Below are 89,197 nucleotides of genomic sequence, written 5' to 3'. Positions count from 1 at the left end.
ACTGATTTATCTTAAAATTTGCATTAGTATCAGTTTGTTTAAAATCCATCTGAAGCCAAGAATTGTATTTTTCTCCTTCTTTATTGGTAAGGTCTTTATTTACGGATCTTCCTTCCATAAGATTATAAGCTTCTTTCATGGTGATGTTACTGCCCTTATTGATATAAAAGGTTTGTTCCAAAGCTTCTTTGGAATTCTCTTTTTGCAATTCAACTTTATAAGAATTAAAAAAATACATATCACTCTGTTCTGATTTTTTAAAATTCAACGTAGCTATAGCAGTATCATTACCATACTTAGCTGTATGGTTCAAAGTGAAATCAGGTTCTTCTTTCTGCATTTTTTCTTTTAATTCTCCTTCCAGTGTTTCACCGAAACCGGTGTACTTAACTTGGTCTTTTAAGTATTCAAAATTTTTCTCGTTCATGACTCCATTTTTAAATGATTTAATAATTTATAGTTTAGGAAGTACAGTAACCTGTACCAGCTTTGTATTCTTTACATGCAGTTCTACATGTCTGCCGCCATTTTTTTCCATAAGTTGTATCGCTAAGTATTTTTTCAGTGGAATTGTAAATTTCGGAAGCGAAAATACAAACGTGTTTTCTGCTTCGCCATCAATTTTAGTTACATTGTTCAAGATGTAGATAGGGGTAATCTCGATTTCTTGTGAAGCCGTTCGTTTTACTTTTTTGGTATCACGGATAAAAAAGCGAAGCTGGTCGATGTCATAATTGATTTTAGAATTATTTGTTACTTTTATTCTGTAATACATTACATCATCACGAATAAAAATTCCGTTGAGTATAAAATCAATATCGTACTGTCTTTCTTTTTCACCTCGCAGTTTTTTCTTGTCATAGAAAGCCAATTTGGAATATTCCTGTACATCCATATCGTTTATACTTTCATCAGAGAAATAGATTTCCTGTCCAGTTGGTTTTGTTTTATTCAGACTGAAATTCAATTGTGGAGAATCTTCATCATAATTCAAAACGAAAGAATATAATTTTCCGTCGCTAGTCACTACAGTTAGATTGGTCTGAAAAAAACCTTTTTGTGTAGCTTTAATCTGAAGAATGTTTTCTAAACCTTTCGCCTTTTGAACCAGTATATCGGAACTTCCTTTATCGACACTTTTAATGGCAAAAGGAAATACTATATTGGTTGTTTTAGAATATGCAATCAGTAAAGAATCGGACTCAATTTTAGAAAGGTTGTTTCTACTTGTTTGTTGTGCAAATGCACCGATGGTCATTACTAATAAATACACCATCATCAATAGCTTAAAATTTTTCATCTGTATTATTGTTTAGTTTTTAATTGGAATCTTTTTGTTTCTCATCACGAAGCAGGACCTGATAACCCGCCTTTACAATCACTTTAATCATTTTTACTTTTTTACTCAGCAGACTTTTTGCTGCCTCAATTCCGGCTCCGGCTGCCTGTGCACCCCAGGAATCATCTAGACTTGCAACGCCCAAAGTCTGCATGGAACGGTCAGCGGATGCTTTGGCCACATCACGATTGATAGCTCCCGGAATATAAATTCCAATGAGTCCATCCATATCGTACACCGATAAATCCACTGGGAATAAAGAGTTGTTGTATCTTATGCTGTTTATCTTGATCGTTAGTCTTTCTCCTTTTAAGGATGCTATCCCAAACAAGAAATTGTCTTTTGGGATCTTAACTCCACTTATAAAAATGTCATTCATCGGTCGGAACTTAACGGTAGCTCCATTTACAATAGTTTGGGTTTCGTGAATGATTGCTGCCACCGCATTTTGCATTAAATCCTCATTTTCAGGTTCATCAATGGAGTAAAATCTATTACCTCTGGAATCGGTAGCATTCGTCGATCTGCCTTGCAAAGAGGAAACAGGGTCTTCTTGCTCTTTGGTGGAGATGGAGAACACTTGCCCTCGCTGAGCCTCGGAAGCTTTTCTTAGTTTTTCCTGTATTCTGTCGGGATGCTGAATGTCTAATATGTTTTCTAACATTCCACCGAGTTGTTGCAATTCCGGATCTGGACTATCCTGTTGACCATTCATGGAATGCATCATCTGTTCGAGTCTGTCTACATCCTTGGAATGCATGGATGACTCATTTGATTTTGAATATCTACTAACATCCCTGTTTTGTACCGGAGCAGCTACAGGTGCACTCATTGCTTTTTGCAATGCTTCCAATTTTTGATGTACTTTTACTTCGTTTGGATCCTGATAGGCGGAAATATATAATCCAGTTCGCCCATTTTTAGAATGTACATTACTACTATCTTCAGTTGAGTCAATCTGAAAAGACTGGCTCAAATAATTAGGATCTTTCTTGATGAGCTCATTAAGCTTTGCCGAATCCAGAGCAGCCATATCGTAGTAATTCATTTTATCCAGCAGAATTCCTTCTTTAAGGTTGGCATTGGGCAGTTTGATATTAAAACCTTTTTGCTCTGGAGCTGCTAAGTTTGCCGCTTCCATTTTTCCACCACCCAATGCCCAAAATATAGCCGTTATAAAAGGAAGGGCCAATAATGGTAATACCAAGAGCATCTTACGCTGCTTCAACTCTTTTAGGGATTTTGTTTTTTGTTCCATGATATCAATTTTTAAAATGTGAGTAATAGTAATTTTCCAGTATTGCAAGGCTGTCCAGAAGTCCCGGACGGTATTGTACAATACTATCGTGCGTTTTTTTACCTGTTGGACTGCGCCCAAGACTATCAATATACTTTCGAAATCGAATAATTTTTTCCAATTCAGCTTTACTGATAATTGCATTTAATTCGATGTCATTTTCATTTAAGGAAACAGAATTGGTTGGCTTGGTAATTGGAATTACAGTTATATTTTTACCTGTAGTATCAGAAAAGCTACTTACAATGGCGTAAATACTGCAACCTCCTGTAAACACTATAAAAGTGAATAGAACCACAATCCAGTTAAGACGTGAAAAATGAGCCGTTTTACGTTCCAGCCAATTGGCACACTTATGTTGCAATCGAAGATTGGCCTGCTCAAATTTCTGCCAGATACTATTTCTAGTACCTGTAATAGCATTGTTCTTTCTATTAAAAAAAAATCTCATAATCAATAGTTTATTACTTTCTGTTTTCAGTGCCTAAATCCCGATTCTCAATGGTATTCCATCGCTCGATTAAAAAACCGTGCGGATTGTTGTCGCTTCGCGATACATTGCGAAGATTGCCTTCAGTTATAAGGTTCCGATGAGCAATGCTCGTGGTACGAATGATATTTTGAGTAGCATAACATCGAAAACCATACGGATACGTATTAATATCAATTGTAATACTGTCAATTTTTATCGTCTGGCTGACATTTCCTGATATGATACCGGAGTAATAGCCGTTTTCTTTTAAATCGTCATAGATCCGTTTGGCACTGTCATCAGCCAGGTAAAGTGCCTTGGTGACGTTACTTTTGATGACTTTATCGTCAGGATCAAGAGTGAAGAAGAATTGATGAAAGGTCTTTACATGGTCTCGCGCCTCAATGGGTATATTGTCTTTTCGATCTGAAGCATAAGCTTCCAATGCTTTTCCATTAGCCAGTATATAAACCTTGTTCTGCATTTGCGATACCAGAGTAAAACTTTTGTAAAGAGAGAAACAGCTTATTAGAATACAGCCCGTAATGACCAGCATGGTAAAGCCCCGAACATGTCGAAAAGCAGTGTCAATATTTTTCATTTTGCTAAACATAAACTTTTAATTTAAGGTTAAGATTTGCCTTTTAATTTATCAGCCATGTAACTGTCTTTATCCCTGAAGTAATCATTACTAAAGCCAGATTCAGACATACTTTGGTACATACGCCCGGCAGCATTTCCCATTGCATCTGCTGCCATCCCGACTCCTTGGGAAGTTGTGCTCAGAGCTGAAGTTGAAGAGTTGCTGAAAATATTGGTCACTTTTTGTCCGAGTGCACCGCCACCTCCGGCATGAACAATATAATTAGCCACAGAGGGAACAGTGAAATAACCCACAATACCAATAATCATAAAGACCAGATAAGCAACATCTGTCTTGCTAAAGAAAGTATCTCCGTATTCACCCGCTTGCGCAATGTCAATTTTTAGCATATTCTCCTGAATCTTTCCGATGATACTGCCAAAAATATTAGCTACTGGAAGCCATAGGTAAATGTTGATGTATCTTGCCAGCCAGACGGTAAGCGTATGCTGGAAACCATCAAAAACGGATATGCCAAACACCAGTGGACCTAGAATAGATAGCACCACCAATTGAAAAGTTCGAAGTGTATCAATGCAAAGGGCGGCAGATTCGAATAATACTCTCAGCACCTCGCTCATCCACTCTTTTACTGAATTTCGAAAATTATAAGAAGCTTTACTCATGGCAAACTTGATATCATTTCCAATGCCACTAAGCATTCCCTGATCGTCTGGGTTTGCATTATCATGAGTGTATCGGTACCACTTATCCTGATCTCCGCTTCCCGTTGAACCCACATACATTTTCCAGGGATCCGTTTCTTTCAGCGCTTCCTCTTTTTCTATAAGCAATCTTTCAATAGCTTTATTCGATCCTTCCACCATTGCGGCAGTTGCTGTAACGGTAGGTTTCATAACGCCATTAATCATGTACAATACCGAAGGAAAAATCATAATGCAAAATCCAATAACAAAGGGACGGAACAGCGGGTAAAAGTCGATGGGTTCGGCGCTGGCAATATGCCTCCATACCCTTGAAGCGATATACCAAATCGCTGCAAAACCGGCAAGCCCCTGACCAACTCCAATCAGGTTACTGCACAAAGGCATCATCTCATCATACAATTGTTCCAATACACTATGCAGGCTGTTCATGTCATCTGCAATTCCTTGTGCGTGGCTCATAAAGGGTAATAAAATCCCGAGGATAGTCAGTAGAACTTCCTTATTTATCTTTATCATAACAGTGGATATTTAGTTATTTATTGTAGATGCTACGCATTGCATTTACATCATTGCGCTCTTTTGCACGTTGCAGAGCCAGTACAGCGGTATTGTTGTTGAAGTTTCTTAGGAACAAAAGTTTGTCCTGCATATCTGCGTATATTTTGTCAATGGAAGCCAGTCGTTCATCATCGGACATTCGCATTTTATTAGCAGTAATGACAGAGGTTAGTTCATCAAGATTCCTAAGACTCTGTTTGAATAAATTATCATACACTCTTTCGAGATACCCAATTTCTTCAGCATTGAAATTTTTACTGTCCCGAAATCGTCCAAAGGCTGACTTATATTCCTTAACAAGCTGTACCTGATAATTAACAATATCTCCGATTCGCCTGTAATTGCGTACCGTGGGACTAACTTGCATGAGCGCATCAAGAAATGTTTCATGCAGGCTGAAATTTCCTTTGGATAAATCTTTTACTGTATTATAACCACCACTAAGCATTTCATAGCCCTTCTTCATGTCCTTAAGGATCTGTTTGAACTGAGCCAGTTTCTCTATGTTCAAAATCAATTGCTGAATTTCTTGTTTTTGGGCTGTTATCCTATATGGAAATAACAATCCGATAAACAAAATTCCTATAATCAGTATCTTTTTCATGCTATATCAGTTTATGCCGCGCAGGTCACGGCTGGTTTTTGCCTCTTTCAATTCCATTGCTTTTGATAAAGCCATCAGTTTGGTTTGATTACCGAAGCTTTCGCAAAAGGCATAGTTATCAAGCATGTTCTGGTAAACTATATCAATTCGTTTGATTCGCTCATCATCTTTCATCTCTAAGGTTCCGTCTGAAACGATCGTGAGAAGTTCATTGATATTGTCGTCACAATTTTCTAAAACCCTTTCGAATACCCTTTTGATATAATCAACTTCATCTCCGTGAAATAAATCATCCTGCCGGATTTTTTGGTAAAAGCTTTTGTAACTTTTAATGATTTTTATCTGCAGGGCTATAATTTCGGCAAGCCTGGCATACTTTTTAATTTTTGGGTTTACTTGTTTGAGTGAAGTGAGATAATCAGTATGAAGATTAAATTCTCCACGCTTAAAATCGTTTATAGTACTGAGTCCTTTTTTGGCTACCGAATACCCTTTTTGAGCATATCCGATGTACGTTTGCAGGGCTGCGATTTGCTGTAAAAGCATCCTTTGCTGTTTTGCCTGTGCGAGCATATTTCCTCTAAAGAATCCTAATAAGAGAAGCACTAAAATTATTTTTTTCATGATTTTTTGATTTATTACGGAATTCCGTAAAATTTCTTAACCGAATTGACATCATGCTGTGTTTTGGCTCTTTGAAGACTCAACAAAATATTCTGTTGATTGAAGAGCGTCAGGTCATCATAATTGGCATCAATCTGATCCGCAGCTGCATTTATAATCTCCAGTCTTTTGGCATCACTCATCTGCGTCGTAAAAGAATCAAGTACCAAAAATATTTGATCGATATTTTTCAGGCTTTCATTCAATATCCCGGAATAAACGCTGTGCATATAATCGAGTTCGTTGGCATTAAAATGAGCATCCTTTTGAAACAAGCTCCAGGCTCTTTCGTATTCATCTACCAAACGAACCTGCTTTTCACTGATATCTTTGATACGCTGATAATAGGTAATAATGGATTTGACTTTTGCTAATTCCTCATAATAATCTTTGTAGAGATCTTTTTGTTTTTGTGTCCATTCGGAAATCTCATCGAGTTTCAATTTCGATAGTATATTTTCTATTTTTTTCTGCGCATTCTGAAGCCAGATCGTTTTGTTCTGCAGTTTTTGGATCCTTAGATCAATAGCCTTAATTACCTTTTTGGCAACCGCTTTTACGATTTCTAAAATCGGTATTGCTGCAGCCGTTGCGGGTCTTGCCGGAGTGCTTATGAGTAAAAAGCACAACAGGCATATCATAATTTTCTTTTTTGCTTTCATAATTAGTGTAGTTTAGTTTCCATTTCTCAGATCTATAGCAAGTGCTGCAATACCTTTTCGGATATCGCCATCAAATTTCTTTGCATAAGCCTGTACTTTTACTTTTTCGGTTTCTTCTGTGGTATAGGCGAGATATTCCTCAAGGGACACCTCGGTGCGGTATACTTTAGACTGCATGCCTCCAAGTGAGATAAACACTTCTTTGTATTTTTTATCAGGATCATTGGCTTTGTTTACAGATAATACCAATGCTTTTTCTTTTTCAGTAAGCCCAAGAAGTTCCTGTATTTGATCGAACTTATTTTGATATTTACTTTGGTCCAATAATATCTTGCAGTCACTGTTATTGATAATGGCTTGCTTGACTACCGGTGAGGAAATAATATCTTCTACTTCCTGAGTTACTACAATGGCTTCCCCGAAGAATTTACGCACAGTTTTGAATAAATACCGAATATATTCTGCCATTCCTTCCTTGGCAATGGCTTTCCAGGCTTCTTCAATTAATATCATTTTACGGACTCCTTTGAGCTTGCGCATCTTGCTGATGAATACTTCCATAATAATAATGGTTACCACTGGAAAAAGAATCGGATGGTCTTTGATATTATCAAGTTCAAAAACAATAAAACGTTCTTTTAATAAATCCAGGTTCTCGGTAGCATTGAGCAGGTAATCAAATTCACCTCCCTTATAGTAAGGTCGCAGTACATAAAGAAAATTATTTACATCAAAATCCTTTTCCTTTACCTTATCACCCTCCAGTATGGTTACAAAATCCTTTTTCAGAAATTCATAAAAACTATCAAAACAGGGAAATAAATCGGAATTGCCATCTAACTTTTCATAATACAATTGCAGCGCATTGGACAGTGCTACATATTCACTTCGATTGAAAGTCTCATTGTCTTTTTTCCAAAGAGCCAGTAATAATGTTTTGATACTTTCCTTTTTCTCGGTATCAAGCAAGTCACCCTCGCTGATATAAAATGGATTGAATCGGATTGGATTTTTTTCATCATAGGTAAAGTAGTAGCCCTTTACCATATCGCACAGTCCTTTATAACTGTGTCCTACATCAACAAGTACAACATGAGTTCCTTGCTCATAGTAACTTCTGACCATATGGTTGGTAAAAAAGGACTTTCCGCTTCCCGAAGGTCCCAGTATAAATTTGTTCCGATTGGTACAGATTCCCATCTTAACAGGTTCGTCACTGATGTCCACATGAACCGGTTTTCCGGTCAAACGGTCTCCCAATCGAATTCCAATCGGACTGAGCGACGAACGATAACCGGTTTCTAAATTCAAAAAACAGGTTGCTTGTTCTGTGAAAGTATCAAAGGTGTCATTCATTGGGAAATCTGCGGAATTCCCGGGAATTCCTGCCCAAAAAATCTGAGCTGCTCCAACAGTTTCTTGCTTAGCAGCCGCATCCATCTGAGCGAGTGCTGAAGAAACTTTGTTCTTTAGATCTTTGAGTTCTTCTTTATTGTCTGTCCAAATAAGCACATTAAAATGCGCTTTGACTGGTAATCTTTGCTGACTGATTGCTTCATTGAGAAAATCATTAGTGGCGTCACGCGCAATAAGGTTCTCCCTGCTATAGGCTGATAGGGATTGCAGTCGCAGTCTTTTACTTTCTAACTTTTGCAGGGTCTTCTGGAAATCCTCTATGAAAATATACTGGTTGTAAATGTGATTGCAGGAAAGCAATTGACCTAGAGTTGAGGCAAATCCAATGCTAAACTTGGTCTTATCGGTGGAGTACCGATCATAATTAATTCGGGAACCACATAATGCCGGGAGGTCTGCCGCATCTCCAAGAGTATATATTTGGCAATGCTTGTCGCCAACCTGCAAACCGTCATCAAAAGCAATATCCTTAAAAACAAACGAGTTTTCTTTTTCAGAAAGGAAACAATACCTTTCTATAATCCCAATCTTTCTGCTGTGACTTCTAAGCTGATCATTAGCAAGACGAGTTAGTTTAACAAATCCACTGTCTTCCAATATGCGTCTGAATTGGCCGGTACTGTCTATAAATTCCTGACGCAACTGCGCTTTTAATGTTTCTTCCGGAACTATAGAAGTTCTCAATAAATTGGAAAATAAAGAACTGGAGGATTTTCTTCCTACCGGTTTTTTGGTCAGGAAAATATAGCATGAATGATCCAGAAATGGACGCCCATTAAAAAAACGCTCACTGCTTCGGGTCAGGAAACTAGAATCTTCACTTGTAAAATCAGGCTCAAACTTACTATCTATAAACCAGTCCTGTTTGTGGAACACGCTAAATTTAGGAAGCAGCTTTATGGCTTTGAGCCATGCCTGATGAAACGCCTCGTATTCCTGATCCGACAAAGTAAATATCTCGGGCAGTTCTGCCTTGAATACCACTGTTACATCTCCTTGTTTGGACAGGATGCAATTGTGCTCTACATCCATAATCGGTAAAATATCATCTATCATCTTTTCCATCATCCTTTTTATTTACCACTCACTTCATTTGAGTAAATTTCATTTCTGCATCATAAAAACCTTTCTGCTCTGTGACTTCACTGCTTTGGGAACCTGTCGTTTCGCGAGCGCCTTCATCATCCCGAATTCTCCGTATTGGCGGCTCATCTTATAAATTTTCAAAACCCACAATGTTCCTGAAATACCAATTATTCCTATACAGATAAGTGAAGGCAAACCAGCTATGTACAGGATGGCAAATAGTATCATAAGCACAATCACACCACCACCCAAGTACCAGATGTACTGTGCTTTTAACCCCTTGAACTCCACACTTTGGTTAATTCCCTTGTTGATTTGATAGACACTATTTGACATGGTATTTATTTTAAAATTTCATCTTGTTGCTTCGTCTCATTTCCGAAAAGGATTGTTGCTGCCATCTATCACTTTCTCTGTCCGGGACTTTAAAATGTTGTGATTCTTCAGTATTCTTTATTGGTAATTGAATAACCGGAACTGAATTAGTGCTTGAAGTTTCATCACTAATAATGACCTCTTGCGGATTGTTTTCTTTGAGTTGGTTTTCTTGAATCTTTAAGGCTATTTCCCTTTCCAAACTAGCGAGATCGCTTTTCATTTGCTGCAATTCATGCTCTTTACTAAAAGCTTTTGTAGTTAATTGTTGCAATTCCGGTAACTGATTTTCTATGTCATTCAGGGACTTTTGGTACTTGTCCCTTAGATGTTCCACCCGGTCAATGGCATTAAGGAAATGGCGGGCTGCCAGTTTTGGATTGTCCACATTTGGGGTTCCTCCATTGAAAGTGTATTTGATTCCATCCTCTAAACGCTGTGCATAAAAGCTGTTGGAATAGCGGTACTCATATAGACCATCATTTTGATACGCTTCGCGCTCTCTTTTTATATAAAGTCCAAAATCATATAATTTTCCAATCTCTTTGGATTCGTTTTCTCCTTCGGGAGGTTTCCAGTGTTTATAGAGTTCTATAATTTGTTTGCCTATGCTTTCAGGATCCGTTACTTTAAAATCATATAATTGTATAGGATTTGCTTTAGAACCCTCAGGTTCATATTTCAGGTTCTTTTTATAAAAACCCTCATCAGCAGATAGCTTATCCAATTTTTTAGAAGTGACTGTTTTTTCCTCCAATAAGTACTCCACCTGATATTTAGTTCTTGAAATTTCCTTGTAATGTGCTTTTTTAAGGCTTTCCATCACCGCCACTTTTTTCTCCAATTTCGATTTTTCCAGCAAAGAGGTATCCCCTGATAGTAACGCGATGTATTCTGAAAAATTCATTCCGCTTTGCTCGTCCATTGCGCCCTCATCAATAGACCGGACATTAAGTGCACAGTTTTTCATCTGACTGATAAAAGTCTGTTTGTTCTTGAGTAGATTGAACTTATAATTGTCCAGTGACTGCTCGGTAGCATAAATGAAATTCTTTACTTCATTGCCATAATGCTGTTTAGCGACTTCGTTGCCTTGTCTGCCGCCCCGACCGTTACGTTGTCCTAAATCAGATGGTCTCCAGGGAATGTCTAAATGGTGCATGGCTACAACACGCTTTTGTACATTAAGCCCGGTTCCAGCTTTTTCGGTGCTGCCCAAAAGAATGCGTATTTCACCTGTGTTCATTTTAGAAAATAACTCTGGTTTCTTCTTATCGGTCCAATCGTGGATATAGGTAATCTCATCCGCAGGAATATTAAAATCTGCTATCAGTTTTTCTTTAAGAGCATCATACATATTGAAGGCATCCTGCTTTGGTGTTCCGATATCTGAAAAGACAATCTGTGTTCCTTTGTGTATAGTCGAAGCATTGTACATTTCTGATATATTTCGAGCACAGGTGTTGACTTTATTGTTAGGATGATCTGCGTACCGTTCATCTATAAGCCTCATATCGGCAGCCATCTTTTTAGCGTAATTGGTGGCTATTAGCATTCTTCCCCGATCTTCTTCTCTGGTAAGAGGTGCTCTTCCGATCAGGGTTGCATTACCGGTTTTTGCGAACTGCATGAGATTGATTATAAACTCACTTTGCTGGGGCGTTGGGCTTATATTGACCAGCTTTTCATCAATTTCAGGTTTGTCCAGATCAATATGTTTCGCGGTTTTATAATCCGTAATCTCATTATAGAATAATGCCAGTTCCGGAACTTTAATAAAATGGCGAAAACGTTCTTTGGCTATAATCTCATTGGTCACTGAAAATTCAAAGTCAGTCGTTTTTCTGGCAAAGACGGATGCCCAACCGTCAAAATTTTCAATACGTTGGCGTTCCATTTCTTTAGGACGCAGGTATTTAAAAAGCAAATACATTTCGGTAAGGCTGTTGGAAATAGGAGTTCCCGAAAGAAAGGTCACGCATAGATCCGAATCGAATTTCTCCTGAAGCGTGCGCACCGCAAACAACATATTAAGTGCCTTTTGGCTTCCTTGCATATTTCCAATGCCGGCAACACGATCATGGCGGGTAGTGAAGGTTAGGTTTTTGAATTTGTGTGATTCATCCACAAACAGATGATCAATACCCATTTCTCTAAAATTGATGCCGCTGTCTTTTTTATCTTCTATATCGCTAAGTACTTTTTTTAGTTTGCCATCAAGATTGTTTTTTCGTATTTCAAGACCTTTTAATATTTTTTTGGAGATATCACCTCCTAAATCTTTTGCCGTATCAAGATCCCGTTCTACATTGTCCAGTTCATTTTGTAATATCTCTCTTTGGATTTCCGGTGATTGTGGAATTTTACCAAACTGATCGTGCGTTAAAATGATACAATCCCAATTGTTATTTTTGATTTCATGGAAGAGTCTCATTCTTTTAGCCGGAGTAAAATCATTCTCTCCAGGAGCTAAAATCCTTGCATTAGGATATGCCTTGCGATAGGTGGATGCTATTTGATCCACGTTGGCATGTAGCGCAAGTATTGCAGGTTTGTGAATAATTCCTAATCGCTTCATTTCATTGGCAGCCACAATCATAGTGAGTGTCTTACCAAGTCCAACCTCATGATCAATTAAAGCGCCTCGGTTCTGAATGATACGCCAGGCTGCATTCTTTTGAGAACTGTATAAGTCTTCAATTTCAAGTGCTTTTTTATCCAAACCCGGAAAACTCAGATGGCTTCCGTCATACTCACGTAATACATAACAATTAAAAGTATTGTTATAGAGACTTTCCAAATCATTCTTATCACTAATAGGCAATTCCTGCAGCCAATCAATAAATCCATTACGGATGTTTTCAATTTTTTGATGTGCCAATTGAATGGCTTCATTATCAGGTAATCGTATCGGTTTGCCTGATGGTCCATCCACCTCATAGGTAAAAAACGGGGCCGTGTTTTCCAGAGCATGTTCTAATATGGTGTAGCCATAAGTGGTTCTCCCACTTTTTGGGGTTACTGCAAATTCCCTGTCAATCTTGGTATTATGTCCCGTACTAACTTTAAAGGTGTCCAGTGATGGGAAATAACTGATTTCAGTTGCCTGATCGAATAATTGGCCGGCAAAATTTTCATAGTAATGGATTGGTATCCATCGTTCACCAAGATTAAAGTCGAGTAATTCAAAAGGGATACGCTCAGGCTGTACCTTTTCCAATGCCTGCATTCCTTTATAATACTGTGTATTTTCGGGATATTGCTGTACTGCCTGTTTAACCTGCTGTAATTTTTCCACGACATTACCGCTTAGATAGAGGTCTGATGTCTCCCAATCCTGATGCATGGGATTTAGATAAATATGCTGATTTAAACGTTCTATCGCCTCATTTTCTTCAAGTCCGGTTGCAGCGCTTATAAATCCTAAATCAACAGTTCCTTTTTCGTTGAGGCATCTGGCAAGAGCTTCAACCGGATCGTCTGTATAATAACGTTCTTGTTGTTTTACGATAGATTCACTTAGGATGTCGGACTTTACATATCGTTCTCCTTCCTTACGTTCCAGTGAAGAAAGGATGGTGAAACCGAAAGCGGAATCCTGCATAATTAACCTGCGATTCTCGGCACTGTTAAGAATACCATAGTGAGAAACAAATTTGGTATAATGCTTATCCAGATTTGCTCTAATTTCTTTACTTGCAGCTTTATCCGATTGTTCTTTTTCAAATAAATCCAGATAATTATCGCGAATAACAATATAGGAATCGTAAAATTTAAGATTGCCTTGTGATGCTAAGGGCTGAAAAAAAGCCTGTTTGTGTTCGCCATTGATATCACTTATAATTCCAACAGCTTCTCCAAGTCGAACCAGTGTTCCTTCTTTGTAGAATGGTTTGAATGAAAGATTTTCTTCATAAAGCTGTCTTTCTAAATTAAAGGCAGATTCAAGTGTTCTATCTCCTTCATATACATAGGCATGATCATATTGCTGTAGCGTATTGGACAAAGCCAATAATTCATGAGGCAGTAATCCACCATTCATCCAATTGGCTGAAAAACTATCAATTTCTTTTACATTAGAATATAATTTATAGAAATACCGATTGGACTTATTTTGTTTGGCGGCAATGAGTACGACATTTTCATGTGATGGATTATCAGTGGTACGTATGGTGCTAAGTATTCTTGCCGTTTTTTTGTCCACTATCGTTTCATCGAGCAGATTGATATAATCCATTGCTCGGTTGATATTCTCAGCCGGTGCAGTATCAAATAAGCCTAACTGTACGGAAACACCACTTGCTTTGCTTTCTGGCATGGGCAGGTAGGTGAATTTCCCCCCGGATATTTTAGGCTGCTGAACAATACTAGCTTTTTGAGACAATAAAAAGCGCTCTAAACTGAAATTATCTTTCAGTCCACTGGTAATATTTTGCGCCAGAGAATTTTCAATGGAATTAATATCGCCACTTTGTCTAACGCTTTGATGCGCCTGACCATATTGGTTTTTACCGGCAAACACTTCATCTCCAATTAGGAGTTCTGATTTGTGGTTCAGGTACTTATTAATATTGTATTTTCCAAACTCATTTTCCAGTTCGAGAGTTTGCAGCAGTTCATTTTCACTGTCAGACAACTTTTCTTTGTGCTCATTTTTCTGAACAATCAGCAAATGATTTGGAGCCTCTGTATTTCCGGTTTCCTTCATCAGGTTATCCGGCATAACCGCTACACTTACAAAATCTGCATGTTGAAAAAGATACTCACGTACACTTTGATTTGAAGGACTGTTTAAAAAACCGTCCGTCGTGATGTAGACCATAAGACCACCATCAGCGAGCTTATCAAGCCCTTTTGCAAAGAAATAATTATGAATTTTTCCGGAAATTGATTTATCGGGATAAGCCGGATCATAAACTGAAAAATTACCAAAGGGAATATTGCTCACTACAAGATCATAACTATCATTATCATTTGTTGGAGATTCCTCTAATCCCATGATATGTGTGGTGTTTTTTGTTGTCAGCGTACTGTTTAATGCCGAAAGCACGAGTCCGCTTAACTGATCTTTTTCCACGGCAGTAACTTGTTCCAAATTTGGAAAAGCATTGTCTGCTTCTGTGATAAAAATACCCGAACCTGCCGATGGTTCGTATAATCTTTTAGGACTAATGCCTTGTTCATTTAAAACGGAATATAAGGTTTTGGGAACAATTTGCGGAGTGTAAAATGCCGTTAGTACACTGTTACGAAGTGATGAAACAACCCTGTTATAATCCTTTTCAGAATAATGGTCCTGTAATAAGCCGTGCAGACGAGTCATCTCTGAATGCAGTTTCAGGTCTTCGGTAGTCGCTCCTGATTTTATCCAGTCTTCGGTAGTGCCGTTTGGATAAAGTATAGCCTTGATTCCTCCAAAGCCTGCATAGGATTTAAGCGCGGTAACTGCTTCCTCCGATAAAATAGCACCATGCTGCCATTGCATTGCAATGGTAATCGCCTCGATGTTTGCACTTAGTTTTTGGGATAGATTGTACGCCATAATTACTCCTTTTCATACTACACACTGCTATAAATAGCTCAACTCAGATAGTCAGCAATCTGACCAATAAGGACATTTCTCAAAGTGGGATCTTCTTCATTTTCTTTTGTAAAACCGATAGCTTCAAAAATTGGCTGGCAACTTTCTATAAGGTTGATTACCTCATAAGTGAGAATACCGGATTCCTGAAAAGCGGCATAGGTTTTCTCAAACTCTTCGGAAAGTAGGGAACGGAGATATAGAAAACGAGAAGGTTTTAGATCTTCGGTAAGTACATTGAGACAAATTTCTTCGATGATATATTGGGGTGTACCCTCAGATAACATATCCTCGAGTATGGATTTTATTCCATTTACCTTTTCATTGAGATAACCCAATACATCGTAGCTGTCTTGTAGGGTAAACATCAAATCAGGATTGTTATGGATAATATAAAACCATAACTTTTCTTTGAGTAGATCTTCCATGACGACAGCCTTTAGATTCCAAAGAAGGATTTGATTACTGTAGCGACTACTACAAGAAAAACACAACTGCCAAACCAGGCGGCGGCTACTTTTCCGGTATCGGGATCACCTGCATTCCATTTTTGATATACTTTGACGGCTCCAATTAAACCCAGTAATGCTCCAACGGCATACATAAGTTCTGTACCGGCATCAAAATAGCTTCTAACCTGTTGGTTGGCTTCATTGATTCCTGCCAGACCATCCTGAGCAAAAGTCTCATAGCTTATCACAAAAAGGATTTGCGCCAGGAGAATACTAATACGGTTCATTTTTTGAGGTATAAACTTTTTAAAATTCCAGTTCCACTTTTTCATCACACATTATTTTTAAAGTTTAAAAATTCAGATAAAAAACGGAGGTGTTGCCGCTGTCGCAGTTCCACTTTCCTGTTACATCTGTCATACTGCGCCGGGACGGACAGGGACAGCTCCTCCGTTATATTGTTTTAGATTTTTTCGTTCCATAAACCTTCCGCTTCTGCCTGGGTTACAGATATAGAGTCAAGTGTTTTGCATTCTGTCACAATCAGCTCACTTACTGAGGAGCGAAAGGCAGAATCTTTTACAGAAGGATATTCTTTAAAAATCAATTGGATGTAGTCCAGGAATTCTTGTTTGACTAGTTTTCTTTTTGCAGCGTCAGCTATAAAACTTTTTAGTCGGGCTACTAAAGCATCAACATCCTGAAAGGTGGTGTCGAATTCTCCAAACCTAGGCTGGCTTGCAATAGGGTCAGGTGTCTGCTGATGGTTTTCTTCCGATTGAAAGACTCCGTAATCTGGATCTCCTAATCTGCGAAATTGAAATTTTCGCTTTCCTGATATGACTTCTTTGAGGTCATCAAAATAAAATCGAAATCCAACAAATAAATACCAACTTGCCAGTAGCAGAATAACTACAACTATGTAATTACCCCATGAAATGTTTATAAACATACGCTCTTCATTTTATCGTTCTACATTAGTTTCTCACAATCCTGGTTTCTAAATCCGGATCTTCATCATTACAAGGCAAAGGAACAATAGATAACAAACTGCTACAAGTACAACTTTTTGTTGTACCCCAGTTGTACCCCGTTGTACCCCCAGTAAAATCAAGGAGAAAAAAATAAAAAAAATGTAAAAAAAATAAATTAGCCTCCCGAGTGGAAGGCTAATTAGATGAAAAAATGTATTATTTTAGGATAGTTATTTCTGTTCTAAAATGCTGAAAAATAGATTTTGAAACAAGAATAATTGAAAAATAAAATTAGACAATGCCAAACGACTGTTCGCAGTAGTGTCTGTTTTTCTATTGTTTTTCTAATTGTATTGAATTCGTTTTCAAAAAAGCCACAATAACATCACAAATATTTGGTATTAATTCGTTAGTAATTCTATTTGTCAATTGTCTTGTGTGAATTAATAATTTTGGTTTTATTCCAGTTTCATTTTCTGAATGTATCCAAATTTTATCTTTTGCATTTGGATTATGTAATTTAATAAATTTCACATTGAATAACTCACAGATTTCTCCTGGATATGTTTCTATATATTTATTATCACTGGCGAATATTATAACTATTTGAAAATCTGCAATAAATTTACTTTTGAGAAACTCTATTTTTCTTAATTTTAGTTCTTGTCCAAACTTCTCTTGCTTTTTTGCGTCTTTTGTGTTTGGTGCGTGTAAATTGCTTAATTCTGTTGTAAATATATTTTCAATAAAACTGATTTCATATTTGTCTTTTTTATTAAATTCTATATTTAAATTTGATAAAATACAATCGTATAGTTTTTGATATCTTTGCCAAGTATGATTTAAGTTTCTAATTTTTGCTTCTTTTGGAACATATCTTTCAGAATAATTAAATTCTTTTTCTCTCCAAGATTTAGCGCTTCCGTGAAACATTTCTTCTTCAATTTCAGCTCCAGCTTCTTTTCCTATAAATAATATTTTGGAGTTAGGATTTCCCAATCCAACATATTGATTTTCGGATATTGTCTGAAGAAGTTCTTCTAAATATATATTTTCTTTTATCAGATTTTTTTGGATTTTATGCAGTAACATTACTTCCAAAGTTCTGTTACTAGCTTGGGTTTAGGATTAGATAAAGCCCTGTTTTCGGATTTGCTAATTATCCCCAAATATAAAACCAACTTTCCATTGTGCCAATTGCACAAATCCGTTGTAAACTGGTCTTCATTTCATTTCGTTCTGTTTGTAGCGTTGGCAAATACATACTCTTTTGCAATTTTGGTTTTGTTTGTTGGCTGGTGCGAATTGCAAATGTGTATGGCTTCATGCGATGCTTATTTCAAGTAAAGTCCAATTCCTAAACCAATTCCAATAGCAATTGTAACAACTAGTAAAATTTTCATTGTTCTTAATTCCTTAGACTGTAAATTAAACTGCTCTTTGATTTTAGATTCCATTGAATTAAAGTTAGAATTAAGAGTAGTTTCAAATGCACGTTGTATTTGAGTTCCTTCGTTTCTAATTTCTATTTGAATATCAGATTTGTGTTTATCAAGCCTAGTAATAAGCATTGCATCTAGTTCTTTTTGGAATGCTTTATTGTCTTTATAAATCTCTCCAATTTTTTGTTCAAGAAAATCGTTGGCAACTTTTAGTTGTTCTGTATTTTCTTCTGTCTTCTGCTTGATTACATCACTTATTGAGTTTAAACTTTTATTATTCTCTTCTATTAATTCCAAGTTTCGACTAATATTCGATTGAAGTGTACTTATCTCCGAATAAACAGCAGTAAAACCTTTTAGTTGTTGGGAATTATGTTCTAATTCATTTACAATGCTATCCAATTTTTCTAAATCCATATTCTATATTTTTATTAATGATTTTAAGTCTATTGTTATAATGTAAGAGTAGAGTTTCTGTGTCTCCTAATTCTTTTGCAAATCTTATTTTGTCTTCTTCCGATTTGCTGAATTTATATAAGAATTGCAACAGCATTATTTTTCCTTTTTGGTCTAGCTTTTTCGATACTTCAATAATGTGGTCAATAATGTAATCAAAGATTGATTCTTCGTAATTTGAGATTGTATCGAATGATTTTGTAAACCTTTGTTCTTCAATTTTATTAAGCGATTCTTCTAAAAGCAAGTTAGTTAAACCATTTATTAGATTTAGCCCTGTATTAGATTGAAAACTCTCTAAAAAGCGTTGTAAATTCCCTTTTAAATCGATTATTGAATCTTTATTTATAAAATTATTATTTTCATCATAAAACACTTCAAACCATTTAGAAATATCTTTATTGTTGTTTTCTGCAATATGTTGTAAAACATAAGTTGCTTCTGTAAATTTAAAATATGCTTCTAGTGACTTTTTAAAAGATTCTTTTCCTTCAGTTGTATTATCATATTTTAAGCAGTTTTCGTAAACGTTTTTTAATGATTCTCTTCTGTTTGTTCCAAATTTATCATAAGACCATTGAAGTAATATTTTTACTAAACGTTCAAATTTCGGCAACTCTTTATCATTTAAGATATTTGTGTATTTTATTCTGTCTAAATGGTTGTCAAACTCAAAGTCATCAATATATTTTTTTATAAACTTGAGCAAAGTAGATTCTATGCTTTTTTCCGAGAAGTTGTTATATTTAACTGTAAACACACCATTAAAAAAGTCATCAACAGTCCAGTCTAAAATAACGCCTAAATTTGATAAACGGTAAATGGCTTTTTCAACTTTTATTTTGTTTGAACCTAAATTTGTTGCATATACAACTTTAGATGTTCCTGTTTCTGAATATGTATTGTGGAGTAGTGTTACAAGTTCTAATTCCTTAGATATTGAGTCTAATCCATTTTGATACAAAAAGATTTGACGAAAGACATCTTGACCATCCCATTTTACTTTTTCAGTTAATGATTGAATTTCTTCATAAGACGATTCTGGATTAAATATTATTTCAATATCAGTTTCGGGATTTTCTTCAGTTAATAAAACGTAACATTTTGCATTACTTTTATCTCTGCCAGCCCTACCTGCTTCTTGATAAAGCGATTCCATTGATGCTGGCATTCCATAATGAACGGTAAAGCTTATATTTTTTTTATTAATTCCCATACCAAAAGCCTTAGTAGCTGTCAATAAAGTGAACTTGTTTTGTTTGTATTCATCTTGAACCTTTATTTTATACTTCTCAAAATCTACTTCATTTTGATAATTCGTAGGCTTTGAACCTGAATAGAATTTTACAGGAATATTAAAGTTAGTAGTTAGTTTATTTGACAAATCAAAACAGCCATTTGCTCCATTAACAAAAGGTGTAAAAATGAGGCCACATTTGGGATTCTCAGAACTTAAATCAAAAATATTATCTTTTTGATTGTGATTTTCTATAATAGTTGTAATTTCTTGATATTTATTACTATTATCATTTATAACAATAAATTCTAATTCTGGTCGAGTATAATCGGTTAGAGTTTTTACATTTTGTTGGTCAGTATTAAACTCTAACTGAATATCCTTTAATACATTTACAGATGCAGTTGCGGTTAATCCCAAGAAGTTTATTGAAGGGCAATATTGTTTTATAGTGTTTGAAAGGTTTAAGTAAGAAGTTCTAAAATCGTGTCCCCATTCTGATAAGCAATGAACTTCATCTATAACAGCATATGAAAAATTTAATTGTGAATTTATTGCTACTAATCTTTCTCTGAAATCTTTTGTTTGAAATCTTTCAGGCGAAATAAAAACAAAGAAATATTTCCCATTGGTATAATTGTCTAATATCTCCGTTCGTTCAGATCCAATTACATCACTATTTATTGATTCAATATTTTGAATGTATGCTTGGTCAAGGTCTTTTATTTGGTCATACATTAAAGATTTGATAGGACATACTACAAAACTAATGCAAGGCTGTAAAAGGCAAGCAAGTTGGTAGGTCAAAGATTTTCCGCCACCTGTTGGTAATAATCCAATTGTTGTATTGTTTTCTAGAATGTTTTGAATAATTGAAATTTGACCATTGTTGAATTTATCATATCCAAAAATATTTTTAAGGAAAAATTCTAAGTTCTCTAAATCATCAGATTCTTCATTAAAAATAAGCTTGTAATTATATTTTGTAGAAGTACTAAGTTTAAAATAATTAATTCGGTCTAATTTGTCTTTATTTCGATTATGAAATAAGTCTAAATAATCTGTTCGTAGATAAATGATTTCCTCATTTAGCAAGTTTTGGTCAGTCCAACGTTGTAAAAGGCTAAAATCTATCTTAATACAATTTGCATTGCTGAAATTTTGAACATTTTTAATTTCAAATTGCGGTTCATTAAATGTGATTTTTTGCAATTTTAATAAATGGTGAAGCCATTCAAATATATCTTCTATTGAATGATTTTCGTATCCATTTACGTCTTGGTTTTTAACTTCAAATATCCATTTGTCATCTTCAAGACTTATTTTACCACTTTCGAGTAATTCCAGAATCAAAACTTGAAAACGAATTATTGCTGTAGGCAATAATTTTGTTTTTTTCGTTTCTTCTGAAATCTCAGCAAAGCTGAGATTGAAATTTGTTTTGTATAAATTCAGAAATCTTGAATATTTATCAAGTTGATTTTTTATTTGTTCTATTTTTTCAAAATAAGTTTCATTTTTCGCCTCTAAATCTTTTGTATCAATTCTAACGGTTAAAATCTTTGATAGGATTAAATGATTGTCTCTGATTGAATCAATAACTCTTCCGACTTCCTCTTTGTGTTGTTGTCCATCTATTTCTATTACTAAATTTGCTTGAGGTAAGAAAAAGTCAACACACTGATATTCGAAATTTTCATCATTCCGTTGAGTGATTTGATTAATTTCAATTTCTGGAATTATTAGTTGTTTTATATAATCATACTCAGATAAATCTTCATTAATTCTCTCTTCTAAAAATATTCTTGCGGGGAAATAGTTGTTTCCCTTGTCTCCTTTTATTGTATTATGCCACTCAAGATTTGATTGATTAATTAAAACAAAAGGTTTTTTGAATTGCTCATCATCTTTGTGGACTGAACCATATATACTTTGCAAGTATTGGCTCATTAAGGTTGGCTTACCTCTTTGAATAAGATTTTTGATTATTAAAATTGCTGGCAAAAATCCCGACTCTTTTCTAGGAATCGCCAAGTTCTGAATAACAAAATTATGATTAGTGTAAGAATAGTTGGCAGAATATTTTTTCATTTAAAAAAAGCTTGATTTAGTTTGTTATTTTAGCTTTTTTAATGCTATTTCTATATCGTTTTTTGATACATCAGTTGAATCAATATTGAATTTTTCATTTGCCTGTTTAAAACAAGAGATAGCAAGTTCAATATTTCCTTCTGCTTCATTAATTCTACCTAACCAATAAAAATATAGGTGTGTATCAGGAAATTCATCATTACCTACTGTCATATTACATTCTCCAAATAGAGACCTAGCTTCTTCATAATTTTCTTCAATAAATTTGATTCTTCCTAATAAATAGAAGTATCGAAGAATTAATCTAGGCTGTTGTCCTTTAGTCTCTATTTCAGTAACTAATTGGTTTAGTAAAGGTTCAATTTCCTCAGATGTTGCATTTAATGTTAATTGATTATTTAAAATGGTAGTATTTATTTCTACAAGGTGTTTTTTCCATAATGCTCTAAAGCGTATTTCTCCATTTCTAAGCATTTCTGGGTCAATAAGTGCATGTCCTTTATTAGCTGTAAAGCCGAGCTTATCGACAACTTTTTCAGAATTTAAATTATCTTGGTCAATGTCAGCTTCAACCGTCAAAACTTCCTGTTCTTTTAACTTATTAATAATTAGCTCTGATGCCAAAGTCGCAATACCTTTTTTTCTAAAATTTGGAAGTATTGCATAGCTAATTCGAGCATTTTTTAATGTGTCTCTAAATTCAAATGTAATAAACCCACAAGGCTTATTTCTGGAAAAAATGCTAGTACCTTTTTCAGAAATTATCCAACAAGCACCTGCTCCATTTTTATTATCATTCAACCAATAGTCGACTAGTTTTCTGTAATCTTGTTGGGCTTCCTTTGGTACTATATAATAATGCTTTATATCTTTATCTTCAAACACTTCATTTATAAATGTTCTATCATTTTGAGAAATTGGGTTTAATATCAATCGTTCATTCTTCAACTCTATATTTATTTTATTAAAGTCCATATTTCTATATTTTGTTTTACATTTCGAGGGTTGGCAAAAAAAAACAGCACATTTGGTTTTATACGTTGAATTTCGTGTCAACAAAAAACTAAATGTGCAGTTGGCTCTTCGGCTTGCTTGCAACTCGTTAATACCAGCCATACAATAGGATAAATACAACTTTTTTCACTTGTATTTATGAAGTAAGTTAGCTTTTCTTCAAGCGAATATAAGAAATATTTTTGCTATATTTTTTTTACTTTTTTGAAATTGAAATAAAATAATTTCTAAGTATTTATCTCATTGAAATTCCCTCTAAATCATGCTTGAAATGGTTTGCGAACAGGTTGGTAACAATCTGTAAATGAAAGGTTTAAATGAATTTATTTTGATAGATTTATATAGTTACTAACTTGGTATTTATTGAAGACGTGAAAATTTACAATTGAAGTAGCTCAGTAATTTGAAGATAATTTTCATATTCTAATAAGATAAAAATTCAATTTCAGACTTTTTATCCATGAGCTGCCAGCCATCATCAGCTCGTATAAAATACACTTCATGACTAAGTGTGTCTTTCAAGCCATTTTTAATTGCAGCAGCAAAAATATTCTTTTTTCGAATTGTAGTGTATTCCATAATTGCTTTATTACCGGAACTCATAATCCTGATTGATTTAATTGCTCCAAATTCTTCATCGGCAACTTTTACACGTTGAATTTTATGTTTTTTATCCGTTGCAGGTGTTGGCAGTAGGTACGGTTTTGCTGTAACGCTAAAACTAACAAAAGCCGTTGTATCACCAAATTTTCTGGTTTGAAGTACTTTAACAAACCCTTTTTCTACAAGTCCGGATTTAAAAATGGTAAAAGCATGTGCGGGATCACCGCAGAAAATATCATGATCTACAATAGTAGGATAATGTTTTTTTTCTTTAATAAGGACAGCGGCCAATTTCTCATCTAGCTTTTTAGGCTGACAGCTTGTAATTACCAGAGTCAAGATGGTTAAAATGTAAGATAGCTTTTTCATGTTTTAAATTATTTAGTTAATATTCTTTAATTTGCTTAATCATACGTTCCAATGTTTCAATTGCTATTTGCTTGTCCCTTTCTTCAAAAATGTAAGCCTTGCTGCGCATGGCATTATAGGAAAGATCCACTTTATTTGGAGTGGATAGAAAAGGAACGATTGTTTTAAATAAATGATTCATTGATTTTGAAATAAGAATTTTTAGTTCATCGGATGCTCTAAGTATTAAGGCTGTCTGATCAGTCGAGAGTTTGCATAAAACTTTACCTGAAGCAGAGTCTACAATAGAGGACTCATTTGTTTTCTTTTTAACAATTGGAAAGGGCTTATTTAAATAGTTTGCAAATCTTGATTCTATAAAAGTTATTAATTCATCCAAACAAGAAATTAAAGTAGTTGTAACCTCTTTTAAATGTTCTCTATGCTCATCATTGTTACTATTTATTTCTGTGATTTTATCCAAAAGAAATAGCAACGATGAATAATAATTCCCAACTAATATTTTTATTTGTTTCTCCTTTGTAAGCGAAAAAACCTGTACCGTAAATTGTGACTGAATTAAAAATGTTTGCTCGGTTGCTTTTTTTATAATCGCTTTGGATTGAATTGGAGTAATCATAGTGAGATCAGTTTTACTGGGATTAAGGGTTGAGGTCACCGTTAAATCCATCCATTCTAAAAGATAGGTTTGAGTCATTTTTTTTACTTTTACTTAGTAAATACTTCTCTCGACTTGCAATCGAGAGTACTCTAAATCAATGCTTGTAGAACATCCTTAACCCGGTCAAAACATATATTGTACGGTATTTAATGGAGATTTAATCGTGTCCGATATTCGGTGGGTGACAGGGAAGTATGCTTTTTAAAAAAATTACTGAAAGCGGAAGAGTCGGTGAATTGCAATTCTTCTGCTATATATAAAATGGTTAAATGATTGTTTTGAAGCAAAATTTTTGCTTCAAGGACAATCGCTTCTTCGATAAATTGCTTAGCCGTTTTTTGGGTAACTTGTTTTACAGTTTTGCTAAGATGATCCGTAGTGACCTCTAAAGTATTTGCATAATATTTTACACCGTGTTGTTCTTTACAATTCATTTCTAAAATTTTAAAAAATTGTATCACCAGTTTTTCCTTTTTCGAATGATGAAGAGATATATGCCACGATGACCTGTGATAGATTCCTGCTAGTTCATATAATAACAAATTAAAACTAAAAAGGATTGTCTCATTTTTATAAATGTGAGATTTGGGGTGCAATACTTTACTATTAATTAGCATCAAAGAATCAATTAGCAATGCTGCGTCTTTGTTTTTGAGAAATATTTTGGAAGATAATTTGGTAATAAAAAATTCAAAATACCCAATATGAGGTCTTCGGATACTATTTTCTAAAACAAAATCTGTTGTAAAAGATAGCAGACAAATTTGTAATTGGTTACTCATAGCCAAGATTTCACATGAAGTCTTTCTTGGTATCACTAGGATGTCATTGACTGAAACAGTAACTTCTTTATCATTTATTTGTATAAATAAAGAACCAGAATTCACAAGCAGTATAGAGAAATGATTTGCATTAAATAGCTTAGTAAAATCAATTTTAGATGTTAATTTCTCAAGAATGTAGACTTGCAGACCGATATGATGATATTTTGAATTTTTTCTTACCACAACAAATGCTTTTTTATAAAATTAGAATTGCAATGAGTTAAATAAATTTTAATTCATAGGGATTTAAGTTGATGAGAGCTTACTCAGAAAAAAACCTTGCCATCAATGTAACAATAACAAAAAGTAAATTTGACATACCGCTCACAAAAAGGAGATAGGCCATAGTACGCGGGCTATCAATTTTTATCTCGCCATTTGTGAGATAGCCTCTTATTTCATCATAAGAGAATAGATCTACGATGAAATAAAGACTAACCAGATTGAAAAGAATCAGAAACACAGTGAGGGTGTATATTATTTCTTTTTCATAACAATAGATAAAATACATCATCACTCCAATATTAGATTATGTATCATAATTCCTGTCACAAGTGAGCGTTTTATCGCAAGAGACGAATTGTCAATAGCACCAATTAGTCCTGCAACACGGTGACCAGTAGAGGTATCCCAATCTTTATCCTTTTCTACTATCTCATAGTAGATTGAATATCTGATTATAGAAGAAGTAGTGAGGATAATTCTTTTATCCTCGTTATTAAATGTTGGATTGGATATTACATCTGATTCATACGATATTATGGACTCATAAATTTCTTCATAGGACTGATTGTTCCATAAAATCACATTACTCATAAAACTGGAAAGACTATCTTTTGCGGCACTTGTCATCGTGGAGTTTACAATAGCTTGATCTAGTTTAACCTGAGGGTTATTTACAATTTCTTGTATTATGTTAAGATTAACGGGCAAATTTATTCCTGTATCTAAAAGCAGTAAATTGTTGTTGGCAGCAGCAATGGATTCAATTTGTTGACTGATTTGCGCAAGTGTAGTGTGGTGATAGTTACCTGCCAAATAAACATCAAGGATATCATTGTGCAGTTTACCGGCTAAGTCATAAATGTTTGCTGGATTTTCAGGGGTTAAGTCTTGTACCAAACGTGCTGTTTTTTCTGATTCGGTATTATTGACTTTGTTATTGATACTTTCGACAGTATCAATACTATCTGTAGTACAGGAAACGATTAGTAAGGATAAAATTACTAATGAGAATGAAATGTTTTTCATGATTAAAATGTGTAAAATGTTACGGACTACAACTGTAGTCAGTTCATTTCACCCGGGTAAGCAGAACTTTAATTTAGCACGATGCTAAATGTTTTTGCTTTTGAATTCGAGGCAAATCTAAAAGGCATTTTTTTATCCTGCAAAAAGTTGTTTTCGGATTTCTGAGAAAAACAGTACGGATTTCTCAGATATCCGCATGCCTTTTTTCGTACAAAAAGACACTCACTTTCAATTGTTTATGTTATATTTGAGACGCTTTTTTTTTGAAAAAATGTTCGTAAGGCTATTTAAAAGTTGATTTCTAGGCTATAAAAATGGTTTTGCAAAGGAAATAATGTCTCACTTGAATTCAAATTATGATTAGAAAGTATCTTTTTTTACTCTCTCTTTGTTTGGGAGATCAAATTTACGCTCAGGAAATCCATTTTAAAATTCCTGACACACTTCGAAATAAGGATTACGATTATCTCTTCGATAGGATAGAAGAATCTCAAAATGATAGCTTTAAAAAATCGCTGTATCTTAAATCTTTTCTGGTAAAATCAAAAACAGAAAAGAATTCGGAAGAGGTCGTGAATGGATATAAAAACTACCTCCATCACTCGCCTGAAAATTTAAAACTAACCTATGCAGACAGTATGATTTACACTGCAAAAAAGTCAAAGGACAATGCTTTGATTGGTTCTGCCTATCTTTCAAAGGGAATTTTATACTATTCCCGGAAAAAACTTAATTATGCATTGGATAATTATCTTATTGCAAATAGTTATATTTCCAAAACTAATGACAAGTATTTGATCTATAAGACCAAATATAATATTGCCAACATAAAATATTTTCTAGGGTTTTATGATGAGGCCGTTTCTTTGTTTAAGGAATGTATAATCTACTTTAAAGAGAATAAGGAGAATAAAGAGAATAAGGAGAATAAAGAGAATAATGACAGAGGCTATTTGAATTCATTACATTCTCTGGGTTTATGTTATAATAGAATCGGTAATTATGGGTTATGCTCACAGATAAATGAAATAGGACTGGAGGAGGGCAAAAGATTGGCTAATGATGAAATGCGGGAGTATTTCATTCTCTCGGAAGGAGTCAATCAGTATTTCCGAGGCAATTATGCAACGGCTATTAACAAAATAAATTATTCACTGCAGGTTATTCAAAAAAAGAAAGATTTTGGAAATGAAGCTGTTGGGTATTTTTATATTGGAAAAAGCTATTGGAATCTGAAGAATCCTAAAATAGCAATACATTATTTTAAAAAAGTAGATGCAGTTTTTGAAGATAAAGGATATATTCGTCCGGATCTTCGCAATAATTATGAATTACTAATCAGCTACTTTAAATCCAAAAACAATCCTGAACAGCAGCTTCACTATATTGAAAAATTACTTAAAGTAGATAGTATCCTAACAAGCAGATATAAATATGTATCGGGAAGAATTCACAAAGATTATGACACCAAAGAATTATTGGTACAGAAAAAAAGTATTGAAAAATTACTCACTCAAGAAGAACGTGATAGTTTTATTAAAAGTGGGGTAATAATTTTTTTATTTTTATTTGTGGTCTTACTTATTTATCAACATATTAGAAACAGAAAACTCTACCGACGTAGATTTCATGAATTGATGAAAAAAGATCAGGCTTCTACTAAGGTTGAATCCAAAAACACCAAGTATGGAATCGAAGATATAAATCCGGATACTGTCGCATTGACATTAAAACAATTAGAGAAGTTTGAAAAGGGTAAAAGATTTCTGGAAAAAGAATTAACGGAAACAAAGCTGGCAATATCATTCGGTTCAAATATAAAATATCTTGCAAAAGTAATAGCACATTATAGAGGAAAGAAATTTGTAAAATACATAAGTGATTTAAAAGTGGACTACTTAATTAACCGATTAAAAGAGGATAATAAATTTCATCATTATAATAATAAAGCACTAGCAGACGAAGCCGGTTTTAGTAGTACAGAACGTTTCACAAAAGCTTTTTATTCAAGGACTGGAGTGCCAGCAACATATTTTATGGAAGAACTTCGAAAAAAGGAACCTTTAGATTTAACGTACAATTCTCAGGAGGACAATTGTTTTAAGAAAGACGAAATTTGACATTTATACTCTATTAAGAAATTTAATTGTATCTCATAAAAACACTGAGGGGTTTAGTTCTAGTTCGAATTTTGCATCTTTCAGTATTATGCATCTTTTAAAATTTTAAGGGTAAAGAGTTTAAGAACATTATAAGAAAAGATGCCTAAGCATCTTTTCTTTATTTATCACTATTTGACTTTATTTACTTCCGTTCAGTATTCTCTTTAATAAATTTATCTACATTAATTTCTACATTTAAGATATTAATAGTTTTGAAATTTAATGCTTTTGCTAAAAAAATTAGTTTTTCTAACGTAGGATTTGCAGTACCTCTTTCAGTTGTACCAATTAAGTGTTTTGTTAAACCAATATTTTTATCAGCAAGTTCTTGTTGAGAAATGTTTTCCTTATTATTATAATCTGAGCTTGGTATTTTTTCACGGAGTTTTCTCAGTTCTTCTCCTAACTTTTCTTTTTCAGTCACATCGTTCTTATTAGCTTTCGTTAAAATTCTCACTTATTTATAAAATTAATGGTATGATATATCATACCGTTATCTTTTTTTTGTTATGTTTGTAACATATTTACATATTAAATGTATTTTTGCGATTCTTCATATAAAATATTTGAAGCATTCGCTTTGAATCTCGTTATCAAAAACTGGTAATTTTTACGCACGAGATGATAAGTAAGATGCTCACGCTTTACGGCGTGGGCTCGCTTATTCGTGCGTGGGTATACCAGTACCTTGATAGCGTTTAAGCTGAGTACCCGCGCCTTTTTTTATTCTTAAGCAACTACTTCAGCTTTCATTCATAGCACCAAATCTTCATTGTTTTTTTAGGCTCGTAATAAATTTTAATTAGTTCAACTAACCAAGATTTAATGCCCATGATTTAACAAAACTGGCAGTCGATGCCATAACTATTCAATTTACTGCATAAAAAATGACCCTCTACGACAGCGACAAAACTAGCATAGAGGATCATAGCTAATTCAACCATTGTTTCAATTAACCAATCCAATATTATGAATAATTTTTCATTTTACAAGGGTGGTAAGACTCTTTATTGCCTGTTTTTTTTCGGGTGTTTTCTGTCTTTTACCCCTGTTTTATCATCCAATTCGTTTCAACAACAGTCCAACTTTCAGCAAAATAAAATTCAGGGCATCATTACCGATGGTGCTAATGTATTGCCAGGAGTTACCATTGCCATAAAGAGCAAAGCCAATTCCAGTGCGATTTCCGATTATAATGGACAATATAGTATTACTGCCAATAGTTCTGATACATTAATAGTCTCTTTTATAGGTTACAAAACTACACTAATCCCAATAAAAGGGCGTAAAACTGTAGACATTCAATTACAATACGATACAACAAACCTTCAGGAAGTTCGGGTCAATGCAGGCTATTATTCGGTAAAATCAAGCGAACGCACAGGAAGTATTGCCCGCATAACCTCCAAAGACATCGAAACCCAACCTGTCTCCAATGTACTTGCCACCATGCAAGGACGTATGGCTGGGGTCAACGTCATACAAAGTACCGGAGTTCCTGGAGGAGGTTTTGAAATCAAAATTCGTGGACAAAATAGTATTCGCAGCGATGGAAATGCACCGCTGTATATCATAGACGGAGTACCTTATGCCTCTGATCCTATTGGATCGAGTCGAACCGCAACTACATTTCCGACTCCTACGAGCCCGTTAAACAGTATTAATCCGGACATGATTGAAAGCATCGAAATTCTAAAAGATGCAGATGCTACCGCCATATACGGTTCCAGAGGAGCCAATGGAGTTGTACTTATCACCACCAAAAAAGGAAAGGCAGGAAAAACAACTTTTAATATAACTGCTTCAACAGCCGTTGGAACCGTTACCCGATTTTTAAAACTCATGGATACCCAGCAGTATCTAGCCATGCGCAAAAAGGCATTTGTCAACGATGGACTTACCGAGTATGGTCCATTGGATTATGACATCAATGGAACGTGGGATCAAAATCGAAATACTGATTGGCAAAAAGAACTCTTGGGAGGTACAGCAGAGATAACGAATATTCAAGGAACTGTATCAGGAGGTTCTGAGAGCACACAATTTCTGGTAAGTGGAAGTTATTATACAGAATCTACCGTTTTTCCCGGTGATTTTTTATACAAAAAAGGAGGAACTCAACTAAGTCTCAATCATCGTTCTGAGGATAAAAAATTCAGATTGACATTTTCAGCAGGTTATACAAGTCAAAATAATAACCAGCCTTCATTTGATTTCAGTTATGATGCGCGTTCGCTGCCCCCTAATGCTCCGGCATTGTACGATGCCAGTGGGAATTTAAACTGGGAAAACAGTACTTGGGAAAATCCGCTCAGAAATCTCAATACCATTTTTGTAGCAAAAACAAATGATCTGATCGCCAATACCGTGCTTTCCTATGAAGTACTGCCGGGATTGCTGCTAAAAAGCAGTTTGGGCTTTACTGATTTAAGTACCAATGAAACCCGAATAGTTCCTTCAACCACAGCTAATCCAGCCCTTGGCGCTGACAGTTCCACCTCAGCTCTGTTTCTAAACAATACAGATCGATCTTCGTGGATCATAGAACCGCAAATTAATTGGAGAAGAGAGTTAGGGACTGGAAAATTAGAACTCCTTTTGGGGGCTACCTTTCAAAACCAGATTACTGATCGGCTGCAACAATCAGGGACAGGATTCAGTTCCAATAGCCTGATTTATAATTTAGCGGCGGCAAAAACAGCCCGTGTATTGCTTAATGAAGAAATCCAGTATAAATACCAAGCCTTTTTTGGAAGATTAAATTACAACTGGCAGCAGCGTTATATTGTGAACTTAACTGCAAGACGTGATGGTTCGAGCCGATTTGGACCGGGAAATCAATTTGCAAATTTTGGGGCAGTCGGCGTAGCATGGTTATTTTCCAATGAAAACTTTCTAAAGCACAGATCATGGCTTAGTTTTGGAAAACTTCGTGGCAGTTATGGAACTACAGGAAACGATCAAATAGGGGATTATCAATTTTTAAATACCTATACCACAGGAGTAATTTATAATGGAATAGTAGGTCTAAGACCATCAAGGCTTTATAACTCCAATTTTGGATGGGAAACCAATAAAAAATTGGAAGTTGCATTGGAATTGGGATTTTTGCAAGACCGTATTTTTACCACAGCTGCCTTGTACCAAAACCGATCTTCCAATCAGTTAGTAGGAGTCCCATTGCCCGGAACAACCGGTTTTACACTTTTGCAGTCCAATTTAGATGCCACAGTAGAAAATGCAGGAATCGAATTCACCTTGCGTACCACCAATTTTAGCAGTGATACATTTAACTGGACTACTAATTTCAATCTCACTTTCGCCCGTAATAAATTAATTAGCTTTCCCGGACTGGAAAGTTCGCCTTACAGTCAGCAGTATCGCATCGGTCAGCCCTTAAATATTGAATTGCTCTATAAATTCAAAGGCGTTAATCCCCAAACCGGAATTTATGAATTTGAAGATACCAATAAGGACGGCAGAATCTCTTTTCCAGAAGACCAGCAAACTTTAGTTGATTTAAACCCACAATATTACGGAGGTATTCAGAATCAGCTCAGCTATAAACGATTGACACTGGATTTCTTATTTCAATTTGTCAAACAAAAAAACCGTAACTACCCTATGGGGCCTGCAGGTATGATGACCAACCAGCAAGAAAGAATGGTAAACAGCTGGCAACAGCCGGGAGATACGGCTCCCTATCAAATTTATACAACGGGTTATAATAATGATGCCTTAATCGGAGATAGTCTATATGCTGAAAGTGACGCTGCTATTAGCGACGCTTCCTTTATTCGCCTGAAAAACATCGCTCTTACTTACGATGTACCCTTAAGTTTAAAGCAGACCCAGTTTAAGATTATGCTGCAAGGTCAGAACCTTTTGACTTTTACGTCTTACAAAGATGGAGATCCTGAATTTACCAGTTATGGTTTTTTACCGCCTCTTAAAGTTATATCAGCCGGAGTGCAATTAACATTTTAATCCAACGAAAATGAAAACAACCTATCATACCATAAAACAGATTCTATGGGTAAGCATTGCATGTATGCTGAACGCCTGCGACTCCTTTGTCGATGTTGATTTACCAAAATCACAACTCACAAATGTAACTGTATTTGAAGATTACGCTACAGCAAATGCGGCTCTTATCGACATATACGCTAACATAAGAGATAAAGGAATGTTAACCGGAGCAGGATTAGGTATTTCCAATCAGCTTGGGAATTATGCAGATGAAATAATCAGCACGCAAAATCCAAATAATCCCAGTTTAAATTTCTACAACAATAGCCTTCTGCCTTCCAATACCTCGGTATCGGGATACTGGAATATTAGTTACAACCAAATATATGCAGCCAATGCCGTAATTGAAGGTGTAGCGGCAAGTAAGGATCTCTCCGCAGAACAGAGGAAACAACTAACAGGAGAAGCTCTTTTTATTCGCGCTTTGTTGCATTTTTATCTGGTGAATATTTTTGGTGATGTACCTTATATCACCCAGACAGATTATAAAAAGAACAGCATCGTGAGTAGAACACCAACTCTTGAGGTATATCAAAATACGATTGCTGATTTACAAAATGCAATTGCGGTTTTACCAGATGCTACTGCGACGAGTGATATGGAAAGAGTCCGTCCAAATAAGGCAACAGCACAAGCCTTGCTGGCAAGAGTTTATCTTTATAACAAATCCTATCCCGAAGCGGCCAATATGGCTTCGGCTGTTTTAAACCAAGAAAGTTTATTCGGGTTAGAGCAAAATGTTGCTAAGGTCTTTTTAATTGGTTCTAAAGAAACCATTTGGCAATTACAATCCGGTAATGCCGGAGTGAACACTGCCGAAGCCTCTTTCTTTACTTTTACCTCAGGGCCTCCTCCTTTAGTTTCACTCAGTGATAATCTGGTCAATTCTTTTGGCTCAAATGATTTGCGTAAAGCCAATTGGATAAAAACAATATCAAAAGGAACCTCAATCTGGTATCACGCCTATAAGTACAAAGAAAATAAATCGACTTCAGTTTCAAAAGAATATTCTATTGTCTTTCGACTGGCAGAGCAGTATCTCATAAGAGCAGAAGCCCGAGCCCAGCAAGGAGATTTTATCGGAGCCAAAGAAGATCTGAACAAAATCAGACAGCGGGGGCGACTCTCCGATACCTCTGCTTTATCACAACAGGAAATCCTTGATGCAATCCTACAGGAAAGAAGATGGGAGTTATTTTCTGAACGAGGCCAACGTTTTTTTGATCTCAAACGAGCAGGCAAACTTGATAGCACCTTAACGGGACTCAAACTGGGTTGGAATACCACTGATAGTTTATTTCCAATTCCAGAGAGTGAATTAAGTGCAAATCCTAATCTGCGCCCTCAAAATCTGGGATACTAAATAAAAGAACCATGTCCACAAATCCTATCCAAAACAGGGACACAAAAAGTACCTTTTATTTTTTGCTCCCTCGATTATTTTTAATTTTAGTTTTATTTTTTGTTTTGCCATTAGTAACCTGTCCCTTATGGGCGCAGGTGGTGCAAAAAAAACAGTTAACCTCCACCGATTATCATTTATGGGGAACAGTCGATTTTGATAAAATTTCGCCGGACGCGAAATGGGCAAGCTACACAATGACTTATGACATGGGTATTGATACTTTATTTGTTCGAAATATACAGAGTAATAAAACATACCACTTCCTTGGTAGCACAGGTACACTCTTTACAAAGGAAAACGTTTTTATATGTCAAAAGGAAGAAGAACTACAAATTCTAAATCTAAAAACGGCAAAAAGAGAAACCATACAGAAAGTTAAAGAGTTCGGGTATTGCCGCGAAACAGATCAGTTAATATTTCTTGTAGGATCAAACAACGATAGCAATACATTAGTTATTCAATCTCCCAACGGTAAGATTAAAAAAGAAATTCCAAATGTGACTGAATTTTCATTAAGTCCAAATGGACATCAGTTAATGTACAGCACTTTTTCAAACCATAAAAGTTCGCTTGCACTTATTAATCTCAAAGAAATAAAGAACCAAAAGGAACTCATTAGTGATAGCGCAATTCATTTTAATGGTTTTACATGGCAAAAAGAAGCATGTGCTTTAGCCTTTTTTGCTCAATCAAATGATGGGTCCAATAGTTCACTTTTCTATTATATTTTAGAAAAGGATAAATTATATGAGTTGAATCCAAAAACACAGCCCAATTTTCCAAATAACACAACTATAATTGATGACACTTCCTATAAGGTATCGATTTCGGATGATATGCAAAAAGTCTTTTTGGCTATTAAAAATAAAACGGACGTTCCACAAACTAAACCCGATTCCAATGTTGAGATTTGGAATGCCAACGATAAGTGGGTTTATCCACAACAGCAGAAAAAGGGAAATTTTGAAAAGGCAGAAAAACTAGCTTTATGGCTGCCTGTGGAGAACCGTTTTACTGCTATTACATCAAATGAGCTTCCCAAGGTCATGCTATCCGGGGATCAGCAGTATGCCATTTTATCAAATCCAAAAGACTATGAGCCTCAATTCGAAGCAGAAAGTCCCAGAGATTATTATATAATGAATCTGAAGACATTTGAAAAAAGCATTTTTTTAAGCAAACAGGACAGTAATTACATGCTTGTTATTGCTTCACCAGCAGGAAAATATATAGCCTACTTCAAAGAAAACAATTGGTGGGTTTACAATATTGTCGCTAAAACTCATAAAAATATCACAGATGCTATTGGTGGCAAATTTACCGCAAAAATGCACACGCTGGTTAATGAATCTGCTTGTGGTAATCCGGGCTGGAGCAGCGACGACAACGAGATTTTGATTTATGACCAGTATGATTTATGGGCTATTAAAGCCGATGGTGGTACCGCAAAGAGATTAACTCATGGACGGGAATCAAAAATCAGGTACCGTATAGCAGAAGTTCCAAATGAAAGACCCCTGAAATTTATTTATGATGGAATGAAAATAGAAAGCTTTGACATCACGAAGGAATTACTCCTTCGAGCGGAAGGCGAAGATGGGAAAACAGGTTACTTTAGATGGAATGCTACTGGGACAAAACCAATTGCTTACGGAGATCGTTTTATCGATAAATTAAATTATGCCACTCAAAAGAAAACGATGTTCTACAGGGAACAAAATTTTGATAGTTCACCTGAGTTAATGGTGCAGCAGGATTTTTCAAAACCGGATTCTTTCTTTCAAAGTAATCCACAACAAAAAAAATACTTTTGGGGCAAGTCAGAGCTAATTGAATATCAAAATTCTAAGAACCAAAATTTCAAAGGAGTCTTGCTGTATCCTGCCAATTATGATCCAAAAAAGAAATATCCCATGATTGTGCACATCTATGAAATTCAATCTAATGAGCTTCACCACTATAGTAATCCTACCTTTTATAATGAAGCGGGTATGAATCCAACTGTTTTCACCACTGGAGGTTACTTTGTTTTATTACCTGACATTATCCATGAAAATGGAAATCCGGGCAACTCTACAGTCGATTGTGTTATTGCCGCAACAAAAAAAGTCATTGCTAAAGGGATTATAAATCAGGACAAAATTGGACTTATGGGGCATTCCTTTGGAGCATATGAATCTTCATTTGTTATCACCCAAACCGATATTTTTGCAACCGCCGTTGCAGGTGGAGCAATTACGGATTTAAACAGCTTTTACCTGACCATTAATCAGAAATCCGGAAAACCTGATATGTGGCGCTTTCAAAGCGAACAATGGCGAATGGGGAAGACACCTTTTGAGGCTCCTTTAGCCTATGAGTCTAATTCTCCAATAGCTCATGTGCAAAAGATTAAAACACCTCTTTTGTTATGGAGTGGAAAACAGGATCAGCAAGTTGATCCACATCAGAGTGTAGAATTCTATCTGGCGCTTCGCCGATTGGGTAAAAAAAACATAACACTGTTTTACCCCAATGAAGGTCATGTGCTGACTAATGCGACGAACCAAAAAGATCTTACGATTCGCATGCTGGAGTGGTTTGGATATTTCCTAAAAGACGAACCAGCAACCCAATGGATTAAAGAAGGATTAAAGTAACTATTAATAAATGAGTTATAGCAACAATGCAGTTCCGGTTATGGAACTGCATTGTCATTTTGATAAACACTTATAAGATCCGATCAAGGACGATACAAAGGTTGTACACAATTATCGTTATCATCTTTCTCATAGGCTATGGGGCCTGTTGTACCATTAAGACGGCAAAGAAATGGTGATAGTGTACCACAAGTTATAGGTACATCTCTACATAATCCTTGTGCGTCTACCAAATATCCAATTACTGGTGGTTTGACTTCGGATATACTTTGCATAGAAGTGGTTATGAAAGCTCCCGTAATTCCCAATGCAATAACAGCGATTGGTATGCTGCCTTTTAACAATAACTTTTTCATATTATTAAATTTTAAATTAAACTTTGATTTGCATTTTTATACAAGTATTCGATCTAATCTCCGATACGGGTGATAATATATTTTGGTGTCTTGCAAGGCTCTATTTTACTTACTTTTTACTTCTTTTGTGAGTATCGTTTTTCATATCAAAAAAATATTACCAATCCCATGTTCTAAGGCTCGATTATTTTCGAAAAAATGAACCTCCAAGGAAATAAGTTAAAAGAATCATTTAATACAATTATTGATAAATGAGCTTAAAAAACAATGCAATTCCGGTTATGGAACTGCATTGCCATTTTGGTAAACACTTTAATAAGATCCGATCAAGGACGATACAAAGGTTGTACACAATTATCGTTATCGTCTTTCTCATAGGCTATGGGGCCTGTTGTACCATTTAGACGACAAAGAAAAGGTTTAGGTGTATCATCACAAGCCACCGGGATATCGAGACATTCATTTTGTGAATTAGCAATATATCCTACCGTTGGAGCTAAGTCTTTAGATGCACTTTGCATAGAAGTGGTTACAAAAGCTCCCGAAATTCCCATCACTATAACAGCGAAAGGCGTAATTTTTTTTAAAAATAAATTTTTCATAATATTAAATTTTAAATTACATTTTGATCTACTTTTTTCTACAGGTGTTCGATCTAATTCCTGCTACTTAGCGCAAGTATATCTTTATGTCTCACAGACATTTATTTTAGTTGGTTTTCATTTCTTTTGTCAGTATCGCTTTTAATTCATGAACAACAAGATCATTACCTATTATAGCATACAGATGTGTTGCTGTAACAAATATGGAATTAAGGGCTGCGTCGCCCGTTCTATAAATGGGAAAGCTCAATATATAGGCATTTTTGTTTAAGTCATATACATCAATTATAAATGATTTTTGCCAAAGCTTATCATTTTCATATTTGCCTTTTACTTTGGAGTGGACAAACAGTAATTTTTGACAAATAGCTGCATGAGCATTAACTACAAATGGAGGTGATGACATTTCAGCCTGCGTTCCATTTCTGAGGTACGACACTTTAATGTTTGCATGTTTGATCGTATCAATAGTATGGCCCCTGTAATTTAGAGTCCCACTTTTATCAGCCACTATAAATTCATTGCGGTAGTAATACAAATAGACTATTTTTCTTTGTTCTTCGCTATACAATAATGTTCCATCAGTATCAAAAATACCATCAATCTGTTGTTGCAAAAGATCCCTGTTGTATGTTATTTTAGCAGTAGGATTTGAAGTAAAAACTCCTAACACATTTGCTAATTTTTTAGCATTGTTGGACCTAAAAGATATTGTGGTACTATCAAGAGGTACTGCTAGAGTAAAATACGGAATACCTTTAAGTTCTTTTGTGATTTTCCAGTCCGAAGTACTCCCTCTAAAAATAGTTGGTACGCTTCCGTCCATAAGGTAGAAATTGGAATCTCTTATAACAACGGTAGCCATTTTAAATGGTATATTTTTCGGATCAAAAGATATTTTTATTACTTGTTGATTCCCTAGATTGGTATCCATTGATATTACATGAAGCGGATTGGTGTAATTTCCAAGGTATATTCGGTTATTTCTATAACCTGCAAAATAATAGGAGTTTAATTTTAAATCCGTTGCATTAGAGAATACTACGGGATGTTGTGGATACCGTCTGATAAATGGATTTTCATTGTGCATAATGTCCTCAGAAGACAGAAATAAAATCACCACGATCGCTATACTGCCTATTATTGAAATCATAATTTGTTTTATAGTCAAATACTTTCTCGTTGTATTTTTATTCGTTTTATTGAATGTGTTTTTTATGACTATTGCCAAACCTGCCAATAACACAAATATGATATTAAAAACAAGGTGGGCATTCCAACTCATTTTTTCTAATATTCCCCCACAGGAACATGGTATAAATGAACTGTAATGCAATACAATAAAAATATAAGCAGTAAACATGGTCATCAAACTAAATGCTGCCAAAAGACCTGCACTTCTAAATTTTGGAATGATAAGAAGTAAGACTATTGCCAACTCAATTGCGGGTACTAACCAAGATATCCAAGAAGCAAAAGCACTTAATAAAGGTGATTTTCCGAGCTGCACTTCAAAGTTCTCAAAATCTAATAGTTTGCTTACAGCTGCATAAACAAATAAAAGTACATATAGCAGACAAATTATGTCAAGAATTATATTCTTAATTTTTGTATTCAATTTCATGCCTTCTGATCTTTAAGTTGATATAATTATGGAATGTTATTTTATGGAATTTTTTATGTAATGGTTTTCAATTTTTTTAATAATAATTGTAGTACCATAATTCAAATCCCATTAAACTCAAAAAAAGAAAAGCATTTTAACTATGATTCAATTGTTTAGAGTTGGAGCGAAAACAAAATTACAACAGCTTGTTTTATAGTGCGTTATAAAAATCCGGCATTGATTTGTCAAAATCCGCTATTTTAGTTAAAGTTTTAAAAAAGAAGTAGTTAAAATAGTATTGAGCAATAAAAAAAGGGTTTAAATAAACAAATAATGTTTATTTAAACCCCACAATATTTTTTACTTTTTTAATCTATTATGCTTTCCCAGTTTCGCTCAAGGTCTTCAGTTTTGCACTGAGTTCTACAAGTCCGGCTTTTTGTAAACATTCCTCCCCAAATAGTTTTAGTTCCTGGAGATTTTCCTCCGGAACACTCATCATAAGAGTCGACGGTTTATCATTGTCCTTACCAGATAACCCACGTTCAATAATATGGTTTAATAACAATACATTTTTTCGTGAAATTTTCAAATCAATTTTCACTCCTTCATTCATTCCAGGGATACTAAGCACCGTATCTAAAACCTGAGCCACATCATTTGTTGTCATAATCTTCACGTTTTTAATTAATAATTTATTTCTACAAAGGTATAAAGGGAGTCGTAAAGTCTCATGGACATAATATGTCCATCATAGGTAAAATCCATTTTGCTTACTTAATTTTGTATCTGAAATAAAGAAGAAAGGTTAAAATGAACAACCAAAAACCTTCCTTAAAACAGTCAGGATTTTGTTGTTTTAAAATTAGTTTATTGCTTTGAAAGAGCACGTTTTTTCAATCTAAAATACAGACGATAAATTGGCATTATAGCTATCCAGTTATAGTAGTTTCCGAATTTTATGCGGTGTGCACTTTCCTAGAGTTCTAAAAATTAAAGCGAAATAGACTTTATAAAGAAAGCGCAATTTTAATGACTGTATTTAACGGGTATAAAATTTCGAGATTACTACAATTAATAGATCACATATAATAATAAAGTGGCTGTAAATGAAAAAACTGAATTTGAAATATTGTAGAAATACCAGGATGTCTAAAGAACATTTAAAGTATCAGGAAGATTGCCACGTTCCTGCAATCGGCCAGATGTCCGGTTGTTAAACAACCGATTCTGGCTGCTCTACACTCGGGACTCGTTAGCAGTGATACTGAAAGGTTAAAAAGAGTTTGATAACAATGAAAAGGAGAGATGATGGAAAGAGAAAATTCAAACAGAACACGTATTGTCGGGGTACGATTTACACCCGAAGAGTATGTGAAAATTGAGCGCAAATGGAAAGCTAGTACTTGTCATAAGCTAAGCGACTACATTCGCAAACACCTATTTAACAAACCTGTTACGACTAATTTTCGTAATGAATCTCTTGACGAATTTATGTCGGAGATTATACGGCTCAGGGGAGAACTCAGTGCTATTGGCAACAACTTTAATCAGGCAGTAAAAAAGCTGCATACTCTTAATCAAATTTCGGAATTTAAAGTTTGGATTATCAGTTCTGAGTTGGATAAAAAAAGCCTTTTGGAAAAGGTGGAAGAAATCAAGGAATACATCCAGAAAATCTCAGTAAGATGGTTGCGATCATAAAGACTGGACATTCGATACACAACATTTTCAACTACAATGAAAATAAGGTAAAACAGGGAGTAGCAGAATGTATCGGTGAAGGAAATTATCCTGTTGATGTGGATAAAATGAGTACCACCATGAAATTAAATCGGTTTCTCAAACAAGTATCTCTCAACGATAATGTAAAGCGAAGCAGTGTGCACATATCGCTCAATTTTGATCCATCAGAAAACTATTCGAAAGAGAAACTGATGGACATTGCCAATACTTATATGAAGAAAATTGGTTTTGGAGAACAGCCATATCTGGTGTATCAACATCATGATTCAGCACATCCACACATTCATATAACCTCAATAAAAGTTAAGGCAGACGGAAGCAGAATTGATATGCACAACATAGGTAGAAATCAATCTGAAATAGCACGAAAAGAAATCGAAAAATCTTTTGGACTTGTAATAGCTGAAGGACGAAGAAAAAATGAGAATCTGGAGTTACAGCCTATTTCAATGGGTAAGGTCCGATACGGAAGAATCCAGTCCAAAAAAGCAATTTCAAATGTATTATCTGAGGTGCTGTCATCTTATAAATATGCCAGCCTTGCAGAGCTTAATGCAGTGCTCAAACAATATAATGTTTTTGCTGATCGTGGTAATGAAGATTCAAGGATATTTAAAGCTAAAGGATTGGTGTATAGGATACTTGATGAAAACGGTAAACCAATTGGTGTACCGATAAAGGCTAGCGACTTTTACTATAAACCAACACTGAATTCTTTAGAGGGAAAATTTGCATCCAATACCACAAATGAAGCATCAGATATAAGAAGGGTGAAATACGCTATTGATATGGCATTTTTCAAAGCGGAAATATCGCTTGCTGAACTAGTCAAAATACTGGAAAAAGATGGAATCAATACTGTTTTTAGAAAAAATGCAGAAGGATTAATTTATGGGATTACTTATGTAGACCATACCACAAAATGTGTCTTTAATGGTAGTACACTCGGTAAACAATACAGTGCCAAAGCAATACAAGAACGCTGTGCATCCATTAATCAGGTAGAGCAAAACAGGGAAAGTTTAACGAGTGAAAAATCAAATACAATCATATTTGAAACTCCGAAATCGGAAATAGTTGCAGCACTGTTTGGTGATGATTTTAGAGATAACAAATACATAGGATCCAGTACAATAATGGGACAATTAGCAGAGATGTTAACGCAAGCCGAACAGACGGCTAATTACCTTCCCTACGAGCTTAGAAACAAAAAGAAAAAAAGAAGAGGACAGTCTAATAATCAATAAAATTTGAAATTATGGCTATGCAGACAGGAGAAAACGAACAGGCACTGAGAAAGATCTTGGATATGACAAGACTCATCAGTATTATTATTTTAACAATCCATTTTTATTATTACTGTTATGCCGCATTTGGAAAGTGGCATTTGGTTAGTGGGTTCAGTGATAAAATCTTGCGTAATATTTACTATACAGGATTGTTCAGTAATTTTCATAAATCCAAACTCTTTGCATTGGGATTTTTAATAATCTCACTAATTGGAGCTAAAGGACGAAAAGATGAAAAACTGAATTACAAAACAGCTTTTGCTTATATAATCACAGGGATTCTGATTTACTTTATAAGTTATCTTTCATTATACCTGAAAATAGAATTAATGCTGGCAGCGATTGCCTATATGACTATTACTTCTAGTGGTTTTCTTTTAATGCTCACAGGTGGGACATTATTATCGCGTATTATAAAAAACAGGCTCAACAGCAAAGATATTTTTAATACTGAAAATGAGACCTTTCCCCAAGAGGAAAGACTTTTGGAAAATGAGTATTCCATCAACCTTCCAGCGCGGTATCATTTAAAAGATAAGATAAGAGACAGTTGGATAAATATCATAAATCCTTTTCGGGGTTTACTGGTTTCTGGTACTCCAGGTTCCGGGAAATCCTATTTTGTAATACGTCATGTTATTACCCAGCACATCCGTAAAAAATTCACCATGTTTGTCTATGATTTCAAGTTTGATGACCTGACAAGAATCGTCTATAATACCTGGCTTAAATACAGACACCTTTATCCGGTATTACCGCAGTTCTATGTAATTAATTTTGATGATCTGACAAGAAGCAATCGATGTAATCCATTAGACCCTTCAGCTATGAGTGATATTACGGATGCTTCTGAATCTGCACGTACAATTCTGTTAGGGCTCAACAGGGAATGGATTAAACGACAGGGAGATTTTTTTGTGGAATCACCGATTAATTTTCTCTCGGCTATAATATGGTATTTAAAAAAATATAAAGATGGTGAATTCTGTACTCTTCCTCATGTAATTGAACTCATGCAGGAGGATTACGATAGTCTCTTTACCTTACTTAGAGCTGAGAAAGAAATTGAGGTACTCATTAATCCCTTTGTGAATGCCTATCTAAATAATGTCATGGACCAATTGGAGGGGCAAATTGCTTCGGCAAAAATTGCCATGGCAAGGCTTTCTTCTCCGCAATTATACTATGTTTTATCAGGTAATGATTGCACTTTGGATATCAATAATCCCGAAGAACCTAAGATTGTTTGTATGGGCAATAATCCTCAGAAAATACAAATATATGGAGCAGTGTTGTCACTTTATGTAAACCGATTGGTTAAACAAGTGAACCAAAAAAACAAGCAGAAAAGCAGCTTGATCTTTGATGAATTTCCAACAATTTACCTCAATAATATGGATAGTTTGATTGCTACTGCCAGAAGTAATAAAGTAGCAACTTGTTTGGGTATTCAAGACTTTAGTCAATTGCGTAAAGATTATGGACGAGAACAGGCTGATGTAATTATGAACATTACCGGAAACATAGTCAGTGGTCAGGTAACAGGTGATACAGCCAAACAATTATCGGAACGTTTTGGGAAAATTATGCAAGACAGAGAAAGCCTTTCCATCAATAGTGGAGATACTTCAGTCAGCCGGTCCAAACAACTGGAATCTGCTGTGCCACCGTCTAAAATTTCCGGACTTAGTTCCGGTGAATTCGTGGGTATGGTAGCGGATGACCCTGATTGTAAAATCGAACTCAAAACATTTCATTCTGAAATAGTAAATGACCACGAAGCATTGAAAGAAGAACAGGATAATTATGTAGATATTCCCATTATTCGAAAGGTAGATAACTCTATGGTGCAACGCAACTATTTGCAAATAAAAAAAGACATCAAGGATATTATTTATTCTGAAAAGGAAAGATTATTAAATGATTATGAACTAAGACATTTGGTAATTAAGAAGTGACAAGAAATAATTTAAACTGAGAAATAATGATACTAGAACAATTTAACGATATTATTCAATTAATAAAACAATCCAGATCAAAAGCTATTGCTGCTGTTAATACTGAAATGATTAATCTGTACTGGAATATTGGACAGTATATTCACAATCGTTTAGAAACAGCAGAGTGGGGGAAATCAGTCGTAAAAGAATTAGCTAATTTTTTACAACGGAGTGAGCCTGATTTAAAAGGATTTTCGGATAAGAATCTTTGGAGAATGAAGCAATTTTATCAAACATACAAAGCTTTTCCAAAACTCTCAGCACTGCTGAGAGAAATTAGTTGGACAAACAATCTTATTATTCTAAGCAGGACTAAATCAATCGAAGAACAAGAATTTTATTTGCGACTGTCAAGTCAGGAAAAATTTAGTTCAAGAGAATTAGAAAGACAAATAAACAGTGGCGTTTTTGAAAGAACTATTATAGGAAATACAAAAGTCTCATCAGTGATGAGAGAATTACATCCAGATATCGCAAACACATTTAAGGATAGCTACATTTTTGATTTTTTAAACCTTTCTGACACCTATACCGAAAGTGATTTGCAAAAGGGTCTTATCAATCAGATGAAAAATTTTATACTTGAATTGGGTAAAGATTTTCTATTTATCGCAGAAGAGTATAAAGTGCAGGTGGGACATAGTGATTTTTATATTGATCTTGTATTTTATCACAGAGGGTTACAATGTCTGGTTGCATTTGAGTTAAAGTCAGATAAGTTTAAACCCGAACATTTAGGACAGCTAAACTTTTATTTGGAAGCTCTAGATCGAGATGTAAAAAAGCAGAATGAAAATCCAAGTATAGGCATATTATTATGCAAAGATCAGGACCATGCAGTTGTAGAATATGCGTTAAGCAGAAGTCTTTCTCCTACCATGGTAGCTGAATATAGAATTCAATTACCAGATAAACATTTGCTAAAACAAAAGTTAGATACTCTGTAGTCCAAAACTTTAAAACGAGAAGTTTATGATTGCCATACGAGATCTTTTAGAATTAAATCATTTTTACATAATATCAATTTTGTGTATTTAGCACAACTACCTAATAGCATTGGAGAATTCATTTGTAAGGTTTTCAAATATTACTGGATATTTAAATTTAGAGTTTAATAATATTTATTTTTTTAAATTGAGGAAAATCGTCTGATAAAATTAAGAACAAAGTTTATTTTTGTTTTCGTGAAAAACAAGTTGATTAGAGTTGTTACACTTTTAACCTCGGAAAAATAGATTTTACAAATTTATTTTACCCCAATTTAATATTACCTTCGGCAAATCATTTTCTTACATATAAAAAAATCAAATGAGCTTTAATAAAATACTAGAAAAATACCGTAAAATTTCATTTTCTGAACGTGACAAAGGAGCTCGTTTTGAAAGATTAATGCAAGCCTATCTTTTAACTGACCCACAATATGCTTACAGATTCAAAAAAGTTTGGATGTGGGATGAATTCCCAGGGAAAAATGATTTAGGTAGTGGCGACACCGGTATCGATTTAGTTGCTCTTACTATTGATGGAGATTATTGGGCTATTCAATGTAAATGTTATCAGGAAGCTTCTCTAATTGATAAGCCGGCTGTAGATTCTTTTTTATCTACTTCTAGTCGTACATTCAAAAATGAAGAATTAAAAATTGTTCGTTTTTCACATCGTCTTTGGATTTCAACAACAAATAAATGGGGGCCTAATGCAACTCAGGCAATCAAAAACCAACATCCTCCAGTATCAAGAATTCATCTTCATGATTTACAAGAAGCTCCAGTCGACTGGATACAAATGGAATTGGGAGTTCATGGCGAAATAGCCCGTTGTGTAACCAGAGATTTAAGGGACCATCAAAAAGAAGCATTAGAAAAAACTCACGAAAATTTTAAAACTTCCGAGCGTGGTAAATTAATCATGGCATGCGGTACTGGAAAAACGTTTACTTCACTTCGCATCGCCGAAAACGAAACTAACGGAAACGGTATGATTTTATTCTTGGTTCCTTCTATTGCTTTACTAGGACAAACTTTGAGGGAATGGTCTACTTTTGCAAAAGAACCTATCAATGCGATTTGTATTTGTTCTGACCCTGATATTTCCAAAAAGAAAACTAAAGAAGAAGATACCGATACATTTAGCACAATCGATTTGGCTTTGCCTGCATCGACTGATCCTGATGAAATTTTAAAACAATTCAATCTTTTTAAAAGAACTGGAAAAACGGGGATGACTGTTGTTTTTTCTACTTACCAATCGATTGAAGTTATCGCAAAAGCACAGAACGTTATTCTAAAAAATGGGTTTAATGAATTTGATTTAATCATCTGCGATGAAGCTCATAGAACAACGGGGTTAAAAATTGCTGGTTTTGATGAATCCGCGTTCACAAAAGTACACGACAACAATTTTATAAAAGCTAAAAAACGTTTGTACATGACGGCTACACCACGCTTGTACAATGACGAAGTTAAAAGCAAAGCAGCTCAAGCAGAAGCTGTTTTATGTTCGATGGATGACGTCAATTTGTATGGTGAAGAAATTTATAGAATAGGATTTGGCGAAGCAGTAGAAAAAGATTTATTAACTGATTATAAAGTTTTGATCCTTACTTTGAATGATCATGATATTCCTCCGGCAATTCAAAAAATGATTGCGGATGAAAACAGCGAAATATCTACTGATGATGCCTCAAAACTAATAGGCTGCATCAATGCACTTTCAAAACAAGTTTTGGGAGACGAGGGAATTATAAAAAATACCGATCCGCTCCCAATGAAAAGAGCTGTTGCCTTTTGTTCCAAGATAAAAGTTTCAAAAAAGATTACAGAAACCTACAACACCGCTTCTGATTCTTATATTGATTCTCTACCAAAAGAGAAAAGAGAGACGATGGTTTCCATTGCTTCTAAACATATTGATGGCTCTATGTCAGCTCCTGAACGTGATGAACTTTTAAGCTGGATTAAATCTGATATCAAAGAGGGAGATTGTCGTATTTTGACAAATGTACGTTGTTTAAGCGAGGGCGTTGATGTGCCTTCCCTTGACGCTGTTTTATTCCTTTCCGCCCGTAATTCACAAGTTGATGTGGTTCAATCCGTAGGCCGTGTAATGCGTAAATCCCCAGGGAAGAAATGTGGTTACATTATTATTCCGGTTGTAGTCCCTTCTAATATTACTGCTGAAAAAGGTTTAGACGACAACGAACGTTACAAAGTAGTTTGGACGGTTCTCAACGCGCTTCGTGCACATGATGATCGTTTTAATGCACTTGTAAATAAAATAGAATTAAACAAAGTTCGCCCTAATCAAATTATCGTTGGTGGTTCTGAATATGGTTTTGACGACGATGGTAATCCAGTTCGTAAAGATGATTCCTCTTTGGATTCAAACAAAAACAATGATTTAAACAACCAAATGAACTTGCATTTTGAAGAATTACAAAGTGCAATATTTGCCCGTATGGTCAAAAAAGTAGGAGATAAAAACTATTGGGAAGTTTGGGCAAAAGATGTGGCGCAAATTGCCGAACGCTATATGGAGCGCATCACCAAACTGATCAGAACTGACGGCCAACACAAAACTGCTTTTGCTAATTTCTTAGAAGGATTACAAAAAAATATAAATCCGAGTATTAATGAAAATCAAGCCATCGAAATGTTGGCTCAACACATCATAACTAAACCAGTTTTTGAAGCCTTGTTTGAGGGTTACTCCTTCGTAAAAAATAATGTTGTTTCTATAGCCATGCAAAATATGACTTCACTTTTGGATGAACAGGCTTTGGAAAAAGATGTTGATATACTTCAAAAATTCTACGAATCCGTAAAAATGCGTGCTGCAGGAATCGACAACGCCGAAGGAAAACAACGTATCATCATAGAGCTTTACGACAAATTCTTTAAAACTGCTTTCCCAAAAATGGTGGAGCAATTGGGTATCGTTTATACACCTGTAGAATGTGTAGATTTTATTATCCATTCCGTAAACGACATTCTTCAAAAAGAATTCGGTAGAAGCTTGACAGATGAAAACGTCCATATTCTAGACCCGTTTACTGGAACAGGAACTTTTATCACCCGACTGCTTCAAAGCGGATTGATCAAAGAAGAAGATTTGGAACGTAAATACAAATATGAAATTCACGCGAACGAAATTGTTTTATTAGCCTATTATATTGCAGCTGTAAATATCGAAAATGCTTACCATGATGCTACACTTGATCCTGATGATGGTATTGGTAAGGAAAAATATACTCCTTACGATGGCATCTGCTTAACAGACACGTTCCAATTGGGTGAATCGGACAACAGTGAAAAAATGTTTTCCGAAATGTTCCCTCAAAATTCTGAACGTGTTCTAAGACAAAAGAAAGCTCCTCTTCGTGTAATTATTGGAAATCCGCCATATTCAGTAGGGCAAAAATCTGCAAATGACAATGCGCAAAATCAATCTTATCCAATTCTTGATAGCAGAATTTCGAATACCTATGTAAAAGAAAGCAATACAACAAATAAAACATCACTTTATGATTCGTATATAAAAGCTTTTCGTTGGAGTTCTGATCGTTTGGATGAAAATGGAGGCGTCATTGCTTTTATATCAAATGGATCTTGGCTTGATGGAAATGCTTCGGAAGGTTTTCGTAAATCTTTGGAAAAAGAATTCAGCTCCATATATGTATTTAATTTAAGAGGAAACCAAAGAACCAGCGGAGAATTGTCAAGAAAAGAAGGTGGTAAAATTTTTGGATCAGGCTCCAGGACTCCAATTTCAATCACTTTCCTAATTAAAAATCCGGTGGGAAAACAAGAAAAAGCAACCGTAAACTATCATGATATTGGTGACTATTTAACCCAACAAGATAAACTTAAAATCATTACACAATTTGGCTCCATTGCAAATGAGAAAATGCCGTGGAAAATATTAGAAGCAAATGAGCACGGAGATTGGATTAGTCAAAGAAATGATAGTTTTATTAACTTTATTGAAATTGGAGACAAAAAAAATCTTCAAAACAAAGCTGTTTTTTTTAATCCTTTCTATTCTACTGGTGTAAAAACAAATAGAGATCCATGGGCATACAATTATTCTAAAGAAGAAGTAAAAATCAATATGAATAAATCAATAGATTTTTACAATAAAGAAGAAGAATCTTTTAGAATATTATCTAAAGATTTAAAGAATCCAAATGTTGAAAATTTTATAAATTTTGAAAGCAAGGATATTTCATGGACAAGGGAGATAAAAAGATCTGTAGAACGTGGTATTAAATATAGTTTTGTTAATCAAGATTTGGTAACAGCACATTATCGCCCTTTTTCTAAATCTATTCTATATTTCAATAAAGATTGGAATAATATGCAAGGGATGATGAAGAAAATATTTCCAACTAGAAATACAAACAATTTATTAATTTGTTTGCCAGCTCCAGGAGGCAATAAACCTTTTTCTGCCCTAATATCTTCATCTATTCCTGATCTTCATATTATTGGAGATTCCCAATGTTTTCCACTATATTATTACGAAGAAAACAATCATGCCCAAAAAGGATTATTCGATACTGGTGACAAAAGTGACTTCATCCGTCGTGATGGTGTGAGTGATTTTATACTCGAAAGAGCTAAAAATCAATATGGGAAAAACGTAACCAAAGAAGACCTTTTCTATTATGTATATGGTTTACTACATTGTCCAGAATACCGCGAAATCTTTGCCAATGACTTAAAGAAAATGTTGCCTCGTTTACCTTTGGTAGAGGATGTTAAGGATTTTTGGAAATTTAGCAAAGCAGGTCGAGAACTCGCAGAACTCCATATCAATTATGAAACCGTTCCGGCTTTTGATACCGTCCAGATAAAAGGAGCCGAAAGTGAATTTTACAGAGTAGAAAAAATGCGCTTCCCTAAGAAAAATCAAAAAGAAACCATCATTTACAACAGCCGTATTTCTATTTCAAACATTCCTGAAACAGCTTACGAATATGTTGTAAATGGCAAATCTGCAATAGAATGGGTTATGGAGCGTTACGCCGTAACCACCCACAAAGACAGCGGCATCAAAAATGATCCAAACGATTGGGCTGACGAAGTTGGGAATCCGAGATATATTTTAGATTTAATTTTGAGTATTATCAATGTAAGTGTGCAAACTGTAGAGATTGTTAAGGGGCTGCCTAAGGTTAAATTTGATTAAAATATAATGGACTTGGAGTTTAAAGATACATATGTAAAAACTGTGGTAAAAAAAGTGTAATTATGTAACTTGCTATAACGATAACGTGGTATGTGATTCATTTAGTTATGAAATAGGCAGATATATTTAACCAACTAAAATGCCATTTATAAGTGATTCCCTAGTATTTCCTATCAATGACAGGTAATTCAAAGCACATGAACGTATTCGGGGAAGATGTAAGCATGACGCATCGTGTTCCGTACCAGTAAGAAAGTGAAATTAATTTGTAGGGCAAAAGATAAACATTAGATTATGGCTGACAGTATTAAATCATACTTAAAGATATCTATTACGGTTTTCCGTACAAACAACATCCTAAATAGGTTATTTTTGCTAGTCACCTTCAAGTTATTTTGAAAATAACAGAGGACTAATCACGAAATATATACTCTCTTATTAAATATAACTAACAGAAAATGAGCCAACTTGACGATATTAATAGTGAAATAGTCCATAGTGCAATATCAACATGGAGTGGCTTTGTCTATCAAGGAAAAGTTGCTCTTTACCAAACACTTAAAATATTAAATGATGTCACGGCGGCCAACAATTACTCTTTACAATTGGACAGCTTGGAAGATTTTGCAATACTTCATAATCAAGTAATAAAGTCAATCCATCAGGTTAAAGCAGTTAAAAGCACATATTATAGTAGATATGAATCGGCATTTAAAGATTTAGTTAAAAAATCAGTCAAATATAAATGTAATGATGCCTTCTTCCATTTGGCACAATATATACATGACAAAACTGTCACTGACATTGAGGGAGCTCACCCGCCTATGAAAATTTGCATATACAATACAAAAACTCATTGCCCATTAGACGAAATTGATAGTTTCATAGAAGAACAAATAAGTATTTACTATTCAATAAATTTTAATGATACTGCTTGGAAATTAAGTCCTGATTATATTAAAACATCAAGACAGTTTTTGGAGAATATCATATTAACACAGGTTATAAAAATTCATAGTATAATTCATAAAAGTAAGAAAAGTGAAAATAATGCAGCATTCACTGAGCCTATTAGTTTTATTGATTTTAAAAATATCCTTGATCATGATAATCTAAATGAATCATTTAATCCTGATTACTACTTATATCTCACAAAAGCAGATTTAAATCGTTATTATCAGGAATACTGCATGGAATTAGATGATGATGATATTACTGAAGATGAAAAACAAAAACTTGCAAACTATATTGTTGAAATAAACGATTTGAATGCTTCCGAATTAGTACAATTTATCAGAAACATTATGCCTAATAGATCCTTTAAAATGGACTCTATTTCAGATTATAAGGATAATAATATTCAAAAAAATGAATTTAAAAGAGGGTTTTGTAAAATTCTACATCAACTGCGACTTTTTGATGGCAATGTAAAAAATGATTTCGTTTGGGTATGTGCTGAGAAAAGTCGTTCGTTTCCAACAATTATATGTGAAGGAGAGGACCTAAAAAAAGATGTCTGCCGTGATATTATAACAAATATCAAAAACACAGATCTAGAAATTCCATATGCTGGACATAATCTTATCACCTCAAGCATTAATGTAGACTCCTTATATCTAGAAATCAACAACATTATAGATGTTGAAGATAAGGATCCAATAATTAAAAAAAACTATACTAGAATTACCGCCTGGGGTAAAGTTTCATTAATAAAACTAGCAGATGCAAAACTAAAACTAAATGAAAACAATAGTTAACAATATTTTTCAAAATCATGGCTTTCTACTCCGAGAGTCGTCAGTAGGTAATTTATACTCTTTTCCGCTTAATCAAGAAAAAATATCTTTTTGGTTAGTAATTGAAAAGGATGATCTTGATATTCTGGAGAATCAAAACCAATATTTTGAAGCTTGTAAAAATGCCATAGAAAGCAATGATATTGATAAAAACACTTCATTACTTATTTTGGCAAAAATTCCAGAAGACACACAATTCAAAGAGTTAAAAGAACACATTCTTACTGTAGAAGAGGATCCCTACCTATTTAAAAAGCTTGTATTGTTTTATTCTGAAAATGAATTGGAAGAACTAAAATTTCAAATCAGTAAATCAGCAGAAGAGCCTTTAGCCTTTATAGAACAAAATATTATCGTGTCTGAAAACTTCACTAAATACAAAACAAATCCTGCTCTTTTTTGCTGGGAATCATTAATTTACAGAATAACGCATAAAATTCCTTTTGTTAAAATTAATGTGGAACAAGATAATAATTTACAATCGTTATTTGATACTAATTATAGCGTACTGACTAACAAAGGTATTAATGAATTTGCTGATTTAATGGAAAACTCCCTGTTTTCTTTAAGTCCTGAAAACTTTGAAAATTTAAGTCCACAGGAAATTTTAGAAAGGCTAACTCTAGAAACACCCACAGATGAAAATTAAAAAAATCTACATTCAAAACTTTAAAGTCTTTACAAAAGCGACATTTAAATTTGAAGATTCTCATTTACTAGTATTGGATGGACCAAATGGATTTGGAAAAACATCATTATTTGATGCAATTGAGTTATTACTTACCGGACAAATAAGAAGATATGTCAAATTGGGAGAGCAAACAATTAAAGGATCTCAAACTTTTGGCGAATATCCGTTTTATAATCAATATGGTGAAAATGAAGATTTAATTATCAAAGCAGAAATTGAGCATGATTCTCACATTATTGTATTAGAGAGAAGGGCTGAGAAGACAAACCTGTCTAATAATCATTTTTTTAATTCCTATAAATTGTACTTAAAAGCAGATTTTGAAAATCATGTAGAAACCCTTATAGAAAATGAAATTACTTATCTAGAGAATTTACTTGGAAAGGACTATAAAGAAAACTTTGAGTTTCTCAATTATGTAGAACAGGAAGACAGTACATATCTTCTTAAAAATAAGGACAAGGATAAACAAGACAGTATTGCATATTTATTTAATACCCAGGAGTTCCAAAATAAAATTGCACTATATGATGAGATAAAGAAAAAATTATTAAAACTATGTGATGCGCCAGCAAAAACAAAACTAGATGAAAAAGAAAACGAACTTACTGAATTAGCAGATCAATTATCCTCTAGTGATGAAGTTGTATATATAAAACTCTTTACAGAACAAAGCTATGAATGGGATAAAAATGAAATTTCTTTTGATGTAATAAAGTATACTGACTTATTAAATGAAGATGGAATTATTACCAGAATAAAAGACTTAGTAAATAATAAATTAATTTTTCTAGATTTTCAATACAATAACGAAATTGAAAAGTTAATTGGTCAATCTTCTAATCTTGAAAAGGTCATACGTTATCAAAAGTATTTAAGTGAAAAAGAAGACCTGACCAAAGAAAAAGAATTACAGGAGTTACAAAAAACTTTCTTGATTAATCTTAATAATATTAGTCTTGATATCGTAAAGTCAGATATCTTACTTATTGAACCAATTAATTTATTCCCTAAAGACAACGTAGTAATTTTATCAAATTATATTTCAGATTTGAGTTCTTTAAAAGTATCTGCAAACGAACTTAGTGATTTAGCAACAGTTCACAATCAGCTAAATAGTACACGTGATTCTTTATCTTCAAAATTTAAAGATTTTCATTATTTGACTCATAGTGAGGGTGAATGTATTTTATGTGGATTTGATTGGAAAGAGGCTGATATTTTATTAGAAAATATTACTGCTCAAACCGAAAAAATCAAAAGTCTGGTAGTTGCTTCTTCAGGAAGCATCACACAACAAATTCAGGAATTTAAAGACAAATATATTCCCATTTACACTAGAATTATTAATATACATCAAATAGAAAATGAAATTGATATAACATTTGTAAATAATTTAATTAATCAAGACGATCTGCTAATTAATTCTCTAGCCAGAAAAATAGAACAGATAGGATTGAATTTAATCCCATTTTTAAGCTCAACCCCTAGTATGTCATATGTGCCCGAAACTGTTTTATTACTTGATTCACTTAAAAGACTAAAAAAAGAAATTCCTTTAGATATAATTAAAGCTCATTTTAATGAAACTTTTACGCAATACTTTTTCTCTAATAAATTAAACATCCTCGATTTTGAAGGTGACACAATTGATGAAAAAGCTAATTATATAAATTGGCAGTATTCAAAATATCAAAATAAAAACTTTATTTTAAAAGCTTCAGAACTAAAAGCTCTACAGTTGCAATTTAAAAATGCGAGTGAAAAAGTAGATTCTATAAAAAAAATAAGTACTGTCTACAAAGAATCATTAAAAAGGTATAATCAAAAATTAATAAATGATATTGAAATACTATTTCACATTTATTCTGGTAGAATTGTACAGGACTTTCAAGGCGGCTTAGGATTATTTATATCAAATGACAAAGGAATTAAGTTCCAGACTGATCCTTCTAAAACTTATGATGCAATATTTACAATGAGTTCCGGACAATTATCAGCTTTGATTATTTCATTTACTTTGGCATTAAATAAAAAATATTCAAAGAACAAGATTTTATTTATTGATGATCCTGTACAAACTATGGATGAAATAAACGTTGTTGGTTTTATAGATCTATTAAGAAATGATTTTGCAGATCACCAAATTTTCATGTCAACCCATGAAGATTTAATTTCTACATTTATGAGATACAAATTTAAAAAATACGGATTATCACAAAAAAGAATAAATGTTAGAGAAACTGCTAATGAATAACTAGTAGTATTTTAAAATAAATATAAAACGGTTTAAAATTCCATTAAAATAATAAAGCTATGTCAGAATCAGAGCAACATATAGAAAGTAGTCTTTCAAAAAGTAAAATCTATACTGCATTACGAACAAAAACAGTCAACGAAAGCACTACTGTAGATTCTAAAGTCAGTGATACTATACACAAATGTGTGCTGTATGCTTATGATAAGGCAAAACTTATTATTAAATATATGCCTGAATATACATTACATGACAGCGAACACTTGTTTAGGGTTTTGTATTTGATGGAGAAACTTATTCCAGAAGAGAATTTAGAAAAACTTACTGTACCTGAGCTAATGCTTCTGATATTATCAGCATTCTTTCATGATTTAGGAATGTCTCCTGATGAAAATGAAATAAAAGCTTGGAAACAGCAGTGGTTGGATTTAGATCCTACTGATTTTGAAAAAAAAGAATATTCTAATTTCGAAAGATTCAAAAATACATATCCTGATAGGTTAGAAGATATAAATCGATTACGAGTAAATCAGGAGTTTTCAAAAGCAGAATTAATAGAACAATTTTTAATTTCTGAATATATCAGAGTTAATCATGCGCAACGAGTAAAAAAACTTCTTGCCCGAGATTGGAAAGATAAAATTTTTTATCATGATACACCATTAACAAAAATCCTTGCTGATATATGCCATAGTCATAATGAGGATACCCTTTCGTTAATGAATTTAGATCCAATTTTTTTAAGCGGTGAGGATGTAAACATTTGTATTCCGTATATTGCAGTAATTCTTCGCTTGGCTGATTTACTTGACTTTGACGCTAAAAGAACACCGTCTGTATTATTTTCTCATTTATCAGTTAGAAATTCTGTTTCCTTATTTGAATGGCAAAAACACAGATCAGTAAAAGCATGGAGAATTAATCAAAATGAAATTTCCTTTTTTGCAGAATGCAATCATCCTGCAATAGAATCCGGAATCAAAAAATTTTGTGACTACATTGATACAGAACTAAAAAATTGTTCCGCAATCCTTTCAAAAATTTCAGAACAAAACGGCTACATCGATTTTTCTCAATATAAATTAAATCTGCCAATAAAAGTAAACCGAGAACGAATTGGTCCCGAAAAAGATATAGAATCGGGAGAACCTTTATATGAATATTGGGACACATCTTTTGAACTGAATAAAAATCAAGTTATTGAATTGCTTATGGGGACGCAGCTGTATGGTAGCAAAGAAGTTGCTTTAAGAGAGCTTATTCAAAATTCAATTGATGCTTGTCTGCTTAGTGAAGCTATGCACAACTCATGGCAAGCTCCATATGTCCCAAACATCATAGTGAAATTTTATACAATTGGTACACAAGATTATCTTGAAGTTATTGATAATGGGATCGGAATGAATAAGGATATTATTAATAATTATTACTCAAAAGTTGGTTCTTCTTTCTATAAATCTAAAGATTTCTTTGACCTAAAAGCACAAACTGACTTAAGTTACAAACCTATATCGAGATTTGGAATTGGTATCCTTTCAACATTTATGGTATCTGAAAGTGTTGAAGTCCAAACCAAAAGATTGAAAGGCAAATATAATTTTGATGAACCATTAAAATTAGTTATTGAAGGCTATGACAGTATATTCACTGTTTTAAAAAGTGATAAAGATGAGCCTGGAACATGTACAAAACTATTACTAAAACAAAATCATCCTTGGAAACATTATACAGGTGAAGCTTTAATAAAAGCTATAAAACTTGCAGTTCCAAATCCACAAATCCCTATTAAAATAATAGTAGAAAATCAAGAAAATAATTTTTCTAAAATCGATTTTCAAAATAAAAAAGCAGCAGAATTAAAAAGTTACTACTGGGCAGAAAATGCAAATATACGCGAGGAATTAATAGTGTTTGATGAACCCGGATATATTGGAAACGCAATAATTGGAATTATAGAACAAAACGGAATTCCTGTTGAGAAAGTTGATGTGCACTCAAATGAAACTAATGTAAATGGGCAAAAATATAGTCTAAGCTTACAAATGCACTGGGAAACTAATGAAATAAAAAAGAAAGGGGATTCAATCGAAATTAATGATACAGGTGAGATTAAATTAACACCACGTACACAAACACTGGCTAAATCAAATGCGTCATTTTCAATACATGGAATAAATTACTCCGGAGGTTTATTTCCTGAATATAGCTTTAACGCTAAAAAGACTATGTTACTTTGGCCTTTTCCTATGCTACTTGTTTTAGATCTTAATGGAAATAATGATTTAGATCTCAATTCAGCTAGAAATGAGATTGTATTAAATGAACTATGGAATTCTTTTGAGCAAAATCTTTCATTCATTATTTGCAAAAATCTTTCAAAAAACTTAGAACTAGAATATACCAATAAATTATATAGTCTGTTTCGTGCAAATTCACAAAGCGATAATTTTTTGATTGGATTAGAAAAAGCTCAAGAACTTTTAAAAAATGAATAAAGTCAAGAAAAGCTTAATGTTGCTTTATAGTTTATATAAAAATATTGTAATCTTCAATATTTAAGTCTTTTTTAGGAATAGTCAGCAACATTTTTCATTGATTAATTAACTCTTAATCTGATACCAAAAGTATCAGATTTTTTTATGTCAACTATTGAAATAATATTTGATTTTTCATGCCATTATATTATAAAATGTTCTAATAAATTATCTTAGAATATTGCAACATTTTATTTGAAGTTCAATTAGATTTTCACTCGAAACGGACTAAAAGGGCAGCTAAGATAGTGACTTAAGCATGCTGCGTGCGCATAATGGCGGCGCTTCCCTTGCCACCCTTCGGGACTTATAGCACTTGCGCATCCTTAAGCCCCTTGCATCTTGCTTTCTTTTTTTCCGTTTTTTCGTTTTGAAAACAATTTTTGTGGAAGCAGGAGGAGAGAGAAAGTAAATAATAGTAATCCTTAAAAATTAAAATTATGGAAATCACAGGGCGCATTACAGCAAATGCAGTTGTTCACAAAGTGGGCAATGACAAACAAGTGGTCAATTTTAGCATTGTCATCAATGACAATTACAAACCCAAAGGCAGTACGGAAGTAAAAGAAGTAGCAACCTATATCAATTGCTCGTATTGGTTAAATCCAAAAATAGCCGAGTGGCTTAAAAAAGGGACAATTGTACAATTATTTGGACGTATTGGTATGAATGTTTATAGCAATGACGAAGGCAAAGCAATAGGCAGTCTTACGTTCCACACCAACAACATCAAGATTTTGGCTTTTGCGAAGAAAGCGGAAACTAATACAGCTCATTCGGCAGTACAGAACAAGAAATCAAAAAAGACTGAAGACCTACCTTTTTAATAGTATCGCAATCACTTAAAATTTAACATCATGGCACATAATATAAATTACAACGAGCAGTCAGGAAAACACAGTTTTTTCAGCACTAAGGAAAAAGCATGGCACAATTTAGGGCAGATTATTAGCGATTACCCGACAAGTGCAGAAGCAATTAAGCACGCAGGTTTGGATTATGAAGTAGAAAAACGCAAACTTTTTACAACAAGTTCAGCGGAAATTATTTTGGATAATGAAATCATGCACATTAAAATAGAAGTACCAAATTACTTCAGTACAGTACGTACCGACAACGATGCAGTCTTGGGTGTGGTTGGTAAAGACTACCAGATTGTACAAAATAGGGATGCCTTTTCTTTTTTTGACAGCATTGTAGGTGGTGACGGTATTCTATACGAAACAGCAGGAGCACTTGGGAAAGGAGAGCGAGTTTTTATAACCGCTAAACTGCCTGATTATATCAGGGTTGGTAAAGATGATTTAATTGAGAAATATTTGTTCTTAACCACCTCACACGACGGAAGCGGAAGCATAACCGCAGCATTTACGCCCATACGCATCGTATGTAACAATACCCTTAATGCCGCTATGAATAATAAGACCAATACCGTGCGTATTCGTCATACCTCCAATGCCAAACAACGCTTGGAACAGGCACATAAAGTAATGGGCATATCCGATATGCTATCGGCACAGATGGAGGATATTTTTAACCATTGGGCGAAAATCCGCATCACGGATAATGAAGTGAAAAAACTAATTCAGTCCGCCCTTGTTCCTAACAAAGAGGTACTTAAAACCATACAAGACGGCAAGGAAGATGAACTCTCCACTTGTTTTACCAATATGGTGGATAATGCTTTTGAATACGCCATGAGCAACCCGACCCAACTCATGGACACCACCAAAGGAACTGTCTTTGGCGCATATAATAGCGTAACAGGCTACTTTCAAAATATGAGAAAGTACAAGGACGATGAAGCCAAACTAACCTCCCTTTTGATGGGTGGCACAGGGCAGATTCGTACCCAATCCGCTTTTAACCTTTGTTTGGATTTTGCAAGTAAAGGTTCGGATGCCTTATTGCTTAATTAGTTAATCGGGACAGGCATAACCTGCCTGTCCCTTTAAATCTCGACATCATGATACAAGTAGAAGATAAAAACGGAAAAATTATAAGGGTTAACAATTTAGCCCAAGCCATTGAACAGGCGGACTATTTCAGAAATTTTGCCCATGAAGACAAACTCTTTGAAAAGTTTGACAAAGAACGGCAAGCCTATTGGCAAGACCTATACGAAAAGTTAGTAGCAATTAATGGTTTAGATGTAAAACAGACTAAAGAGTAAAACAATGGAAACCAATTTTTTTAAATCCATACTAGCCTTGCAGTTAGCAGGAAATTGGAATATAAATATAGCCAAAGAAGATACGGACAAACTCATTGTATCGGTGTTATTTTTTAATGACAGTATTGGCGATGATGCCCGCAAAAAAGTACCGCCTATTTTACTAAAAGGTACAGCAGAAGAAATTGACAGCGGATTTTTTGAAGCCATAGAACAGCCTGTGAAAGATACGGCAGAGCTTTTTGCCAATATGGAGCAATTCCTCAAAGAAAAAGAACAGGCGAAAGTCAGTTCCCAAATGGAAAAGGACAACGTTCTGAAAATAGATAAAGAAAAAACCGAAATGCAAAAACAATACGAACAGGCTATGAAAAAAGCAGATGAACTCGAAACGGCAGGTAAGTTTAAAGAAGCGTGGATGAAAGTACCCCCTGCTGACCTTTACCCCGAATACAAAGATATTATTCACGCTCGCAAAGCGGAACTTTCCGATAAATTTCCAATCGACCTTTTCAACGACCCTAATACAGAAGAATCATGTTAGTAGCTACCAACTTAGAACGTATTTTTATCTTTAGGGATAAAGAGCAGGAAATTAAACTTGCTGACCCATCATCTACATTCAGCCCCGAAGCGGTACTCAATTTTTATGCGCAGACGTATCCGATTTTAACCACTGCAACCATAGAGGGACCAATTATAAATGACGATGCGGTGCAATACAAATTTGTATCACAAATAGGAACAAAAGGATAAACCATGAAAACAAATATGATAACAGGCAGTATACAATTGCCTAAAAGTAGAAAGCTATGCAGACTATACAAACAGTTAGGAACATTCGCAGAAAACACAAACCGATTGCCCGATGCAGAGGTGATAAAAAAGAACAGGAACAATTCCGCTCCAATCGAACTATTACCGATGGTTTTTTAAGACACTCCTTTTTGCCATTATTTGAACAAAGCGAAAATTTGCCCGAGCCGGAACAAACACAAAAAGGATTTTTTGATTCGCTTGCTATCCTGACAAGGCTGTATGGTTTTGAAACAATAGATATTGTACACAAATCCTATCCGTATAATATTCTGTTGGCATACGCAGACATTCAAAAACAATTCAGAAGATCTGAGCGGGATATTGAGCTTAAAATTTTACAAGATGATGATGGCACGGTAAAATTAGCAACGAACCACACATATAACACGGGCAATACACTGTATTATATTCCTGTATTGCCCTTATACCGATTATTACAGAACAAAAAACAAAAACAATCCGCTGAATTATTGCTGTCTGTATTTGCCTATCTGTATCATATTGCAGGGATTCCGTACTATAGGGAAAATAACAGTTATCTTTTTTATAGCTACGAGTGTATGGAAGAATGGCTCATAGATGATTTGGAGAATGAAGAATCTCAAGAAGATAATAGTATAATTTCAGAATTTAATCGGGCTATTTATTATGGGGATATAATGCTCCGTAAAATTTTCAATCCCTATCATTTGAATTGTTTCCAAAGTCGTGTGGACAATTATAGACCAAGAAATTCTTTTGAAAAGGACTGTCTAAGCGTTGCAAAAATAGCGTTGGAATTATTACGTGAATATCCAAACGATACTATTTTTAGCAATACCTCTAATCAGGAATTTGATAGCGAGGAAGGGATAATCAAAGCCGAGCAGTATATTTCTTTCATAGCAGATAGTGATGGATTGTTGTATGACAATATAGCCCGAATAATCAATGACGAATTTAATGAATGCTCTGAAATAGAAGAACCGACTGTATTACAAATCTATGATACTGAGAACGAGCTATCCAATAAGGTACTTGATTTTGAATACAAATTATTTGCGCTTCTAAATGATTTATGTACCCTTTTAAACAATATGCCATGAAAGATATAACTGCACAATTCGGAACATTGTACAATCCAATAAAAGCCTTTGTAGTCTATCAAAAAGAGACTGCGGATAAGACCATGTATGTAGAAGCCTATGATATGGACAAAAATGGCTATCCCATAAATGCACATCCCTTAAACCTTAAAGAAAGTACACAGCTTGCTAGTGCCCTCGATACCTCCGAAAAACTTACACGGAAATTTTTAAAACCGTCGGGATTGCTTTCCAAAAATTTACTTTATATAAATCCTGACCATGATGGGTATGCCATTTGGTACACACCTGCCCAAAAAGTCAATTTGTTTTTTGTGGAGAGTTTGGGCATTGCAAATGGTAAGGCATCCGTACCTCCTTTACTGTGGAAAGCTTCCAAGAACACCCTGTACATTTATGCAATGAACACTGACACCAATATAAACGAACTAACTGCTCTATACAATGCGCCCTTTTTTAACTTATATGAAGATGGCAAAGTTTGTATGGGTACAGTATCAGTTAGCATAAAAGCAGACTGTTTGTTGGAGGAGTTCATACGAGAATGGGAACAATACTTTTTTAACAGCTATTTCAGTCATCTTATACACAAACAAAGTCCTGTTAAGGGAAATATTATTCAATTGTGGCAAAGATTGGTCAATACCCCAAAACCATTCCCAATGAAATCCTTGCTTAAAAATGGTTTAACAATTAAAAATTTACTGTCATGAACTCACAAAAAGCCATGCATTACACAGATAATTACCTGATAAATCCAGCCAATCCAATAATGGTAAATCTTATTGGAGCAGGAGGGACGGGAAGTAGGATGCTCACAGAACTAGCTAGAATGAACCATAGCCTTATCGCTTTGGGTCATGCAGGATTACAGGTCAATCTATTTGATGATGATGTGGTCACCACAGCCAATCAAGGACGGCAACTTTTTGCAGATGCTGAGGTAGGACTGCCCAAAGCCGTGGCGCTCATTAACCGATTGAACCGTTTTTTTGGAACTTCGTGGAAAGCGGTAACAGAGAAGTTTAGTTCCTCCAATCTGAAATCCTTACCCGAAAGGGGCAAGGCAAATATTTATATTAGTTGTGTAGATACCGTAACAGCACGTTTCGACATAGCAACTTGTCTAAAGGATTGTACAGGAAGCAGTAATTTTCAGCGTACCAAATCGTTGTATTGGCTAGACATAGGAAATTCCCAAAATACAGGACAAGCGATATTGTCCACAATAGGAGAAATCAAACAACCCAACTCCAATCTATACAGGACTGTCACCAATCTTCCAATGGTGACAGATGAATTTAAAGAATTGCTCGAAGCACAGAGCGATAACAATGAGCCGAGTTGTTCCGTTGCAGAAGCACTCGAAAAACAGGATTTATTTATTAATTCCACTCTTGCCAATATGGGAGCGTCACTCTTATGGAAATTGTTCCGTGAAGGCATGACCTCGCACAGAGGATTCTTTTTAAATCTTGCCAATTTCAAATCAGAACCTCTAGCGGTGGGTTGACACCCGCCGCCCCGCAATTCAGCTTCCTCTCGTCAGGGAATTGCGGGGCGCTTTTGTCCGGTATTCCCTCTTGCACTAAACATATCCTAATCGGCTGTTTAGTGCAAGAGGGAATTTTTCAGTTAAATACAGAATTAAAAAATATGTTAAATCTTACAGATTACGAATGTCTAATCTTTGAAATGTAAATTATAGTAGCTATGTTTACTAAGTAATGCCCTTTAAAATTTCAATTACCATTAAGTTGGAATAGAGTGTTGCGAAACATACTATTGATAGAAAATTAAAAAAGGGAATAGTATATAAAAAAAAATAAAAATGAGCTATATAGATTTTGATTACGAAAACAATTCAATATTAATTTGTAAAGGGGATGCAAAAAAAAGAAACGAAATTAAAAAAGAAAAGACAAGTAAACATTTTTCGGAATATTCTTTTGAAGGGCAGTTTAATGGAGTAGAAATTACAGATTTTTTGTCAGATACTGAGAAAGATGGATTAATAGGAGAATTGAGATTTAAAGAATTGCTGGAAGAAAATAATATCCCATTTTTATATATCGGACAAGGCCCCTATGGCATAGAAAGGTCTGGGATTTTAATTGACAAAATGAAATCTAAAAGAGCCGATTTTCTTGTGAATATCCAGGATATGGGAACCATTCTTTTTGATGCTAAATGTAGAAATAAAATAGGATTCCATAATTCCAAAGAAAAATATTTCCCACTCTTTATATCAGAACTTGAAGCTTTAAAGAATCTGCAAGATTCCATATTAATGCCTGTTTGGCTTGCTTTTACAGAAAGGCAGCTCATAAATAAAAAAGAGAACACTATTTTTTATTTCATTTCAATTTCGACAATTACCAAGTTTCATTCAGGGATTAAAGACCATATAATAAATAAAAAGGAGTTTGATGAAATATCGGTTTTAAGAATACCGGATGTTTTATTAACCAAAATTGAAAATCAAATCGTATTTGAGGTTGGTTATAAAAATGTTGAAGAAGAATTATTACGTAACTATGCCGCTAAGAATACGGGGCTGAACCGAATTTTAAAAGACAAGATTAAAGAAATAATAAGAACCAGGCAGTGTTTCAAATCAAATGTCCATAAAGAATTGATAAAAGATAAAATATTTTATAGTTTTCCAGCCGAGATCTCTTTTAAGGTGGAGAGTTTAATAAGTGAAAACATCATTGAATATAAGCCTAAAAGCTATTTAAAACTAATCGGAGAATAAAAATTCTATGTTAACAAGGAGTATTTGTTCTGTAACTTTCATAAGCAAAAAAACCGCGTCCTTTAAAGCGGAACAACATCTCTAAACCAATTGCTCATTAGGCAATTGCAATGGGTTTAGAGATGTTTGTGTTTTTACACTACTTATTTCCGGACACTTTCAATGCAGAATATTTCTAAAAAATAAGACACCACTATTTTCCATAAGAAATAGTTTAAAAAAGCCTGCTTAATTATCAAGAGCATCTATTACAACTTCTTCCTTAATCCATTTCACCTCCTCATTTTCGATAACAACAATCATCTTATCCCCATCTTTTACTTCACCGGAAATAATTTTCTTCGCCAGCGGCCTTCTTAGATGACTTCGGATAATACTTTTTATTGGTCTTGCCCCATATTTGGCACTATAACCATTTTCGGCAAGAAAGAGTTTGGCTTCCATTGGAATCTCAACTGTTATGTTAAGGTTTTTTAGTAAATCCATGAATTCTTTTTTAAGATGGATTTCAAATATTTTAAGTGCATTTTCCTTACTGATAGCCGTAAAAGGTACAATCTCAGTTAAACGTCCTAAAAATTCAGGTCTGAAATAATTCCCCATAATTTCCATTAAGGAAGTTGAGGATGGAATTTGACCCTTACTGAAAGTCTCCACAATATGATCTGCCCCAATATTGGATGTAAAAAGGATAATGGCATTCGAGAAATCGCCTTCTTTCCCCAATCGGTCATGCAACTTTCCTTCATAGAATGGGAGTACCTATGTGAGAGCTTCATGAAGCATTTAAAAAACAGATCATCAAATGTATTCCCTTATAGATTATTTACAGAATAAAAAAAAACATTTTATTCGGTCTTCAACTTTAATGAGTATTTATTCTAATAGGTTCTCTTCATCCATGGATGAAAGACTGATTGTACTTGAAGGATTTTATTCTGATAAAAAAGGTAAGCTTTAAAGATAAATAAAACATATAATAGTGATTCAGCTCCGAGAGAATAGAAAGTTAAGTTCAAATAAATATTTTGAATTTGAAGGCTTCATAAATAAGGACAAAACGGTGGATAATGATTTCAGGTTAAAAATCTTCTTTAGAGTAACTACGTTATCAAATTTGAAGATGAGCGGGATGGAGAATCAATTTACTCTAAAAATATGAACCTGTCTGGATTGATTGCGCCGCATAAATTAAGGCACCTACTAATTTAATAATTAAATATTTTTTAAAATGAAAATAAAGTTACCAATACTCATTTTTTTTCTTTTGGTCGCAAATTTACCATCCCGCGCCCAAATTTCTGGCAGCTATATACTTCCTGGAGGAGACGCAATGTCTGCCACGCACCTGTACATTCTTTCTGATAACGTTTATGTATTTTCATATTTCGGAGGTATGGACATTGGAAAATGGAAATTGAAATCCGACAACGTCCTTGAATTAACACGTGCAGATTTTTATGATGATGAATTTCAAGTTTATGGGCGGCAATCGTCCGGAATCAAAAAGGACAGCATCTCTATTCAATTTTCAAGATGCGAAGATAGAGCTACTGCTATTTCTTTTGATGATTCTACTAATCAAAGATTGAAGTTTTATCCAGTGTTTAATGAAAATGCTAATTGTTTTGCTTCTCGGATTAAAAAGAATATTCGCAAAACAAACCAAATACATCTCTTTTGTCAGCCCAATGATTTTTATTCCGATCCATCCTTTATAGACCAAGTGATTGATAAAAAAAAGATTCAAACCTTTGATTTACCAAAGCAGTTCAATGAATTTTTAATTGTCTTTAATAAAAAAGCAAAGTCCGGTTATAAAACGGTACATATGATTTTGAATGAAAAAGGCGACTTGTTTCAGGCAGAAAGCGGCAGAACGTTTAGAAGGAGCGGAAATATTTTAGACTTGCCAGAAGAGGATAAAAAAGGTCTGCAAGAAATAAGCGAGACCTTGAAAAGTAAAGAGAACAAGCACAATGATACTGTATATGATAGTAAAGATGATGGCAAACAAGCGGGCTTTCAAAAAATTTCAAAAATAAAAGAAGATTGGAGAAAAATAAATATAGATACTGCACATCCTGTAATTACAAGTGTTTGTGATCAACCGTCGCAAAGAAGGTCGTATCGTTAAAATAAAAGTACGAAAACAATGAAAAAAATATATGCTTTTTTGTGCGCAATATTAATATGCACAAGCGCCGCCCGCGCGCAGTCTCCCATAGAGGGAACTTATTATCAAAAGGGAGATGTTGCATCTCAGGATTTGTATCTGCTTATGCTTCCTGATGGAACATATGCTTATGTAGAGCACAATGGAATAAGTAAAGGATCGTGGCAAAACAGTAACAGCAATACGATTGAAATGATTCGGGATTCATCTGAAAATGAAGCATTTTATTTGTATGGCAGAAAATCAAATTTTTTAACGGAAAAGTCTGACTGGGTAAAAGGTATGGGAACTGGAATGGTGAGATTCGATTTTAATTTTATGTTTTCTCCTGTTGCAATATCCTTTGACAAAGAAAAAGCATTGACAATGCGCCCAGTATTTAATGACGAAAAAAATATAGGATTTACTTCATCAACAGTTGATCTCCCAATTGACTCACTAAAGCAAATTAATCTGACTTTTTATCGTACAAGCGGGAGTTCCACCGAAAGTGACTCATTATTAGAACATCCAACTGTTTATAGTTTTGCGATTAATAAAGATTACAATGATTACAGTGTTTATGCTGTAGAAAGTGATGGACGGGAAAAGCAAACCGCAACAATAACCAATGGATATTTACATGTGGGGGATCTCGTATTTGAAAGGATTGATAGTGTAAGTGAAACTGAAATTAAAAATTTAAAAACAGTTTATGATAAGCAAAAAAGTATTGAACCGGGAATGCTCGCTGATAATATTATTATAAAAAGATATAAACATGAAGGATATGCAGATTATGAATTTGACCTGAAATATGACAAAGTACCAATTATTCAAAAAATAGTCACCCCAATAAAACTGGATAAAATAAAGCCATACATTGAAGGAAAAAAAGGCAAGGATAATTGACAATTTCGCAGCCTGTCAACTAAAAACTTTTTATAGTTGTAGTTGTATTCCCTTATAGATTGTCTATGGAGAATTAGCATTATGGTGAAAGTTTTTTTTCTGACAGTCCGATTAAGTTGTAGTTTAAGTCCTAATATGGTGCAATAATTTAAACAAAAAGTAGTTTTATTTAGCAAACTAAACTCTTAGTTTTGCTTTATAATTTAATATATAAAATATCATGAAAGATTTATTAGTAAAAATCAACGCTGAAATTGAAACATTCAAAACAGAATCTGAAACACTTACTGAAAAAGGAGTTAAAGCTGCTGGACCAAGAGCTCGTAAATCAAGTTTAGAACTTGAAAAGCTATTCAAAGAATTTAGAAAAGTCTCTGTTGCATCAGCAAAATAATAATTAATGTTGAAAAACGACCCTCGCTTAAAATGCCTGAGCGAGGTAGCTTCTTGGATTTGAAAGATCTTATTCTTGTATTTTAATAACTTCAAGAGGCCATTTTTTATTTCAATTACTTTTACTTTTACATTTCAATTAAAAAGGATTAATTCTCATATTTTAAAGACTGTAATGTTTCTTAATTTAGGTAGTTAAGAAACAACAAATTACATGAAGGAGTCTTAAAAATATTTTTATCTTAAAGATGCTCAGAGATGAGCATCTTTTTTTTATACCCAAATATCAAATTTTTTAGAACAGGTCATAACGGATTGAATTGTCTAATCAATTTTTTTTAGTTTATTTTTTAGCAAAATTTAAAAATCAGATGCATTCTTTTCATCCCGCTATCAGCTCTAATTAAGAAAAAACACATTAAAAAATAATACAATGATTTTTTCTAATACGCCGTTTTTATGTCAATTTTCAATATTTACTGGGCATTACATTGTCAGACAATAGTTGTCAAATAATTTTGTTCCAAATTAGAACATAATAATATTTAATAATGTTATAATCTGTACTAATTTTGTCGTGTATAAAATGAGAAGATTATGGAAAGGTCAATTGTACATATGGACATGAATACGTTTTTCGTTTCATGCGAACGGCTAAATAATAAGGCGTTGATTGGAATTCCGCTCATTATTGGAGGAGGAGAAAGAGGTGTTGTGGCATCATGTTCCTATGAAGCGAGACGTTTTGGAGTAAGATCTGCAATGCCTATTCACATGGCCATGAAACTCTGCCCACAAGCTAAAATCATGAAAGGCGACATGGAACTTTATTCTAAACTTTCTCATGACATTACCGAAATTATTCAGGGCAAGGCCCCCGTAGTAGAGAAAGCAAGCATAGATGAATTCTATCTGGATATCACAGGAATGGATAAATTCTACGGCAGCTACAAGTGGACCAATGAACTTGCACAGACCATCATAAGTGAAACCGGACTTCCGCTCACTTTTGCATTATCAATTAACAAAACAGTTTCTAAGATAGGCACTGGGGAAGGAAAACAAAAACAAAATTTGGAAATTCCCCCTCATTTAGTACGTTCCTTTTTAAATCCCCTTTCCATTCAAAAAATGCCAATGGTGGGAGAAAAAACTTTTCAGCTTTTGTCCCGAATAGGAATACGGACTATTGGCACCTTATCTGAAATGCCTCAACAGGTGCTGCAGGAAATGATCGGAAAAAACGGTTCTGAACTTTGGAAAAAAGCCAATGGTATTGATAATAATCCTGTCGAGCCTTACACGGAAAGAAAATCGATATCAACCGAGCACACCTTTAGCCAGGATACTATAGATATTCCAAAACTTAATAGAGTCATACTTGGGATGGTTGAGAAACTTGCTTTTCAGCTCCGCTCCGAAGAGTGGCTTACCTCGACGGTAACAGTCAAAATCCGTTACGCCAATTTTGATACCGAGACCAAGCAATCTAAGGTACAGTACACCTCTGCTGATCATATCCTGACAAAGACTGTTCAGGAACTTTTCGATAAACTATACCAGCGCCGAATGCGCCTGCGGCTAATTGGTGTTCGCTTCAGCGGACTGGTCCGAGGTACCTATCAGATTGATCTGTTTCAGGATACCGAAGAAATGTTGTCCCTGTATCAGGCAATGGATAAAATGAAAACCAGATACGGGTTTGATGCTGTAATGCGTTGCGCCGGAGCCTCCTTTAAACCCAATACTAAAAATGAAATCCTAAAACGAAAACCCTGATTACATGTACCTTAACTGCCACTCCTTTCACTCCTTGCGCTATGGTACCATACCGCTGGACGAGCTCATTCCACAGGCCATTGCCTGCGGGGTTAAAGCTATGGCGCTCACCGATATCAATACGGTAACAGGAATTTACGATTTTATTAAAAGCTGTGAAGATGCCGGCATAAAACCTTTGGTAGGGATGGAATTTCGCTCAGAGTTTCAGCTGCGCTTCATCGGTCTTGCCAAAAATGCGAGCGGTCTTGCGGAGATGAACCGCTTTTTGACCCGCCATAATTTTGACAAGACCGCCCTTCCTGCTTTTGCCCCGGATTTTACAGATGTAGTTGTAATTTATCCACTGGAAAATACTCCTGATATTTTAAAAGAAAATGAATACATCGGTATTCGCCCAGACCAACTGCAGCAATTGATTTTGTCTGGATGGAAAAAAAGACAGGACAAAATGGTCATTCTCCAGCCGGTAACTTTCCGTACTAAAAAGGAATACAATCTACACAGGATACTCAGCGCTATTGACAGAAACATACTTCTCTCCAAATTAGCTCCTGAGGACTGCTGTGCCACTTCTGACAAAATGATCAGTCTGGATTCGCTGCTTTCACTTTACAGCCAGTATCCACTTATTGTAGACAATACCCAGAAAGTTATTGATTCCTGTAATTTTTCATACGATTTTACCACACCCAAAAATAAAAAATTCTATACATCTGGCAGGAAAAGTGATATGGAACTGCTAAGTTCTTTAGCCGAGCAAGGTTTATCATGGCGCTATGGCAAAAAAAATATTCAGGCGCGTGAACGTATGCAAAAAGAACTCAAAGTGATTGACGAGTTGGAATTCAGTGGCTACTTCCTGATTACCGCAGATATCATTCGTTTCAGTAACAGTCAAGGATTTCTTCATATCGGCCGTGGAAGCGGTGCCAATAGCATTGTTGCTTATTGTCTTGGCATCACCGACATCTGTCCTTTGGAATTGGATTTGTACTTTGAGCGCTTCTTAAATGTCAACCGCAAAAGCCCTCCTGATTTTGATATCGACTGGAGTTGGAAAGAGCGTGATATTATACTCGAATATATCTTCAAACGCTATACCTACGAGCATGTAGCCTTTTGCGGTACCAACGTGGAATTCAAGTACCGCTCTATTTTCCGTGAAGTCGGCAAAGTTTTCGGTTTGCCAAAAGAAGAGCTTGACATGCTGGCCAAAAATCCCATGAAATTCCATCAGAGCAACAACATTGTGAAATTTGTCCAGGAATATGGAATGATGCTTGAGAAATATCCCAATCAGCGTAGTATGCACTCCTGCGGGATCATCATTTCCGAAGAACCCATTACCAATTACACTCCTTTGGAGATGCCTCCAAAAGGATTTCCAATTGCCCTTTTTGATATGCACGTAGCTGAGGATATTGGATTTGAAAAATTCGATATCCTAAGCCAGCGTGGTATTGGACACATTGATGAGAGTGTAAAGATCATTGAGAGAAACAGGGGTATTCGTATCAATATCCGCGATACCACAATTTCCAAAAACGAGGAAACAGCAAATAAATATTTGGCGGAAGGAAAAACCATCGGCTGCTTTTATATTGAAAGTCCAGCTATGAGAGGACTGCTCAGACGTTTAAAATGTGATAATTATAAAACACTTGTAGCCGCCTCTTCCATCATTCGTCCCGGTGTGGCACAGTCCGGAATGATGAAGGAATATATTTTCCGCCACAATCATCCTAGCAAGTTTGAATATTTTCATCCCGTATTCGAGCAGCAGTTAGGAGAAACCTACGGGATTATGGTCTATCAGGAAGATGTGATAAAAATTGCACTGCACTATGGCGGACTACCGGCAGCTGACGGAGATATCCTGCGCCGTGCCATGTCCGGTAAAGGACGGTCCAAGTCAGCACTCCAGAAAGTGAAAGACAATTTTTTCGCCTGCTGTGCCGTAAAAGGTCATCCCGTGGCACTCAGCGAGGAAATCTACCGACAGATCGAGTCTTTTGCCGGTTACTCTTTCTGCAAAGCACACTCGGCATCCTATGCAGTTGAGAGTTATCAGAGTCTTTATCTTAAGGTGCATTTTCCCATTGATTTTATGGTAGCAGTAATTAATAATCAGGGAGGCTTTTACCGTCTTGAGATATATGTGCATGAAGCGCGTATGGCTGGCGCAGTGATACACAATCCCTGCGTCAACAAGAGTGTGTTTGAAACTACTTTGTATGGAAATGACGTGTATCTGGGTTTTATGCACCTGATGAGCCTTGATTCCAAAATGGCACAGTTTATTGAAGCCGATCGCGAAAGGAACGGTGAGTTCAAATCATTGGAAGATTTCATAAACCGGATCCCAATGGGAATTGAAAGCGTAAAAATCCTGATTTTTATAGGTGCGTTCCGTTTTACGGGAAAAACTAAGAACCAGCTTCTGGTGATCGCAAGCCTGCTGCTTAACAATTTTAAACCTGAAAATAGAGGACTTATGCTGTTGCAGGAACCAGTGAAGGAGTATAAACTACCGACACTGGAAAGATCAGTTTTTGAAGATGCTTTTGATGAGATTGAACTGCTCAGTTTTCCGATTTCCTGCACTGTATTTGATCTGCTGCAAACCAAACACCGCGGTGACATAAAAGTAAGGGATCTTGTTAATTGCCATAAAAAACAGGTTCGTATGCTGGCTTATCTTATTTCAACCAAACAGGTACCAACCAAAAGAGGCAATATGTATTTTGGAACCTGGATAGACAATGAAGGTGCTTACTTTGATACTGCACATTTCCCGGATAGTCTTGCCGTACACCCGTTTCAGGGAGGCGGCTGTTACCTGCTGCTTGGAACAGTCGAGATTGATTATCATTTCCCCACTATTACGGTTCATAAAATGGCAAAAATGCCATTTATGCCTGATCCGCGTTACATGGATACCAATAACCAGTTTAAAACACAGCAGCTAATAAAAGAAGATGTCAGCAGTACGGATCGGCAACCATATCCACAGGAACATGAAATCGACCTCCCGCGTCATCGGATGAAATTTTAGTTTTTTATTTATGTAAAGTCCTAATTATGAACTAAATTTGATATAAAGCGAAAAATATAAAGGTGAAAATCAACGTATAAATTAGCAATCTGTTGCTGTTTTTCCGGCGTAGATTATTTTTCCTTTCCGTATTTTTCCTAACGAGGCTTTCAATATGCCTTACGTCAAATTGGTACTGGCTCATTTTAAATAATTTTAATGCCAAATTTATGACAGGACATTTGACCAAAGGGCCTTTAAAAGGTTTAGCATTATTAAAATAAGGTATTTTTTAAACTTTAACGGACATAAAAATTATGTGTTACTATACCCAGCAGTCAGCAGCTATTGAAAATGTAAAACGACGTTTTAATGCTGAAGTGGATAATGAAGAGACTTATCTTCAATCTGATTTTATAAATGGATTTTCCCATCCTAATATCCCTGTAATTCTTAATACATCGCCGCATTTAATTACAACGGACTTTACATGGGGACTGCTTCCGGCATGGGCAAAAGATATCGAATTTAGAAAAAATACCCTCAATGCGAGGATTGAATCCATCGACGAAAAAGCATCTTTTAAAAATATAACGCACAACCGCTGTCTCATAATAGCATCTGCCTATTATGAATGGCATTGGAATGATGAAAAAGGAAAGAGCAAAGACAAATACCAAATCAACTCACAAGATGATGAAATTTTCACCTTCGCAGGATTATATTCCTCATGGACAGATCCAGTTTCGGAAGAAATCAAAAACACCTACACTATGGTTACAACAAAAGCCAATGATACTATGCGGTATATTCACAACCATAAGATGCGAATGCCAATTATGCTCAAAAGCCAGGATGAATCTGCATGGCTGGACCATTCGGTAAAAATAACAGATTTTGCCTTTCCTTATGAAGGGAACCTAATAGCATTTCCCTCATTGTAAAATTTCAGTATGGACTTATTTAAAAATGTTTCAGTCGAAGATTTTAACGCGCGTTTTTTCATTGAACTTAATGCTGTAACGGAATTTGTGCAATACAATAGCCCCAGTGATTTTTTTGATCCAGAACAAGAATACGGCGTACATATAATGAGATGCCAGGAGAATGAACTGAATTTTATACGCAGTACGATGAAAGCCAATATGTATGCCCATGGAATTACTTTAACGCAGGAGGAATTCACGGCGATTTTCCAATCGAAAAGGGAAGAAATCATCCGATCCAGACCAAGTGGAATTGACCAGTATATTGAAAGAATTAATGTTACTTACATAGATCCCCCAGCTAGTGAATGCAGACAAAAATACGTCATGCATAGTTGGTTTTGCAAGCTTTGGAAGCTATTGAAATCATTTTTTAAAACAGGCTGATATTTTACAGTTCTACTCTATACAATACATGCTTTAATTTTCATCCTTACCAAGATTCGTATATTTTTCATACATTTTATCAAATGTCGGCCTCATAAAGTTCATAAAGGAATCTAGTTCCGCCTGACTTTTAAAATCTACACCATTGCTGTCAAGTATAGCGTTCATTTTCGCATTTATGGCTTTCACAAAAAGATCAAATTTCTCCAGTAACTCGTATTTTGCTTTTAGCCGCGCAGCTCTTGCCGTTTCTTCGATTGCCAGCTCAGCTTCAGAAATGAGCGTTTCAATTTCCTTCGTGAAAAGTTCTTTTATTTTCTCTTTATCCATTTTATAAATAAATTGTAATGTCTTTTAGGTCAGCTCTGATCTCAGGATTACAATCGTGCAGCATTGTTATTGCTAATTGGTCGACCTCAGTTTCGTTCAGGGAGTCATACGCAATGGTCAGCTCGGTGTCAAAGTGAATATCGATATATGTAATTTCATTGCTGACTGCCTCCATATCATCACTGATAATATCGCAGTGATTGTCAATCTCAATACCAAAATATTCCATCTGGGTTAATCCACGATTAATTAAACTGGTTACAAAATCAATTGTAGGGACATCAGGTACGGCAATTTTCGTTGCAGATAAAACAAGAGTATGTGCTTCCATAAGATGTGGTATTTTTATTCAATACTCTAAATTACAAATAATTACGATAAATGCCATAGTGTAAGGGAAGATTATTTACTTGATAAATTAGATATTAAAAAAATTAAATCTTTAACTTATAATGTATGATTCAGTAAATATTTTTATCGGTAATTTCTATGTCAATAATTCACTCAATTATTGTTTATTTCTTATCTTGATATTTTATTTATGATTAGAGCCCCTCTTTTAAATATTATTTTCTAAACCTTGTATTAACTAGGATTGACATAAAAGTGTCGGAGCCTCTTTTTCCCCATAAAGACAAATAAAGACACTTGCTTTTGTTTTTTTATGCTTAATTATTTTATAATTGTCACATTCTAAATCCTCTTTTTTGAGAAAAATCTTTTTGTTGAGAAAATACAGAAACCTCGGCAATGGATTCCTTTAGTGTCGGAATTGAATTTATTGAAAGGTTTTTTAGTTCCGCTTTTTTCAAAAGTTGTCCGTATCTGTTTTTACTTGTAATTTCCATTTTTTGTATATCAAAACCGTCGTTTTCTTTTCTTACCCAAAAATCGCATACAATACTTGAATTATCATCTCCTGACCATTGCAGATAAGTCGATAGTAAAAAGTTTCCGTCTCTATCAGATTCTTTACCATTGTTGCAAGCTTCCATAAATTCGGTAATGCTTTCTTTCAACCTTCCGGGATAGGCTACTTGTGTTTGAAAGAAAACATTAAAGCCTTTGTCTATAAGAATTTTTGCGAATGCATCTAAATTAGGCAACTGTTTCATAATTTTAAATTTTAGTTTATTATTTTAATATTCTAGTTGACAATACGATGAATTTTTAATATTGAAACCTTTCGAGTTATTACATATATAAATACAATATTATTAAGCCTAACTTTTCAATATTGCTGGAACAAATGATAAACTTTCTGTGTATTTATTAGATATACTTAAACTAAGGGGCTTTGCATTTCATACAACCGAATGTGCTTTGTATTAGTCCAATTTTGGCTAGTTACAACTTTTTAATAAACTCGGACAATCAAATACTTTTATTATTAAACCTCTGTCAACTCGCTTAAAACTTGGAAATCTTCAAGTAAAAGGTTCGAATTTTGTACTTGCAAGTTCACTTTAAAATTTGAAAGTCTGAGAATATAGATTCTCAGGCTTTTTGTTTTTTTGCTAATTGCTTCATTATGAAATAATCATTCATAGATTATGAGAAGGGATTTGGATCATGTTAAATTTTGTTTATAAAGGCTGTGGCTCAGAAGTAACTCATGTTTATTAAGATCTTCCTTTGCTTACTCTTTTATTTCTGAGGTTTAAACATAATCTTCCCATAGAATAAAACACCTATAAAGATCAATATACACGAAAAAGTCCACGATCTAAATCCAATTTTGCAGGTATTGATAAAACCTTGCACGACTAGAAATAAAATTATTTGTGCTACAAATCCAAAACCAAACTTTATAGTTCGTTCCGTGGCGCTCATTTTTTGCGTAAAATGAACGATGAAAAATGGAATGAAAAAACTTAAAAGTATTGCTCCGGTTTTGCTGTTTATAGTGGCTTCAGGAGGCAATGTCAGGTAGCCAATAATACTCACTAAAAGCAGGTTTAAAAGAATTAAGAAGATGCCGTCGATAATAAAAGCGGTAACTGTTTTCTTTTGCGACAGCTGATTTAATTCCTGCAAATGTGCTTTGTCAATTTGAAGAACATCGCAAATCATACTCAGCGTTTTTCCGCGTGGTTCGTTTTTGTTGTTTTCAATTCTTTGTATTGTTCTCAGGTTTACTTTAGACAATTCTGCAAGCTCTTCCTGAGTAAGACCTTTAAGTTTTCTTGTGTCGCTGATTTTTTTTCCTATAGAATTCATATTGATATAATTTATTTTACTTCAAAATTATTTTAAAAATAAGAATCTGGTAACGGTTATCCCACGACATTTTTACGACATTTGATGTAGTGCTAATTTAAAACTAATTTTATGAGATTGAAATAAGGTTTTTTTAATAAAATTTGCAGTAGTTTTTTAGACGATATTTGTTCAACTTCGCAATGATGCGCTGAGAACGAAGAATACTAAGTTAAGAATACGGATGAAAGAAGAGCAAACAGATAAAAAGGACTGTACGATTGAGGATTGTACCACAGATTATATCAATCAATGTGGAAGTTCGCCTATGTACAACATTTTTCTTTTGGAAGGAAGCGGCAAAGTAAGTGTAGATCTCAATGAATATGTTTTTGATGGTAAAATAGCATTATTTACAACACCATATCAAATTATTTATTTTGATACAGAAAAGCCGCTTAAAACAAGAAGGCTTCAGTTTCATGGGGATTTTTACTGCATAGAATACCATAAAAAAGAAGTCGCCTGCAATGGGCTGTTATTTAATAATATATACCAGCAGCCTTATATAAATCTTGAACATGAAGATCATGTCGAAATGAATTATATCTTAGGCAAACTGATTGTTGAAATAGAAAATACAGACAGTTATTCTAAATCAGTAATAAAAGCTTATTTGCAATTGATTCTTGCGTTATGCAGCAAAATCAAATCAAAAGATCTTGTTGTTGATGAGGAAAAGAATACCCATCATCCATTAATGAAATTTAAAACATTACTAGAAGAAAATTTTCATAAAGAAAGGCAGCCTTCTTTTTACGCTGCCCAAATGGGACTTTCTCCTAATAATTTTTCGAAGACATGCAAACAGCATTTTCTGAAAACACCCTCTGCATTAATTCACGAAAGAGTAATACTTGAGTGTAAAAAATTAATTCATCTTAGCTACAAGAGTATGAAAGAAATAGCTGCCGAACTCAATTTTGATGATGAGAATTATTTTAGCCGGTATTTTAAAAAACATACCAAAATTACTCCCACAGCTTTTAGGGAAAATGTAGGGATATCTATAGTAGCAGATTTGTCCAGATAATATCCCTATTTGTCCATTGTAACCGGAACCGGATGCAGGTAATTTTGTTGTCAATATAAAAACAACAAGAATATGAGCATTTTAGCAACATTGGCCAATTTACAAAATCAATTTTTTAATATAATGCGAATCGCTATTTGTATCGTAATGGTATGGATTGGCGGTCTGAAGTTCTTTCAATATGAAGCAGACGGAATCGTTCCTTTCGTTGCGAATAGTCCTTTAATGAGTTTCTTTTACAATACTAATTCAAATGAATATAAAGACCATAAGAATAAAGAAGGGGAAGTCGTAAAGAAGAATATTGATTGGAATACCCAAAACGGCACTTATACTTTTTCGTATCTGTTAGGAACGGTAATCATTGGCATTGGTTTACTAACTTTACTGGGAATTTTTAATAACCGTCTGGGACTTATTGGCGGATTGCTCACGGCTGGAATGGCACTAGTAACACTTACTTTTCTAATTACCACTCCTGAAGTCTGGGTTCCTGATTTAGGCGGAGATTTGCCTACACCTCATTTTGGTTTTCCATATCTTTCAGGGGCAGGAAGATTGGTTATAAAAGATATTATTATGATGGCGGGAGGTCTGATTGTAGCTTCTGACTGTGCCCAAAGGCTTTTGAAAGATTAAAGTATAATGGCTGAAAAGCGCAATGAAAAATAGTTAGTGAAGTCAACAACACAAAGTTTAGAAAAGTGAATAAACTCAAATTAATACGATATCTCTTTGCCCTGCTTATCATTGGTTTAATGATTGGTGCATCAGAATGGATTGACCAGAAAGAAATACTTTTTCCGGAAATGGCCGCATTAGTACTTGGTTTATGGGTCATCGATAAAAAAATATGGACAGTAAGCAGAACCATGCTTGTCATACTAATGACTGTTTGTGCCATATTCGGAATATTATTAGTTCGTTATTCTCCGTTTCCTGTTTTAGTCAATATTGCGATTTCCTTTGTATTTACTTCGTTTTGCCTTATTGTTACGCGTACCACATTAATCCCAATAACGTCAGCAGCTATGTTACCGGTTTTATTAGGAACAGATTCTGTTGTTTATCCTGCTTCTGTTTTTATCATGAGCCTTTTGGTTGTTTCGGGACAATGGTTTCTGGAGAAAAATGCATTGCGTCAGGTTATCGCTTTTGATAAAAAAAAAGGATATTACAAACATAGTTCAAAGCACTGGATTAGATTGTTTATTTGTTTAATCCTTATAGCTGCAATTCCGGTGTATACTGGAGAATTATTCTTTATTGTGCCTCCGTTGATCGTTATGTTTATAGAATTCAGCTCTTCTTCGTCAGGGTTTCGCAATCGCCCTTTACAAGTTTATATGGTCGTTATAATTTCGGCTATTTTAGGAACATTTTTTCAGTATTACGTGCATACAATATTGGGATTGCCTTTATTATATACGGTGCTTTTATTATTTATATGCCTGTTTTCTCTTTTCGAACTTGTCAGGAAACCTTTTGCTCCGGCTTGTGCTATTGCTCTTGTGCCTATGATTATTCCTCAGGAAAATATACTTTACTATCCTTTTCAGGTGGCCGTGGGAGCAGGAATATTTCTGTTTGTGTCGATGTTTTTTTTCCTGAAATGTTACCGCTGGAAACGCGAGCATCTCTTAGTTTGTTTTGTGCCAGGTTATATCAGATCCGGAATGCAGCGGCCAAAACGCAGACAAAGAAAAACCGGGCAGCCGCAATAAATGTATAATTACTGCTGCAAGAGCTTCTGAAGTTCCAGTTCAGCAATAATTTGTTTTTTCATTGTAGTATGAATATAATCTTTGGCTTCAGCATAAGAAATACTGTATTTGCGCTGAATATCTTGTAAATGTTCAGGAAATTCAGCCAGTACTTTATCATAATAAACATCCAGTTCGCCTTCGTTGGGCATTTCGAATTGTAAACGGATCTGAAATCTTCTTAATAAAGCCGTGTCAATAGAATGATAATGGTTCGTTGCGCAAATGAGCAAACTGTCTGACGGGAAATAATCTATCAGTTGAATGATTGTATTAACAAGGCGTCTCATTTCTCCAACATCTTTATCGTCGCTGTCGCGGCTTTTTCCGATCTGGTCAAATTCATCTAAAAACAATACGGCCTTTTCTCTGATTGCCTTGTCGAATATGGCTTTTACATTTTTTGATGTTTCGCCAATTCGGGCATTAATTAAAGTACTCAGGTTGATAATCACGATATTCTTGTTCAAAGCACCGGCAATAGCCTTTGCTGTCGTCGTTTTGCCGCAACCCGAGTGACCATGAAGTAATATTTTATGATCTACCTTAAGATTGTACTTTTTTAATGCATCAATATATTCATGCTCCTTAAGCGTTTGCAGTAAAGCAGCTTTGTTCTCGTCACTAAAAAGTAAGTCATCTAATGTTATTTTTTCGGTATCGTTTACAGTAAGCTCGTATAGATTCATTTCAGTTTTATTTGGTGCAAAATTAAAGTTTATTCTGCAATATTTTCATTCCATATTTCTTTTCCTAAAAATCGGTTTCCAAAAACTGAAGTCCCAATCCTGACCATATTTGAACCTTCGGCAATAGCCAGTTCTAAATCCTGTGACATTCCCATAGAAAGTTTTAGTTCCTTGACGTTATCAATTCCAGCGGCATAAATTTCATCCCTGATCAGGCGTAATAAACGCAGAGAAGGCTGCATTTTTTCTTTTTCGACATCCAGCAAACCAATCGTCATTAAACCTTTAATATTCAACGTGTCGTATTTTTTTATTTCCCGAATAAAAGAAACTGCTTCGTCTGGCCGAAGTCCAAATTTGCTTTCTTCAAAAGAAGTATTCACCTGAATGAAAACATCCAGGTTTCTGTTTTCTTTTTGCAATTGCCTGTCCAGTTCCTGTGCAAGATGTAACCTGTCTAAAGACTGAATGCACGAAACATATTTCAGGACATCTTTTATTTTATTAGTTTGTAAATGACCAATAAAATGACGTTCTATGTTTACTTTTTTTAATCCGGGATCTTTATCCCGTAATTCCTGCATTTTGTTTTCACCAATCAGAGTTGCTCCGGCATCAATGGCCATTTTTATTTTTTCGAAAGGGACAGTTTTAGTTGCCAATAACAATTGTACCTCTGAGGCATTTCTGCCGGAAAGTTCACAGGCATTTTTGATGCGGTCCTGAACTTCTTTTAAATTGGAAATTATTATCTCTTTCATTCTGCAAAATTAGAATTTGTCCGGAGTGTAAATGTGATCCAGTTTTAAGTATAAACAATAGTCCAGTTATTGTTTGATAAAGGTGTTGTATGCCTGTACGGCGTTATTGTATGACGTACTTGCGGAGCTGTAGGCACTGCTTATAGTTTGTTGAGAGGCCTTTGTTTTTATTTTGTCTATTACGCTTTGCAGTATGGTTGTACTGTTATTGCATTCTATGAAGAACTTCGTGTATACTTCTTTATAGTATACATCACTCAGTTTAGAAAAATCAGTACTCTTGTCATTTATTTTTTGAGTGATAAGCGCTTGTACAGTGGCCAACTTTGTATTCACGATTTCTACATCTATGCTTTGATCATTTAGCATTGTGTTTACTTGTTGTATGCTGTTTAAGCTTTCTTTCATTGGAATAATGTAAGAAGCAAGTTTATTCTTTTTTAATAAAACCAGTTCAGCCCTGTCACCGGCATTTGCAGCTAATTGAGCAAACTCACTCCAATATTGGCTGCATTGCTTAATGTTTGACTGCATACTGTCTTTTAAGACTGTGTATTGGGTAAAGTTCGTGTCGTTTTTGTACTCCGCCTTAGAAAAATATTGACTGATGTTTGCACAAAAAGCATTTGTTTTGTCATAGTGTGCAAGTGCTTTTGTACTGAGGTTTTGTAAATTTTGTTTTTCAGGAATAGCAGGAATGTTTTTAAGAGTAGTTCTGTTGGCTTTGTCTCTTTCAGGCGAAAGTGAGTTCCTGTCGCAACCAATATAAACAGGCTGTATGTTGGGATTGCGTTTTAGTTTTACTACATTTTGATCAGCATTATTATCTAGTGTACTTTGATGTGATTTTAAGGCACTCACATAACTATTATGCAAATCAATAACAGCATTACTATATTTAATAATGGCATAAGCTTGCTGGTCTGTAATACCATTGGTGGCTGCAGCAGTGCTTTTTGTTGTCGTTTTCTTTTGTGCAATTGTTATGTTGCAGGTTAATGCCATAATTGTAGCGATTAGTATCGTATTGTGCTTAAAATAATTCATGTTTTTCTTTATGTAAGATGAGAGACTATAAGTTATTGTGAAATAATTTTTTTTATGTTTCTGAGTTGTTGGTTGTGATTTTTATTTTGGGATGAAAAGATCTTTAAAAATCGAACAAAATTAAAATGAAAAAGAAAAAGGGTGCTCCTCTAAAAGTCAAAAAACTAATAGAATAAGATTTGTTTTTATTTTGAGTTTGAAATTGTTTTTGTACTGCTTAAATTGATTAGGGAACATTACAAAAAAAGATATAAAGAGAAACCCAAATGCTTAAACTCCGGATTGGAATCGTTTTACATTTGGGTTTAATTATTTTAAAAATTTGCTAATTTGGGCACAAAGTTCCCGTAAAAATTTCTCTTAAATTGATATAGTAAAAAAAGGAATCAGAGGAAAACCAACTAAGAATATCGGAAGACTTATGTCTAAATAACCAATAGCGCACCTGATTCATCGGTAAGTAAAAGCACGTGGTTTTCAATTTCAATCCCGCTGTTGGCTTCTGTTTTCATAATTTGTGCTTTTACTTACCGCTGAATAAGATAAGGCGTTATTGCCTAACTCAAAAAAGTGATAATGGCCTGCCCATTTTTATCAGCTTCAGCATAAAATTGCTGTAAACGCTTAAAATAGAAATCTACATACTCAAAAGATTCAGCATCCCAGACAGAAGGATAAACATCAATTTCGATCATTTTTTCGGGATTATATCTTTGTTGAAGTTCTTCGGTGGTAAAGATTAAGATTTGGCTGTTGAGTTCTTTAACCTGTTTGGGTGTCAGATAATGACCAGGGCCGTAGCCTAAATCCTGTCCTTCGTCAACAATCTGTCCGCTAAAGAGAACCTGAACAAGCGGATGATCGGCATTTTGAATATTCTGGCCCGTTAATAAAAAAATAATGGCATCCCAGGATTTGTCCAGATCTTTAAGATTAAAATCCCTTTCGGCATGAGGACTATAGATCCTTTCTTCTAAAAGAGTACTATCGTTTAAATACGTTTCAAGTTCAGTAGGAGTAACCCGAAGTAAATTGGCAATCATTCCCATAAGGCATAAATTTAGGTTAGTTAATTAAATAGATTTTAAATACATATTGTTTTTTAGGAATTTGAAGCCTGATTTTTTATTTCTTAGAAAATAAATTTTCCACCACCCAAGCCGGACCAATCATCAGGAACTGAAGATCTTTTAAGAAAGAAGGTTTTTTGCCCTCAATATTATGTCCGTAGAATTGTCCGATCCAGGCGATTATAAAAACACCAATAGAGAAAATCCATAGAGGTACAATTTGCCCGATATAATAATTTGTTATCAGACAAATTGCGGATAAAATCGCAATTTTAATCGCCATAGTTATTGATAACCGAATATAGAAAATAAGTACGAAAACTAAAACAACAGCAGCCCAGTTTTCAATAATCGGCGCGTTTAATTGGAGTGTATTGGCAATAAAACCACTCGGAATACTCATTAATAATCCCACTATAGAAAAGTAAATTGCAGGAACACATACATAATGTATGGCTTTGTTTTTCGGGTTTTGGTGACTTACGGCATATTCTGCAAACCATTGATCTAATGTTCTCATTCTTTTTGGTTTTAAGGTTAGTTAAGTAAATCTACTGAAATTTCTTTTTCGTTGATCGATATAGAAATTCGGATCAAAAAGAAATTATAAAATCACCATTAAAAAAAGATTCAGATCAAAACTAGCATAACATTATAAACCTATTTCCCATTGTACTCAAAAACATTATCCCATAATTCATCAATTGTGACAAGTGCTTTGTCTAAGGCGATAACTTTCCATTTGCCGTTGGTTTCTATGCCAAGACCAATATTTTTCAATTTTATTAAAGCATCCTGAACATCAAAGTCAAGATCAGTGTGTAATTTTGTGGTAAACCAGGATTCAATCTGAATGTCGAGTTCTTCTGCTGTTAAAGGATTTTCGCTTTTGTATAAAAAGATATAAGCCAGAATTGTTTCTTTAAGCACTTCTTCTTCAGATGAATTTAAAAGCGAATAAAAAGCGCCACTGTTGTTTCCGAGATTCTTAAAATAAAGACTGTCAGAAAGTATTTTAGAATATTTGATCTTCTTATTTACAAAGTTGCTGTATTGGCGAAACAAATACAATGACAGGATTCCCAATGCAATTAAACCCTGATTAAGCGAAGCTTTACTATTTAATAAATCAATTGTCTCGCCGGATTGATATGCTGCATACATGCCAATCAAAGCAGGGATTACGGTCGTACTTAACAAGGAAATTCCACCGCCAATTCCGGGAACCCAAAAGAACAATTTGTCTTTTGTTGACATTCTTGGAATCGCATTTGGAAAGATTGTTTCGATGTCGTTTTTAGGAACACGCTTAAAGATTTTTAATGATACAGATCCCGGTTCAATTGGCATTTTTCCCAATTTGACTTTATTTTCCCTGATGTAATCCGGATCGCTGTAATGTAGATAAATCAGAACACGATCGTAGTATTCGATTTCAATTTCTTTTTTCCAGAAAATGTATTTTTTTACTTTTTCCTTGGCTTTGTGCTGACCGCGAACATACAATTCGTAATCTTTGAAAGCATTAAAATCAATCGAAAGATCTAAACCAATTAAATCAGATTCGCTGAAAGCTTTGTTTAATGTTTCCTGATCAATACGAGAATAATTTCCTTGCTCTAAAACGGTAAGCAGTGTTTCCTTGAAAATTGAAAAATCACTTTTGCCTATAAAACTTTTGCGCTCTTTCTCGCTTAAATCCGGGTCGAATAAAGCGTAGTTTTGTTTTAGGCTTCGGTTGAGGTTAAAAGCTTCATAATGAAAATAATGCTCGATAATATCGAACAGCTTTTTAAAATCATCGACTTTTTTCGAATCTTCGACAAATGAACTTAGTTGTTGTTCGAGTAAAAATTCCTTGTTAAATGGAATATAATGTTCTCGTGTCATACAGGTTTAGGGCTTTAATTTTAGGATATTCCACAACGCAAAAGTACCATAGGAAATTTGATTTTTGAACGGATTTTAAATTAAAGTTTCGTTATTTTCCTGTGCAGCCAAAAGTGATTAACCACATGGATATTAAACAACAATGCAATAAAAAATTTGCAAAAAGCATACTTTATATTGTTGTAAATTTGAGAGAATCAATTTTTTTAAATTGGAAATAAAACGTTAGGCAAATACTATTGGATATGGAAAATATAAAAACATCTAAATCTCAGAATTTTTTCAGAATCCTTCTCGGAATTTTCATGATAATGGCTGCTATTGGTCATTTTACTTTTCAAAGAGCCGATTTTCAGGCACAGGTTCCTAATTGGATTCCGCTCGATAAAGATCTTGTTGTGATCCTTTCGGGAATTGTAGAGATTGCATTAGGGCTTAGTATGGTATTTCTAACAAAGTATAAAGTACAAGCAGGAATTGCGCTGGCGGTATTTTATGTATTGGTTTTTCCCGGCAATATCGCCCAATATTTAAATGGCACCAATGCTTTTGGGCTCGACACTGATCAGGCACGTTTGATGCGATTGTTTTTTCAGCCTGTTTTGATCTTCGTGTCACTATGGTCTTCCGGAGCAATTGGTTTTTTTAGGAAGATTAAAAGGGGCGAAGAGGCAAAGGGATAAAAGTTGGAATTTCTTTTTTCCTGCTTTGGAATTTGGTATTTTATTTTTTGGAATTTTTCCTTCCGTTTTTATTTTTCCCAATACTATCGTCATTGTGGCTTGAGCCATTTCTATTAACCTACCTTACCAAAAAAAGGATGGGAATAGAAGATAAAGTTAGGCAGGTTGAAGCATTATTTGACCGCCTGGAGATTGAGATTACCGCCTTTCAGTCAGAGACTCATTTGTATTGCAACGCAGGCTGCGGCAAATGTTGTACGACACCCAATATTGATGCTTCGCCTTTAGAGTTTTTACCGTGGGCATTTCATTTGTTTTTAAATGGCAAAGCTGAAGAAACCTTAGCATTATTAAACAATACTACTGCAGGCAATTGCTTGATATATAGACCGCTTTCTGTTTTAGAGCATAAAGGGAGTTGCAGCAATTATCGTTATCGCGGATTAATATGCCGACTTTTTGGTTATGCCGCCAATACTGATAAATATGGAAAACTGCGATTGGCGACCTGTAAAATTATAAAAGAACAGCAGGAAGAAAACTTTCATAAAGCCGAGGAATCAATTAATAATGGAAAAAACATTCCTGTTTTTACGAATTATTACATGCAGTTGAACCAAATAGATCTTAAAATGGGAATTATTCTGCTCCCGATAAATGAAGCATTAAAAATAGCGATCGAAGAAGTTTTGCATTATTATGCTTACAGACCATTTCCTGGCGGACTTGGTAATATTGCTTAGAAAAACGGCCCTAAATATTTTGGTTAAAAAAATGAGGGAGTAGTAGGAAGCTCCCCCATTAAAATACAACAATAAAGAAAACATGAACTTAAAAAAATTGATGTATTTTATTTAACCAACGTACTAATTATAAATATGTATTAAAAGAACCGTTTGTAATTTTATAGAGCAGTAATTATTTAGTAAAAAAGTTTTTTTTGTTATTATCAACCTTCTTCACAAGACACGATTTCCGTGTTTTATTTGTCTTTTATTCTTATTGAGAATCATTTTCTGATTTATTGATAAAAATAGTATACGTTGCATTCAGCTTTTTTTCTAACGTTTTGTAATCCAGTTTTATATTATCAGCAGTGGCGCTGTTAGAATGACCACTTAAACACTGCCGGACATAAAAAGCCGTTATCTTATATTTCTCTGCCAAAGCCTTAATGATACCCTGATCATAGGTATATTTCTTATTTTTTTTCGTAGGTTTGTCCATTGCTCAGTTTGTTTCTTATTCAATAGCAAATATAGTAGGATATTTCCTAAACAGCAAATAAATGGTAAGATTTTTTCTAAAAAAGAATATTTATGGCAGAAACTACATTACAAAGAATTAAGCAGTATATTGATTATAAAGGTGTTAGAGTAAGTGCTTTCGAAAGAAAAATTGGCATGTCTAACGGTTCATTTGCGAGTCAATTAAAGAAAAACAAAACAATTGGACTCGATAAATTAGAAAATATCGTAAAAATATACTCAGATATCGACCTGGATTGGCTCCTGTCGGGATCCGGAAATATGATAAAATTGAATATTTTAGAAGAAAATGACGGAAGATTCTACAAGAAAATTGGTAAATCAGAAGATAATCCTGACATTCCTCTTTATGATATTCAGACCACTTCCGGAATTATCGACTTATTTGGTGACAATGAAAACCAAAAACCGGCAGATTTTATCAGGGTGCCAAAAACGTCAAATTGCGATGGTGCATTGTATGTTGCCGGCGATAGTATGCACCCTTTATTGAAAAGCGGAGACATCGTCATGTATAAAAAGATATTCAATCTCGAAAACAATATTATTTGGGGCGAAATGTATCTGGTTTATGTAAACAATGATGGCAATGAATCTTTTTTTACGCGTTATCTCAAGCAATCTGAGCGAGAAGGATACGTGCAATTTGTAGCACAAAACCCCGATCATCAAACTATAGAATTTCATGTAAGCAGTATTAAGGCACTTGCTTTAGTAAAAGGTTTTGTGAGAACGAACTCTTTGTTTTAAGTTTTTTAAAAAGCAAAGTTTTAGTTTGAATATAAAAACAAATAGACAATAATAGATTGTTGTTATGTAAATCATAAAAAAAATGAGATTTTAATCGTTATTGGCGATTGAAATCTCATTTAATTGTTCCAAAAAAAATGACAACACTTTAATAATTTTCCGTAAGGGAAAATTATACCTCAAGTAAAAATTATTTACCGCAATTTTACCACTAAATAAAGTTCTGACAATGCGTATTTATACGTGTTTTTAAAAAGTTTTTTGGCCTGTATAACAGGAGTTTTATTTTTGAATTTAATTCAGTTCAGCTCTTTTTAGTTCGATTATTTTCTCAATATATTGAACTAGATTTTCTCTTTCCAGCGAAAATAAAGCAGTTTCATCTTCAGTTGTCAGATAGAGATTCGCAATACTTTCAGCGCCCATTTTGTTATTTAAGTATTGATTTTCAACATATTTTATAAGATTGTCTAAGAAAAGTTCGTGTATTCTTCCTTTTTCTAATGTTTCTTCGTCACCATCTTTTATTTTTTCCATTTCAGATTCCGGTAAATCTATCGTGAGGTACGTGTAATCTACGGGAACTTGTGCAACCATTTCTTTAGAAACCCTTCCGGTGCCTAAACAATAAGCACAAGGTCCTGGCGCCCATTTTAATGTTCGGTTTAAACGATGTATGTCATCCCAGTCTACAAATGTTGTACCTAGACATCTTGGGCATTCTAAAGTTGATTTCTTAAACAGGGACTTAAAAAGCATCATTTTTCTACAATTTTTTAACGATTAGTGGCATCGCGAATATAATTATTTATGTAAGAAAAATTAGTTTAATCTCAGTTTTTTTTAGAAGAAAATTTAAGCAGAGGAAGCAAAGTCAGGAATTATTGCATTTAAAACGTATTCTAACTATTGGGTTTCTTTTTTATTTTTGAAAAATCTTATACACTTTTATCCATATAAAGACACTAAACGAAAAAACAAAAATACCTTTAGTTTGTCCATTAATGATTTGTTTGATGTTTTTTTAGTTGATTTTAAAACGAAAAGATATACGTTTTCTCGATTTGATGGCTTAAAATAATCAAAATTTTCCAGAAGATTTAAGAATGTTCCGATTCTAAATCCGACAGG

The 89,197-nt window shown here is 34.4% G+C and carries 74 protein-coding genes and 2 pseudogenes; 35 read left to right on the top strand and 41 right to left on the bottom strand.

Translation table 11 applies throughout. The features are described 5' to 3' along the window. The 23 genes and pseudogenes from B0A67_RS03580 to B0A67_RS03465 form a co-directional block, all read right to left on the bottom strand. A pseudogene (locus tag B0A67_RS03580) lies at nt 1–427 on the bottom strand (hypothetical protein); the annotation flags it as partial. A 27-nt stretch (nt 428–454) separates the two neighbouring features. Next, complete coding sequence (gene traN, locus B0A67_RS03575) at nt 455–1,300, bottom strand: conjugative transposon protein TraN (protein ID WP_072959908.1); 846 nt, start codon at nt 1,298–1,300, stop codon at nt 455–457. 19 nt (nt 1,301–1,319) lie between these two features. Further along, complete coding sequence (gene traM, locus B0A67_RS03570) at nt 1,320–2,597, bottom strand: conjugative transposon protein TraM (RefSeq protein ID WP_072959941.1); 1,278 nt, start codon at nt 2,595–2,597, stop codon at nt 1,320–1,322. 4 nt (nt 2,598–2,601) lie between these two features. After that, nucleotides 2,602–3,087 carry a hypothetical protein gene (locus B0A67_RS03565; RefSeq protein WP_072959906.1) on the bottom strand — a complete coding sequence of 162 codons (486 nt, stop codon included), beginning with the start codon at nt 3,085–3,087 and terminating at the stop codon, nt 2,602–2,604. A 13-nt stretch (nt 3,088–3,100) separates the two neighbouring features. Then, a complete protein-coding gene (gene traK, locus B0A67_RS03560) occupies nt 3,101–3,721 on the bottom strand; it encodes a conjugative transposon protein TraK (RefSeq protein WP_072959903.1) in 621 nt (206 codons plus the stop codon). Between the two features lie 17 nt (nt 3,722–3,738). After that, nucleotides 3,739–4,935 (bottom strand): conjugative transposon protein TraJ, encoded by a 1,197-nt coding sequence (gene traJ / locus B0A67_RS03555; RefSeq protein WP_072959900.1) that lies wholly within the window; start codon nt 4,933–4,935, stop codon nt 3,739–3,741. 16 nt (nt 4,936–4,951) lie between these two features. Further along, nucleotides 4,952–5,581, bottom strand: a complete 630-nt coding sequence (locus B0A67_RS03550; protein WP_072959898.1) for a hypothetical protein — start codon at nt 5,579–5,581, stop codon at nt 4,952–4,954. Nucleotides 5,582–5,587: 6 nt separating this feature from the next. Beyond that, nucleotides 5,588–6,205: a hypothetical protein gene (locus B0A67_RS03545; RefSeq protein WP_072959895.1), complete on the bottom strand. Its 618-nt coding sequence runs from the start codon at nt 6,203–6,205 to the stop codon at nt 5,588–5,590. Nucleotides 6,206–6,219: 14 nt separating this feature from the next. Further along, entirely contained in the window at nt 6,220–6,906 is a 687-nt protein-coding gene (locus B0A67_RS03540) for a conjugal transfer protein TraI (RefSeq protein WP_072959893.1), read from the bottom strand. Between the two features lie 12 nt (nt 6,907–6,918). Continuing rightward, on the bottom strand, nt 6,919–9,387 hold the full coding sequence (locus tag B0A67_RS03535) for a TraG family conjugative transposon ATPase (protein WP_072959890.1): 2,469 nt from the start codon (nt 9,385–9,387) through the stop codon (nt 6,919–6,921). A 39-nt stretch (nt 9,388–9,426) separates the two neighbouring features. Next, nucleotides 9,427–9,744 (bottom strand): DUF4133 domain-containing protein, encoded by a 318-nt coding sequence (locus tag B0A67_RS03530; RefSeq protein ID WP_072959888.1) that lies wholly within the window; start codon nt 9,742–9,744, stop codon nt 9,427–9,429. Nucleotides 9,745–9,754: 10 nt separating this feature from the next. Beyond that, nucleotides 9,755–15,325, bottom strand: coding sequence for a helicase-related protein (locus B0A67_RS03525; RefSeq protein WP_072959885.1), 5,571 nt, complete (start codon nt 15,323–15,325; stop codon nt 9,755–9,757). Nucleotides 15,326–15,363: 38 nt separating this feature from the next. Continuing rightward, nucleotides 15,364–15,792, bottom strand: a complete 429-nt coding sequence (locus tag B0A67_RS03520) for a DUF1896 family protein (protein ID WP_072959882.1) — start codon at nt 15,790–15,792, stop codon at nt 15,364–15,366. A gap of 11 nt (nt 15,793–15,803) precedes the next feature. Then, nucleotides 15,804–16,148, bottom strand: a complete 345-nt coding sequence (locus tag B0A67_RS03515) for a DUF4134 domain-containing protein (protein WP_072959878.1) — start codon at nt 16,146–16,148, stop codon at nt 15,804–15,806. 131 nt (nt 16,149–16,279) lie between these two features. After that, nucleotides 16,280–16,768 carry a hypothetical protein gene (locus B0A67_RS03510; protein ID WP_072959875.1) on the bottom strand — a complete coding sequence of 163 codons (489 nt, stop codon included), beginning with the start codon at nt 16,766–16,768 and terminating at the stop codon, nt 16,280–16,282. Nucleotides 16,769–17,123: 355 nt separating this feature from the next. Further along, nucleotides 17,124–17,882, bottom strand: coding sequence for a hypothetical protein (locus B0A67_RS03505; protein ID WP_072959872.1), 759 nt, complete (start codon nt 17,880–17,882; stop codon nt 17,124–17,126). Between the two features lie 242 nt (nt 17,883–18,124). Then, a complete protein-coding gene (locus tag B0A67_RS03495) occupies nt 18,125–18,649 on the bottom strand; it encodes a hypothetical protein (RefSeq protein ID WP_072959865.1) in 525 nt (174 codons plus the stop codon). Beyond that, nucleotides 18,627–22,016 (bottom strand): RecQ family ATP-dependent DNA helicase, encoded by a 3,390-nt coding sequence (locus B0A67_RS03490; RefSeq protein WP_072959862.1) that lies wholly within the window; start codon nt 22,014–22,016, stop codon nt 18,627–18,629. Before B0A67_RS03490 ends, B0A67_RS03495 begins: the two co-directional genes overlap by 23 nt. A 24-nt stretch (nt 22,017–22,040) precedes the next feature. Further along, complete coding sequence (locus B0A67_RS03485) at nt 22,041–22,991, bottom strand: GNAT family N-acetyltransferase (RefSeq protein ID WP_072959858.1); 951 nt, start codon at nt 22,989–22,991, stop codon at nt 22,041–22,043. A 462-nt stretch (nt 22,992–23,453) separates the two neighbouring features. Then, entirely contained in the window at nt 23,454–24,002 is a 549-nt protein-coding gene (locus B0A67_RS03480; RefSeq protein WP_072959855.1) for a hypothetical protein, read from the bottom strand. Nucleotides 24,003–24,018: 16 nt separating this feature from the next. Then, nucleotides 24,019–24,699 carry a hypothetical protein gene (locus tag B0A67_RS03475; protein WP_072959852.1) on the bottom strand — a complete coding sequence of 227 codons (681 nt, stop codon included), beginning with the start codon at nt 24,697–24,699 and terminating at the stop codon, nt 24,019–24,021. A 110-nt stretch (nt 24,700–24,809) separates the two neighbouring features. After that, on the bottom strand, nt 24,810–25,670 hold the full coding sequence (locus B0A67_RS03470) for a helix-turn-helix domain-containing protein (RefSeq protein ID WP_072959849.1): 861 nt from the start codon (nt 25,668–25,670) through the stop codon (nt 24,810–24,812). Nucleotides 25,671–26,000: 330 nt separating this feature from the next. Continuing rightward, a complete protein-coding gene (locus tag B0A67_RS03465) occupies nt 26,001–26,738 on the bottom strand; it encodes a hypothetical protein (RefSeq protein ID WP_072959846.1) in 738 nt (245 codons plus the stop codon). Between the two features lie 356 nt (nt 26,739–27,094). Between B0A67_RS03465 and B0A67_RS03460 the strand changes: the two genes are divergently transcribed. Continuing rightward, a complete protein-coding gene (locus tag B0A67_RS03460; RefSeq protein ID WP_072959843.1) occupies nt 27,095–28,858 on the top strand; it encodes a helix-turn-helix domain-containing protein in 1,764 nt (587 codons plus the stop codon). Nucleotides 28,859–29,042: 184 nt separating this feature from the next. On the opposite strand, the gene B0A67_RS03455 is transcribed toward B0A67_RS03460, so the two are convergent. After that, the gene (locus B0A67_RS03455; protein WP_072959938.1) at nt 29,043–29,324 is read right to left on the bottom strand and encodes a helix-turn-helix domain-containing protein; all 282 of its coding nucleotides are present in this window, start codon (nt 29,322–29,324) and stop codon (nt 29,043–29,045) included. 545 nt (nt 29,325–29,869) lie between these two features. On the opposite strand from B0A67_RS03455, the gene B0A67_RS03450 reads away from it, so the two are divergent. Genes B0A67_RS03450 through B0A67_RS03440 form a run of 3 tightly spaced genes read left to right on the top strand, consistent with a single transcriptional unit; the run spans nt 29,870 to nt 36,973 of the window. Then, a complete protein-coding gene (locus B0A67_RS03450; protein WP_072959840.1) occupies nt 29,870–32,887 on the top strand; it encodes a SusC/RagA family TonB-linked outer membrane protein in 3,018 nt (1,005 codons plus the stop codon). 10 nt (nt 32,888–32,897) lie between these two features. Beyond that, nucleotides 32,898–34,292: a RagB/SusD family nutrient uptake outer membrane protein gene (locus tag B0A67_RS03445; RefSeq protein WP_072959837.1), complete on the top strand. Its 1,395-nt coding sequence runs from the start codon at nt 32,898–32,900 to the stop codon at nt 34,290–34,292. Nucleotides 34,293–34,303: 11 nt separating this feature from the next. Next, nucleotides 34,304–36,973 (top strand): alpha/beta hydrolase family protein, encoded by a 2,670-nt coding sequence (locus B0A67_RS03440; RefSeq protein ID WP_072959834.1) that lies wholly within the window; start codon nt 34,304–34,306, stop codon nt 36,971–36,973. An 83-nt stretch (nt 36,974–37,056) separates the two neighbouring features. Here B0A67_RS03440 and B0A67_RS03435 read toward each other — a convergent pair whose 3' ends face one another. The 4 genes from B0A67_RS03435 to B0A67_RS03420 form a co-directional block, all read right to left on the bottom strand. After that, entirely contained in the window at nt 37,057–37,329 is a 273-nt protein-coding gene (locus tag B0A67_RS03435; RefSeq protein WP_072959831.1) for a hypothetical protein, read from the bottom strand. A 326-nt stretch (nt 37,330–37,655) separates the two neighbouring features. After that, nucleotides 37,656–37,931 (bottom strand): DUF6520 family protein, encoded by a 276-nt coding sequence (locus B0A67_RS03430; RefSeq protein ID WP_072959828.1) that lies wholly within the window; start codon nt 37,929–37,931, stop codon nt 37,656–37,658. A 106-nt stretch (nt 37,932–38,037) separates the two neighbouring features. Beyond that, nucleotides 38,038–39,555, bottom strand: a complete 1,518-nt coding sequence (locus B0A67_RS03425; RefSeq protein ID WP_072959824.1) for a MauE/DoxX family redox-associated membrane protein — start codon at nt 39,553–39,555, stop codon at nt 38,038–38,040. A gap of 358 nt (nt 39,556–39,913) precedes the next feature. Then, entirely contained in the window at nt 39,914–40,207 is a 294-nt protein-coding gene (locus B0A67_RS03420; RefSeq protein ID WP_072959821.1) for a hypothetical protein, read from the bottom strand. A 641-nt stretch (nt 40,208–40,848) separates the two neighbouring features. On the opposite strand from B0A67_RS03420, the gene B0A67_RS03415 reads away from it, so the two are divergent. The 18 genes from B0A67_RS03415 to B0A67_RS03330 all read left to right on the top strand — a co-directional run bounded on the left by B0A67_RS03415 (nt 40,849) and on the right by B0A67_RS03330 (nt 64,874). Further along, on the top strand, nt 40,849–41,241 hold the full coding sequence (locus tag B0A67_RS03415) for a plasmid mobilization protein (RefSeq protein ID WP_072959936.1): 393 nt from the start codon (nt 40,849–40,851) through the stop codon (nt 41,239–41,241). Then, entirely contained in the window at nt 41,226–42,530 is a 1,305-nt protein-coding gene (locus B0A67_RS03410) for a relaxase/mobilization nuclease domain-containing protein (protein ID WP_072959818.1), read from the top strand. Before B0A67_RS03415 ends, B0A67_RS03410 begins: the two co-directional genes overlap by 16 nt. Nucleotides 42,531–42,547: 17 nt before the next feature. Further along, a complete protein-coding gene (mobC, locus tag B0A67_RS03405; protein WP_072959930.1) occupies nt 42,548–44,530 on the top strand; it encodes a conjugal transfer protein MobC in 1,983 nt (660 codons plus the stop codon). Between the two features lie 26 nt (nt 44,531–44,556). After that, complete coding sequence (locus B0A67_RS03400; protein WP_207557305.1) at nt 44,557–45,519, top strand: PDDEXK nuclease domain-containing protein; 963 nt, start codon at nt 44,557–44,559, stop codon at nt 45,517–45,519. A 361-nt stretch (nt 45,520–45,880) separates the two neighbouring features. Next, complete coding sequence (locus B0A67_RS03395) at nt 45,881–50,761, top strand: DEAD/DEAH box helicase (RefSeq protein WP_072959815.1); 4,881 nt, start codon at nt 45,881–45,883, stop codon at nt 50,759–50,761. A 458-nt stretch (nt 50,762–51,219) separates the two neighbouring features. Continuing rightward, nucleotides 51,220–52,518, top strand: a complete 1,299-nt coding sequence (locus tag B0A67_RS03390; RefSeq protein WP_072959813.1) for an ABC-three component system protein — start codon at nt 51,220–51,222, stop codon at nt 52,516–52,518. Further along, nucleotides 52,502–53,206 (top strand): ABC-three component system middle component 1, encoded by a 705-nt coding sequence (locus B0A67_RS03385; protein WP_072959810.1) that lies wholly within the window; start codon nt 52,502–52,504, stop codon nt 53,204–53,206. Before B0A67_RS03390 ends, B0A67_RS03385 begins: the two co-directional genes overlap by 17 nt. Continuing rightward, a complete protein-coding gene (locus tag B0A67_RS03380) occupies nt 53,196–55,505 on the top strand; it encodes an AAA family ATPase (protein ID WP_072959808.1) in 2,310 nt (769 codons plus the stop codon). The genes B0A67_RS03385 and B0A67_RS03380 overlap by 11 nt, the downstream gene beginning before the upstream one ends. 59 nt (nt 55,506–55,564) lie before the next feature. After that, the gene (locus tag B0A67_RS03375) at nt 55,565–58,000 is read left to right on the top strand and encodes an HD domain-containing protein (RefSeq protein WP_072959805.1); all 2,436 of its coding nucleotides are present in this window, start codon (nt 55,565–55,567) and stop codon (nt 57,998–58,000) included. Between the two features lie 479 nt (nt 58,001–58,479). Further along, entirely contained in the window at nt 58,480–58,866 is a 387-nt protein-coding gene (locus B0A67_RS03370; RefSeq protein ID WP_072959802.1) for a single-stranded DNA-binding protein, read from the top strand. Nucleotides 58,867–58,896: 30 nt separating this feature from the next. After that, nucleotides 58,897–59,958 (top strand): DUF932 domain-containing protein, encoded by a 1,062-nt coding sequence (locus B0A67_RS03365; RefSeq protein WP_072959799.1) that lies wholly within the window; start codon nt 58,897–58,899, stop codon nt 59,956–59,958. 47 nt (nt 59,959–60,005) lie between these two features. Continuing rightward, nucleotides 60,006–60,212 (top strand): hypothetical protein, encoded by a 207-nt coding sequence (locus B0A67_RS03360; RefSeq protein ID WP_084074545.1) that lies wholly within the window; start codon nt 60,006–60,008, stop codon nt 60,210–60,212. A 4-nt stretch (nt 60,213–60,216) separates the two neighbouring features. Then, complete coding sequence (locus tag B0A67_RS03355) at nt 60,217–60,756, top strand: prtrc system protein e (protein ID WP_072959796.1); 540 nt, start codon at nt 60,217–60,219, stop codon at nt 60,754–60,756. Next, nucleotides 60,750–60,968 carry a PRTRC system protein C gene (locus B0A67_RS03350; protein WP_072959793.1) on the top strand — a complete coding sequence of 73 codons (219 nt, stop codon included), beginning with the start codon at nt 60,750–60,752 and terminating at the stop codon, nt 60,966–60,968. Before B0A67_RS03355 ends, B0A67_RS03350 begins: the two co-directional genes overlap by 7 nt. A 56-nt stretch (nt 60,969–61,024) precedes the next feature. Continuing rightward, nucleotides 61,025–62,116 carry a hypothetical protein gene (locus tag B0A67_RS03345; protein ID WP_072959790.1) on the top strand — a complete coding sequence of 364 codons (1,092 nt, stop codon included), beginning with the start codon at nt 61,025–61,027 and terminating at the stop codon, nt 62,114–62,116. Continuing rightward, nucleotides 62,113–62,829 (top strand): PRTRC system protein B, encoded by a 717-nt coding sequence (locus B0A67_RS03340; protein ID WP_072959925.1) that lies wholly within the window; start codon nt 62,113–62,115, stop codon nt 62,827–62,829. Before B0A67_RS03345 ends, B0A67_RS03340 begins: the two co-directional genes overlap by 4 nt. Then, nucleotides 62,826–63,629 (top strand): PRTRC system ThiF family protein, encoded by an 804-nt coding sequence (locus tag B0A67_RS03335; RefSeq protein ID WP_072959787.1) that lies wholly within the window; start codon nt 62,826–62,828, stop codon nt 63,627–63,629. The genes B0A67_RS03340 and B0A67_RS03335 overlap by 4 nt, the downstream gene beginning before the upstream one ends. 318 nt (nt 63,630–63,947) lie before the next feature. Further along, on the top strand, nt 63,948–64,874 hold the full coding sequence (locus B0A67_RS03330; protein WP_072959785.1) for a hypothetical protein: 927 nt from the start codon (nt 63,948–63,950) through the stop codon (nt 64,872–64,874). A gap of 228 nt (nt 64,875–65,102) precedes the next feature. Here the strand turns inward: B0A67_RS03330 and B0A67_RS03325 are convergent. Then, nucleotides 65,103–65,621 (bottom strand): annotated as a pseudogene (locus B0A67_RS03325) (AAA family ATPase); the annotation flags it as partial. Between the two features lie 484 nt (nt 65,622–66,105). Here B0A67_RS03325 and B0A67_RS03320 point away from each other — a divergent pair. The 7 genes from B0A67_RS03320 (at nt 66,106) to B0A67_RS03290 (ending at nt 74,523) form a co-directional block, all read left to right on the top strand. Continuing rightward, nucleotides 66,106–67,011 carry a hypothetical protein gene (locus B0A67_RS03320; protein WP_072959782.1) on the top strand — a complete coding sequence of 302 codons (906 nt, stop codon included), beginning with the start codon at nt 66,106–66,108 and terminating at the stop codon, nt 67,009–67,011. 18 nt (nt 67,012–67,029) lie between these two features. Continuing rightward, the gene (locus tag B0A67_RS03315) at nt 67,030–67,941 is read left to right on the top strand and encodes a hypothetical protein (RefSeq protein ID WP_072959779.1); all 912 of its coding nucleotides are present in this window, start codon (nt 67,030–67,032) and stop codon (nt 67,939–67,941) included. A gap of 220 nt (nt 67,942–68,161) precedes the next feature. Continuing rightward, nucleotides 68,162–68,335, top strand: a complete 174-nt coding sequence (locus B0A67_RS03310; RefSeq protein WP_072959777.1) for a histone H1 — start codon at nt 68,162–68,164, stop codon at nt 68,333–68,335. 596 nt (nt 68,336–68,931) lie between these two features. Beyond that, nucleotides 68,932–70,113: a DNA polymerase IV gene (gene dinB / locus B0A67_RS03305; RefSeq protein WP_072959774.1), complete on the top strand. Its 1,182-nt coding sequence runs from the start codon at nt 68,932–68,934 to the stop codon at nt 70,111–70,113. Nucleotides 70,114–70,117: 4 nt separating this feature from the next. Then, nucleotides 70,118–73,171 (top strand): DNA polymerase III subunit alpha, encoded by a 3,054-nt coding sequence (locus tag B0A67_RS03300; protein WP_072959772.1) that lies wholly within the window; start codon nt 70,118–70,120, stop codon nt 73,169–73,171. Between the two features lie 296 nt (nt 73,172–73,467). Further along, nucleotides 73,468–74,094 (top strand): SOS response-associated peptidase, encoded by a 627-nt coding sequence (locus B0A67_RS03295; RefSeq protein WP_072959769.1) that lies wholly within the window; start codon nt 73,468–73,470, stop codon nt 74,092–74,094. Between the two features lie 9 nt (nt 74,095–74,103). After that, on the top strand, nt 74,104–74,523 hold the full coding sequence (locus B0A67_RS03290; protein ID WP_072959766.1) for a hypothetical protein: 420 nt from the start codon (nt 74,104–74,106) through the stop codon (nt 74,521–74,523). A 33-nt stretch (nt 74,524–74,556) separates the two neighbouring features. Here the strand turns inward: B0A67_RS03290 and B0A67_RS03285 are convergent, their stop codons facing one another. The 4 genes from B0A67_RS03285 to B0A67_RS03270 all read right to left on the bottom strand — a co-directional run bounded on the left by B0A67_RS03285 (nt 74,557) and on the right by B0A67_RS03270 (nt 77,073). Next, on the bottom strand, nt 74,557–74,853 hold the full coding sequence (locus B0A67_RS03285) for a hypothetical protein (RefSeq protein WP_072959764.1): 297 nt from the start codon (nt 74,851–74,853) through the stop codon (nt 74,557–74,559). A gap of 1 nt (nt 74,854) precedes the next feature. Then, nucleotides 74,855–75,184 (bottom strand): hypothetical protein, encoded by a 330-nt coding sequence (locus B0A67_RS03280; protein ID WP_072959762.1) that lies wholly within the window; start codon nt 75,182–75,184, stop codon nt 74,855–74,857. Nucleotides 75,185–75,539: 355 nt separating this feature from the next. Beyond that, nucleotides 75,540–75,968, bottom strand: a complete 429-nt coding sequence (locus B0A67_RS03275) for a hypothetical protein (protein WP_072959759.1) — start codon at nt 75,966–75,968, stop codon at nt 75,540–75,542. Between the two features lie 532 nt (nt 75,969–76,500). Then, complete coding sequence (locus B0A67_RS03270) at nt 76,501–77,073, bottom strand: helix-turn-helix domain-containing protein (RefSeq protein ID WP_072959756.1); 573 nt, start codon at nt 77,071–77,073, stop codon at nt 76,501–76,503. A gap of 223 nt (nt 77,074–77,296) precedes the next feature. Here B0A67_RS03270 and B0A67_RS03265 point away from each other — a divergent pair, with 223 nt between their 5' ends. From B0A67_RS03265 to B0A67_RS03255, 3 genes are all read left to right on the top strand, one after another. Next, nucleotides 77,297–78,145 (top strand): helix-turn-helix domain-containing protein, encoded by an 849-nt coding sequence (locus tag B0A67_RS03265; protein ID WP_072959754.1) that lies wholly within the window; start codon nt 77,297–77,299, stop codon nt 78,143–78,145. Nucleotides 78,146–78,217: 72 nt separating this feature from the next. Next, nucleotides 78,218–78,784 carry a DUF417 family protein gene (locus tag B0A67_RS03260; RefSeq protein ID WP_072959751.1) on the top strand — a complete coding sequence of 189 codons (567 nt, stop codon included), beginning with the start codon at nt 78,218–78,220 and terminating at the stop codon, nt 78,782–78,784. Between the two features lie 65 nt (nt 78,785–78,849). After that, nucleotides 78,850–79,869 (top strand): hypothetical protein, encoded by a 1,020-nt coding sequence (locus tag B0A67_RS03255; protein WP_072959748.1) that lies wholly within the window; start codon nt 78,850–78,852, stop codon nt 79,867–79,869. 8 nt (nt 79,870–79,877) lie between these two features. Here the strand turns inward: B0A67_RS03255 and B0A67_RS03250 are convergent, their stop codons facing one another. The 6 genes from B0A67_RS03250 to B0A67_RS03225 form a co-directional block, all read right to left on the bottom strand. Further along, nucleotides 79,878–80,597: an AAA family ATPase gene (locus B0A67_RS03250; protein ID WP_072959745.1), complete on the bottom strand. Its 720-nt coding sequence runs from the start codon at nt 80,595–80,597 to the stop codon at nt 79,878–79,880. Between the two features lie 29 nt (nt 80,598–80,626). Further along, nucleotides 80,627–81,358: a YggS family pyridoxal phosphate-dependent enzyme gene (locus tag B0A67_RS03245; RefSeq protein ID WP_072959742.1), complete on the bottom strand. Its 732-nt coding sequence runs from the start codon at nt 81,356–81,358 to the stop codon at nt 80,627–80,629. Between the two features lie 66 nt (nt 81,359–81,424). Then, nucleotides 81,425–82,405, bottom strand: a complete 981-nt coding sequence (locus B0A67_RS03240) for a hypothetical protein (RefSeq protein ID WP_123887334.1) — start codon at nt 82,403–82,405, stop codon at nt 81,425–81,427. Between the two features lie 557 nt (nt 82,406–82,962). Further along, nucleotides 82,963–83,454: a YfbM family protein gene (locus B0A67_RS03235; protein ID WP_072959736.1), complete on the bottom strand. Its 492-nt coding sequence runs from the start codon at nt 83,452–83,454 to the stop codon at nt 82,963–82,965. Nucleotides 83,455–83,530: 76 nt separating this feature from the next. Beyond that, nucleotides 83,531–83,995: an Mpo1 family 2-hydroxy fatty acid dioxygenase gene (locus tag B0A67_RS03230; RefSeq protein ID WP_072959732.1), complete on the bottom strand. Its 465-nt coding sequence runs from the start codon at nt 83,993–83,995 to the stop codon at nt 83,531–83,533. Between the two features lie 140 nt (nt 83,996–84,135). Then, nucleotides 84,136–85,365: a TMEM143 family protein gene (locus B0A67_RS03225; protein WP_072959729.1), complete on the bottom strand. Its 1,230-nt coding sequence runs from the start codon at nt 85,363–85,365 to the stop codon at nt 84,136–84,138. A 245-nt stretch (nt 85,366–85,610) separates the two neighbouring features. Here B0A67_RS03225 and B0A67_RS03220 point away from each other — a divergent pair, with 245 nt between their 5' ends. Further along, a complete protein-coding gene (locus B0A67_RS03220) occupies nt 85,611–86,048 on the top strand; it encodes a DoxX family protein (protein ID WP_072959727.1) in 438 nt (145 codons plus the stop codon). A 137-nt stretch (nt 86,049–86,185) separates the two neighbouring features. Continuing rightward, on the top strand, nt 86,186–86,791 hold the full coding sequence (locus B0A67_RS03215) for a YkgJ family cysteine cluster protein (RefSeq protein ID WP_072959725.1): 606 nt from the start codon (nt 86,186–86,188) through the stop codon (nt 86,789–86,791). Nucleotides 86,792–87,047: 256 nt separating this feature from the next. Here B0A67_RS03215 and B0A67_RS03210 read toward each other — a convergent pair whose 3' ends face one another. Then, nucleotides 87,048–87,275 carry a hypothetical protein gene (locus B0A67_RS03210; protein ID WP_072959722.1) on the bottom strand — a complete coding sequence of 76 codons (228 nt, stop codon included), beginning with the start codon at nt 87,273–87,275 and terminating at the stop codon, nt 87,048–87,050. 92 nt (nt 87,276–87,367) lie between these two features. On the opposite strand from B0A67_RS03210, the gene B0A67_RS03205 reads away from it, so the two are divergent. Next, a complete protein-coding gene (locus B0A67_RS03205) occupies nt 87,368–88,066 on the top strand; it encodes a S24 family peptidase (RefSeq protein ID WP_072959719.1) in 699 nt (232 codons plus the stop codon). Between the two features lie 294 nt (nt 88,067–88,360). Here B0A67_RS03205 and B0A67_RS03200 read toward each other — a convergent pair whose 3' ends face one another. Further along, a complete protein-coding gene (locus B0A67_RS03200; RefSeq protein ID WP_072959716.1) occupies nt 88,361–88,828 on the bottom strand; it encodes a hypothetical protein in 468 nt (155 codons plus the stop codon). Between the last annotated feature and the right edge of the window lie 369 nt (nt 88,829–89,197).

This window comes from Flavobacterium aquidurense (assembly GCF_002217195.1).
In the GTDB taxonomy this organism is placed as follows: Bacteria; Bacteroidota; Bacteroidia; order Flavobacteriales; family Flavobacteriaceae; genus Flavobacterium; species Flavobacterium frigidimaris.
Note: the sequence above shows the minus strand (reverse complement) of the source record. Positions and strands in the feature narration are given on the sequence as shown.

Bases quoted from the DNA above. Each gene is read 5' to 3' on its own strand.
- mobC (WP_072959930.1), top strand. From the start codon at position 42,548: ATGCAGACAGGAGAAAACGAACAGGCACTGAGAAAGATCTTGGATATG.
- B0A67_RS03245 (WP_072959742.1), bottom strand. From the start codon at position 81,358: ATGAAAGAGATAATAATTTCCAATTTAAAAGAAGTTCAGGACCGCATC.
- B0A67_RS03540 (WP_072959893.1), bottom strand. From the start codon at position 6,906: ATGAAAGCAAAAAAGAAAATTATGATATGCCTGTTGTGCTTTTTACTC.
- B0A67_RS03390 (WP_072959813.1), top strand. From the start codon at position 51,220: ATGAGCCAACTTGACGATATTAATAGTGAAATAGTCCATAGTGCAATA.
- B0A67_RS03440 (WP_072959834.1), top strand. From the start codon at position 34,304: ATGTCCACAAATCCTATCCAAAACAGGGACACAAAAAGTACCTTTTAT.
- B0A67_RS03490 (WP_072959862.1), bottom strand. From the start codon at position 22,016: ATGAAAAAATATTCTGCCAACTATTCTTACACTAATCATAATTTTGTT.
- traM (WP_072959941.1), bottom strand. From the start codon at position 2,597: ATGGAACAAAAAACAAAATCCCTAAAAGAGTTGAAGCAGCGTAAGATG.
- B0A67_RS03260 (WP_072959751.1), top strand. From the start codon at position 78,218: ATGAGCATTTTAGCAACATTGGCCAATTTACAAAATCAATTTTTTAAT.
- B0A67_RS03375 (WP_072959805.1), top strand. From the start codon at position 55,565: ATGTCAGAATCAGAGCAACATATAGAAAGTAGTCTTTCAAAAAGTAAA.
- B0A67_RS03220 (WP_072959727.1), top strand. From the start codon at position 85,611: ATGGAAAATATAAAAACATCTAAATCTCAGAATTTTTTCAGAATCCTT.
- B0A67_RS03290 (WP_072959766.1), top strand. From the start codon at position 74,104: ATGGACTTATTTAAAAATGTTTCAGTCGAAGATTTTAACGCGCGTTTT.
- B0A67_RS03205 (WP_072959719.1), top strand. From the start codon at position 87,368: ATGGCAGAAACTACATTACAAAGAATTAAGCAGTATATTGATTATAAA.
- B0A67_RS03530 (WP_072959888.1), bottom strand. From the start codon at position 9,744: ATGTCAAATAGTGTCTATCAAATCAACAAGGGAATTAACCAAAGTGTG.
- B0A67_RS03285 (WP_072959764.1), bottom strand. From the start codon at position 74,853: ATGGATAAAGAGAAAATAAAAGAACTTTTCACGAAGGAAATTGAAACG.
- traN (WP_072959908.1), bottom strand. From the start codon at position 1,300: ATGAAAAATTTTAAGCTATTGATGATGGTGTATTTATTAGTAATGACC.
- B0A67_RS03215 (WP_072959725.1), top strand. From the start codon at position 86,186: ATGGGAATAGAAGATAAAGTTAGGCAGGTTGAAGCATTATTTGACCGC.
- B0A67_RS03335 (WP_072959787.1), top strand. From the start codon at position 62,826: ATGAACTCACAAAAAGCCATGCATTACACAGATAATTACCTGATAAAT.
- B0A67_RS03415 (WP_072959936.1), top strand. From the start codon at position 40,849: ATGGAAAGAGAAAATTCAAACAGAACACGTATTGTCGGGGTACGATTT.
- B0A67_RS03465 (WP_072959846.1), bottom strand. From the start codon at position 26,738: ATGAAAAACATTTCATTCTCATTAGTAATTTTATCCTTACTAATCGTT.
- B0A67_RS03240 (WP_123887334.1), bottom strand. From the start codon at position 82,405: ATGAATTATTTTAAGCACAATACGATACTAATCGCTACAATTATGGCA.
- B0A67_RS03300 (WP_072959772.1), top strand. From the start codon at position 70,118: ATGTACCTTAACTGCCACTCCTTTCACTCCTTGCGCTATGGTACCATA.
- B0A67_RS03535 (WP_072959890.1), bottom strand. From the start codon at position 9,387: ATGGAAAAGATGATAGATGATATTTTACCGATTATGGATGTAGAGCAC.
- B0A67_RS03485 (WP_072959858.1), bottom strand. From the start codon at position 22,991: ATGGACTTTAATAAAATAAATATAGAGTTGAAGAATGAACGATTGATA.
- B0A67_RS03380 (WP_072959808.1), top strand. From the start codon at position 53,196: ATGAAAATTAAAAAAATCTACATTCAAAACTTTAAAGTCTTTACAAAA.
- B0A67_RS03450 (WP_072959840.1), top strand. From the start codon at position 29,870: ATGAATAATTTTTCATTTTACAAGGGTGGTAAGACTCTTTATTGCCTG.
- B0A67_RS03310 (WP_072959777.1), top strand. From the start codon at position 68,162: ATGAAAGATTTATTAGTAAAAATCAACGCTGAAATTGAAACATTCAAA.
- B0A67_RS03275 (WP_072959759.1), bottom strand. From the start codon at position 75,968: ATGAAACAGTTGCCTAATTTAGATGCATTCGCAAAAATTCTTATAGAC.
- B0A67_RS03430 (WP_072959828.1), bottom strand. From the start codon at position 37,931: ATGAAAAATTTATTTTTAAAAAAAATTACGCCTTTCGCTGTTATAGTG.
- B0A67_RS03420 (WP_072959821.1), bottom strand. From the start codon at position 40,207: ATGACAACAAATGATGTGGCTCAGGTTTTAGATACGGTGCTTAGTATC.
- B0A67_RS03475 (WP_072959852.1), bottom strand. From the start codon at position 24,699: ATGACTCAAACCTATCTTTTAGAATGGATGGATTTAACGGTGACCTCA.
- B0A67_RS03510 (WP_072959875.1), bottom strand. From the start codon at position 16,768: ATGTTTATAAACATTTCATGGGGTAATTACATAGTTGTAGTTATTCTG.
- B0A67_RS03320 (WP_072959782.1), top strand. From the start codon at position 66,106: ATGAAAATAAAGTTACCAATACTCATTTTTTTTCTTTTGGTCGCAAAT.
- B0A67_RS03235 (WP_072959736.1), bottom strand. From the start codon at position 83,454: ATGGGAATGATTGCCAATTTACTTCGGGTTACTCCTACTGAACTTGAA.
- B0A67_RS03480 (WP_072959855.1), bottom strand. From the start codon at position 24,002: ATGAAAAAGCTATCTTACATTTTAACCATCTTGACTCTGGTAATTACA.
- B0A67_RS03270 (WP_072959756.1), bottom strand. From the start codon at position 77,073: ATGAATTCTATAGGAAAAAAAATCAGCGACACAAGAAAACTTAAAGGT.
- B0A67_RS03550 (WP_072959898.1), bottom strand. From the start codon at position 5,581: ATGAAAAAGATACTGATTATAGGAATTTTGTTTATCGGATTGTTATTT.
- B0A67_RS03515 (WP_072959878.1), bottom strand. From the start codon at position 16,148: ATGAAAAAGTGGAACTGGAATTTTAAAAAGTTTATACCTCAAAAAATG.
- B0A67_RS03445 (WP_072959837.1), top strand. From the start codon at position 32,898: ATGAAAACAACCTATCATACCATAAAACAGATTCTATGGGTAAGCATT.
- B0A67_RS03265 (WP_072959754.1), top strand. From the start codon at position 77,297: ATGAAAGAAGAGCAAACAGATAAAAAGGACTGTACGATTGAGGATTGT.
- B0A67_RS03250 (WP_072959745.1), bottom strand. From the start codon at position 80,597: ATGAATCTATACGAGCTTACTGTAAACGATACCGAAAAAATAACATTA.
- B0A67_RS03525 (WP_072959885.1), bottom strand. From the start codon at position 15,325: ATGGCGTACAATCTATCCCAAAAACTAAGTGCAAACATCGAGGCGATT.
- B0A67_RS03505 (WP_072959872.1), bottom strand. From the start codon at position 17,882: ATGTTACTGCATAAAATCCAAAAAAATCTGATAAAAGAAAATATATAT.
- B0A67_RS03355 (WP_072959796.1), top strand. From the start codon at position 60,217: ATGGAAACCAATTTTTTTAAATCCATACTAGCCTTGCAGTTAGCAGGA.
- B0A67_RS03520 (WP_072959882.1), bottom strand. From the start codon at position 15,792: ATGGAAGATCTACTCAAAGAAAAGTTATGGTTTTATATTATCCATAAC.
- B0A67_RS03345 (WP_072959790.1), top strand. From the start codon at position 61,025: ATGCAGACTATACAAACAGTTAGGAACATTCGCAGAAAACACAAACCG.
- traJ (WP_072959900.1), bottom strand. From the start codon at position 4,935: ATGATAAAGATAAATAAGGAAGTTCTACTGACTATCCTCGGGATTTTA.
- B0A67_RS03435 (WP_072959831.1), bottom strand. From the start codon at position 37,329: ATGAAAAAGTTATTGTTAAAAGGCAGCATACCAATCGCTGTTATTGCA.
- traK (WP_072959903.1), bottom strand. From the start codon at position 3,721: ATGTTTAGCAAAATGAAAAATATTGACACTGCTTTTCGACATGTTCGG.
- B0A67_RS03395 (WP_072959815.1), top strand. From the start codon at position 45,881: ATGAGCTTTAATAAAATACTAGAAAAATACCGTAAAATTTCATTTTCT.
- B0A67_RS03545 (WP_072959895.1), bottom strand. From the start codon at position 6,205: ATGAAAAAAATAATTTTAGTGCTTCTCTTATTAGGATTCTTTAGAGGA.
- B0A67_RS03295 (WP_072959769.1), top strand. From the start codon at position 73,468: ATGTGTTACTATACCCAGCAGTCAGCAGCTATTGAAAATGTAAAACGA.
- B0A67_RS03225 (WP_072959729.1), bottom strand. From the start codon at position 85,365: ATGACACGAGAACATTATATTCCATTTAACAAGGAATTTTTACTCGAA.
- B0A67_RS03360 (WP_084074545.1), top strand. From the start codon at position 60,006: ATGATACAAGTAGAAGATAAAAACGGAAAAATTATAAGGGTTAACAAT.
- B0A67_RS03400 (WP_207557305.1), top strand. From the start codon at position 44,557: ATGATACTAGAACAATTTAACGATATTATTCAATTAATAAAACAATCC.
- B0A67_RS03410 (WP_072959818.1), top strand. From the start codon at position 41,226: ATGGTTGCGATCATAAAGACTGGACATTCGATACACAACATTTTCAAC.
- B0A67_RS03350 (WP_072959793.1), top strand. From the start codon at position 60,750: ATGTTAGTAGCTACCAACTTAGAACGTATTTTTATCTTTAGGGATAAA.
- B0A67_RS03330 (WP_072959785.1), top strand. From the start codon at position 63,948: ATGAGCTATATAGATTTTGATTACGAAAACAATTCAATATTAATTTGT.
- B0A67_RS03280 (WP_072959762.1), bottom strand. From the start codon at position 75,184: ATGGAAGCACATACTCTTGTTTTATCTGCAACGAAAATTGCCGTACCT.
- dinB (WP_072959774.1), top strand. From the start codon at position 68,932: ATGGAAAGGTCAATTGTACATATGGACATGAATACGTTTTTCGTTTCA.
- B0A67_RS03200 (WP_072959716.1), bottom strand. From the start codon at position 88,828: ATGATGCTTTTTAAGTCCCTGTTTAAGAAATCAACTTTAGAATGCCCA.
- B0A67_RS03370 (WP_072959802.1), top strand. From the start codon at position 58,480: ATGGAAATCACAGGGCGCATTACAGCAAATGCAGTTGTTCACAAAGTG.
- B0A67_RS03210 (WP_072959722.1), bottom strand. From the start codon at position 87,275: ATGGACAAACCTACGAAAAAAAATAAGAAATATACCTATGATCAGGGT.
- B0A67_RS03230 (WP_072959732.1), bottom strand. From the start codon at position 83,995: ATGAGAACATTAGATCAATGGTTTGCAGAATATGCCGTAAGTCACCAA.
- B0A67_RS03495 (WP_072959865.1), bottom strand. From the start codon at position 18,649: ATGGATTTAGAAAAATTGGATAGCATTGTAAATGAATTAGAACATAAT.
- B0A67_RS03425 (WP_072959824.1), bottom strand. From the start codon at position 39,555: ATGAAATTGAATACAAAAATTAAGAATATAATTCTTGACATAATTTGT.
- B0A67_RS03340 (WP_072959925.1), top strand. From the start codon at position 62,113: ATGAAAGATATAACTGCACAATTCGGAACATTGTACAATCCAATAAAA.
- B0A67_RS03565 (WP_072959906.1), bottom strand. From the start codon at position 3,087: ATGAGATTTTTTTTTAATAGAAAGAACAATGCTATTACAGGTACTAGA.
- B0A67_RS03385 (WP_072959810.1), top strand. From the start codon at position 52,502: ATGAAAACAATAGTTAACAATATTTTTCAAAATCATGGCTTTCTACTC.
- B0A67_RS03460 (WP_072959843.1), top strand. From the start codon at position 27,095: ATGATTAGAAAGTATCTTTTTTTACTCTCTCTTTGTTTGGGAGATCAA.
- B0A67_RS03365 (WP_072959799.1), top strand. From the start codon at position 58,897: ATGGCACATAATATAAATTACAACGAGCAGTCAGGAAAACACAGTTTT.
- B0A67_RS03315 (WP_072959779.1), top strand. From the start codon at position 67,030: ATGAAAAAAATATATGCTTTTTTGTGCGCAATATTAATATGCACAAGC.